Source organism: Facklamia hominis CCUG 36813 (assembly GCF_000301035.1).
Lineage (GTDB): Bacteria > Bacillota > Bacilli > Lactobacillales > Aerococcaceae > Facklamia > Facklamia hominis.
The window spans coordinates 173,014-288,356 of sequence record NZ_JH932292.1 but is presented as its reverse complement, the minus strand read 5'-3'; the positions used below and the strand labels follow the sequence as shown (position 1 = coordinate 288,356).

At 37.8% G+C, this 115,343-nt stretch carries 92 protein-coding genes, 1 riboswitch and 1 other annotated feature (2 of these 94 only partly in view); of the genes, 6 read left to right on the top strand and 86 right to left on the bottom strand.

Features of this window, described 5'->3' with window-relative positions; all coding sequences use genetic code 11:
• Positions 1-58 carry the final stretch of an ATP synthase F1 subunit epsilon gene (atpC, locus tag HMPREF9706_RS01350; RefSeq protein WP_006907552.1) on the top strand. The gene continues 380 nt to the left of window position 1, outside the view, so only the last 58 of its 438 coding nucleotides appear in the window; its start codon lies off the left edge, out of view; the stop codon is at positions 56-58.
• 354 nt (positions 59-412) lie between these two features.
• On the opposite strand, the gene HMPREF9706_RS01345 is transcribed toward atpC, so the two are convergent.
• From HMPREF9706_RS01345 to tig, 23 genes are all read right to left on the bottom strand, one after another.
• A complete protein-coding gene (locus tag HMPREF9706_RS01345) occupies positions 413-1,273 on the bottom strand; it encodes a MetQ/NlpA family ABC transporter substrate-binding protein (RefSeq protein WP_006907551.1) in 861 nt (286 codons plus the stop codon).
• A gap of 18 nt (positions 1,274-1,291) precedes the next feature.
• The gene (locus HMPREF9706_RS01340; RefSeq protein ID WP_006907550.1) at positions 1,292-2,479 is read right to left on the bottom strand and encodes a uroporphyrinogen decarboxylase/cobalamine-independent methonine synthase family protein; all 1,188 of its coding nucleotides are present in this window, start codon (positions 2,477-2,479) and stop codon (positions 1,292-1,294) included.
• Between the two features lie 231 nt (positions 2,480-2,710).
• Positions 2,711-4,162 (bottom strand): FAD/NAD(P)-binding protein, encoded by a 1,452-nt coding sequence (locus HMPREF9706_RS01335; protein ID WP_006907549.1) that lies wholly within the window; start codon positions 4,160-4,162, stop codon positions 2,711-2,713.
• Positions 4,163-4,216: 54 nt separating this feature from the next.
• A complete protein-coding gene (locus tag HMPREF9706_RS01330) occupies positions 4,217-5,020 on the bottom strand; it encodes a MetQ/NlpA family ABC transporter substrate-binding protein (RefSeq protein WP_006907548.1) in 804 nt (267 codons plus the stop codon).
• 107 nt (positions 5,021-5,127) lie between these two features.
• Positions 5,128-5,357: a binding site (T-box leader), on the bottom strand.
• A gap of 49 nt (positions 5,358-5,406) precedes the next feature.
• Complete coding sequence (locus tag HMPREF9706_RS01325) at positions 5,407-6,336, bottom strand: ribokinase (protein WP_006907547.1); 930 nt, start codon at positions 6,334-6,336, stop codon at positions 5,407-5,409.
• 107 nt (positions 6,337-6,443) lie between these two features.
• Positions 6,444-7,619, bottom strand: a complete 1,176-nt coding sequence (locus HMPREF9706_RS01320) for a nucleotide sugar dehydrogenase (RefSeq protein ID WP_006907546.1) — start codon at positions 7,617-7,619, stop codon at positions 6,444-6,446.
• 125 nt (positions 7,620-7,744) lie between these two features.
• On the bottom strand, positions 7,745-8,590 hold the full coding sequence (gene thyA, locus HMPREF9706_RS01315; RefSeq protein WP_006907545.1) for a thymidylate synthase: 846 nt from the start codon (positions 8,588-8,590) through the stop codon (positions 7,745-7,747).
• Positions 8,591-8,727: 137 nt separating this feature from the next.
• Positions 8,728-11,721 carry a pneumococcal-type histidine triad protein gene (locus HMPREF9706_RS01310; RefSeq protein ID WP_006907544.1) on the bottom strand — a complete coding sequence of 998 codons (2,994 nt, stop codon included), beginning with the start codon at positions 11,719-11,721 and terminating at the stop codon, positions 8,728-8,730.
• A gap of 357 nt (positions 11,722-12,078) precedes the next feature.
• Positions 12,079-13,383, bottom strand: a complete 1,305-nt coding sequence (locus HMPREF9706_RS01305; protein WP_006907543.1) for an amidohydrolase — start codon at positions 13,381-13,383, stop codon at positions 12,079-12,081.
• Positions 13,384-13,482: 99 nt separating this feature from the next.
• A complete protein-coding gene (locus HMPREF9706_RS01300) occupies positions 13,483-14,520 on the bottom strand; it encodes an ABC transporter substrate-binding protein (RefSeq protein ID WP_006907542.1) in 1,038 nt (345 codons plus the stop codon).
• An 11-nt stretch (positions 14,521-14,531) separates the two neighbouring features.
• Entirely contained in the window at positions 14,532-15,551 is a 1,020-nt protein-coding gene (locus HMPREF9706_RS01295; RefSeq protein ID WP_006907541.1) for an ABC transporter ATP-binding protein, read from the bottom strand.
• Positions 15,552-15,564: 13 nt separating this feature from the next.
• Positions 15,565-16,344 carry an ABC transporter permease gene (locus HMPREF9706_RS01290; protein ID WP_006907540.1) on the bottom strand — a complete coding sequence of 260 codons (780 nt, stop codon included), beginning with the start codon at positions 16,342-16,344 and terminating at the stop codon, positions 15,565-15,567.
• Positions 16,344-17,171 (bottom strand): ABC transporter permease, encoded by an 828-nt coding sequence (locus HMPREF9706_RS01285; protein ID WP_006907539.1) that lies wholly within the window; start codon positions 17,169-17,171, stop codon positions 16,344-16,346. Before HMPREF9706_RS01285 ends, HMPREF9706_RS01290 begins: the two co-directional genes overlap by 1 nt.
• Before the next feature lie 190 nt (positions 17,172-17,361).
• Positions 17,362-21,237: a helicase-exonuclease AddAB subunit AddA gene (gene addA / locus HMPREF9706_RS01280; RefSeq protein ID WP_006907538.1), complete on the bottom strand. Its 3,876-nt coding sequence runs from the start codon at positions 21,235-21,237 to the stop codon at positions 17,362-17,364.
• Positions 21,221-24,850, bottom strand: a complete 3,630-nt coding sequence (locus HMPREF9706_RS01275; protein ID WP_006907537.1) for a PD-(D/E)XK nuclease family protein — start codon at positions 24,848-24,850, stop codon at positions 21,221-21,223. The genes addA and HMPREF9706_RS01275 overlap by 17 nt, the downstream gene beginning before the upstream one ends.
• A 65-nt stretch (positions 24,851-24,915) precedes the next feature.
• Positions 24,916-26,145: a peptidase T gene (gene pepT / locus HMPREF9706_RS01270; RefSeq protein WP_006907536.1), complete on the bottom strand. Its 1,230-nt coding sequence runs from the start codon at positions 26,143-26,145 to the stop codon at positions 24,916-24,918.
• Between the two features lie 15 nt (positions 26,146-26,160).
• On the bottom strand, positions 26,161-26,961 hold the full coding sequence (locus HMPREF9706_RS01265; RefSeq protein WP_006907535.1) for a Nif3-like dinuclear metal center hexameric protein: 801 nt from the start codon (positions 26,959-26,961) through the stop codon (positions 26,161-26,163).
• Complete coding sequence (locus HMPREF9706_RS01260) at positions 26,946-27,677, bottom strand: tRNA (adenine(22)-N(1))-methyltransferase (RefSeq protein WP_006907534.1); 732 nt, start codon at positions 27,675-27,677, stop codon at positions 26,946-26,948. Before HMPREF9706_RS01260 ends, HMPREF9706_RS01265 begins: the two co-directional genes overlap by 16 nt.
• Before the next feature lie 93 nt (positions 27,678-27,770).
• A complete protein-coding gene (gene rpoD, locus HMPREF9706_RS01255; RefSeq protein ID WP_006907533.1) occupies positions 27,771-28,928 on the bottom strand; it encodes an RNA polymerase sigma factor RpoD in 1,158 nt (385 codons plus the stop codon).
• A 10-nt stretch (positions 28,929-28,938) separates the two neighbouring features.
• Complete coding sequence (dnaG, locus tag HMPREF9706_RS01250) at positions 28,939-30,792, bottom strand: DNA primase (RefSeq protein ID WP_006907532.1); 1,854 nt, start codon at positions 30,790-30,792, stop codon at positions 28,939-28,941.
• A gap of 23 nt (positions 30,793-30,815) precedes the next feature.
• Entirely contained in the window at positions 30,816-31,409 is a 594-nt protein-coding gene (gene yihA / locus HMPREF9706_RS01245) for a ribosome biogenesis GTP-binding protein YihA/YsxC (RefSeq protein WP_006907531.1), read from the bottom strand.
• Positions 31,410-31,416: 7 nt separating this feature from the next.
• Positions 31,417-32,655 carry an ATP-dependent Clp protease ATP-binding subunit ClpX gene (gene clpX, locus HMPREF9706_RS01240; protein WP_006907530.1) on the bottom strand — a complete coding sequence of 413 codons (1,239 nt, stop codon included), beginning with the start codon at positions 32,653-32,655 and terminating at the stop codon, positions 31,417-31,419.
• Positions 32,656-32,768: 113 nt separating this feature from the next.
• A complete protein-coding gene (gene tig / locus HMPREF9706_RS01235) occupies positions 32,769-34,046 on the bottom strand; it encodes a trigger factor (protein ID WP_006907529.1) in 1,278 nt (425 codons plus the stop codon).
• Between the two features lie 211 nt (positions 34,047-34,257).
• On the opposite strand from tig, the gene recU reads away from it, so the two are divergent.
• Together recU and HMPREF9706_RS01225 are read left to right on the top strand one after the other, a co-directional pair.
• Complete coding sequence (gene recU / locus HMPREF9706_RS01230) at positions 34,258-34,863, top strand: Holliday junction resolvase RecU (protein ID WP_006907528.1); 606 nt, start codon at positions 34,258-34,260, stop codon at positions 34,861-34,863.
• Positions 34,864-34,879: 16 nt separating this feature from the next.
• Positions 34,880-37,345, top strand: a complete 2,466-nt coding sequence (locus HMPREF9706_RS01225; protein WP_006907527.1) for a transglycosylase domain-containing protein — start codon at positions 34,880-34,882, stop codon at positions 37,343-37,345.
• A 158-nt stretch (positions 37,346-37,503) separates the two neighbouring features.
• Here HMPREF9706_RS01225 and HMPREF9706_RS01220 read toward each other — a convergent pair whose 3' ends face one another.
• The 50 genes from HMPREF9706_RS01220 to HMPREF9706_RS00975 all read right to left on the bottom strand — a co-directional run bounded on the left by HMPREF9706_RS01220 (position 37,504) and on the right by HMPREF9706_RS00975 (position 97,442).
• Entirely contained in the window at positions 37,504-39,186 is a 1,683-nt protein-coding gene (locus HMPREF9706_RS01220) for an IS1182 family transposase (RefSeq protein ID WP_006907524.1), read from the bottom strand.
• Between the two features lie 166 nt (positions 39,187-39,352).
• Positions 39,353-40,090, bottom strand: a complete 738-nt coding sequence (locus tag HMPREF9706_RS01215; protein ID WP_006907523.1) for a DnaD domain-containing protein — start codon at positions 40,088-40,090, stop codon at positions 39,353-39,355.
• A gap of 21 nt (positions 40,091-40,111) precedes the next feature.
• Positions 40,112-41,410 (bottom strand): asparagine--tRNA ligase, encoded by a 1,299-nt coding sequence (gene asnS, locus HMPREF9706_RS01210; RefSeq protein ID WP_006907522.1) that lies wholly within the window; start codon positions 41,408-41,410, stop codon positions 40,112-40,114.
• A gap of 12 nt (positions 41,411-41,422) precedes the next feature.
• Complete coding sequence (locus tag HMPREF9706_RS01205; protein WP_006907521.1) at positions 41,423-41,899, bottom strand: hypothetical protein; 477 nt, start codon at positions 41,897-41,899, stop codon at positions 41,423-41,425.
• 31 nt (positions 41,900-41,930) lie between these two features.
• Positions 41,931-44,456: an exonuclease domain-containing protein gene (locus HMPREF9706_RS01200; protein WP_006907520.1), complete on the bottom strand. Its 2,526-nt coding sequence runs from the start codon at positions 44,454-44,456 to the stop codon at positions 41,931-41,933.
• Between the two features lie 12 nt (positions 44,457-44,468).
• Positions 44,469-45,704: a CCA tRNA nucleotidyltransferase gene (locus HMPREF9706_RS01195; protein WP_006907519.1), complete on the bottom strand. Its 1,236-nt coding sequence runs from the start codon at positions 45,702-45,704 to the stop codon at positions 44,469-44,471.
• Between the two features lie 10 nt (positions 45,705-45,714).
• Positions 45,715-46,242 (bottom strand): YpiB family protein, encoded by a 528-nt coding sequence (locus HMPREF9706_RS01190; protein ID WP_006907518.1) that lies wholly within the window; start codon positions 46,240-46,242, stop codon positions 45,715-45,717.
• Between the two features lie 10 nt (positions 46,243-46,252).
• The gene (locus HMPREF9706_RS01185; RefSeq protein WP_006907517.1) at positions 46,253-47,464 is read right to left on the bottom strand and encodes a tetratricopeptide repeat protein; all 1,212 of its coding nucleotides are present in this window, start codon (positions 47,462-47,464) and stop codon (positions 46,253-46,255) included.
• 197 nt (positions 47,465-47,661) lie between these two features.
• Positions 47,662-47,937: an HU family DNA-binding protein gene (locus HMPREF9706_RS01180; RefSeq protein ID WP_006907516.1), complete on the bottom strand. Its 276-nt coding sequence runs from the start codon at positions 47,935-47,937 to the stop codon at positions 47,662-47,664.
• Between the two features lie 132 nt (positions 47,938-48,069).
• On the bottom strand, positions 48,070-49,383 hold the full coding sequence (gene der / locus HMPREF9706_RS01175; protein ID WP_040444530.1) for a ribosome biogenesis GTPase Der: 1,314 nt from the start codon (positions 49,381-49,383) through the stop codon (positions 48,070-48,072).
• A gap of 90 nt (positions 49,384-49,473) precedes the next feature.
• Positions 49,474-50,823, bottom strand: coding sequence for a 30S ribosomal protein S1 (gene rpsA, locus HMPREF9706_RS01170; RefSeq protein ID WP_006907514.1), 1,350 nt, complete (start codon positions 50,821-50,823; stop codon positions 49,474-49,476).
• A gap of 125 nt (positions 50,824-50,948) precedes the next feature.
• Positions 50,949-51,611, bottom strand: a complete 663-nt coding sequence (gene cmk, locus HMPREF9706_RS01165; RefSeq protein ID WP_006907513.1) for a (d)CMP kinase — start codon at positions 51,609-51,611, stop codon at positions 50,949-50,951.
• A gap of 141 nt (positions 51,612-51,752) precedes the next feature.
• A complete protein-coding gene (locus tag HMPREF9706_RS01160) occupies positions 51,753-52,364 on the bottom strand; it encodes a LysM peptidoglycan-binding domain-containing protein (RefSeq protein ID WP_006907512.1) in 612 nt (203 codons plus the stop codon).
• A 173-nt stretch (positions 52,365-52,537) separates the two neighbouring features.
• Entirely contained in the window at positions 52,538-53,131 is a 594-nt protein-coding gene (locus HMPREF9706_RS01155) for an ECF transporter S component (RefSeq protein WP_006907511.1), read from the bottom strand.
• Positions 53,132-53,229: 98 nt separating this feature from the next.
• Positions 53,230-53,344: riboswitch (FMN riboswitch) on the bottom strand.
• Between the two features lie 52 nt (positions 53,345-53,396).
• Complete coding sequence (locus HMPREF9706_RS01150; protein ID WP_006907510.1) at positions 53,397-54,128, bottom strand: pseudouridine synthase; 732 nt, start codon at positions 54,126-54,128, stop codon at positions 53,397-53,399.
• Positions 54,085-54,735, bottom strand: a complete 651-nt coding sequence (scpB, locus tag HMPREF9706_RS01145) for an SMC-Scp complex subunit ScpB (RefSeq protein WP_006907509.1) — start codon at positions 54,733-54,735, stop codon at positions 54,085-54,087. The genes HMPREF9706_RS01150 and scpB overlap by 44 nt, the downstream gene beginning before the upstream one ends.
• 12 nt (positions 54,736-54,747) lie before the next feature.
• The gene (locus HMPREF9706_RS01140) at positions 54,748-55,503 is read right to left on the bottom strand and encodes a segregation and condensation protein A (RefSeq protein ID WP_006907508.1); all 756 of its coding nucleotides are present in this window, start codon (positions 55,501-55,503) and stop codon (positions 54,748-54,750) included.
• On the bottom strand, positions 55,504-55,929 hold the full coding sequence (locus HMPREF9706_RS01135) for a hypothetical protein (RefSeq protein ID WP_006907507.1): 426 nt from the start codon (positions 55,927-55,929) through the stop codon (positions 55,504-55,506). It abuts the gene before it with no gap.
• A 92-nt stretch (positions 55,930-56,021) separates the two neighbouring features.
• Positions 56,022-56,813: a purine-nucleoside phosphorylase gene (locus HMPREF9706_RS01130; RefSeq protein ID WP_006907506.1), complete on the bottom strand. Its 792-nt coding sequence runs from the start codon at positions 56,811-56,813 to the stop codon at positions 56,022-56,024.
• 8 nt (positions 56,814-56,821) lie between these two features.
• A complete protein-coding gene (deoB, locus tag HMPREF9706_RS01125) occupies positions 56,822-57,991 on the bottom strand; it encodes a phosphopentomutase (protein ID WP_006907505.1) in 1,170 nt (389 codons plus the stop codon).
• Positions 57,992-58,010: 19 nt separating this feature from the next.
• Positions 58,011-58,919: a site-specific tyrosine recombinase XerD gene (gene xerD, locus HMPREF9706_RS01120; RefSeq protein ID WP_006907504.1), complete on the bottom strand. Its 909-nt coding sequence runs from the start codon at positions 58,917-58,919 to the stop codon at positions 58,011-58,013.
• Positions 58,912-59,802, bottom strand: coding sequence for a CvfB family protein (locus tag HMPREF9706_RS01115; protein ID WP_006907503.1), 891 nt, complete (start codon positions 59,800-59,802; stop codon positions 58,912-58,914). The genes xerD and HMPREF9706_RS01115 overlap by 8 nt, the downstream gene beginning before the upstream one ends.
• A 123-nt stretch (positions 59,803-59,925) precedes the next feature.
• The gene (pyk, locus tag HMPREF9706_RS01110) at positions 59,926-61,683 is read right to left on the bottom strand and encodes a pyruvate kinase (RefSeq protein ID WP_006907502.1); all 1,758 of its coding nucleotides are present in this window, start codon (positions 61,681-61,683) and stop codon (positions 59,926-59,928) included.
• A 21-nt stretch (positions 61,684-61,704) separates the two neighbouring features.
• The gene (locus HMPREF9706_RS01105) at positions 61,705-62,676 is read right to left on the bottom strand and encodes an ATP-dependent 6-phosphofructokinase (RefSeq protein ID WP_006907501.1); all 972 of its coding nucleotides are present in this window, start codon (positions 62,674-62,676) and stop codon (positions 61,705-61,707) included.
• 87 nt (positions 62,677-62,763) lie between these two features.
• A complete protein-coding gene (locus HMPREF9706_RS01100; RefSeq protein WP_006907500.1) occupies positions 62,764-66,105 on the bottom strand; it encodes a DNA polymerase III subunit alpha in 3,342 nt (1,113 codons plus the stop codon).
• A gap of 18 nt (positions 66,106-66,123) precedes the next feature.
• Complete coding sequence (queA, locus tag HMPREF9706_RS01095; protein WP_006907499.1) at positions 66,124-67,161, bottom strand: tRNA preQ1(34) S-adenosylmethionine ribosyltransferase-isomerase QueA; 1,038 nt, start codon at positions 67,159-67,161, stop codon at positions 66,124-66,126.
• 13 nt (positions 67,162-67,174) lie between these two features.
• Positions 67,175-68,179, bottom strand: coding sequence for a Holliday junction branch migration DNA helicase RuvB (gene ruvB / locus HMPREF9706_RS01090; protein ID WP_006907498.1), 1,005 nt, complete (start codon positions 68,177-68,179; stop codon positions 67,175-67,177).
• A 29-nt stretch (positions 68,180-68,208) separates the two neighbouring features.
• The gene (gene ruvA, locus HMPREF9706_RS01085; RefSeq protein ID WP_006907497.1) at positions 68,209-68,793 is read right to left on the bottom strand and encodes a Holliday junction branch migration protein RuvA; all 585 of its coding nucleotides are present in this window, start codon (positions 68,791-68,793) and stop codon (positions 68,209-68,211) included.
• Positions 68,793-69,230: a peptide-methionine (R)-S-oxide reductase MsrB gene (gene msrB, locus HMPREF9706_RS01080; RefSeq protein ID WP_006907496.1), complete on the bottom strand. Its 438-nt coding sequence runs from the start codon at positions 69,228-69,230 to the stop codon at positions 68,793-68,795. The genes ruvA and msrB overlap by 1 nt, the downstream gene beginning before the upstream one ends.
• Complete coding sequence (gene mutL, locus HMPREF9706_RS01075) at positions 69,223-71,139, bottom strand: DNA mismatch repair endonuclease MutL (RefSeq protein ID WP_006907495.1); 1,917 nt, start codon at positions 71,137-71,139, stop codon at positions 69,223-69,225. Before mutL ends, msrB begins: the two co-directional genes overlap by 8 nt.
• 3 nt (positions 71,140-71,142) lie before the next feature.
• Complete coding sequence (gene mutS, locus HMPREF9706_RS01070; protein ID WP_006907494.1) at positions 71,143-73,752, bottom strand: DNA mismatch repair protein MutS; 2,610 nt, start codon at positions 73,750-73,752, stop codon at positions 71,143-71,145.
• 150 nt (positions 73,753-73,902) lie between these two features.
• Complete coding sequence (gene rny / locus HMPREF9706_RS01065; RefSeq protein WP_006907493.1) at positions 73,903-75,462, bottom strand: ribonuclease Y; 1,560 nt, start codon at positions 75,460-75,462, stop codon at positions 73,903-73,905.
• Between the two features lie 176 nt (positions 75,463-75,638).
• Complete coding sequence (gene recA, locus HMPREF9706_RS01060) at positions 75,639-76,700, bottom strand: recombinase RecA (RefSeq protein WP_006907492.1); 1,062 nt, start codon at positions 76,698-76,700, stop codon at positions 75,639-75,641.
• 62 nt (positions 76,701-76,762) lie between these two features.
• Positions 76,763-77,905 carry a CinA family protein gene (locus tag HMPREF9706_RS01055; protein WP_006907491.1) on the bottom strand — a complete coding sequence of 381 codons (1,143 nt, stop codon included), beginning with the start codon at positions 77,903-77,905 and terminating at the stop codon, positions 76,763-76,765.
• Between the two features lie 190 nt (positions 77,906-78,095).
• Entirely contained in the window at positions 78,096-78,677 is a 582-nt protein-coding gene (pgsA, locus tag HMPREF9706_RS01050; protein ID WP_006907490.1) for a CDP-diacylglycerol--glycerol-3-phosphate 3-phosphatidyltransferase, read from the bottom strand.
• A 2-nt stretch (positions 78,678-78,679) separates the two neighbouring features.
• Positions 78,680-79,711, bottom strand: coding sequence for a helix-turn-helix domain-containing protein (locus HMPREF9706_RS01045; RefSeq protein ID WP_006907489.1), 1,032 nt, complete (start codon positions 79,709-79,711; stop codon positions 78,680-78,682).
• Between the two features lie 79 nt (positions 79,712-79,790).
• Entirely contained in the window at positions 79,791-80,822 is a 1,032-nt protein-coding gene (gene ftsY / locus HMPREF9706_RS01040) for a signal recognition particle-docking protein FtsY (RefSeq protein WP_006907488.1), read from the bottom strand.
• A gap of 15 nt (positions 80,823-80,837) precedes the next feature.
• Positions 80,838-81,644, bottom strand: coding sequence for a Cof-type HAD-IIB family hydrolase (locus HMPREF9706_RS01035; RefSeq protein WP_006907487.1), 807 nt, complete (start codon positions 81,642-81,644; stop codon positions 80,838-80,840).
• A 120-nt stretch (positions 81,645-81,764) separates the two neighbouring features.
• Positions 81,765-85,316 (bottom strand): chromosome segregation protein SMC, encoded by a 3,552-nt coding sequence (smc, locus tag HMPREF9706_RS01030; protein ID WP_006907486.1) that lies wholly within the window; start codon positions 85,314-85,316, stop codon positions 81,765-81,767.
• On the bottom strand, positions 85,317-86,021 hold the full coding sequence (gene rnc / locus HMPREF9706_RS01025; RefSeq protein ID WP_006907485.1) for a ribonuclease III: 705 nt from the start codon (positions 86,019-86,021) through the stop codon (positions 85,317-85,319).
• A 114-nt stretch (positions 86,022-86,135) separates the two neighbouring features.
• Positions 86,136-87,917, bottom strand: a complete 1,782-nt coding sequence (locus HMPREF9706_RS01020; protein WP_006907484.1) for an oligopeptide ABC transporter substrate-binding protein — start codon at positions 87,915-87,917, stop codon at positions 86,136-86,138.
• Between the two features lie 88 nt (positions 87,918-88,005).
• A complete protein-coding gene (locus HMPREF9706_RS01015; RefSeq protein ID WP_006907483.1) occupies positions 88,006-88,935 on the bottom strand; it encodes an ABC transporter permease in 930 nt (309 codons plus the stop codon).
• An 11-nt stretch (positions 88,936-88,946) separates the two neighbouring features.
• Positions 88,947-89,909 carry an oligopeptide ABC transporter permease gene (gene opp4B, locus HMPREF9706_RS01010; RefSeq protein ID WP_006907482.1) on the bottom strand — a complete coding sequence of 321 codons (963 nt, stop codon included), beginning with the start codon at positions 89,907-89,909 and terminating at the stop codon, positions 88,947-88,949.
• Position 89,910: 1 nt separating this feature from the next.
• Positions 89,911-90,873, bottom strand: coding sequence for an ATP-binding cassette domain-containing protein (locus tag HMPREF9706_RS01005; protein ID WP_006907481.1), 963 nt, complete (start codon positions 90,871-90,873; stop codon positions 89,911-89,913).
• Positions 90,873-91,883: an ABC transporter ATP-binding protein gene (locus HMPREF9706_RS01000; RefSeq protein ID WP_006907480.1), complete on the bottom strand. Its 1,011-nt coding sequence runs from the start codon at positions 91,881-91,883 to the stop codon at positions 90,873-90,875. The genes HMPREF9706_RS01005 and HMPREF9706_RS01000 overlap by 1 nt, the downstream gene beginning before the upstream one ends.
• A gap of 40 nt (positions 91,884-91,923) precedes the next feature.
• Positions 91,924-92,172 (bottom strand): acyl carrier protein, encoded by a 249-nt coding sequence (gene acpP / locus HMPREF9706_RS00995; protein ID WP_006907479.1) that lies wholly within the window; start codon positions 92,170-92,172, stop codon positions 91,924-91,926.
• A 67-nt stretch (positions 92,173-92,239) separates the two neighbouring features.
• A complete protein-coding gene (gene plsX, locus HMPREF9706_RS00990) occupies positions 92,240-93,238 on the bottom strand; it encodes a phosphate acyltransferase PlsX (protein ID WP_006907478.1) in 999 nt (332 codons plus the stop codon).
• Positions 93,239-93,256: 18 nt separating this feature from the next.
• A complete protein-coding gene (recG, locus tag HMPREF9706_RS00985; protein ID WP_006907476.1) occupies positions 93,257-95,299 on the bottom strand; it encodes an ATP-dependent DNA helicase RecG in 2,043 nt (680 codons plus the stop codon).
• Between the two features lie 84 nt (positions 95,300-95,383).
• Positions 95,384-97,066, bottom strand: a complete 1,683-nt coding sequence (locus HMPREF9706_RS00980; protein WP_006907475.1) for a DAK2 domain-containing protein — start codon at positions 97,064-97,066, stop codon at positions 95,384-95,386.
• A gap of 19 nt (positions 97,067-97,085) precedes the next feature.
• Positions 97,086-97,442: an Asp23/Gls24 family envelope stress response protein gene (locus HMPREF9706_RS00975; RefSeq protein ID WP_006907474.1), complete on the bottom strand. Its 357-nt coding sequence runs from the start codon at positions 97,440-97,442 to the stop codon at positions 97,086-97,088.
• Between the two features lie 200 nt (positions 97,443-97,642).
• Here HMPREF9706_RS00975 and rpmB point away from each other — a divergent pair, with 200 nt between their 5' ends.
• Positions 97,643-97,831, top strand: coding sequence for a 50S ribosomal protein L28 (gene rpmB / locus HMPREF9706_RS00970; RefSeq protein ID WP_006907473.1), 189 nt, complete (start codon positions 97,643-97,645; stop codon positions 97,829-97,831).
• A 54-nt stretch (positions 97,832-97,885) separates the two neighbouring features.
• On the opposite strand, the gene HMPREF9706_RS00965 is transcribed toward rpmB, so the two are convergent.
• The 10 genes from HMPREF9706_RS00965 to gmk all read right to left on the bottom strand — a co-directional run bounded on the left by HMPREF9706_RS00965 (position 97,886) and on the right by gmk (position 108,612).
• Entirely contained in the window at positions 97,886-98,548 is a 663-nt protein-coding gene (locus HMPREF9706_RS00965) for a thiamine diphosphokinase (protein WP_006907472.1), read from the bottom strand.
• Entirely contained in the window at positions 98,541-99,194 is a 654-nt protein-coding gene (rpe, locus tag HMPREF9706_RS00960) for a ribulose-phosphate 3-epimerase (protein WP_006907471.1), read from the bottom strand. Before rpe ends, HMPREF9706_RS00965 begins: the two co-directional genes overlap by 8 nt.
• 9 nt (positions 99,195-99,203) lie before the next feature.
• Complete coding sequence (gene rsgA / locus HMPREF9706_RS00955; RefSeq protein ID WP_006907470.1) at positions 99,204-100,139, bottom strand: ribosome small subunit-dependent GTPase A; 936 nt, start codon at positions 100,137-100,139, stop codon at positions 99,204-99,206.
• Between the two features lie 20 nt (positions 100,140-100,159).
• Positions 100,160-102,145 carry a Stk1 family PASTA domain-containing Ser/Thr kinase gene (pknB, locus tag HMPREF9706_RS00950; RefSeq protein WP_006907469.1) on the bottom strand — a complete coding sequence of 662 codons (1,986 nt, stop codon included), beginning with the start codon at positions 102,143-102,145 and terminating at the stop codon, positions 100,160-100,162.
• Entirely contained in the window at positions 102,138-102,911 is a 774-nt protein-coding gene (locus HMPREF9706_RS00945; protein ID WP_006907468.1) for a Stp1/IreP family PP2C-type Ser/Thr phosphatase, read from the bottom strand. The genes pknB and HMPREF9706_RS00945 overlap by 8 nt, the downstream gene beginning before the upstream one ends.
• A gap of 8 nt (positions 102,912-102,919) precedes the next feature.
• Positions 102,920-104,284, bottom strand: coding sequence for a 16S rRNA (cytosine(967)-C(5))-methyltransferase RsmB (gene rsmB / locus HMPREF9706_RS00940; RefSeq protein WP_006907467.1), 1,365 nt, complete (start codon positions 104,282-104,284; stop codon positions 102,920-102,922).
• Between the two features lies 1 nt (position 104,285).
• Positions 104,286-105,269 (bottom strand): methionyl-tRNA formyltransferase, encoded by a 984-nt coding sequence (gene fmt / locus HMPREF9706_RS00935; protein WP_006907466.1) that lies wholly within the window; start codon positions 105,267-105,269, stop codon positions 104,286-104,288.
• Positions 105,270-105,283: 14 nt separating this feature from the next.
• The gene (gene priA, locus HMPREF9706_RS00930; protein ID WP_006907465.1) at positions 105,284-107,698 is read right to left on the bottom strand and encodes a primosomal protein N'; all 2,415 of its coding nucleotides are present in this window, start codon (positions 107,696-107,698) and stop codon (positions 105,284-105,286) included.
• Positions 107,699-107,773: 75 nt separating this feature from the next.
• The gene (rpoZ, locus tag HMPREF9706_RS00925) at positions 107,774-107,971 is read right to left on the bottom strand and encodes a DNA-directed RNA polymerase subunit omega (protein WP_006907464.1); all 198 of its coding nucleotides are present in this window, start codon (positions 107,969-107,971) and stop codon (positions 107,774-107,776) included.
• Between the two features lie 5 nt (positions 107,972-107,976).
• Positions 107,977-108,612: a guanylate kinase gene (gmk, locus tag HMPREF9706_RS00920; RefSeq protein WP_006907463.1), complete on the bottom strand. Its 636-nt coding sequence runs from the start codon at positions 108,610-108,612 to the stop codon at positions 107,977-107,979.
• 209 nt (positions 108,613-108,821) lie between these two features.
• Between gmk and HMPREF9706_RS00915 the strand changes: the two genes are divergently transcribed.
• Positions 108,822-109,172 (top strand): hypothetical protein, encoded by a 351-nt coding sequence (locus tag HMPREF9706_RS00915; RefSeq protein WP_006907462.1) that lies wholly within the window; start codon positions 108,822-108,824, stop codon positions 109,170-109,172.
• Positions 109,173-109,363: 191 nt separating this feature from the next.
• On the top strand, positions 109,364-110,995 hold the full coding sequence (locus HMPREF9706_RS00910) for an IS1182 family transposase (protein WP_006907461.1): 1,632 nt from the start codon (positions 109,364-109,366) through the stop codon (positions 110,993-110,995).
• On the opposite strand, the gene HMPREF9706_RS00905 is transcribed toward HMPREF9706_RS00910, so the two are convergent.
• The 3 genes from HMPREF9706_RS00905 to pnp form a co-directional block, all read right to left on the bottom strand.
• Positions 110,992-111,591 carry a hypothetical protein gene (locus HMPREF9706_RS00905; RefSeq protein WP_006907460.1) on the bottom strand — a complete coding sequence of 200 codons (600 nt, stop codon included), beginning with the start codon at positions 111,589-111,591 and terminating at the stop codon, positions 110,992-110,994. The genes HMPREF9706_RS00910 and HMPREF9706_RS00905 overlap by 4 nt on opposite strands.
• Before the next feature lie 5 nt (positions 111,592-111,596).
• On the bottom strand, positions 111,597-113,279 hold the full coding sequence (locus HMPREF9706_RS00900) for a ribonuclease J (protein ID WP_006907459.1): 1,683 nt from the start codon (positions 113,277-113,279) through the stop codon (positions 111,597-111,599).
• 222 nt (positions 113,280-113,501) lie between these two features.
• Positions 113,502-115,343, bottom strand: the 3' portion of a protein-coding gene (pnp, locus tag HMPREF9706_RS00895; RefSeq protein WP_006907458.1) for a polyribonucleotide nucleotidyltransferase. Its footprint extends 273 nt past the window's final position; only the last 1,842 of its 2,115 coding nucleotides appear in the window; its start codon lies beyond the right edge, outside the window; its stop codon occupies positions 113,502-113,504.

Here is a 115,343-nt window from a genome sequence, read left to right as displayed (position 1 = left end):
GCTTGATCTCAAGAAAGCCTTGAATCAACTTGATGTGATGAAACACCGTCATCGTTAAAGATCACATATTGGCTACTAGTCCATGCTTGTTAGCTTATTCAATGATTTATAAATCGACATTTTTTCTTAATGTTTTTATTTAAGCGATTGATGACGACAGGCTGGGCCAAATTATGAATAGATATTTATTGTTTTGAGAGTCTTTGATGCTGCATCAAGGACTCTTTTTTGCAGTTAATTGCTCTTGAATTGGCTGATTAAAGGCGGTTTTCTTTTTATAAATGCATTATTTAATCTCGATCGCATTATGATTTTTTACAGCAAAAGGCCCAAAAGATATTCCAATCCTTTGGGCCTATTTTGTTATTCAGTTTTCTAAATAAGCAGTCAGTTTAAAGATGCTCATGACTAGTTATTGGGCACTTTTAGCCTCTTTTACTAAATCCCAAGCAGCAATAGCTCCTCCATGTTTTACCTCTTCGATTTTTTTGCTGGTTTCATCCGTTTGATAGAGTTCCACAATTTTTTGATAAAGTGGATTATCTTGATCTTCGCCGCGAGCAGCAATATTATTAACTCGATCTAGGTTAATCGTTTCAGGGGTATCTCCATAAATATAGATTGCATCCGCAGGTTCAAAAGGCGTCGATTCTAAGAAGGAATCATCAATAAAAGCAGCATCCACATCCTCGATAACAGCTGGTATTTGAGCAGCTTCTAACTCTACGAATTCAATATTTTTAGGGTTCTCTTCAACATCTCTAGGGGTTGGTAAGAGTTCGCCGTTGTCTTTTAAAGTAATTAAGCCCGCTCTTTGAAGGCTGAATAGATCATAGCTGAGACTGGTAGGCGCTGAATTAACCGCAATTTTAGCTCCCTCAGGTAAGTCCTCTAAGGAAGTGTATTTAGTTGAATAAATACGAATTGGCACTGCTACCGTATAGGCTAGGGTCACGATATCCCCTTTATTCTCTTTGTTCCAATTTTCTAAGAAGACATCATGTTGGAAGGCATTCAAATCAATGGATCCATCCGTCAAAGCTTGATTGGGCATATTATAATCTGTAAATAGCACGACTTCTAGTTCGATACCTTCTTGTTCTTTGGCACGCTTGGCCACATCTTTCCAAATTTCTTCATCTTCACTTCCGACAACACCAATGCGAACTTTTTGGCCATCAAAGGGCTTATCTTCTGCATTAACAAAGGATAGTGGGAAAACATTCGTAAGGATCAGTAAGGCTAAAGCTAAGATTTTTATCAATTTTTTCATATTAACACCGTCTTTCTTTTATTCAGCAAAAAATTTGTAGGCAATTTCATGACCTTGGTCAATTTTAGCCCATTGTTGTTCTTCTGTTAATTCATTACCACAGTCACAAGAAGCGAAGCCGCACTGGTGAGAGAGGTAAAGATTTTCTTTAGGAATATATTTGCTTGCTTCTTCTAATAAGGCTAAGGCACGATTTTCATCATCTAAACCAGCACTTTTAGAGGATAGTACCCCTAACACTACCTCTACTTCTGGACGGTCCTTGAAAACCGCAAGAGCATCGATGCTTCCTGCACGTTCGTCATCCCATTCTAAAAAGAAACGATCATAGTGCTGGCGAGCTAAGAAATACTCTGCCACTTCAGTATAGGCTCCTTCTGTGAAAGCACGAGAAGCGTAATTTCCACGACAATTATGCGCATAGACTTTCAAACCTAATTCATGAGCATAATCTGCTACAGCATTATTAAGATCAATTAATTGTTGGGCTAGATCCTGCTTAGAGAAGTTTGAATAGTCAAAATTTAATGAATCTAAGTGTAGTTGATCCCCTTCACCGGCAAAACTAGCCCAAACACAATCATCTAATTGAATAATTTGGCAGCCTGCCTCTGCTAATTCTTTAACGAATTCTTGATAGGCATTGATAAGATCCTGTCTAAAAGTGGCTAAATCCTCATAATATTGATCTTTTTGCCCGATTGCACCTAATGCTAGTAATTCAAAATAAAAATGTCCTGGAGCAAAGATGGTCTGCTTAACCTTAACATGATCAGGAGCCAATGATTTAACCAATTTAAAGTGATCAATAAAGGGATGGTTCTTACCGGATAATTTTCCAGTAACACGCAGTCCGATATCTTTACGGGTTTCAAAGTCATGTTTATGCCCTTTTTCATCCTTTTCATAAAAATGATAACCTGAATCACAGATGAATCGTTCGATCCCCTGTAAGCCCCATACAAAATCTAAATGCCAAAAGGAACGTTGGTACTCGCCATCTGAAATTTCGCTCAATCCATGCTCAAGTTGTTTAGCTACAACTCCTTTAACGGCAGCTTGCTCAGCTTCCTGATATCCCGGAAGATCCTGATAAAAGGGATAGGTGATATCTTCCCGTTGTTCAATCTCGCGCTTATACTTAAGTAAGGATTGCGGTCGTAGTAGAGAACCTACTGTTAAAAATCGTTTTGAATAATTTGTCATATGATCATCTCCTTGTCATAGATTCACTATAAGGCAATTCTTGAAGTTTGGGAAATATCGATCCTTAAGAATCAGTTATAGGCAATAACTATAACAAAATCAATATCACATTAGAGGCTCCCTTATGAAAGGATTGGGATCAAAGGATTTTGACTTTGATACCGTGATTGTTGGTTTAGTCTATCGAATTAAAGAATGAGGTAAATAGTTTCTCTATTTACCTCATTAATACTAATTATAAGCAGAGCTTCGACTGATGAAGTTTTGAACTGCTCTTTCGCCTTGTTCATAGGTTAAATGCGTATTATTATTACCTAATTGGGTGCTGGAAATCCATGAGCCCATTAGATAAAGGTTATCGTGAATTTTTCCTTTTTGATCAATCACTTGCCCCTGAGGCCAAGTAACCTTTATCCCCCCTAAAGGATGCGCTTGAATCATTCCTGATTCAAAGGCTTGTTTCAAGAAGGGATCTTGCTTAATAGCCTTGGACAAATTCATCTCAAATCCCCCTGCATTAATAACAATATCAACTTTATCGGCTAGTCCTTGTTTGGAATAAAGTTCAAAGCCATTTTCAACCACTTTGATGGATTGGGCATGATGAATTAATCTAATTTGACCATCTTGGTGCCATTTATTTAATAATTCTAGGCTTTCTTCAGGCATCTGAGACCGAAAATGCTCGAAAATTGACCGATATTCATTAAAGAATCGCGTTTGATCGGATTGAGAGAGTGCGTTAAAGAGATCAGGGAATAGCGGGGTTAATTCTCTAAAATAAAGCTGTAAGAGACTTAACTGATGGTCTTCTCTCTCAATTGCTAGCATAACTTGTTCAAAAGTTCCCGCCCCATAATCTTTTTTTAATCGTTGAAAGTCAATGCCATTTAGCAACATATCTTGATGGAATTGACTAATAATTTGATCTAAAGTAAGCTCTTTCCCCTGTTCTTTCAACCAATGATTATTGAGACCGATCTGAAGTGTATCATCTAATTTTTCATATTTTGCGGTTGAAAAAGGATCCTTAGGAATAAAAAAGCTAATGGGTTGACTTTTTTTAGCACCGAGACTGAGTTGTAGATATCGCATAATATCGATTCCAGTCAAGCCAGAGCCTATAATCGCCACTTTATCTCTAGGTGTAATAGATTTTAATTTTTGATCTAAAGGATAGGGATGATGAATATAATTTTTACTCCCTATAAGATGATAATGGTCTGCATAGGGAGGATGTCCGATCGCTAAAAAAACAGCCTGATAGGGACCTTGATGTCCCGATTGCTCAGCTTTTAGATGATAGCAATTTGCCTCTTGAGAGATCGCTTGAACTTCTTCATGAAAAATTTGAACCTTAACATCATGATAATAATCTGAAAAATAATCGGCCAAATATTCACCAAAAATGGGTCTAGGACTAAAACAGTGACTACTTGCGTATTTTGGATAATGTCGGCTTAACCATTTTAGATAATGATCTGGGTCCTGATCGAATCCTAAATCACCAACATAAGAATTCATAAGTAATTGGTCGCTATCAACTTGGTAAGGCAAACCTTTGCCTACTTGATCGAGTTTTTCAAAGACATGAATCGTCTCCAAATCATCCAGCTTTGCATCAGTTAGATGCTTAACCACACTGGAACCAGCAATTCCAGTTCCTACAACCGCTACCTTCATTTAACCATCGCCCCTTTTTGATCCTTTGACTCTATTATAGCAAAGACCTAGCCGTTAAAATACCGGAATCATGGCATGATTATAATTCGTATTGAGGTGGTCTCGCACATTCGCTTGATGGTAAGCTTCAATAATCTTCTTGAAGCGTGGATCCTTTTGGTTCTCTGGTAATGTTGTAATCAGATTAATATAGGGTTTAAGGTCCTGATTCGTTGGATCGATATTTATTTGGAAGATCGCATCTTCTATCGGATCATAACCAGCATCAATGACATTATTTGCCACGGTTAATCCAGCTGCGACATCTTGTAAGGAATTCATAATAATTGCCTGATCGATTTCTTCAATGACTAAGTTTAGGGGATTCTCACTAATATCACTTTGCTCAGGGGAATAACCTGCTTTAGGATCAAGTTGAATTAATCCTGCATCTTGTAAGACTTTTAGAGCCCTTCCCCGATTAGTTGGAGATTCTGGAATTAAGATTTTATCGCCTTCCTTCAATTCTTCGATGTTTTTAATCTTTTGAGAAAGGATATTCATCGGTGAGATGAATGTTTCCGCTAAGGGCTTAATGTCAGAACCATTATCTTGGTTAAATTGATCTAAAGCCGCATAATGTTGAAAGGCTGCCAAATCAACCTCTCCATCTAACAGAGCCCGATTTGCTTGGATCGGATCTGTCATTATTACTAAGTCCAGTCTAAGATCGTCTCCTAAATTTTTCTGAACTAATTGCCAGATAGCTTGAGTAGAGTCACCAACTAAGGCAATCTTTACAACTTCTTCGGCTTGAACCACCGGTGTTAAAATAAATAGTAAGAATAATAGACAAATTTTGGTAAATTGTTTGATCATTTTTATCGCTCCTTTAATGTTTAATTGACGCTAACAATGCTGACAGATAGAATCCACTCTCTCCTCCTTCCAATAAAAAAAGCCCCTTTATTAATTCTAAGAATTAATAAAGGGACGAAAAAATTCGTGGTACCACCCTAATTCACTGTATCTTCACAGATACAATCTCAAAGTTCTATCAAACTTGAGCCAGTTAACAAGGGCTAATCGTTTTGTGAGCGTTAACCCACAAAAGACTCAGAGCTCATCTTCATGCAAGACCCATCATCCCTTCTCATCCAACCAGGGCTTTCTGTATTGATGGCCAATGCACTACTCTTCTCGTCATCGTCTTATTATTAGATTGTTACCAGTTTAAATGAGAATTTTCTTTCTGTCAACTCATTTTAATCCAATTTAGCCTGTTTAGCCATCCAGTTATATACTTGGTCAGCTTGATAACGAATACTTCCTGCCCCATAGGAAAGACAGGTAAGCGCACCCAAAGCATTGGCAAAAGTTAAACTGGCTTGATCAGATAGATTCTGAGTCAAGGCAAAAGCAAGTCCACCTAAAAATGCATCCCCTGCTCCGGTTGAATCGACTACTTGAATCGAATAGGCTGGTTCATGGATTTTCTCAGTCTTTGTGATTAAGAAGGATCCTCTGGAACCTAAGGTTAAAACAAGTTTATTCAGGCCAAGTTCCATGGCTTTTTCTTGGAAAATACCTAAATCATCCAGTGTATCCAATGCTCCTTGACATAAGGCTTGAGCCTCAAGCTGATTCAACACGAGATAATCGATTAAGGGATAGGTCATGGCATCAAATGACTTATAGGGTGAAGGATTGACTAAAGTTACCATGCCCTTTTCTTTAGCTAATTTCAAACATGGCAATAACAAGTTCATAGGAGTTTCGAATTGAGTCACAAATAGATCCCCGGCCTGGGCCTGTTTTAAGGCCTCCTCAACCTGTCGGAAGGAGATTGATGCATTAGCTCCCGAATTGACAATGATGCGATTATCTCCATCACAAGTCAAAATAAAAGCTGTTCCGGTTGTTTGATCATTCAAAATATTAACCTTAGAAATATCCACTCCATGGATGAGCAAATAGCTGAGCGCCTGTTTTCCAAAAAAATCATTTCCAACAGCACCCACTAAGAAAGTATTCACACCAAGACTTCCACAGGTCGCTGCTTGATTAGTGCCTTTTCCCCCAACTGAAAAATGAGCCCCTTGCCCCATTCGAGTCTCCCCTTGATCAGGAAGGCAATCCACCTGGGTCATCAAGTCATAATTAATGGAACCTAATATGTACACTGCTGCTGGCATGGAGCATCGTCCTTTCTATTCTTACTCTGCAATATAGCATAGGCTGTGTCGAGGGTCAAACTTCAATCAAAAAACCAGTAAGTGCATGGACTCACTGGTTAAAAGGCTTAATTCTCTTTAAAAATATCGCGACTATAGACCTTATCTTGACAATCAGTCAAGTCATTGCTCAAGCGATTCGCTAAAATAACATCCGATTGAGCTTTAAAGCTTGCCAGATCGTTGACTACTGGGCAATTAAAGAAGGTCGAATCTTGTTCTAGGGTGGGCTCATAAATAATGACCTTTTTAGCTTCAGCTAATAATAATTTAATAATATCTTGAATGGCTGATTGGCGGAAATTATCTGAACCAGACTTCATGGTTAATCGGTAAATTCCAACGGTTTGAGGATCTAATTTCAAGACTTGGCTGGCAATATGCTGTTTGCGTGTCTTATTGGAGTCGACAACCGCCGTCATCATATTTTGTGGAATATCCCCATAATTTGCCAGTAATTGCTTAGTATCCTTAGGTAAGCAATATCCACCGTAACCAAAAGAAGGATTATTATAATGGGTTCCAATTCTTGGATCAAGACCGACTCCTTGAATGATTTGAGCAGAATCTAAGCCACGAACCTCCGCATAAGTATCTAATTCATTAAAGAAGGAAACACGTAAAGCCAAATAAGTATTCGCAAATAATTTAATCGCTTCTGCTTCTGTGGGATCTGTTAACAGAACAGGAATAGAATCCTTATCACTAGCCGCACCTTCTAACAATAAGTCCGCAAAAGCTTGTCCTTGCTCACTTTGGTCGCCGACAACGATCCGTGATGGATATAGATTATCATAAAGCGCCTTACCTTCACGTAAGAATTCTGGTGAAAAGATAATATGGTCAACTCCGTATTTTTCTTTAATCGATTGAGTATATCCCACTGGAATCGTTGATTTAATCACCATTAAACATTCAGGATTAATGGCTAAAACATCCTCAATAACTGCTTCTACAGCGGTCGTATCAAAGGTATGTGTCTCATCGTCATAATTCGTTGGTGTCGCAATTACTACCAAATCAGCATTTTGATGGGCCAACTTAGCATCGGTGGTAGCCGATAAGGTCAATTTGTGATTGGCTAGAAAGTCCGAAATCTCAGTATCCTCAATCGGTGAAATTCCTTGATTAATCAAATCCACTTTTTCTTGAATAATATCCAAAGCGGTTACTTCATGGTGCTGAGCCAATAAAACTGCTAGAGATAGCCCCACATAACCTGTTCCGGCAACGGTAATTTTCATATTATCATTCTTCTTTCATTCTATATTTGAGTATTCATCTCATTCTCAGTAATTCCTATATATTATATAATAAAGAACATTAGTTTGTGAAGGATTGAACGCACAAAAAGTCATTCAACATTGTTTTAAATGCTAATTTCATAATTGAAATTTCCTAAATGATCATAATTAATCACTTGACAGTCCGTCAAAGGTGTTTCAAAAAAATCTAAAGATGATGGTAAAACCAATTCGGGCTGAGAAAGATTTTGCCAATGGCCCTGTACTTGTTCTTGCAGTTGATCCATATGTCTTAAGTAAATATGGGCATTAAAAATCGTCCAATGCAGATCACCCAAGGCTCTACCTGTGACTTGAGCCACCCGTCGATGCAATACTCCATATTCAAACCAATTTGATGGGAGCCCTAAGGCGCAGTCTGCTGATCGCTGAACGACATTAAGATGAAGCTTGCCATCCGGACTAACTTGCCAATGGGTCAAGAATACACAGGGTTCTAAAGCCATCTCAGCTAAGTCATCCACATCATATAGGGAGGTCATAATCCTTCTGGAATTTGGATTGTCCTGAATTTGATTTAGAATAAATGCCACTTGGTTCATTGATTCTTTGTCTTTACCTTGATGACATTTCTTGGCTAATTGGTAGCCATAAGCCTTACCAATGGTCCCATCTGCTAATTGCCATTCATTCCAGACTTGGCAACCCATTTTTTGTAATTGATGGACATCATTGGATTGGAGTCGCCAAATCCAGTCTAATTCTCGTAGGAAGGTTTTAATAGCAATTCGCTTGCTTTGCAGGATAGGTAGGCCATCTTCAGGTTTGAAAACACAATGAAAGTGTGGAATTGACCGCGTATAGGCAGGTTCACCGTCTGAATAGTGTGGACGAATGGAACCAGATTGGTCAAGCCCTTCTTCAATAATCTTCTGGATTAAATCTTGATAGATCACATCCGCTTGAGTCATAATTATCCCTCTTTCAATGGTATTCTTGCCTATTTTACCATTTATCTTCTGTAATTAATAGATGATGAGTGCTGATCCAGTTGTTACAGGTCAAAAAAAGCTATGACATTTAAGTCATAGCTTTTAAAAAAGAAGTTTTACTCATTTTCTAAAGCAACTTCCGAAGTTGAAGATACGGAATCTTCAGCTTCCGGTGATTCTTCCAGGTTCTTGCTAGGATCAACTGGTTTAGAATCGTCGTTTTGACTGCTTGCTGAGCTTGATTCATTTTCCTCTTCCTCTGCTTGTTCACTTGCTTGATTAATGGCGTGCTCTTCTACGGATAAATCTGGCTTTTCAATATTAGGTAGAAGCGATTTATTGTTTGCTCGATAAGCTTTGACTGCGACCGCATAGTCCACCTTGATATTGCCTGATTTTGTTTGAATATAGAAGGCTTCTGGAGATCTGAAATAACTGATTAATTCGATATCAACTTGGTAGGCTTGCGCTAGGAAAGCTTTTAAGTCTTTGACTGGCACACGCTCTTCTTTATTTTCTGGTTTTTCTTTGTCAACCGGTTTGTTTTCAGATTCTTTTTCTGGAGCAGGACTTGGTGCTACTTCTTGCTTATCTTCTACCTTAAAATCCACTTCATCATATTCAATCGGTAATTTAATGGAATTTAATGCTTGTTCATGGTAATTACCAGCTGGATCATAGTAACCGATCATTCCTCCACGACTTATCATAACTGGTTGTTGTGGATCCAATAATCCAGCAGCCGCTGCTGTCTGCTTGAAGTATTCGCGTTTCAACTGCATCACATAATTTTCATAATTGTCAAATTCCTTATGTTCATCATCAGCTTGATAAGCATTCTTAGATAATTTAGTAGGTGTTTTAGATAAGTAATAAGTATGGAAGTGCCCTTCGTGCGGTACATTAACAATATCGCCCTTTACTTCAATATCTTCTACCTTAACGCCATTTTTTAGTGCAAGATAGGCGAGTTTTTTCTTCAGATCTTCTGGTGATTCCTTATGAGTATTATCTGATTGAGCCACCTTGTTGGCATTAATATAATCTTGAGCAGCTTTCAATTCGTTATCATCTAGATCGGTAAATGGTACATAATGAAGATGGTTACCATGACCACATACAAGCCCATCTGACGTATATTCTTGAATCGATTCAGGGGTAAATTTAAAGCCATCGTCGGTTGTATAAGCTTTTCCATCTTGTCCTAAAGCGGATTTCTTTATCTTCATCGCTAAGAAATCAACTAGACCTTTATTGCTTTGTGGACTCTCTTCTTTCGGTTTTTCAGAAGGTTTTACCGAATTTGATTCAGAACTTTCTTGACCTGATTCATCCTTAGATGGCATGGATGGAATATTGCTACTTGAAGATCCATTGAGATAATACTCGACTAGTTCTAATTCTAAAGGCGATAAGTCACTCGGTTTAATAACATGATAGTGATCACCATGAGGATGTACATATCCCATACTATTCTTCCCTGTAACTGCCTTAGGATCAAACACCAATCCATCTCCTTCATGATAGCGTTGACTGATTGGTAAACTATAGAGTTTTCTAAGCTTAGCCTCCATACTTGTATCCATTTCTTGACTTGGTGATGATGGCATATCTTTCTTATCAGTGGCTGAAGAGCTGTTAGCATCTTCGTTGGTTTTTAAATGACTCAAATGTTTTTGAATATAGGCTTTGGCTGCTGCTAATTCGGCTCTCGATAGATCTGCGAAAGGTACATAATGAAAATGATTTCCATGCGAACAAACCATCCCATTTGCATCAAAGGAAACGATCGATTCAGGCGTAAATACGTACCCATCATCCGTAGTATAGACTGATCCTTTAGCGGAACTGGCTTTTTTATTGAGTTCGTCGATTTTATTTAAAGCAGCTGCTAAATCATTGCCCTTTGAGTTGGTTTGACTATGGGAATTTGCTCCAGATTCAGACATACCCAGTTTGGCAAAGGCTTGAGCTTTTTCAGCGGCAGATAAGTCTGATAAAGGAATAAAATGGAAGTGGTCACCATGCGGAACAATAAATCCATTTCCAGTAAATCGAATAACATCATTTGGACTGAAAACATATCCGTCATCTGTCACATACTGACCATTGGCGTTGCGGCTTCCGGAACCTCCACGAATTCCGCCCTTTTCTTCTTTTTTCACTTCCGCAGCATGGTCAATTCCTTTTGCTTTATAATCGTCTTTAGCTTTTTGAATCGCTTCTTTAACTTTCATTAGATCTAGTGGTTTATTCGATTCGTTTGGCATAAAGTAAACCCGATCCTCTAGCTTAACTACTTGTCCTGACTGAGTATTATAGAGGACTTCAGCCTGACTAAGATCTACGGTCGAGTCTGCTAAAGTTGTTTTTGCAAAAATGCTGTTTTCTGGTGCTTGACCTGGGAAGATGTATAGGTCTAAACCATGGATAGTTACATACTCATTTTCGGTCAAATAAAGAACAATAAAGTCTGATTCTATTTCTTTAGATTCGGCGACTTCTTCAGGGCTTCTTTCAAATTCATAATTAATACTCGTATCATCTTCTAATCCTAATTGATCCATAATTCCTTTGATGCGTTTTGCATCGTCAGGGTGAATGCCAAAGGATTGTAAGGTTAACTCTTCAACTGAACGGACATTCTTAGCATCTGAAGAATCTTCTAAATAAAGATAATATTGATTCTCTACTTTAACAATATATCCTTCATCCGTTTTACTGATAATATCTTCTTTATTCAATTGATAATCACTTGGAGTTAATAGATCTTCTGAAAAAATTGAGTCGGCTGGCACTTCTCCATTATAATAATGATAGTGATCGCCATGCGAAGTAATATAACCTTCGTCATCAATTTGAACGACAATTTGTTCTGAAGCGATACCTTCGGCTTCGTTAATTGCTTGTTGTGAAGGATCATTACTATGGACCTGTCCGTGTTCTTCATGATTACTGTTAGAGTCATGATCCTTGTCTTCTTCCTTATCATCCACGTATTGAATGCGATTGGATGATTGAGCTAATACAGCTTGAGTTAAAGGTAAGCTGGTAGCTAGTCCAAGTCCTAAGACGGCCGTCGATGTTAAAATTAATTTATTATATTTCATATATCCTCCTTGATATTTTTAAGTGAATGATTAAATAGTAATAGTTACTCTTTAGCTTGTCAAGGCCAAATACAAAAAAATTACTGATTATTTTTGCCAACCATTAGTTATTATTTAATCCATGACTCAAGGAACTTTGTGGAAATAAGCTAGATCGAATCAGCCAATGATTATGGTAGAAAATGGGGTCCATGCATTAACTCAGTCAATCACAAAAAGATCTTTAAGCTCATGTTTAAAGCTTAAAGATCTTTCCTAAAATATTGATAATCCTTTACTTAATGATTGAAGGGCCCTTTTCTATCAAGACATTGGATTAGAGCTCTATTATTTTGCGATATTCTCTGTTAATTGCAGCTACAAATTGGCTAAAGCTTGATTAAAAGGTTCCATCGCTTGAATAAGCTCCTGTTTTAATTGATCGAGAGACACATCTGATAAGTGTTTATCTTCAACACATAAATGTCCATTTACCCATACATGGCTAACATTGCTGGCATTGGCTGAATACACAAGTACAGCATAAGGATCAAAGACTGGAAACATATTCGCAGATTGAGTTTCAACGAGGCATAAATCCGCCAAATTTCCAGCCTTAATACTTCCTAACTCTCGATGTCGCTTAATAACCTGAGCTCCACCATAGGTAGCCAGTCTAACAATTTCACGTGCAGGAAAAGCTGCTCGATCATGATTATAAGTCTTATGAAAGTTGGCTAATAACCGCATTTGACTAAATAAATCTAAGCTATTATTAGAGCTAGGACCATCTGTTCCTAAGCCCACTGCGATACCTGCTTGTAACATTTCTTTAATGGGAGCAACACCTTTGGCAGACTTGGTATTGGCTCCAATACAATGGGCAACCGCCACTCCCTTTTCTTTTAAGAGGTCAATATCCTTAGCATCAACATGAATGCAGTGTGCAGCAATCAAACGGTCATCTAATAGACCCAAATCATTGAGATATTGAACCGGAGAAGATTGACATTCTTTTTGGTACTTGCTCATTTCAAAATCCATTTCTGATAAGTGAATCGTCCAGGGAGCTTGAAAATCAGCAGCTATGGTTTGAGCGGCTTTGAGACTCTCGCTTGTATTACTATAGGGGGCATGCGGGGCGATGGCTGGAGTAACTAAGTCCTTATTTTGCCATTTTTGTATAAAAGACCGGCCGTACTTCAAGCCAGCGAATTTTTCTTCCCCATCAGGCGCTTGATCAATCACCGTTTCGGCAACAATTCCTCTGATCTTCATCTCTTGACAGGCCTTAGCCACTTCCTCTTCAAAATAATACATGTCTACGAAACTCGTAATACCTGCCAAGAGCATCTCTGCCATAGCATATTTGGAAGATGCATAGACTAAGGGGGCATCCATGGCTTGGTTTTCTAAGGGAAATAGGAAACGGTGTAGACGATTAGGGACATCGTCTGCTAAAGATCGAAATGGAATCATTCCCAAGTGAGTATGACAATTAATCATACCAGGAATTAAAATGCCATCCTTAGCATCGAATACCCAATCACATTGGGATTCATTAGCATATTCCCCTGATCCTACTTCTTTAATTCGGTCACCATCAATGACTAGGTATCCAGGATGAAAAATCCTATCATCCTGATCCATGGTTAAAATATGAGCATTTTTAATGAGTTGCATTCTATCCTTTTCCCTTCTAAAAAAGCTGCGATCAATCCATCGCAGCTTTTTATTTTATAGCTATTATTCAATCCAGAGCAATCAGCCTTTAAAGGTTGATTATTGATTGATTACTTGATTCCATTCTTGGATCCAAGCTTTTAAGTGTTGATCAACAAAGGAATAATCGATGGATTTAGCGCGTTCTACGATTGCTCCATAAGTTTTATTGGCTTGAAGGTCATCTGATAACTGAACTTCTTTATTAGTCGGTGTTTCATTGAGGCTTTCAGCGACTTTAACTTGAAGCTCTTGATCTAACTTCCAATTGACATAGTCATAAGCCAATTCTTTATTTTCTGATTTTGCTAAGACATTGACCGTGTTGTAGTTAGCATAGGTACCTGATTCAGGGACCACATATTTAAGCTGAGGATTAGCTTGTAAGATTAGTGGAATCGCAAAATCAGCCACTACTGCTGCTTGAATTTCGCCAGTTTGAAACAAGTTTGATAAATCAGAGGATTTAGAATAGGTCTTAAGGATATTAGGGCGTAATTCACTTAAGGCTTCAAAGGCCGCTTTACCTTGATCGGACGTAATATCGACGCCCTTATAGTCACTGGCAAGATATAAAAAAGCAGGACCAAAGGTTGTTGAAATATCTGGAATAGAGACTTTCCCAGCTAAGGAACTGTCCCATAGATCAGCCCATTCGCTTATATCTTTTCCTAAGGCTTCAGGATCATAGATAATACCGATTGAATTGACCGTATAAGGCACCCCTGCCGTTTCAACCACTTCTTTAGCAGAATCCGTTAATAAATCAATATTTGGCACCTTGCTGGCATCTAATTTCTCAAATAAGCCATCAGTTTGTCCTTGAGTCGCATGTGCTTGAGATAATTCAATGATATCGATCTTGGCATTAGGATTGTTGGTTAATTTGGTAAAGCGCTCACCCGAATTACCCACTTCTGTTACAAATTCGGTGTCAAATTTTTCAGAAAATGGAACTAGAATATCTTGTTTAATGATATCCTCATTAATCGCAAATGTTGATAAAGTTAATTTATGACTGGCAGCATAGGCAGTTGGTACTAGCGTATTGGCTAATAGAGCACCTGATAAACAAGCTAAAGTAAATGTTTTTTTCATAATGATTCTCCTTATAATAAAATTAAATGATCTTGTGGGAAATGTAGATAGACTTTCTCATGTGGCTGTAACTTAATCTTACTTTGAACCGGTATTCTTCCCTCCTTTGTAAGCATATCATACTGGTAAGACTTACCTAAAAAGTTAATTGTTTCAACAGTAGCCTCTATATCATCTTCTCCATGCTCACTAGTCAAAACAATAATCTCTTCAGGTCGGATTGTTAATACTCCTCGGTCTTTTTGAGAATTTACCGAAAAATCTTGACCGGAAGCACTCTGATACTTTCCATTGACTAATTGGACTGGAATAAAGGTCTCAAAACCGACAAAATTAGCCACAAAAGCAGTTTTTGGCTGACGATAAATCTGCTCTGGATGGTCATATTGTTCGATAACACCTTGATTCATGACCGCCACTTTATCTGAAATAGCAAAACATTCTTCCTGATCATGTGTTACAAATAAGGTCGTAATACCAATTTCTTGTTGAATACGGCGAATTTCATTACGTAATTGGACACGCAATTTAGCATCCAGATTTGATAATGGCTCATCCAATAATAATAATTGTGGCTCAATGACTAAGGCACGTGCCAAAGCCACACGCTGACGCTGTCCTCCAGAAAGATCTTGTGGATAGCGATCCGCTAGATCGGACAAACCTACTAATTTTAAGATATGGTCTACTTTTTCTTTTTGCTGAGTCGCATTTTCTTTTCTTAATTTTAGTCCATAAGCAATATTTTCTCTGACTGACATATGTGGAAATAAGGCATAAGATTGAAAGACCATTCCAAAATTCCGCTGATGAACCGGTGTTTTTATCAAATTTTTACCAGCGACACAGATTTCACCCGATTGAGCAGGAACTAACCCTGCTAGGGTTCTCAATGTCGTCGTCTTACCACAACCAGATGGCCCCAATAAGGATACCAATTCTCCTTTTTCAATGTTTAAATTAAAATCTTGTAAAATCATCTGTTGCTTGTTATAAGCCACTGATAAATTATTTAATTCTATAAATGACATAGATACATCCCTTCTACATAACCTTGGAGAGTCCCAATGTTTTTTCGATTAAGATCATGATCACAACTGTTAAGGCCATTAATAAAACCGATATTGCGGATACTGTAGGATCATAATTATACTCAATATATCCCATCAATTGGGTCGGCAATAAAGTCACCCCTGGTCCGGATAAAAATTGTGATACTGGAATATTATTGAAAGAATTAATAAAGGCTAACATAAAACTCGCGAAAATTCCTGAACGAATATTCGGTAATATAATTTCAATAAAAGTTCTTATTTTACTGGCACCTAGTGTCCAAGCTGCTTCTTCCATTGAAAAATCTAACTGATCTAAATTTGATCCCACCACTCGAATAACATAAGGTAAACTAATCAAAAAATGCCCTAAAAATAAGCCAAGCAAAAGATCCAGCTGACATTGGATCACAATAAATTTAAAGAGTGAAAAACCGACGACGATGCCGGGAATTAAGGTAGGCGATAAAAAGAAATCTCGAATCGCTGACTTAAAGGGATATTGATGTCTAGCTAGTGAATAAGCTGCAGGGACGCCTACCAAAATAGCTGCTAGGGTTGCGGATAAGGCAATCCAAAGACTCAATAAAAAACTATCCATAAAAGATTGGTTTGAAAAAGCATTGACATACCATTTTAAGGAAAACCCTTCAATGGGAAATTGAATCGCTGCATTCTCTCCAAAAGAACTTACAATCACAATAAAAAGAGGAGCAAATAGAAAGAATAGAACACTGTATGCCACTACTGTCAAGGCTGATAGTCGCTTCATTAAATCGTCCCCCTTTTATCAAGCTGACGCGCCATGGCATTTAAAGCCTTCATAACGATAATCGTTACAACAATCATTAATAAGGCAATGACCCCAGCTAACTGCCAATCTCCTAAGGTCATCGCATTTTGGTAAAGAAAAGTAGACATTAACATGTTTTCATTCCCTCCCAATAATTGGGGAGTAGTATAGGCTGTCAAAGTCCCTGTAAATACAAGGATTGACCCAACAATAATTCCAGGCAGCGTTAAGGGAAAAATAACGTCCCAAAAAGAACGGATAGGACTCGCCCCTAAACTACGACTCGCTTCAATAATTTCAGGGTTAATGGTTTCAATAACACCGACTAGTGTAATAATCATCAGCGGTAAGAAGAGATACAAGGAACCGATCACAATGGCAGATTCTGTATATAAAAGCTTAATGGGTTCATTTACCCAATGTAATGATGCTAAGAGTTGATTAATCAAACCATTACGTCCCAGGATCGTTATCCAAGCAAAGGATCGGACCACCGAATTAATAAGCAATGGAAACAGAACAAGACCCATTAATAGAGACCGAACTTTTGCCGAGCAATTAGCCATATAGTAAGCCGTAGGCAGACCTAACAAGGCTGCTAAGAAAGTGACTAAACTGGCTATTTTTAGAGTTCGCCAAAAAACACTTCGATTAAAACTGTTGGCAAAAAATTCACCATAAGCTGATAAACTAAAGCCATCCGGCATTATTGTTGGATAGAGAATAGACAATAAGGGAAAAATTAAAAAAAAGAGCAGAATCACTACGCCAGGTAAGATCCATAAATACTGATGCTTTTGCTTCATAAGTGCCTCCTAACTAATACAAAGCCAATTATAGCATCCCCCTACCCTCGAACAAGCAAAAATCAATAAATCTTCCAATTAGAAAAGTGAATGTTCGGAAAATTTGTCTATATTCGAAGTTATTAAAGATAAAAAGACTATTACATTTAAGTAACAGTCTTTAATACAGTCATTTTATAATGCCATTATCTCACTCAGTCATTGAAATGACTTGATTAAAATCTAAGGCAACTAAATAAATTCCAGCTGCCTCCATGTTCAAGGCGTTTTTAAGGGCCTGTGCATATAGACTTAACTGAGTTTGATATTTTGATTTTAGGCGGGCTAATTGTTCCTCCTTACTTAAATGAGCTGAAGGATGAAATCGATCTGTTTTATAGTCGATCAAGACAAATCCTTCATTAGAACGAAGCCAATAAGCATCAATGACCCCATGAATTAGGACATGATCTTCAGCAAATTTAAGGGATGCTTGAGGCAGGTTTTGAAACAACTCACTTGCTTTAACCCAGTAAGAATAGGGTCGTTCTTTTTGGATATTAGCAGCATTATCGATCATTTCTTGACCTAAGGATGAGGCTAAGAAATGACTGATCGAATCAACAGCCAAGTGACTAATCTCTTGTTTAGTTAAGTATCCTTGAATTAATAAGTTATTAGCCTGCTGGTTTAAAACACTTGGATATTGCTGAATTGATCTAGCTTGAAATTCACTAAAATCAATTTTCTGCATAAAGAAGTGGTTAAGGCTACCGATTCGACTTGCTGTCATCCTATCTTCCTGCATAAATTCAGGGGCTAAAAATGCATCCCGCATAAACGGCAGAGATTGGACACCTTGATCGACAAGTCCGGGTCGTCGATCCTCAAAATGAGAAATGTGTGGATGGTCCGGCTCTTCAAATAACCGCTTCAGTTCAGAAACAGATTGATAAGAAGAGGTTTGACTGGAGTGAATATATGGGTAATCATAGAATAGTTGTTGATTCAATCGGGCTAAATTAATGCTAGAATCAGGTTGACGATTGACTAAAGGCTCCCAGCTTTCTTGTAGCCAAAGATTGGGGTCCTTTAAGGTCGACCAAGCGTTAATCGTAGGGAGTTGTTCTTGTATTTGACTCTGATTTTTAATGCTTACTTTAAAATCCCCTTCTTGTAGCTTAGCATTCCCCTGTGTATTAGCACGATACAAAGCTAGGGCACTTGCAATCCACTGTAAAAAATGCTTGGCTTGTGATCGACTGGCTAGATCAACCAATACGGATTCAGGGGCCTTGGCTTTAACTACTTGATCCTGCCAATTTTCCCACTCTTCTTCTTTATTAATTGTTCCTACTAGGATCAATTTTTGTTCTGCACGAGTCAAAGCAACATAAAGTTTCCGTAATTCTTCGGATTTAGCGTTCTGTTCAAGCACTTGTTGTTGGGCCACTTTAGAGAGCGATTGGTAAATTAATCGTTGATCGGACTCATAGTAATCAATGCCCATACCAAAATTCTTAGTTAAGCAAACAGGTCTTCTTAAGTCCTGTTGGTTAAATTTACGACTTAAATTCATTAAATAAACTATAGGATATTCCTTTCCCTTTGAGGCGTGAATCGTCATTGCTTGAATTTGATTTTGATTCTCTTCAACTAATAAGGGCTCGGCCAAATCTTTCTCATGGTCTAACATTTTATCAATATATTGAATAAAGGCAGTAAGAGTCTGCTTGCCTTGTTGAGCAAGCGTTTGACCCAACTGATAAAATGCATGCAAATTAGCTTGTCTCTTAGGCCCATGATCCAATCCCATTACAAAATCTAAAAAGCCAGTATCTTGATAAATAAGCCAAATGAGTTCATCTAATCGATGATTATTTTGATAATCCATCCAGCTTAGTAATTGTTGGTAAAAAGCCTTTATGCGTTTTTGAAGTTCCGATGAATAATATTGATGTGTGGGTTCTATTTGATAAAGATAATGGACGAGTGCTTCATAATAGCTCCCATTAGGATGGGCTAAACGAATCCGACTTAAATCATTATCATCTAATCCTACAAAATAAGAGCGTAATATGGCTACCCAAGGAATATCCTGAATCGGGTTATCTAATAATTTTAATAAAGCTAACATCAATTGAATTTCCTGACGTTGAAAATAAGCTTCAATATCTTGACTCATAAAAGGTAAGCCATAATAGTTCATCGCTTCATGTAAAGGTAAAAAGCTTGCTTTCGTTGGACATAAAACAACAATATCTCTAAAAGTGATCTGTCGATCCTGTCCCCTATCCTTATCATAGATCTGGTAACCGGAACGAATTTTATTGTGAATATCTTGAGCAATCATCAAGGCCTCTGCTTGAATACTTGCATCAAAAAGTCCACTTGCATCAGAATCCAAATCTTCTGCCTCTTCAGCTTCCTCTAAACCCTCTTTGTTATAGAGCAAAATCTCAATTTGATAGGGGCTATCAGGCCCAGAGTAGTCAAAGTCATTCCTTCCTAATTTTAGGCTTTCAGCTAACCCATAATCCATCTGACCAAACTTGTGATCCATTAATCGTTCAAATAAATAATTTGTAAAATTCAGCACCTCAAAGCGGGATCGATAATTTCGATCTAATTGAATCAACTGTCCCCCTTGATTATCTTGATAAGCCTGGTATTTTGCCAAGAATAAGGAGGGTTCCGCCATCCGGAAACCATAAATCGACTGTTTAACATCTCCTACCATAAAAAGATTTCCCTTTTGGTTTGGAACATATTGATGGGATAACCAAGCAAGTATTTCAGATTGAATCTCGTTAATATCTTGATACTCATCGACCATGACCTCTTTAAACTGTGCTTGATAATAGTGAGCAGCTGGAGAAGCCTGACGGCTTTGAGTGTTGGGATCATAAGGAGCTAATAAATCCAGGGTAACATGTTCAAGATCATTATAGTCCATCAGGGCTTCTTGCTTTTTAATCCACTGAATTTGTTCATAAAAGGCTTGACAAAGCTGACCTAAACGTTGTAAATCAACTTGAATCTTTATTTCAATACTTTTACTTTGTGCCAAATCATAAGGAAATAGCTTCTGCAAATTATTCAACTGATTCTTGGCTTGGTCACGAAGTTCCTTCATTTCCTGAATCCATTCCAGATCTTCCTCTAATTGTTTACCACGACTGGATGGCCAACGGTCAAAACTAAGTTGATCCAGAGATTGGAATATTTTTTGAGGCGATTTCTCCAAGAGTGCTTGATAAATTGTCCGAACGGCTTGAGCCTCATTTTGTAAAAGAGACTGATATTTATCAATACATGTTTGACTACAAGACATTAAGATTGATTCAATATGTTCATAGGAGTGTAGAGCGAGCTGGCACCCCGCTTTAAGCGTAACTTCTAGGCCATTAGCATAGAGTTCGGAATCGAAAAATTCTTCGAGTGAGTTAAATCCATGACAAGCTTCCTTTAACCAGACCATAGGCTGTGGATGAGCTAGAGCAAATTGATAAATCGCCTTAACTAGGTCCAATAATCCCTGACTATCACGACTTGAACTATAACAATCCAAGAGTCGTTGAAAGTCCACTGGCTTTAAAAGTTGATCTGAGTCTTCTTGGTGGATCTGTTCAACCACTCTTTGCCAGGCTCTAAGATAAATCAATTCCAACTCCGCTGAACTTGTTATTAAACGAAAATCAGGATTAATATCCGATAAGTAGAAGAAACGTTGAATAACTTGAAGACAAAAGGCATGTAGGGTCCTTATGTGTGCTTGGCTGAGTTTATCACGTTGCCCTAGTAAATAGGTTAAATGTGAACCACTACTAGTTTGAATCGCTTGTTGTAATTTTTTGTCCATTCGTTCTTTCATTTCTAAAGCCGCTGCTTCAGTAAAGGTTACCACTAATAGTTGGTCGATTTCTGCATAGGTTGAATTTAAATGTTGGAGAATCCGTTCAATTAGAACGGATGTTTTCCCAGATCCAGCAGAAGCGGCCACAAGCAAATTGTCCCCTTTTTGATAAATAGCTTGCCATTGTTGATCATTAAAGTGACTGTTAGCTGGCTTAATCGGTAATCCCATCGGACTTCTCCTTTCTTTGTAATTTTAAATGAGTAAGTTGGTCTTCCATAGCTTTTAAAACAGCTTTCTTATCAATTCCTTTTTGACGATAAGCTGAATAAGATTGACTCGCATCAAAACCAGTAATCAACCGATAAGGCCGTCTTAAAGATGGTGTATATGGAGCATCAATAAAGGGGGCAAATTCGATATGACCCGCTTGAATTTGGTCGGCTGCTTTTTTAAACATCCAATGTGTATAAGCTAAGAGCGTTTTTACTTGCGATGAATCAAAGTATGGGCTCCCGCTGTAATAGGTTCCATCCTTTTTATAGCGAACGGGATAGATTAGGGACTGCTTGCTAAGACTTGCACCCTTTTCCAAATCGAGTAAGACATCGGAGGGCAGCGTCACAAAACCATTAAGTCGTCGTTCTTTTAAGAAAGCTGTTTTCAGACCCTCTGAATCCAATTGAGCAATCGATTTATCAGCACGACGATAACCCTGTAAGATTGGTTGATAAAAGGCTCCCAAAGACCTTGCCCGAGGGTATTTTTTTAAGGCAACGGCTAAATAAGTTAATATCTGCAGGTCTAATCCATAGAAGCTATCTACAAGATTAAACTGCTTGTTGGATGATTTATAGTCAATCACTTGTAAATAAGCTTGATTAATTTGGTCAATTAAATCAATTCGGTCGATCTTTCCACGAATAAACAATTCCCCACCGGATTCCAAAGAATAGCTAAAGCTTGGTAGTAAATCTTTTTTGGAACGCCCGAATTGTCCTTCACTAATTAAGATACGAGCCGGTAATCGTTCATTTTGTTGATGAATGAGGTGGACAAAAGCAAATAATTGCTCTTGCAATTGTTTAAAGACAGCTTGACTGACTGTATCTTGATTAAAGGATCGAAAGTCTTGCTGACTAAGACTAGTGGCTATAATATCATGAAGACGTTGATCTAAGTCCTTGGGATTTAAATCCGCTAAGCTGATTGCCTGGTCTTGGAGTGATTTAGCCAATTGATCCAGGCTAAAATGTAGAAAATCCCCCGCCGACATAGGATCAATTTGAGCAATTCGTCGCTCCTTAAGTCGCAATCCATAAAGCAAAAAATGGGAAAAAGGATCTTGATAATATTGTTCGACTTGAGAGACCGACAAACTCATGTCCTTGCCATAAAGAGCGAGTGCTAAATCTGAATCAATCCGATCTGGTAAATGATAAAATCTGAACAGCCCCTGTATGAAGGACTCTAACCGCTCTTTTTCAAAAGGATGCGACTGTAATAAGTAGACAATCGACTGGCTGAGCGATTCAATTGGGCTATCTGTTTCATAACTCACCCTAAGTGAACGAAGAATGGGGGCTAGTGTCATCGGATACTGGCCGACTGTATCCAAATTGAGGCTTTTTTCCTGTGTTTGCCAATTCATTCCTGAAATGATCTTCACGTCAAAGCCACCGCGTTGAATGATTGTTTTCAAGTAAGGGGACCAATCGAGCACCTTATTCTGAACAGTCTGAGCCATGGAAAAATAGAGGCGCTGATCGGCTTTTAAAAATAGCCGGTAGGCTTGCAATAGTTCAAATCCTTGGTAAAAATTAATAGGCTGTATCAATTGCTGATACGGCAGTAATCGATCTGCAATCTTGGCTCGCTCTTCCCTTGTCAAAAGCGAGCTATCTTGTGGAATTAAAGGTAAGGCATCTTGGTCCATTCCCACCAGAAAAGCAATTTTTGGCGTTTGAACTTGAGGGGAAATGAAATTGCTGAATCGAACTTGATCCAGCGTCGGTGGAATAATATGAAAGCTAGCTCCTTCTAATGCTGCTTGTAAGTTCAAAAAGAATTCCTCAAGTGTCATCGCATTTTGTCCATAAATCATATGAAATTCTTGGATCGCATCCATTAGTAATTGCCACACTTGTTCATTTTGCCGAAATACACCTTGGTCTCCTCGCTTAACCGCCTCTACACTACTTTCTCTTAATTGATCAGTGACTGATAATTGCTGCAATAAGTGATAAAATCCAGTTGCCAAAGCTTCACCAGAAGTTTGCTGACTCAAGTCTTTCATACTATTAAATACCCGAGTAACTAAACTTTCACGAAAAGCTTCAATTAAACTTGCTTGAGCGAAAGGTCGTGACTTACCTTGATGATCAATGTAGGCTTGTTCGATATTTGCGAAATGCCAAGGATAATCAAGTTGATAGACCTGATAACCACTTAGTTGATGGATATATAGGTAATTATCTACTTGTGCTAATAGATGTCGGTATTCCCTTTCCAATTCCTCCTCTGTAAAGTCGGAAAAATAAGGCTTTAAGTCCATTAAACGAATCAGGGGAGATTTAATAAATTGTTGAATATCTTCTATTTGCCACTGATACCGATCAAGGGCAGCCAGCGTTATAATCAATTCATAGAGTCGATGATTTTTCATCGATAATGCATGGTCAAAGAAATAGGGAATTTTATTGGCTTGAAAAATTGGATCAACGATCGCTTGATAACGGTCCATATGGCGGGCAAAAACTTGAATATCTCGATAGCGCAAGCCTTGATGGACTACCAAATCATGGATTTGATTTGCCACATACCGTAATTCTTCTTCTAGGGAAGCTGCTTGAGAAAAATGACAAAAGGATGATGCTTTGACCTTCCTTAGATCTGGTAATTTATTCATCGATGACGAATAAGAATGATGGTCTAATATCAGCTGCTTAAAGCTATTCAATAGGGCACATTGGTCCGAATTCGCTAAATAAGAAATTTCTTCTGGTGATTCCGTAGTAAAATCAATCCCCAAGGAATATGACAAGGTCTTTAATCGATTATATGTATGGCAAGCTAAAGAATAAAGTCGGGACGGTTGCTTGCTTTTTAAGATCTCCTCATCAACTGCTAGCGCTAGCCAGACCGTTTTACAACATTTGGCTAAATTTAAAACCACTTGCATTTCCTGACTGGAAAAAAAGTCATACTGATCAATCACAATCACCGTATTCGACAGATCCGATTTTTCTAAATAGTCATTTAAATCGTTTAATAACTGAAAATTCTGAAAATCTAATCGCATTAATTCATCAAGAAATGCTTGATAAATATAACGGAGTTCAGCTAACTTGAGATTTTCGAGGTCTGCTGTCCTAGGATCGGTATCTTCTGTTAAGCTCTCTAATTGATCTTCGGATAGATCACTGGCTGTCACATTGCCTTCCAGAAGTTCTTTAAATAAGACTAGCAATTGTTCCGCAAATGCTGGGTGCTTGATTTGACGTCTAAAAAGCCGAATTTGATCCTTTGATTGGCGCAGAATCGTTTGAATAATCATGGCTAATCCTAAATCACTCACGGATTGCTTCGATTTTTGATCACGCATTAAAAACCAAGCTAAACGAGAAAAAGAAGCCACTTGAAGTGCCATTAAGCTGGCGCTATTTTTATTAAATTTCTGACATTGATAGTCTAGAATAGCAGCTTCCATCTCAAATTTTGAGTGCTCAGGAACAATATAATATATTTGACAATCAGGGTCTTGTTTTAATTGATCGAATAACTGATCTAAAATATGAGGTCGCTTATCATAACGATCATCGCCACTTATTACATGTAATCCCATTACGACCCTCCTTTGCAATTTTTAGAAAAAAGGCCATGACAATCGTCATAGCCTCAAAATGTTTGTTAAGCTTGCGCATTTAATTCAACGATCTTAATAATGACTTGCGCAGCTTTGATCATTGATTCGACTGCCACATATTCATAACGTCCGTGCATATTTTCGCCACCTGCAAAAATATTCGGTGTAGGAATTCCCATAAAGGAAATCTTGGAACCATCGGTACCGCCTCGAATTGCTTTAATATCTACCGGGATATCGAGTGATTCCATCGCTTTTTGAGCTAAGTCCACTGGTGTCATATCTTTCTTAATAACTTCAGCCATGTTATAGTATTCATCCTTCATGCTTAAGTCAACGACTAGATGATCATAGGCTTGATTAATTTGATCAACGATGGCAGTAACTTGGTCTTTGCGTGCTTGGAATTGCTCACGATCAAAATCACGAATAATTAATTGAACCATTGCTTCATCAACGGTTCCTTGAACTTGTAAGACATGATAGAAGCCTTCACGTCCCTCTGTATATTCAGGAGCCTCTTTACTTGGTAAGGCTTGAATAAATTCACTGGCAATCATCACAGCATTAATCATTTTTCCTTTGGCAGTGCCAGGGTGAATATTTTTTCCTTGAATCTTTAAGACAGCTTGAGCAGCATTGAAGGATTCATATTGTAATTCACCTACCGGACCTCCATCCATTGTATAAGCAAAATCTACTCCAAATCCTTCTGCATCAAAATGATCAGCACCCCGACCAATCTCTTCATCCGGACCAAAAGCAACGCGAACTTTTCCGTGCTTAATTTCAGGATGTTTAATTAAGTAATCCATGGCTGTCATTATCTCAGCAATCCCAGACTTATCATCTGCACCGAGTAAGGTTGTCCCATCTGTGGTAATTAAAGTCTGACCTTTATAATTTAATAAACTAGGAAATTCTTCGGGCGATAAATCAACGTGATCATTTAAGGGAATAACTTGTCCTTGGTAATCGGAATGAATTTGTGGATTAACTTTCTCTGAATTAAAATCAGCGGTATCAACATGGGAAATGAATCCAATGCTTGGAACGGTTGCTTGACAGTTTGCGGGTAGAGTCGCAGTTACAAAGGCATTGGATGGATTGAGCTCAACCTCTTCCATTCCCATCGCTTGTAATTCTTCCACTAAAAGATTTAGTAAATCAAACTGACGTTCTGTCGAAGGAATTGTCTCACTTGTTTCATCTGAGCGAGTATTAATCTTAGCATAACGAATAAAACGTTCCTTTACCTCTTCAAAAAAGTCCATGGTATCTCTCCTTTATTAACAATAGTCAAATGGATCTGTCTTAACTTTACTAGAAATCACTTCAATTGACCACTGATTTTTTAAAAATTCTTCTTCTAATCTCTCTTTTACAGGTTCCATAAAATAATGTTCCACGTAATGACCTACATCCACTGTTAGATAGTCTGTTTCATAAAGATCCTGACCCTTATGATAAGTGACATCTCCAGTAATAAAGACATCAGCACCGCAAGCAGCCACTTCATTAAAGAAATCAGCACCAGAACCTCCTAAAATGGCTACTTTTTGGTATATATCTTGAGGTGTTTTTTCAATAAGCTTTAATTGCTCCAAATCAAAAGTTCTCCGAATATGATCAAGCAAGTCTGTACGGTTTAAGGCTTGTTTCAAATAGCCCACTCGGCCTAAACTTGTCAAGGGGGTTTCAACCGGGTATAAATCGCTTACGTTTTCTAGTTCCAGCCGTCTAGCCAAGATGTCATTCATACCTTCTTTAGCCCGATCAAAATTGGTATGCATGGCAAAAACATTTAAATCCGCCTTTACAGCTGCTTGATAGACTTTTGTTTGATTATCTTGATAATCAAACCGTTGAATCGGTGAGAAAATAGGTGGATGATGAACAATCAGTGTATCCACCCCTGCTTCGATCGCTTCTTCGATAACTTCTAAGCGTAGATCCAGGGCCAACATTATTTTTCGGACTGGGGCTAATCGGTGACCAAAATGAAGCCCTACTTTATCCCATGATTCAGCCAAACAAGCTGGGTACCACGCTTCCAAAATATGAATGACATCCTTTAACAAAATGGGCATCTTTCAACTTCCTCCTTAAACCAATTTAATTTGTTCTGCATGCTATCAATAGTTTGATCAAAGTTAGCATCTTTAGATTGTGCTTGTGACATTTCTTCAATAATTCGATTTAAACTTGAGATTTGATGCTGACAATACTCTAAATAGCTAGCATCAAAAATTATCCGGTCTTTTTTACCCATTTTTAAATCACGTGTTGAATAATTAATAACTTTGCCAACTTGACTAGCAAACATTAAATTATAAGTTTTTCCCTTATCTTGAAGCCATTGTTCAAGTTCAATTCGATAACCATGCTCCCAAAGAAAAGACCGTAAGAGTTCTTCGTGATTGTTGGCTTGAAGCACGAGACGGGGAGTTAATTTATGCTCTAATAAGCCCTCTTCTAAAATTTTACGAATCAATTGACCTCCCATTCCACAAATCGATGTGACATTCACATGATCATCTTCCTTTAAAACTTGATAGCCATCGCCTAAACGGACGTGTAACCGATCCGTTACTTGGCATTCGATAGACTGGCTCAAAGCTGACTGGTAAGGACCTTCCACCACCTCACCCGCTATAGCTGATTGAATAATGCCTGCTTGGATCAAAGCGATCGGTAAATAAGCATGGTCACTTCCAATATCTAGTAGATGAATGGGTGACGGGACTTGAGTCTCAATCCAATGAGCCACGCTCTTCAAGCGTTTAGATAGATTTATTTTTTTCATATTAACCCCTTTAACGAATCACTTGTAGCTAGACAATAGAGTCTTTGTTTAAAAAAAGAGGCCACGACACTTTGTCACGGCCTTTACGTTCATTTATTCTAGAAAATCCTTTAACTGTTTCGAACGAGAAGGATGACGCAACTTGCGTAAAGCTTTAGCTTCAATTTGACGTATACGTTCACGAGTAACCCCAAATACTTTACCAACCTGTTCTAGGGTACGAATATTCCCATCATCTAATCCAAATCGAAGTCTTAAGACATTTTCTTCACGATCAGTAAGAGTATCTAAAACATCTTCTAGTTGTTCACGCAATAAAGATGACGCTGTAAATTCTTCAGGACTTAAGGCACCGTCATCTTCAATAAAATCACCTAAATGAGAGTCATCTTCTTCTCCAATAGGTGTTTCTAAGGAAACAGGTTCCTGAGCAATTTTTAAAATATCCCGTACTTTTTCCGTTGGCAGATCCATTTCTGCACCGATTTCTTCGGGTGTTGGTTCGCGACCCAAGTCTTGTAGAAGTTGTCGTTGAATTCGGACAAGCTTATTAATGGTTTCAACCATATGTACTGGGATTCGGATCGTCCGAGCTTGATCAGCAATCGCCCGTGTAATCGCTTGGCGAATCCACCAAGTTGCATAAGTAGAAAACTTAAACCCTTTGGTATAATCAAATTTTTCAACAGCCTTCATCAGACCCATATTTCCTTCTTGAATTAAATCCAGAAAGGACATTCCACGTCCCACATAGCGCTTAGCAATGGATACCACTAGACGTAAGTTGGCTTCCGCTAGTTCTTGTTTAGCAATTTCATCACCTGCTTCAATGCGCTTAGCAATTTCTACCTCTTCATCAGCTGTTAGTAAATCCACTCGACCAATTTCTTTTAGATACATACGAACTGGATCAGCGACTTTTATTTTAGAAGCCTGAATTTTTTGTGACGCGGACAGTTTTTCATTACTTTCATTTGCTTCTGCCTTAACCATTTGTTGTTTGGTCGGTCCACCATCTTCACCAACCACTGCAATGCCTTGATCTTCAATGGTCTGAATGAGCTGATCAATTTGGTCCGCATCAAGACTATATGGTATTGCAAGCTCCTTCGTCAACTCATCATACAGAATTTGTCCACTAAGCTTTTTTAAACGAATCAGTTCTTCTGTTGCCTGCTTAAGAGGGAGTCTGATTTCATTTTGTTCAAGATCTGGATTCTTTTTTTCTTTGTTTTCATTTTCTTGGGACATAATTAACCTCCTAGTTTTTCTTTTTTAATTGTCGCTCGATGGTCATAATCTTTAAAATCGTTTCTTTAGCAAGTTCTTGATCTTGTTCTTTAGTATATTTTGATAATTTTACTTTTAATTCTTCAATCTCTTGTTGTTTAAAAGCTTGATAAATTATAGCAAGACAATCGGGCATAGTCTGAACTTGATAATCCAAAGGGGTATGATCCCATAGAATACTCGTTAAAAGTTGATTAACTTGCGGATCTTCCATCTGATCAACAATTCCTGTTAAAGGAAATGGATGTCCTTCATAATAATAATCGCATAAATAATTAAAGGCCTTTTGTGCAAAGGAATGATACATTAAAGGCATCTGCTTTTGTTGATTCACAAAATTCCAGGAGTCTTCATAAAATATCAATTGTCCTAGCCACACTTTTTCAGCTTGAAAGGCAGCTTGTGATTTGATAGGTAAGCTAGAAGCAACCTCACTTGAACTAGAAGCAATTGTAGCTTGAGTATCTCTTCTAGTTTTGCTAGATTGTTTGAAAGAAGAAGCGGATGATTGAGCGGGGTGAATGCGAGCCAATTGCTCTTCCAACAAGTCACTATCTAGATCATATTCTTGGGCTAACTGACCGACATATAATTGACGCTCAATCGGTGACTGAACGGTCGATAATATTTTCAAGAGACTTTCAATATATTGTGAGAGTCCTTGAGCATCCTTAAGATTAAAGTCGCCTTTTCGATACTCCTTATAGAATTCATAATAGGAAAAAGCCTGGTGAATTAACTGCCCAAAAGCAGGAGCTCCCTTCAACTTAATAAATTCATCGGGATCTTTTTCTTGGGGAATCTTTATTGCCTTAAAACGAGTCTCCTTAAAATCAGTGGTCAATTGAAAGGCCTTAATCGTGGCATTTTGACCTGCTTGATCCCCATCAAAAACAAAGATTAATTCATTCGCTAACTTCGTCAGATAAGCAAGGTGGTCTCTGGTTAAAGAAGTTCCCATACTTGCAACCACCTGTTGGAATCCAGCTTGATACAAACTAATAACATCAAGATAACCCTCGCAGATCAAGATTTGATTTTGTTTTCGAATTTCAGATTGAGCCAAATCCAAATTGTAGATTAACTTGGATTTTTGAAATAAGTCCGTCTCCGGTGAATTAATATACTTTCCGCCTCGATCATCAGCTGGTCGATAACGACGTCCAGAAAAGGCAATGGGTTTTCCTGAACGATTTCTTAATGGAAAAATAATCCTCCCACTAAATCGATCCTGCAAACGATTTTGTTGATCAAGATAGAATATTCCCGAATCCAAAAGACTTTTTTTAGAAAAAGCCTCTTGCTCTAAATATGCCAAGACTAGTTCAGAATTTTCGGGAGCTAAGCCAAGTCCAAAAGTTCGGATTGTGTCATCTTTTAATTTTCGATCATGAAGATAATCTAAGGCTGCTTGGCCATTTTGAGTATGAACTAAATAATAAGCATAGAATTCTTGAACTTTTTCGTGAATACGATATAAACTCTGTTTTTGTGGATCGATTTGAAGTCCAGGATCTTCCTGAAAATACTGCTTATCCAGTTCGAGATGGGCAAGTTCAGCCGCACGCTTTACCGCTTGAACAAATGAAATAGACTCGATTTCTTGTAAGAAACCAAAAACATTCCCTCCACGTCCACATGAAAAGCACTTATATATTTGTTTCTGTGTATGAATCGAAAAAGACGGATTACGGTCTTCATGAAAAGGACAAGAAGCCACATAATTTTGGCCTCTTTTTTTAAGTTCAACATAATGACCAACGACTTCTTCTATTCGAACTGTTTGCCTTACTCGATCAATGACCTCATTTGGAATTTTAACCAAAAAGCGCCTCCTTTCGAAGAGGATTATACTTCTTCTTGAATAAAACGATTGATCACTTGCCAGATCGCTTCTGCCCCTGCCCCATCTTTAGCAGAAAAAGGAAAAAGTGCATCCGTTGTAGGTAGATCTAAAGCTTTTTTATACATGGACAAGTGTTTATTGACTTGACTGCGTTTAATTTTATCTAACTTTGTCAAAATAACCGCAAAAGGAATATCCAAAGATTCAGCAAAAGCAAACATTTCTTTATCTAAACGAGTTGGTTCGTGCCGAATATCCATCAACAAAAATAGTAAAGCGATATTGGGACGTTGTGAAAGATAGCTTGCATTAAGTTTGCTAAAAGCATGTCTGCTTTGTTTAGAAACACGCGCATAACCATAACCAGGAACATCAACAAATCGGAAGCTTTTATTAATCTCATAAAAGTTTAGAGTCTGGGTTTTCCCCGGTTGACTAGACGTTCGAGCCAATGCTTTTCTTTGAACCATCCGATTAATAAAACTTGACTTTCCAACATTAGACCTACCTGCTAAAGCGACTTCTAGGAGATCATCTTGAGGATATTGATCTGGCTTAACCGCTGAAATAACAAAATTTGCTTCTTTAATTTGCATAGGTCACCTAGTTTATTTCTTCTTGATTTGCATCATAGAATTTAGCCTGCCCTTGTCCTTGTACCAAGGACTCGGTAATAACAACTCGCTTAATATCACTTCGATTAGGTACTTCGAACATGATATCCAACATGGTTGATTCAAGGATAGAACGCAAGCCTCGTGCCCCAGTTTCACGTTCAATGGCTAATTTAGCAATGGCTGCTAATGCATTTTCTTCAAATTCTAGTTCAACATCCTCCATAGCCATTAGCCGTTGATATTGTTTAACCAAGGCATTCTTGGGTTGTGTCAAAATCTGAATTAAATCGGATTCTGTCAAAGCATTTAATACCGTTAGAATTGGAAGTCGTCCAATAAATTCAGGGATTAATCCAAATTTAAGGAGATCTTCAGGTTCGGCTAGTTGCATCAAATTCTTATCAGTCCGTAGACTGTGACTGTCGGTACCAAAACCAATAACTTTTGCACCCAAACGCTCTTTAATAATTGTTTCTAAACCGGCGAAAGCTCCTCCAACAATGAAGAGGATCTGACTCGTATCCATTTTTATAAATTCTTGATTTGGATGTTTACGGCCACCTTTAGGTGGAATATTAGCTTCCGTTCCCTCTAGGATCTTTAATAAGGCTTGTTGTACCCCTTCTCCTGAAACATCCCGCGTAATCGATACATTTTCAGATTTTCTAGCAATTTTATCGATCTCATCAATATAAATAATTCCTTTTTCAGCTCGTTCAATATTATAATCAGCTGCTTGGACTAATTTTAGTAAGATATTTTCAACATCTTCCCCCACATAACCAGCTTCGGTCAAAGTAGTCGCATCGGCAATGGCAAATGGAACATTGATAATTCGAGCTAAACTTTGGGCTAAGTAGGTTTTTCCGGAACCAGTTGGCCCAACAATACAGATATTGGATTTTTGAAGTTCGATATCACACTCTTCATCTTGATGTAAAACCCGCTTGTAATGATTATACACGGCCACAGCTAAGGATTTCTTGGCTTCATCTTGACCTATCACGTATTCATTCAATTTATCTAAGATTTCCTGGGGTTTGAGCATTTGAACATCTACTAGAGCCCCCTCCAGTTGTCTTTCTTCATTAATAATGTTTTTACAAAGATCGACACATTCATTACAAATATACACATCCGGTCCTGCAATTATCTTATCGACCTCTTCTTGGGATTTTCCACAAAAAGAACAATAGTAATCCTGAAACCCAGTTGATTTTGCCATAGTTACCCCTTTCTTTGAGTAAACTTATTCTTGATAGTAAAAAGGGACGCAAAGTGTCATGATTCCTTGACTTTGCAATCCCTCAATGTAATTCATTTCATACTATTAGAATATTATTTTTCTTTAGCAGAGTCAACAATTAAGCTTAAGGCTTTCTTTAATTTGATGTCTCCGGTTAACATGTCCTCTGTCACATATTGACGTACTTGCTTAGCATCCATATTATACTGTTCAGCAAGTTTATTTACTTCCTCTTCAATTTCAGTTTCTGAAACTTCAATTGCTTCTTCTTCAACGATCTTTTCAAGCACTAAGTTTGTTTTTGTTCTTAAATCTGCTTCTTCTTCAAAATTCTTACGTAATCCATCACGGTCTGTACCTGAAATTTGATAATATAGGTCTTCGTTAATTCCCTGACGTTTCAAATTATTTAAGAAGTGGTCCATTTGACGTTGAACTTCCTCATCCACCATTACTTGTGGTAATTCAACGATTTCCGCATTTTCTACTGCTTTACGAACCGCTTGATCTTCTACAAATTCAGCGGCTTGAGCTTCTTTTTCTTCTTTAATTTGAACGCGTAGTTTGTTCTTATACTCATCTAAAGTTTCTACTTCGTCATCAGCATCTTTCGCAAACTCATCATCTAGTTCAGGAATTTCTTTTGATTTCACTTCATGAACTTTTACTTTAAAGGTAGCTTCTTTTCCTTTTAAGTTTTCAGCATGGTAATCTTCTGGGAAAGTAACTTTTACTTCAACATCATCACCTGCTTTAGCATCAACTAACTGGTCTTCAAAACCAGGAATGAAACTATTTGAACCTAATTCTAAGGAGTGGTTTTCACCCTTACCACCTTCAAAGGCTTCATCTCCTAAGAATCCTTCGAAGTCGATAATAACGGTGTCGCCTAATTTAGCTGCTCCTTCTTTAACCACTAATTCTGCTAATTGTTTTTGTTTTAATTCAAGACGAGCTTGCACTTCTTCATCAGTTACATCACGATCCTGTTTTTCAACTTCAAGTCCTTTATAGTCCCCTAATTTAACTTCTGGTTTTAATGTTACTTTTGCGGTCATAACCCAGTCTTTATGTTTTTCAAGGGATTCAATATCCATTTCAGGTTGAGCAACCACTTGTAAACCTTCCGCTTCAACAGCTTCTTGGTATGCACCAGGAATCAATTGGTTAAGAACTTCTTGATATAAGCTTTCTTCACCATATACATTATTAAAGATTTGGCGAGGAACTTTCCCTTTACGAAAACCTGGTACAGAAATATTCTTTCGCGCCTTCTTAAAGGCACGATCTAATTCTGCTTGTACTTTTTCTGCTGGAATTGTAAAAGTTAAAACACCTTCATTAGTATTCGTTTTTTCAAATTTTGTCATAAATTATTATCCTCCACGACTAGTATAAAATTAACATACTCTATTATTCTAACGAAGATCAAGTGATTTGTAAACTCATTTCCCCATTTTAGCGGATATATTCAGAATTTTTATACAAAAAATTCATGATTATTTGTTAGACTATGATCAAACAATAAGAACTAGGTTTATCAATTAGAATTCGTTATAATAATTCTAAGGGGGAAAAAATATGGTGCGCTATCCCAAGGGGCAAGTTCCTCGTTCGAGTATTCAAACCAATCCAGTTAATCGTACAATTAACTATGGCAGCCGTGGGATGTCATTGGAAGAACGAATTAACGAATCCAATCGTTTCTACTTGCAAAGAAATATCGCTGTTATTCATAAAAAACCAACACCTATACAAGTCGTCAAAGTGGATTACCCCAAACGATCTGCTGCTCGAATCAGTGAAGCATATTATCGTCAAGCTTCGACAACTGATTATAACGGAATTTATCAAGGCTTTTATATTGATTTTGAAGCGAAAGAAACGAAGAATAAGCGTTCATTTCCATTATCAAACTTAAAAGATCATCAAATCAACCATATGAAAGCTTGTTTTGAACAAGGTGGCTTAGTTTTCCTAATGATTTGCTTTACCAATCAACAAGAAGTCTTTTTACTTCCTTACCAAGATTTGGCAAATTGGCTTGACCATAGCCCTAAAGCATCCATCTCTTATGATTATATTAAGGAAAACGCCTACCTTTGCAAGCAAGGCGTATTCCCGCAAATCGATTATCTCCTAGCTGTCGATCAATATTTAGCAGATCAACCAAGCAGTCCTAAATAGAAAGTGAGTGAATAATATGGCCACAGGAAGTCGTATTGAACGAAAAAAATATAAACAAAAAAGAAAAAAACCACATCAAGGGAAGATCTGGTTTAAACGGATTCTTATTAGCTGTCTTTTATTATTCTTCTTGCTTGTTCTAACTGGGGCTGGCCTTTTTGCCCATTATATTAGCTCGGCTCCTGAATTAACAATGCAAGACCTTCAAGGTCAAGTATCCTCTGAACTCTATGATCGTGAAGGCCAACTGATTCGTAAGTTAGGCGGTCAAAATCGTGAACTACTCAATGATAGTGACATTCCTGCAAATCTTAAAGAAGCAGTCTTAGCGATTGAAGATACCCGCTTTTATCGTCATAAAGGGATCGACCCTATTCGAATCCTGGGAGCAGCCTTAGCCAACCTAAGGGCAGGTGATATTGCTCAAGGAGGATCTACGATTACCCAACAATTGGTCAAACTTTCCGTCTTTTCAACGGATTTTGAAGATCAGACCCTTAAAAGGAAGGCCCAAGAGGCTTGGTTATCAATCGGTCTAGAGCAAAAATTATCTAAAGATGAGATTTTGTCACTTTATTTAAATAAGCTTTTTTATTCCAACAATGTTTATGGTGCAAAAACAGCCGCAAAAGCTTTTTTTGGAAAAGATATTGACCAAATCTCCTTATCTGAAGCCGCCCTATTAGCCGGTATCCCTCAAGCACCCAGTCAATATGATCCTTACAAGCATCCAGATCAAGCTAAAAAAAGACGTGATTTAGTACTTAGAGTAATGTTGGACCAGAAAATAATTGATCAAAGTCAGTATAGTCAAGCGGTTGATCAATCGATTGAATCTATGCTTAAACCTTTAAGCCAAGCAGGCTTAAGTCAAGAAGATTTAATGTTGGATGCCTATATCGATGTTGTGGCTCAAGAAGTCGAAGATAAACTTCATCTCAACATTTTTACAGATGGGTTGAAAGTATATACCAATTTAGATTCTCAGGTTCAAAAGCATCTTTACGAAACCGTCCATAATCAACATGGAGAACTCTTCCCAAATCAGGATATGCAGACGGCAGTTTCTATTATTAATGTTGATAACGGTCAATTATATGCCATTCTAGGAGGCCGTAATCAAAAAGTAGCCATGGGATTAAATCGTGCTGCTTCCTTAAATCGCTCTGTCGGATCAACCATCAAGCCTCTTTCAAGTTACGGTCCTGCCATTGAGTACCTTAATTATTCAACCGGCCAATTAATTGTTGATGAAGCCTATCACTATTCTTCCGGTGATGAAATTTTTAATTATGATCGAGCCTATAAGGGCAATCAAACAATGCGTGAAGCCTTAGTAGGATCTCGAAATATTCCTGCTTTAAAAACACTCCAAGCTGTTGGATTGGATCAAGCATACTCCTTCCTTCAAAAAATGGATATTAATATTACCAATAATAATCAAAAGGAATTAGTCGAATCTAACGCCATTGGTGGTGAAATTACCCCGATTCAATTATCTGCAGCCTATGCCACAATTGCTAATTATGGGCAATATCACACGCCTTATACCGTTTCTAAAGTGATTACCCAGGCAGGTAATGAACATTCATTTGAAGCACAAGGACGTCAGGCCATGAAAGATTCTACGGCTTATATGTTAGTGGATATGTTGAAAGGAGTTCCCAAATCCTTCGCAACAAGTGCTCAAATTGAACAACTATACCACGCTGGAAAAACAGGAACCACGAACTATACAGCTGACCAAAGAGCTCAATTAGGTCTTAGTCAAGACGCCTATGCCACACCCGATGCTTGGTATGTTGGGATGAGTCCTCAATTCGCCATTGCTAGTTGGGTAGGCTACGATAATCCAATGGAAACCGGACATCAACTGTCTTACCAAGATTCTGAAATTCCTCAAAAAATATATCGTGAGATGATGACCTTCTTAAGTCAACGTGTTCCAAATACCGATTGGCAGCAACCCGAATCTGTAGAGCGTTCGGATATTGAGAAGTACAGTGATCCATTAATGCTCCCTTCGGCCTATACCCCAGCGGAACTAATTGCCTCTGAATTATTTATTAAAGGAACAACTCCTAAACAAGTATCAGAAAAGTATAACCGTCTGGATCCACCGACTGGATTCGATGCGGAATACAATGAAGAAACAAAGCAAATTGAGGCTAAATGGGATCCATTGACGATCGAAGGAGACTTTGAACTGACCTTAAACGGTCAAGTCGTCTATACGGGTAAAGATACAGAATTCAAAGTGGATGCCCCTGCACCCGGAAATTACCAACTGGGATTAAGAATTATTAATGGCTATATGTCATCTGACACCTTAACCTTACATTTTGAATTAACGATTAGTTCAGAAGAAACGAGCCAGACAACCGATGAGTCTCCCGGCCACAGTCAAGAAACAAGTCTAACTGGACCGCCTAACCCCAATGAGAGTGAACCAAACCAAAGTTATGACAGCCAAAGTTATTAAAATTAAAGCACTAAAAGAGGTTTCAAGAGATTGTAGTGCCCCCAAAAAGTTGGATTTTGGTCCAACTTTTTGGGGGCACTTCAGATGAAGAATGGCTTGAAGCCTCTTTTTTGATCAGTCTTTCTTTTGTGATAGTTAACATTAAATATATACAATGATTAACAATAAAAATATAACCCTTTATCTTTCCTTTTTAAAGTTTTCAATAAATAAAAAGAGGCTGTGACACAAGTCTCAAAAATACCCAGAAATTTTATCCAATAGGAGTAAAATTTCTGGGTTCTTTCTTTTTCTGTCTTTCTTAATCGCAATTTTCTTAGGTTAGCTGCCATTAGAGCTAATCCCATCTCATTATTCACGGCCTGTTTCCCTCGAACATGAAATCGAGTGAATCCCAAACAAGCCTTCAGATGACCAAATGTTGGTTCAACATCGATCTTCCGCTGGCTATAAATTGGACGATATTTCGGATCTTTTAAGAGCCCCCTTTGCTTGGCTTTGAAGTAGTCATACGAAGGATTAACCGTAATTTTTCGGACATATCCTTTCTGAGTAAGGGCTGCTTCAATTTCTTGTTGATTCTCATCGATCCGTTCTGCTTGATACTCTTTAAAATTTCTTTCAAAACCATACTTATCCGTTCGGGTGCGATAAGCGACGAAATTAAATCGTACCCCTTGAGGATCGACGTAACAGTCTTCTTTTTCATCATAGTCCCAATTCATGACTTTTGAGTCGTCACTTCGCCATTTTCGACTCTGTTCTTTAAGATACGTGCCATAAGGAATTAATGCGGTGATTTCGGGAAAGCTTTCTTCAAGATAAGTATAGTTACTTTCAGAGCCATATCCTGCATCCATACTCACCACTGAAAAGGAGCGAAACAGTGATTGATGACTCTCAAAGAAAGGTCTTAATGTCCGCGTATCTGTCGGGTTTGAAAAAAGTTCATAAGCTAAAACAAACTGATGAGAGGTGGCAATCTGTAAATTATAGCCCGGTTTCAACTGACCATTCTTCATGGGATCTTCTTTCATTCGCATAAAGGTCGCATCGGGGTCCGTTTTTGAATACGAATGACGTTCACCTAAGATGGCTCGTTGCGTTTGATAGTGTTGATGCTTGGAATGACAATGTTTCATGCGCCTCAATTGACTCTTGACTTTTCGCCGCTCCTTTTTGTGAGGATTCGGTGACAACCGAGGAGACTCTTCGATGGTTTCCTCTAAGTCTTCTAAGCGAACTTCAAGCTGGGTAATGGTTTCTTCAAGCCCTTCAAGCGTTAGTGGGGTCTCTTCTGGAATCAACCCCATTTGATAATACTGACGCATTTCATTGACGAGTTCGGTCATCTTTTGTCGATTCATTGCTTCAAAGCGGATCGTGTTCTTTTTCCAGACAAAGCTGTACTTATTGGCATCCGCTAAGATTTTTGTCCCATCAATAAAGAGATGATCATCGATAAGTCGTTGTTGTCTTAAATACCGCACAAATTCATCATAACTTTGTTTAAGAATGTCAGCTAATTCATCGGACTGTCTAAATCGACAAATTGTACGGTAAGAAGGTACTTCATTTTGACACAACCAGATAGCGGGCAGATTTTCGCGAGCCAATTGTTCCATCGAGCGACTGGTGAAGACACCGCGAGAATAAGCATATAATAATAACTTGAGTAACATCGAGAAGTCATATTTACGAGGACGACCAAAGAGATAGGGATAATGAATCTCTAGAGAGTCCACAAATTGATGAATATAGTAGCTGATGTGATCTTCTTGAGGGCGGTATTGATAAGAGACTTCCAAATAAAGTTGATTTAGGTTATAATGAGTATGCATTTTTTGGTCCTTTCTAGGATTGAAATGGAAACAGAGGGGTGAGGTCCTCTGTTTTTTTATTGATTAACTTAATTATAACATAAAAACCGGCTGAATCGTTGTAATATCAACGATTCAGCCGGTTTTTTGGTGGACTTATGTCACAGCCTCTTTATGAGTTTGGATTTTAGGATGATCCCCAATCAATAATGGGGATCTGATAGTTATTTTGATCTTTTAGTGATGGTTCTTGATAATCTGAAGCAGATCGAATGGATTTTTGATCGAATGCCTGAATATAAGCTCTAGCTTCTTCATAAGTTTTAATATTATTCTGCTGCCAATTTAATAGAATACGATCAATATATTTAAAAGAATAAGCTTCTCGAATCATGGCCTCTCTTAAAGCTAATTGAATGAGATCCAGCGAATACTTATCTTGGTTAATCCATTGATTAACCATATCTAATTCAGAAGACGATAAACCACGCCCAAAGCCTTCCTCAAATTGTTGGAGCAATTGACTCATCTTAGTTTCATTTTGAAGAACACTCGTTTTCTGTTGTCCAACAGCTTGGCTTGATGTCTGTTCCTTATGCATCTGATCATTTAAATAATCAAACAACGGCCTAAGGGTATAATGATCTGTTTTTTTTCCTTGATCATTAGATACTAATTCAATATTTAAATAGTTTTTATCTAAAAGTGAATTAAGATTAGCATACAGCTTTTCGCTTGACCAACCAAGTTGATTCGCGATGGAAGCCACTGTATCGACAGATTGATGGTTATGAATATGCTCTAACAGATAGACTACCACCACAAATTCGTCAGATGTTAATTTTAACTGAGCAAATCGTTGTATTAAAATATTGGGAATGATTGTATATCCCGACTTCATCCAATCATAGATTGATTCACTCATGCGATCATTCCCTCCTTCTTTTTATGGATACAAGCGGTGTAATAAACGTGGGAATGGAGCAGTTTCTCGAATATGTTCAATACCACAAATCCAAGCAACTGTTCTTTCAAGCCCCAAACCAAATCCTGAATGTGGAACCGATCCATATTTTCTTAAATCGAGGTACCAGGCATAGGTTTCTGGATCAAGCTGATAGGCTTTAATATTTTCAACCATCTTATCATAGTCATCAATCCGTTGAGAACCGCCAATGATTTCCCCATAACCTTCAGGCGCAATCATATCCGCACAGAGCACGGTTTCTGGATTATCGGGATTCTCTTTCATATAAAATGGTTTAATCGATTTTGGCCAATTAACGATAAAGACCGGCTGATCATTTTGGTTAGCGACAAAGGTTTCATGAGGTGATCCAAAATCTTGTCCCCATTCAATATCATCAAAACCATTTTCTTTTAAAAGTTCAATCGCATCGGTATATTCAATGCGTGCATAGGGTAATTTCGTATATTTACGTAATTGGTCTTGGTCACGTCCCAAAGTCTCCAATGCCATTTGGCAGTGATCTAAGACATTCTGTACTAAATAAGCAACATATTCTTCTTGAATTTTTAGACTTTCTTCATGGTCACAATTAGCCATTTCAGGTTCCATCATCCAAAATTCAATTAAATGACGACGAGTTTTAGATTTTTCCGCTCTAAATGTCGGTCCAAAAGAAAAAACTTTACCAAATGCCATGGCCGCTGCTTCCATATAAAGCTGACCAGACTGGGATAGATAAGCATCTTGGTCAAAATATTCAGTATGGAATAATTCTGTCGTTCCTTCAGGAGCCGATCCTGTTAAAATAGGGGGATCAATCTTAATAAATCCACGATCATTGAAGAATTTATAGGTAGCACGAATTAACTCATTTCGAATAAGCATAATGGCATGTTGACGGTTAGACCGTAACCATAAGTGACGGTGATCCATTAAAAAGTCAGTCCCATGCTCTTTAGGGGTAATTGGATAATCTTCACTCGCTCCAATTAATTCAATCGACTTAATAAGTAACTCATAGCCTAAAGAAGACCGATCATCACGTTGAACAATTCCAGTTAAACGTATAGAACTTTCTTGTCCTAAGGATTTTGCTTGATGAAAAACTTCTTCTCCAACCTCTTGCTTTAATACGATTCCTTGAAAATTAACACGGCCATCTCTTAATTGTAAGAAGGCGATTTTTCCAGATGATCGCTTATTAGTCAACCAAGCATTCACTTGGACAGTCTCATCCACATGAGCACTCGCTTGATCCATGGTAATTAATTCCATTTATTCTCCTCCTTAAATATTAGAGAGGGTTTGAACCCACTCTCCTGTTTTTGCATCTAAGATAAAATATGAGATTGTCTGATTTGAATTACGTAAAGTCATTTCCCATACAGGTTTCTCTTTATATAATCCTAATCGAGCTTGCATGATTTGAGGATCTTTGATTTCACTAGCAGTAATTGACTTCGCATCACTTTCCTTGATCAATTCTTGGTAAGGGAAATAATGAATATCTCCCCCTTCCCTTTCAACAATCGCATAAAAACGTTCAGCTTGATCATCGATAAAGTCGATCGTAAAGCATGACTGATCGGTGGTTGTCCAATAAAATTGGTTAACCTTCTTGACCGTATGATCAACTTCAACCAAGGCGATTGTTTCTTCTTCTGCTCGACTTAAATGAGCCTGACTAGCCATAAAAACTGATAATAGTGAAATCATTACCACTAATAAAATAAAAGTTAAGATTGAGACTGTTCGTCGTTTCACCTCACCACCCCTATCTACTGTCTCATGCTTTCTATTCTAGAATAAAATGTAGGCTTCGATCAAGTCTTTGCTGAATTTCTTTTGAATAATATTTACTAAAAACTCGTCCATCAAATAGAAGTATTAGATCTAAAGAAAAAATTCCTTTCGCTGTTTGGCAAGTCGCTAACAAATTATGACACATATCTGCGATTAATAATTGGTCAAAAATCTCTTCCTTGGAAATTGAGGCTAAATCTGCTTGCAGTTTTATCAAAGGATCTTCCAATGATCTAAAGGGAAGCTTGATCCAATGAAGTTGGACCGTCTTGTGTAAAATCGGCCAATCCAAATCTTTGAGCGTTTGCCACTGAATCACTAACACAAAGGTATTTGACTCTCTAATATAGCGTTTTATTTTATTCATGCTTCCCGAAATATGTTGAGCAAAAATAGGAATTTCGATCGAATTATCTAAGTGCTGAGTCAAATACTGATAGGCTTCAACTGCTTGCTGACGACTCCCAACAAGAAGCACTTGACTTACTGATCGATCGAAATTGGAAGAATCATTCATCCAATCTACCACTGATTTTAAATCATCGGTTAAGTCTGTCGTCTTAGTTGATCGAGTTGGTAAATAATCCATTTCAAGATAAACATCTAAGGCAGGCTCACTTTGTTTAAGCAGATAGTAAGCATAATTCCAGAGATTCAAGCGATGATAACTACCAATAAATTGTTTAAAATAAGCATTCCCAGGTGAAAAAAGTAAGACTTGATGAAATGGCTCCAAAAAATCCTCATGAAAGTTGATATATTGATAATCACGACTACAAACATTGAATTGATAAAAACGCTCTTGTACCTGATGACTCTTTAAAATAATATAGGAATTCTCATCTAATAAACTAGCAATCAACTTGCGACCTTGATGACACATTGTTAAGATTTCTTTAAATTTGTCCTGAAAATTTATTTGATCACTTTTTGGCCAAAGCATGACGGCCTCAATAAATCGATCAAGTCTCGATTGCAAACTTTGTAAAAAGTGATATAAATCCTTTTTAATTTGAGGATAGTGATTTAAGTAAAGAATTCGATTCTGCTGTTTTTCAATCGGGAGATAAATCGTTTGCAGCTGACTTTCTAAATGCTCCAAATAATTCTGAAAATGATCGTTCATCCACAATAATTGATTAATTAACCGTATCGAATCTGAATCTTCATCCAAGTCCATAAAAAGTAACTCTTTTAACTTAAGTCCCAAAACTAAGAAATGACTTAAATTAAACGTTCGCTGAAAATGAATCATCGCACTTTGAGCAAGATGATCAAGATCTTGAATCATTAACAAATGATTTGCTAACAAGCTTCGTATTTTTTTTGACTGTTTAAGTCCAAATAAGGATTGATCCGTCATAATAACTAACTGAGCTTTTTGGGCTTGTTCCGCTGCCCTTTGATAAAAAGGATTAACAGCAAACAGTTGATTTGACGTTTCATACTCTACCATTAACCGTCTAATATCAATTTCATGATTTAACTCTAAGAGTAAGCCAGTCTGCGTTTCCTCCAACCAAATACAAGACGCGGCTAAAATAACCGCTTGATAAGTCTGCATTTTTCTTTTTTTTAAGCTTGCAAAGACTTTTTTAAATCGTTGTGGATGTATGTAATCATTTGGATTTAAAAGAATCGTAGTCGAAGGCTGATCAGACAATTCGGATAAACGATACCGCTCTCTCCAAAAATTTATTTTTGAACTTACTAAAACAACTTTTTCACCTTGATTCAAAAACCACTCTACGATTAAAGCTTGGTCTTTTTTATCAATCGCATGAAGATTACCTTCTACAATCAAATGAGCCTGGTTAGACAATTTTTCTTGCAAAAGTTGCCCCCACAGAAGAATTGTTTCACTTAGAGTCTCCCGTGAATCTTTTTGATAAACACGTTTTCCAACTAACGGCTTATCAAGGCAAAAATTACAAGCTGATTCAAAAAAATAAGACTCCTGATGGTCCAAAGATTTACTAATAGTTATGACTTGCTCAAGACATTTTTCAGATAGTTGTTGGCATTTTCGAGCCATTACATCTAGCAACTGACAGGTAATTTGAGCATCAGCTAAAGCCTGATGTGCTTCATTATAAATCAAATGAAAGTCCGCAGCCAAATCGATTAAGTTATAGGCTCTAGCTTGGGGAAAGCAGATCTTAGCCAAAAGGATACTATCGATTGCCGGCGGGTCAAAATTTAAACCAGACTCTGCAAAATGATCTTTCAAGAAAAGAAGATCATGATGCAAATTATGGGCCACAAAGACACAATCTGCCAATCGTGCAAACCACTCCTGAGCAATTTGACTGAAATCGGGTGCCGTTTTTAATTCCTCAGACCGAATACCTGTCAATTGTTGAATACGAATTGAAAGCTCTTGATGAGGGTTAACTAAGCTTTGCTTTTGTTCAATAACTTGTCCGTCTGAAACAATAACCGCCCCAATTTGTATGATACGATCTCCTTGATCTAGACGGGGACCCGTTGATTCTAAATCTACGACTGCGTATTTCACCAAACTCCCCCTCTAACTATCATTATAAGACTTGCTATAATCTTGAACTGCTTTTTCTAAAATTAAACGATCATTTCTTAAATTATTTTTTATGACTTGAGTTTCTAAATAATCCAAAATTTGGCCGATTAGAGGTCCGCCATGGTGCATGTCCAGAATCTGCATAATATCACTTCCATTAAGTGCAAGCTCCTTACGATCATGGATCGCTAAAGAATCGAAATGGTCTCGAATTAATGCGGCTAATGATTTCTGCTCCTTGGCTATCAAATAATCCTCCAATAATTCAATGGATTGGCTACTAAATGAATAAAGATCAATCGGTTGAATCGCTCCGTTTTCAACATTAACGATTAGTTGATAATACTCTTGGATTTGGTTAATTCTTTGATTAGATAATGTCCACTTCTTTAACAGATTTTGACGATCGGATGATTCAGATAATTCCATACCACGTAATAAGAAAGCCCAAGCTTGAACGATTGAATAATCCTTAAGATCGCTTATTTCATTAGCTAAGGCATCCATACCTAGACAATAGCGTTGACCATTATAAAGGGGAAAATGATCTAATAGATGTGACTCCTTGATTAATGGCAAACAACAATTAAAATGTCTTCCAAGCATTGTTTTTTCAAATTCAATTCGAATACGTTCAATCGAAATATACGCTAAATTTTTCGATAAGGCTTGAATGGCTATATAGGTCTGAGATTCTAGTTCAAAACCTAATTGACTTGCAAAACGAATTGCACGCATCATTCTAAGGGCATCTTCTTGAAAACGATCATGAGCTTGCCCTACCGCTCTTATTTTTTGATCTTCAAGATCCTTCAATCCATCATGATAATCGAATAAGACGCCTCTTGCATCTAGTGCCATCGCATTTATCGTAAAATCACGGCGTTTTGTGTCTTCTACTAAATCTCGAACAAAGGAAACCTGATCAGGTCGCCGGTAGTCCGAATAGGTCGACTCCGTTCTAAATGTGGTAATTTCGTAGGATTCCCCATGAAATAAAACAACCACAGTACCATGTTCTAAGCCAACATCAAAGTGTTTAGGAAAAATGGATTGAACCTCTTCTGGAAAGGCAGAAGTCGCAATATCAATATCCGAGATGCCCTTGTTCAATAGACTATCTCTTACGCAACCTCCTACAAAATAAGCCTCATAACCATGTGATTCAAGCTCCTTTAGTACAGGGATTGCCTTAAGAAATAATGGATCTGTTAAGTCTAATTTCATACCTGCCTCCTTAAGTAGCTTGTCTTAAAATATTAGTTAATACGTCAAACTTAGTCCGATCATGTTCAATTAAAGCTTGGTTGATATGTTCCATCAATACCTGGCGTTGCCCCTCTTTGGCTAATTGATCCGCCGTATAATCAACTTCCTTCAGGAGGTCTCCACATAGCGGAGCAAAAGGATTTTCAACAAAGATATTCATTTTCTGGCAATAATAATAATAGTCTGGACAATCTAATTCAATATAATAGATCTTCTTTTGTGATCTGGCATTTAAACGAAAATCATGAAAAGCTTGATCTATCGACCGATAAGAATAATCTCCTTTAAAGTAGGTAAAATAGCTCTCTTGAGTTTGTTGATAAGAGATTTTAAAAGCCAAAGGAGCAAAGATAACTTGATCTGAAAACTCAAGTAAAGATAAGACGGATGGATGAGCCTGCAAATAATGGTAAAAAGCATTAACTTGACGATCAAAATGTGGACGGTTCACAATTAACCAATCAATCATTTGTAATTTTTCCTGTTGATACGTCATAGTGGCCTCCCTAGGAATGATAATGCTGATACAGATTCTCAATATCTTCCGCTTGACATCCTTCTAACCAAGCTTGTTCAATATTAACGCTAAAGGTTTCTTTATCCCCTTCGATTAAAGCAAGCTTAGCCCTATAATAGGCCAAATCAGCTTCCATGATTTGATCTTTTAATTGATGGATTAGATCGTTTGCCTGCTCAGTTTGATGCATTGCTAATAAGTGATTAAAGACTAAAAGTAACACCTTTTGTTTTAAGTCTTCTTCGTCAATCAAGGGCAAACAATCCATCAATTTATCATAAAGTACTTCACCATAATCTTCTCGAATTGTTAGATATGGAAGACATTCCAATAGGACTAGATCATAGCTAGGAACGACCTTCACAAATTGTTGAATACTATTCTTTAATGCTGTCTCCTCTCCACAGATATGTTGGATATCCATAATGTACAAGTAAGCTTGAAGGTAATCATCCTCCAATTCGATAGCTTGCTGAAAGGCTTCAAGTGCCAATTGATTGTCTTGGTAATAGTAGGCACACACCCCTTGTAAAAAAAACTCTTCAGCTTCAATTAAAGATAAATCGGGATCTCTTAATAGTTTCTGTAAAATCCCCTGATCGATATATTCTTGTTGTAAGTAAAGTCGAAGCAATGCTTTACGCCAGTAGCGTCGAAGTTTGGAATCTTCCTTTAAGAAGTATTGATAAAGCGTTTGATAGTAACGAATAGCTTGATCTTCATAGCCTTCATGTTCAAATAATTGTGCAAGCTGGTCATAAGCCAACCACTCGGTTGGATACGCCTTAATCAATGTTTGATAACAATCCTTGGCTTGACGTAATTGTCCTAAACCTTCCAAAGCTTGTCCCTGTAGCAACTTCATCGAATAGGTCTCTTGAAGTTCTGGCACTTTCTCCAGATAAGTCAAGGCTAGCGTATATAGGCCCAGTTGGTTACACGCTTTTGCTAAAGAAAAAGCAATATTAGCATCCGCCTGCCATTGGTAGGCTAACTGATAGAGTTCAATTTCTTCTTTTCGATAGCCTTGTTGTCCCCATTTTTTTGCCCAATAGACCAATAAAGAAGCTAAATCTTCCTTGCTTAATGATGATCCCGCTCCTTGATCGAGGTAGTTCTGGGATAATTCAATTAAAGCTTGATAGGCCTCCTCAACATTAGAAAATGACTCAATAAAAATGATTGCTTCACCTAAATCCAAAACAACCCCTCCTTATATTGTCCATTATACCAAAAGTAAAACTAACTTTAAGTCAAAATAAAAGACTGCGATAGCAACTATCACAGCCTTATAATTGAATCATTGATGCACCTACCACTTAGATCAAGTAGACCATAAAGGTTAAGATAACTACTTACTAAGCAACTGACTCAATGTTCAATGAGTCTTTTCAATGATTATTTAACAGCGTCTTTTAATGCTTTACCTGCTTTAAATCCAGGAACTTTGGTTGCAGCAATTTGGATTTCTTCACCAGTTTGAGGGTTACGTCCTTTACGAGCTGCACGTTCACGTACTTCAAAGGTACCAAATCCAATAATTTGAACTTTTTCGCCTTCAGCTAAGAATTCTTCAACGGATTCGAATAATGCTTCTACCGTAGCTGTAACATCTTTCTTAGTTAAGTTTGTCTTTCCTGCAATTTTTTCTACTAATTCTGCTTTATTAGCCATTTGAATAATCCTCCTTAAAAATATATGCACTGGGCATTTTGAAATTTAATCACTCAGTGATTATTTCTTACATAGAATAACATAAGATCCTTATTAAAACAATCTTTAGCCCTTATTTTTTAGGAAAAACACTTAAGATCTTTGGCGAATTAAAATTTTAAGCGGCGTTCCTTCAAAGTAAAAAGCTTCTCTTAATTTATTTTCTATAAAACGTTGATAAGAAAAATGCATCAGTTCTTCATCATTGACAAAAACGACAAAAGTAGGCGGATTTACAGCAACCTGAGTCATATAGTAAATCTTTAAACGTCTTCCTTTATCCGTTGGAGTAGGATTTAAAGCAATCGCATCCATCAATACATCATTAAGTACTGACGATTGAATTCTGCGGAAGCGATTTTCATAAATCTCTTCAATCATCGCTGGTAAACGATCTAACCGTTGGCCTGTTTTTGCAGAAACAAATATTATTGGGGCAAATGGTAAATATTGAAATTCTTGACGAATTTTTTCGGTAAATTCTTGGAAGAGATTATCTGATTTATCGACAGCATCCCACTTATTAACTAATATAATAATCCCTTTATTTGCTTCATAGGCATAACCAGCAACCTTCTTATCTTGTTCAATAATTCCAGTTTCTGCATCTAATACCAAACAAACAATGTCAGAACGATCAATAGCAGATAAGGCTCGCATAACCGAATATTTTTCCGTATTCTCATAGACTTTTCCTCTTTTGCGAATGCCAGCAGTGTCAATCATTGTAAAGGATTGACCTGTTTTACTAACAAAATGCGTATCAACCGCCTCACGGGTCGTCCCTTCCATATTAGAAACGATAACTCGCTCTTCCTTCAACATGGCATTTACTAAACTGGATTTCCCAACATTGGGTCTGCCGATAAAAGAAAATTTAATTTCATTATCGCCCTCTTCAGAAGTATCTTTATGCGGAAAATGCTTGATAAGTTCATCGAGTAAATCACCTGTACCCGTACCATGTGACGAAGAAATTGGATAAGGATCTCCATGACCTAATGCATAAAACTCATAAACTTGAGCACGTTGTTCAGGATTATCTGCCTTATTAACTGCAAGTATGACTGGTTTATTACTTCGATGTAAAAAATGAGCAATTGCTTCATCCGTATCGGTCATTCCTTCTTGAGCTGATGTTACAAAAATAATGACATCTGCCTCTTCTGTAGCAATTTCTGCTTGATATCTCACCTGATTCATTAAGGGTTCATCGACCATCTCAATACCACCTGTATCTATCAAACGAAATTCTCTTCCAAGCCAAGAACCGGTCGCATAGATACGATCTCGAGTCACACCTTCATAATCAGCTACTATCGATATCCGTTCCCCAATTAAACGATTAAAAAGTGTAGATTTGCCTACATTTGGCCGACCAACAATGGCTACAACTGGTAAATCCATATAATCACCTCCATATTTCATAAAAAAGCTTCTCCCACCTTGCTTATTAAGCGACGGGAGAAGCTTTTAAACTTGATATTCTAATTAAAATTAATCCTGATCTGATTCTTCAGCATCTTGCTGTAATTCAGCAAAATTCTTACCAAGTAGATCTCCAAGCGTGAAGCTTCCTTCAGTAGCAGCATCATTCAATGAGGTTGAAGTAGCGCCTGATTGTTGATTTGTTTTCTCGCTTTGACGACGTTGATTATTACGATTTGTTGTTTTATTACGACGTGGTTTTGGTGCTTCTTCTTGTTTTTCTTCAAAATCAGCAGGACGGTCTAATAAAGCCTTGATCGATAATGACAAACGTTTTTCTTGAGGATCAGCAGACAATACTTTAACTTCTACTTCTTGACCTTCACTTAAGCGATCAGATGGTGTCTCAATATGTTCGTGACAAATTTGAGAAATATGCACTAAACCTTCAACACCTGGGAATACTTCTACAAAAGCACCGAAGCTAACAAGGCGTTTTACAACTCCTTTAAGAACGGTTCCTTCGCTTGCTTTTTCTTCAATATCGTCCCAAGGTCCAGGCAAAGTATCCTTAATTGATAATGAGATACGTCCTTCTTCTTCATCGATAGAAAGGATTTTTACTTCAACCGTATCACCAACTGTTAATTTATCAGAAGGATGTTTTACATGTTCATGAGCAATACGGCTAATATGAACTAGACCATCTACTCCACCTAAATCAATGAAGGCACCAAAATTGGTTAAACGAGCTACTTTACCTTCAACAATGCTTCCTTCTTCTAATTCACTTAAACGTTGAGAACGTTCTTCTTCGCGTTTTTGACGAGCAATTTCTTTATGTGATAAGATTAAACGATTATCTGCAGGATCTAATTCTACAATTTGGAATTCAAGAGTTTGACCTTTGTAAGAAGAAAAATCATCTACATAGTAATCTTCAACCATTGAAGCTGGCACGAAACCACGAACACCTGCATCAACAACAAGTCCACCCTTAACAACATCTTTAACTGGGGCTTCGATTGTTTCCTTGTTTGCATGTTTTTCTTCGAGTTCTGCCCATACTTTACGAGCATCGATCCGTTTTTTAGATAATAAATAATTACCATTTTCTTTGTCTTTAATTGGTTTAACAACTACTAATTCTAGTTCGTCTCCAATGCTTACAACTTCTGATGGATCTTCTACTCTTGAAGTAGCTAATTCATTCTTTGGAATAACTCCTTCTAAACCGCCTGAATTCTTAATAGCAACACGTACTTGATTGCTTTCATCAAATGCAAGTACATCGGCGGTGACGATATCGCCAACCTTAATTTCTTGAACGCTATCTAAAGCGTCTGCCATATTAGTAATTGGTTCTACCTCATTTGTTGCTTTTTCTTCTTGATCTTTGTTCTCTACAAACTCTGACATTCTACAAGTTCCTCCTAAGCGTTACCAAAAAAATTGTGCCTTGTTTATTTATTTACAAGCACTCTAGTGTCATTGTACCAAACAATTCCGTATTCGTCTAGCACCAATCAGACTTTATTTGACATTTAAGCATTTCTGCTAATAAATGTTAACATTTTTTCAACCACTTCATCAATGGTCATATTTGAAGTATCAATTTCGATCGCATCTTCTGCTTTTTTTAAGGGAGCATACTTTCGATTTCGATCATATTCATCTCTGGCTTGAATATCTTTTTCAATCTGTTCAATTGAAATCGGACTATGCCCATTTTTGCTCAATTCATCGAACCGTCGCTGTGCTCGAACGCGACTCGATGCGATCATAAAAAATTTATAATTGGCTTGTGGGAGCACTGTCGTTCCAATATCGCGTCCATCCATAACAACATCTTGATCCTTAGCTAATCTTCTCTGTTCTTTTAGTAAATACTCTCTCACCTTTAAATTCGCTGCCACTTTAGAGACTTGGCGAGACACTTCTTGACTGCGAATTGCCTCTGTTACATCTTCCTGATTGAGAAAAACCTTCTGACCAGATTCGGTCATTTCTAATTGGATTTCTATGTCTGCAAGATTTTGATCCCATAATTCAACCCTAGTGATCAACCCTTCTTGCTTCAATAGATATAAAGTCACCGCACGAAACATGGCTCCTGTATCAATGTATGTAGCTTTTAATTTACTGGCTAGTATTTTAGCAACTGTTGATTTACCGGAAGCTGCCGGTCCATCAATAGCTATTTGCATCTGCCTTACTCCTTCCCTATTCAAAAAAATAAAGGAGGCTGGGACATAAGGGTCACAGCCTCTTAAAACAGTCAAACTTTCTCAGTACTTGGAATTCTTCCTTAAAAGGACCTGAGATCTCTTGAAAGATGATCGTAAAGATTAAGGAATAATAATCTGAGTTCCTGGATGAATTGGTGTATCAATACTTGCTCCGTTAGCTGAAGCAAGTTGATAAACATCAACACCGTAAGCTCTCGATATCGACCACCAAGATTCTCCCTGTCCTACTGTATGATAAGATGATTGACTAGCCTGGGTCGTTGTTTGATTCTCAAATTGAGCACTAGTTGTCGTATCTTGATTGTTAGTACGGCTTTCATCTTCAGCATCAATTTTACGGGTAGACACAGATTCGTCCTCTTTTGAAGTTTCTTCTGTAGTAGTCGTTTCTTCTTTTTTAGATTCACTAGACATCGTCATTCGTACTTGCTCAGCCGTTTTTTCCACCGGCTTTTGATTACGTTGTGAATTAACCAACATAAACAAGATAAATGGAGATATTAACGCCACGATTAAGACGAACAATAAAACTTGTGATAAAGTTGTTGCTTCTTTATCCGGCGTATTTCTAGCAGAGCGAGAATATTGACGTTTTTTGAAATTCTCATCTTCTCCAAACTTTTTATTCCATGGAGCAGAGAATTTTTTTGATTTGTTTAAATCATTGGACTCTTGTTCATCGAATTCAAAATGTTCATTATCCTGAGTCATTAAGCATCCTCCTATGCACTAATGATTATATTAACTTACTATCAGCTATTTAAAACAATCACTAGTTCATCTAATTTATTTCATTATAGCAGACTCAAATGCTTATTCAAATAAAATAAACGACTTTTTTTAGGTAAAAAGCTGATTTGTGGGGAATTTTTCTAATTTCAGGATTAAAATTGCTCATATAAAGGGTATAAATACTTCTTTTGTTCCAAAATTGGACGAATATACTTATTTAGTATCCCTTGACAAGCAGCAATGAGCACTCCTTTAATCGCATTAAAGGGAAGGATAAATTGAATCACATAATTCAAATAATGATCGATGGGTAATTTCATTACTTTGGCATAAATTGGCAAAGCGATGTAATAATTCATAAGGCTCATCACTAAGCATAACATGACAACCAAGGATAGAGGAGTAAGGAATATTCGTACTAGTTTATTTTTATTTAAGGAACTTTTTAAAAAGAAATGACTGGGTAAAAACATCGTTACAGAAGCAATAAAACTCATAATAACCCCTATCGGAATGCCACCCTCTCCTCCCTTCATAATATAATTGGATAAATCACGAATTCCGGCTACAAGCATCAGACCTTTAGGGCCTCCTATCAACATTCCCACATAAACCATCAAATCAGAAAAATCAAACTTTAAAAATGGAACAAACGGTAAAATCGGAAAATCTAACAGACGTAAAATGACCGCCCATGCTCCTAATAAAGCCAAACTAATCCAAATTCGCAACCGATACTTATTCATACTAATCTCCTTCCAAGTCTTGGAGCAAAATAAAAAGATCATCTCTTGTCGCCTCAGAACAAAAAATGATCTATTAATGCAGCATAAAAAAGCATTAATCCAATCTTCTACCATCCAGACTATACTGTCGGTACTGGAATTACACCAGTTCTGCTAAATTAGCTCGCGGACTTTACCGCCGGTCGAGAATTTCACTCTGCCCCGAAGACCTTTCATATTAAATTTAATCTTATGTTACCACCCAATCAATAAAGAATCAAGCTTCTTACTTTCGATGGCCGGACTCTGCCATTTTCCTTAATTTATCCACTTCGAAGGAGGTTAAATATCTCCAATCACCTGCTTGCATCTTATCCAGATTTAAAAAGGCGAAAGCTTCACGCTTTAATTTAATAACAGGATGACCAATCGCTTCAAACATTTTTTTGACTTGGTGATTCCACCCTTCATGGATCGTTAATTCAACAACCGCTGTTTGATTACTAGCATTTTGCTTAAGTAGTTTAACATTGGCTTTGGAAGTGAGCTTACCATCAACCATGACCCCTTTAGACAGTCTCTTTAGTGCGTCTACTTGAGGAATACCCTTGATTTTAGCAATGTAAACTTTCTCAACTTGAAATCTAGGATGCATCATTCGATTTGCAAAATCACCATCATTCGTTAATAGTAGCAGACCGGTCGTATCAAAATCTAATCGACCAATTGGATAAATCCGCTCATCAACTCCATTGATCAGATCCACTACCACTGGACGCCCTTTATCATCTTCCACTGCTGAAATATAGTTACGCGGTTTGTATAGAAGTATATACCGAGGTTCTTCTCGATAGATAGGAATCCCATCGACCTCAATTCGATCATTGGGACTGACCTTGACACCTAATTGGTCAACTACTTGCCCTTGAACTTTTACTCGTCCTTGAGTAATCAGTTCTTCACATTTTCGACGGCTAGCGACTCCCGCATGAGCCATCACTTTCTGTAGTCTTTCCATCATTTTCCTCCTTAATTAAGGCAACTTGCGACGAATTATCATCTTCATAATCGGACCATGTCTTAAAGCTAAACAACGACTCCGTAGTCGATTGCGTATTAAGTACAAGATCCTTAATTTCTGGAAGATCATCTAGAGATGTTAATCCAAAATAATTATAAAAATAAGGTGTAACCCCATATAGTAGTGGACGACCTGGTGCATCAACACGACCGACTTCTGCAATCAAATCACGTAGTAACAACTTTTGTAACATCGCTTGAGAAGATACTCCACGAATCTCATCGATGGTTACTCGTGTCACTGGTTGACGATAAGCAACAATCGCCAATGTTTCAATAGCAGCACGGCTAAGTTTTTGTTGCAAGGGCGATTGCGCAAAAGCACGGATGGTCTCATCAAGATCCGATTGAGTCATTAAGAAATACCGTTGTCCATAGTTCACCAAATCGATGGGTGACATCGAATCTTCACTGAGATGGTGTTGCAACTGAGCCAATAATTCTAGAAGCTCTTCTTGAGGTACTTTTAAAGTCTCTTGTAAGGCTTCTAAGCTAATTCCCTCTTCTCCTGCAACAAAAAGTAGTCCAGCAATTTTTCGGATCATTGAATCACTCCTTTATCCACGTATATGAATCGGTCCATATTGGCTCTTTTGCTCAAAGATCAATTCTTGCTTTCTTACTAATTCAAGAATAGCTAAAAAGCACGCAATTATTTCAGGCCGAGTTTCTTTATCCATCAAATCTCTTAAACTTAAACTTTGACCTTGCACTAACTGGCGGAACTTTTTACGAATCGCGTTAATTTTATCGGATACTGATACTTGATCATACTTAATCTCTTTAGCAGGAACCTGTTGATCCAATTGCCTTTGTAAAAGTCGTAACATAGCTTCTTGTAAGTCGCCTAATTCTAATTCCCCCTCTTCCAATGGAACAGAGAGCTGATACGCGGTTAAATCACTACTAGCACGTGAAAAAGTGAGTGCCCGATTGCTTTGACGCCGATCCAAATCGTCTGCTACTTCTTGAAATTGTTGATAAAGCAAAAGATGATCGACCAATGTTTTGCGAGGATCTTCCTCCAATTCCATGTCTAAGGATTTATCTTCAATCGGAATCAATAACCGACTCTTTATTTCAATAAGAGTCGCTGCCATCACTAAGTAATCCGAAATTTGATCGAGATCAATAGCAGATGATTGATGAATGAATTCTAAATATTGGTCAGTAATTTCAGCAACCGGTATATCATAAATATCGATTTCCATTTTCTTAATTAAGTGTAAAAGCAAATCAAACGGCCCTTGGAAGGCCGTTAGATTAATCTCCATCTCATGGGATCGATGAGAATCTTGTTTAAAACCCGTCATCTAATCCTCCTCACTACTTGGATCATTTTCCGCTTGATATCGTGCTGCAAAGCTAGCTACTTGATCCAATGTATGGTATTGAATTGCTCCAGATATTTGAGCCTGTGGATACATCATTTTAAGACTTTTATACATCTGATAATCGATCGCTTCATCTTCAAAAGAAGGAATCACAGAAATTCGATTGATCAAAATGGTTTCTTGAACCTTACCATCTTCCTGATTAGCAAAACGATGTTCGGCCCCTAATAAGCCGACAAAATTATCCGTTTCAGGATCTTTATATAAATACAATTCAAAGTCTTCCGATTGACGGTAGTTTTCCAGAATTTCTGAGGCTGTTAAATCTGTCTCCGTATTTTTAATATTTAGTGATAACAAGCCAAGAACGACTTTTTCATTTTTATTTGTTGAGCTTAATAACATTTAAGCTACCTCCGTTTTGAACCTTTAATTTCTTTTGTGATCGTATCATGGTCTTAAAAAAATATCAAGAAAAACTCTTCAGAATCGCTATTTTAAGCTAAAAATGCTCGAATTAAAGCTTTAAATTGCGGTTTAACGACTTGCGAGATTGCCATGACTTCTTGATGATCCAAGCTCTCCTGCATCCCAGCCGCATAATTAGTAATACAAGAGATACCTACAACTTCCATACCACAGTGTTTAGCCACAATAGCTTCAGGAACTGTAGACATTCCAACTGCATCTGCTCCTAAAAGTCTCAGTGCCCTGATTTCTGCGGGAGTCTCATAAGTGGGGCCCGTTAACCAGGCATAGACCCCTTTTTGCAAGTGGAGTCCTATCTGATCCGCCACTTTCATTAGTTTTGATTGAGCCTTGATCGAATAGGTTTGACTCATATCGACAAAACGAGGCCCCTGATTATTATTTTGACCAATCAAAGGATTTTCACCAGTGAAATTCAAATGATCAGAAATGACCATCAAGTCACCGGGCTTAAATGAACCGTTAATTCCTCCAGCAGCATTCGTTAAAAGAATGGTGTCCACACCCAGCTCTTTAAACACTCTGATAGGATAAGTAACAGTTGCTAAATCATAACCCTCATAATAGTGAAAACGTCCCTGCATAGCTAAAACTTTTTGGCCTGAAAGTCGACCATATACTAACTGCCCCTCATGGCCTGGAACAGTTGAGCTTGGAAATCCAGGAATTGATTCATATTTAATCTTAATTGGTGATTGGATTTCTTCAGCAAGATCACCCAGTCCTGATCCTAGGACCAAGGCTATTTTAGGATTTACAATACCGGCTTCTTTTAAAAATGTAATTGTATCTTGATTCATAATATCTCCTATACTATTTGATTCATAAATGATTGCCCATTGTCTGGCAGTGCCACTTCAAAATTATCGGCAATACTAGCAGCAATGTCTGAATAATAAGACGCCTGTAATTCTCCAGCTTCTTTTAAAGATGGACTGTAGACTAACAAAGGTACATACTCTCTCGTATGGTCTGTTCCAGAATAGGTTGGATCATTCCCATGATCCGCTGTAATCATTAATAAGTCATCCGAACGCATAGCCGACGTAATTTCACCCAGGCGACGATCAAAAGCTTCTAAGGCTTTGCCATAACCAATTGGATCCCTACGGTGACCATATTTAGCATCGAAATCAACCAGATTAGTAAAGGAAAGACCGGTAAAGTCCTGTTCCATCACTTGAAGTAGTCGATCAACTCCATCCATATTGTCTTTAGTTCGAATCGCTTGAGTAATTCCCTGACCATTAAATATATCATTAATCTTACCAACCGCAATCACTTGATAACCAGCTTCTTTTAAAGCATCAAGCGTTGTCTTACCAAAAGGATCTAAAGCATAATCATGTCGGTTAGCTGTCCTTTGGTAGTTACCCGCACTACCTACAAAAGGTCTTGCAATAATACGACCAATCATATAGGGCTCTTGACTCGTAATTTCACGTACATAGGCGCATATCTTGTATAATTCTTCTAAAGGAATCACCTCTTCATGCGCCGCAATTTGTAAAACTGGGTCTGCTGAAGTATAAACGATTAAAGCTCCGGTTTCTTCTTGCTCTGGACCTAATTCTTCAATGATTTTTGTGCCTGAAGCAGGTCGATTACAAATCACCTTACGCCCTGAAAAATCCTCAATTTTGTTGATTAATTCCTGAGGGAAGCCATTTGGAAAAACTCGAAAAGGTGTATCAATCCGTAAACCCATAATTTCCCAGTGGCCGGTCATTGTATCCTTACCCGCTGATTGTTCCTGTAGCTTAGTCCAGTAAGCTTTTGATTTTTTTACAGGACTTATTCCCTTTAAGGGCTCAATATTACCTAAACCAAATTCTGCCATCCCTGGCAGGCTTAAATCCATGGATTCAGCAATATGTCCCAATGTATGGACATTCACATCTCCAAAAGCTTCTGCATCTGGCGCTTGACCGATACCTACAGAATCTAAAACAATTAGATGGATTCGTTTAAATGACATTAGTATTCTCCTTATCTTTCTAGGCTCGCGGAAAATGGTCGCGATAGACCTCCTGCAAGCGATGCTTACTGATATGTGTATAAATTTGGGTGGTTGAAATATTAGAATGTCCCAACAATTCCTGAACCATTCTCAAGTCTGCCCCATTTTCTAAAAGATGGGTCGCAAAAGAGTGACGCAACATGTGAGGAGAAACATCCATCGTAATCCCTGCTATTTGAACATATTTATTCAGATTTTTCCAAATACCTTGACGAGTAAAAGGGTTCCCTCTTTGATTCAAAAATACATGTTGAGTATGACGACTAGTTTTTTTAGCCAAAAAAAGCGGACGCACATCTTGTAAATATTGATTCAACCAATAAGCGGCCTCTTCGCCAATCGGCAGTAGCCGCTCCTTATTCCCCTTACCAATGGTTTGAATAAAGCCTAACTCCAGATGTAGATCTCTTAAAGACAAGTGAGTCAACTCAGAAACCCGTAAGCCTGTCGCATACATTAGCTCTAAAATAGCTCGATCTCTAAGGCCAATATATTCCGAAGTATCTGGTGCTTGTAAAATTTTTTCTACCTGATCTAGACTTAAACTAGCTGGTAAGTGTTTCTCCTTTTTTGGACCAAGCACTTTTTGCATAGGATTCAATGTGATGATTTGTTCTTTCAATAAATAATGAAAAAACTGTCTTAAAGAAGACAACATGCGTGATGTGCTTGAAGTTGCATAATTCTTTTGATGCAAATCATTCAAATAAGACTGAACAAAAGCATAATCCACTTGCTCCCACTGATCGATACTCGATTTATCACAATAATCAAAAAAAATTGTCAAATCTCTCAAATAGGCCTGAATTGTATTATCCGACTTATCCTGGTCGATCTTTAAATAATGAGTAAAATCGTCTAGATAATCTTTATAAAACTTATTCACCCGCTTCGTCCCCAATCGAATCGGTTAATAAATAGATACCTTGTCCTTTAACTTGACGAATTTTTTGAGCCTTTAATAATGCCCCTACTGCTCTCTTAAATTGTCCTTTTGAAATAGCCAGATACGCTTTAATCACCTCTGGATCCGACTTGTCATGTAGGGGAAGAAAACCTTCAGGGTCTTTTTCTAGCAATCTTAATAAAAGCTTAGCATCATCATCAATCGCTTCATAGGCCCTTGGTTTTAAAGAAACATTCAAACTACCATCTCGGTGAACATGAGTGACACGACCTTTGGCACACTCACCTAAATGTGGTTCTAAAATCCATTCGGACTCATGAACAAAAGCTCGGTAACCTTCTTTAGTGATACATTGAGCTCCAGCTAATTTTAATTGAACAATTCGTACTTCAACATCTTGATTCATTAAACGTCTGGGTGCCTTGTTAAACAGTGGCTGCATTTGCTCAATCGTCGCCAATTTCCCCCAGAGTCGCTGCTTTTTATCGCATTCGAAAGTCACATAGACCTGCTCATCAACTTTGGGCCATTGTCTTCGATTATCCGGCAAATCATCCAATGAAATCACAACATCTTTATTGACTAGACCAACATCCACAAAGACTCCTAATTCCCGACGAATTTGTTTAACTTTAGCCCATCCAAAAATACCTGGGCGAATATCCGGTAGATCAACCTGAATCATCAAGCGGCGATCCATATCTTCATAAATCATCCCCTCGACCAGACTACCTTTTTCAAGAGTTTCACCTTCAACTTGTGATTTTTCTAAAGCAAAGCTTTGGCCTTCTGCTTGTACAAAATAATAATCCTTATTTTGATCATATATTTTTCCTTCTATGATTTGTCCATATTCTAACATGGCATCACCTAATTTCTTTCATTCTGGCTCTATTTTAGCACAAGCGAGATCAATACGCTCAAAAAATGTGCCTCTCATCAAAAAAAGAAGGCGATAATAGCCTTCTTCTAAAAAATCATATTTTTAAAATGATGAGCTTGCACCTCGGTAAACATATCCTCGACGTGCATCAACAGTAATCAACTCGTGCGGTTGAATTGAGTCAATAGCTCCCTTTGCTGCTACAATCACTGGTATTCCTCTTTCTAAACCAATAAGAGCTGCATGAGAGGTAATCCCTCCTTCTTCACAAACAATGGCACCAACTTGCTGGATGGCCGCATTAAAACGCTTGTCGGTCTGGCTAGTAATTAATACACTGCCTGGATTTGCCTCTAAATTAGCTTGGATTGGGTCCTGAGTGATTAGAGCCTTACCAATAAATTGACCATTGCCTACACCCTGACCTTCTACCAAACGAGTACCTATCAATTGAATTTTCATAATATTTGTGGTGCCCGCTTCACCCACCGGAACTCCCGCTGTAATTAGAATCAATTCACCTTCTTGAGCAAACTCTTCCTTAACCGCTAAGGCCGCTGCATTATCTAACATCTCATCGGTCGATTCAGGCTTTGCAATTACAAAAGGTTGAACGCCCCACACCAAGATCAAACGTCGTTGAGTTTTTTCATCAAAGGTTGCGGCTAAGACATTGGCACTTGGCCGATATTTTGCAATCATACGTGCAGTATGCCCCGATGAGGTTGCAGCAACAATTGTATGAATTGCTAAGTTTTTAGCCGTATGGCCCACCGCCTGCCCGATCGCTTCGGTTAAATCTGACTTATCAAAAGACTTAAGCGTAAAGGCATCCCGTCCGTGCCAATGATTTTCAGTTTGAATCGCGATCGATGCCATGGTCCGAACTGCTTCTAAGGGATAATCTCCAGCTGCTGTTTCACCGGAAAGCATCACCGCATCTGTTCCATCTAAGATGGCATTGGCAACATCACCTGCTTCAGCCCTTGTGGGACGAGGATTTCTCTGCATGGAATCAAGCATTTGTGTTGCTGTAACAACAGGCTTTCCCGCACGATTACATTTTCTAATAATACTCTTTTGGATAAGTGGAACATTCTCGGCCGGCACTTCAACCCCTAAATCTCCCCGTGCTACCATAATTCCATCTGCAACATCAATAATTTCTTCGATATTATTGACACCTTCTTGATTTTCAATTTTTGCAATGACTTGAACATCCGGGTAGCCTATTTCTTCAAGATAAGCCTTAATCTCAAGAACATCTGCCGGTCTTCTGACAAAAGAGGCTGCAATAAAGTCAATCCCTTGTTGACAACCGAATCGAATATCGGATTGATCTTTTTCCGTCATCGCTGGAAGATTAAGCGCAACATTGGGAACATTGACTCCTTTTTTATTCTTCAAAATTCCCGAGTTAAGAATTGTAGCAATAATCTCTTGATTTTCATGATCAATCGATTGAACCGATAAATCAATTAAGCCGTCATCTAAAAGAATATGATCGCCAACTTTCACATCCTCAATTAATCCAGGATAGGAAACGGAAAACTTTTCTACACTCCCCAAAACTTCTTGCATCGCTATTCGAACAGTCTGTCCTTTTTCTAGAAAGATCGCATCATTTGTCATTTGATGTGTGCGAATTTCTGGGCCTTTAGTATCCAACAACATTGCTGCAACAATTCCAGATTCTTGACGAGCTGCCTTGAAATTATTAAAGCGAAACAAGTGCTCTTCATGGTCTCCATGAGAAAAATTAAATCGTCCTACATTCATGCCAGCTTGCATCAAAGATATCATCATCTCTTTATCTTCACTGGCTGGTCCAATTGTACAAATAATCTTAGTTTTCTTCATCGCCTAGTAAGCCCCTTTCGCTTAGTACCGATCTGTTAAGGCCTGGTTCAATTCAAACAAATCATCTCGAACCTTGTGCTTGCTGCTGGCCAAAGTATCAATCATATCAAAAACCGCCAATTCTTCACCAATAATCCCTACATAAATGCCGGATTGGCCATGTAAAATAAGGTCTACTGATTTTGCTCCCATCAAGGTCGCAAAAACTCGGTCTCGTCCTGTAGGACTACCCCCTCTTTGAATATGTGATAAATTAACGCCTCTTACATCCTGTTCTGGAGCTTCTTCAGAATAGGCTGCCACAAAATCTTCGACTCCCATAACTCCTTCAGCCAAAATAATTAAGCCGTGATCTTTACCGTGTTTTCGGGAAGTTCGAACCCGCCGAGCAATATCTCCCATAAAATATTCTTCTTCTGGAATAATAATGGCATCTGCTCCTACAGCAACCCCTGCCCATATCGCAATATCCCCCGCATTATGACCCATTACCTCAACTACAAAGGTCCGATTATGCGAAGCTGCTGTATCAGAAATCATATCAATGGCTGTAGTAGCTGCTGAAAAGGCCGAATCAAAACCTATCGTATACTCTGTACCAGGTATGTCATTGTCTATCGTTGCTGGAATACCTACTGCAGGAAAGCCTAACTTTGTCAATGCTAAGGCTCCTCTAAAAGTTCCGTCTCCTCCTATAGCAATCAAACCTTCAATACCATTTTCTTCCATCACCTGTACGGCTTTTTCTTGGACAGATAATTGACTAAACTCAGGGAAACGAGCTGAATATAAAATGGTTCCTCCACGTCGAATCGCTTGCGAGACACTATTAATTCCTAATGGCCTAAAATTTCCCTCTACTAATCCTTTATATCCTTGTTGAACGCCTATAACTTCAATATTATGATGGAGCCCTTCTTCGACGACTGCTCGAATGGCAGCATTCATACCAGGGGCGTCCCCCCCACTTGTTAAAACTGCTAACCGCCTCATATTTTTCACCTCTTGCTATGTTCCATCTAATGTCTTTGATTTTATCATGGATTGTACATAAAAACTGCTTAATTCTAAATTCGAATATTACCGGTAGGCAATATTTTCCTTACCAAAGGCTTGCTCTAAAGCGCGCTGAATTCGGCTGGCTGCTGATAAATTGTAATGTTCATCTAACTGCCAAGATTTTTTCTGTGAATCAACAATAATTACTTTTAAAGGACCTGGATTTTGTAAACAGAGTTGCTTCAACCAATCCAATTTAAGTGCCATTACCTCTTTTTCCAAACGAATAAAAACTGTCTGGTATTTATTAGTAGGAGCTTTTGGGGCAATCTGATCTGTCAAGCGCTCAATCGATTGAACAATTATCTGCTTCTGACCATTCAGATCTTGATCTATCCTACCATTAAAACATAGAATTTTCCCCTCTTGTAGGAAAGTTTGAATCCTTTGAAAGACATTAGGAAAGACCACTAACTTTGCTTCCGCTTGTGGGTCACTCACGGTCAAAAAAGCCATTTCTTCTTGCCGTTTGGTCGTTTTCTTTCTAATTTCTTCTACAAAAGCAATGAAAGTAACAGTGCTTCTTACTCTTTTAGCACTTATTTGCTCCAACAGGGTATATTGTGAGCTCGATTCAATACTTGTCATCATGGATGACATGGGATGGTCCATCCATTGATTACCTAATACAGCACGTTGTCGTGCTAATCGTTCTTTTTCAGTCCAGTCTTCAACCAATTCAACTTTAGGTTCCATCTCTTTGAATAAAGAGATTTGATTATTACTAAACTTAAAATATTGAATAAAGGCCGGAAGATTATGGGTTAAGGAGGCTCGATTATAACCTAAACAATCCAAAGCTCCCGCATCAATTAAAGGCTGGATTGTTTTTTCATTCAAATAAGCTGCATCAAGTCGACTCAAGAAGTCAAAATAATTTTGGTATTTTCCAACTAATTCTCTCTCTTGAATAATTGAACGACAAACTTCAGCCCGCATTCCTTTAATAGCCATTAACCCCAATCGCAAACTGCCTTGATCAATGGATAGGTCTGCCTTGGAAAGATTGATATCCAATGGTAATAAGCGTCCTAAAACTCTTTTTGCCACCGGTAAATAGGCCAAATCTCCTTGACTAGAATGTGTTCCTTGGTTCAGGAGACATACGTAAAAAGCTGCAGGATAATGAGCCTTTAAATAAGCCAGCTGGAATGCCAGGGTCGAATAAACAACAGCATGAGATCGATTAAAACCATAATTAGCAAACTGATAAATATATTGGAAAATTTGTTCCGCAGTTTGCTGTTGAATCCCACGTTCCAAAGCTCCTTCAATAAATCGAGTCTTTTCTTGATCCATAATAGAAATTTGCTTTTTACCCATTGCACGCCTCAATAAATCGGCCTGTCCTAGTGTAAAGCCAGCTAACTGACGGCAAATCTGCATCACCTGTTCCTGGTAAACAATAATACCATAGGTTTTTTCTAAAATTGGTTTTAATAGTGGATGCAAATAATCAATCGTCTCTTTACCGTGTTTTCTTGCAATAAAATGTTGGATTTGCTGCATGGGTCCTGGACGATACAAGGCATTTACAGCGATAATATCTTCCAATGATTCTGGATATAATCGCTGTAGTACTTGGCGAATCCCAGAGGACTCAAATTGAAAAACCCCTGCTGTATCCGCCCTTTGAAAAAGTGCTAAGGTCGCTTTATCTGATAAGTCAATCCGACGAATATCAATCTCCTTCTGATATTCTCGTCGAATCGTCAGCAAAATATCATCCAACAATTGCAAGTTTCGCAATCCAAGGAAATCCATCTTCAATAGACCAAGCTCTTCTACTTCTTCCATAGCAAATTGAGTTAACTGTAGTTCGCCTTGACGGTCAAGCACCGGAATCAGTTGGGATAAATCTTGATCACAAATCACAATTCCAGAGGCATGAATCGATGTATGACGAGGTAGACCTTCAATGGCTAAAGCAAGGTCAAACAAAGCTTGATTTTCTTTTGACTGATGAACGATACGCCTTAAAGTATCTGACAGTTTAAAGGCCTCTTGTAATTTAATGGAAGGCTTAGATGGGATTGCTTTGGACCAAAGGGATTGTTCATTTTTAGACTTACCTAAGATCCTCAAACAATCTCGAATCGCCTGTTTAGCACCGAAGGTCCCGAAGGTAATTAATTTTGCTACATTCTTATGACCATAGTGTTTTTCGATAAAGTTAAAGACCTGATATCGTTTATCATCTGGAATATCGATATCAATATCTGGCATATTATAACGTTCAGGATTCAAAAAACGTTCAAATAATAATCCATATTCAATGGGATCCACTTGTGTGATATCTAAAAGATAGGCAATAAGAGAACCTGCTGCCGAACCTCGGCCCGGACCTGTACGAATCTTTGCATAACGGCAAAAGCCAATAATTTCCCAGACAATCAGAAAATAATCCACAAATCCCATCTGTTGAATAATCGCTAATTCATGATTCATTCGATCTAGATAAATTTGATTGTCCAGTTTATCAATCCGTTGAAGACCTTGAAGTGCCTGATCCTTCAAATAGTCAAAACTTGTCACTCCCTCTGGAGGACTAAAGCGTGGCAGTAATGTTTGATGCATTTTTAATTGAAGATCGATACTCTTGGCCAAGTTAACCGCATTATCAACAGCCTCTTCCAATCCTTTTTCTTGGTATAAACGGACCAAATCATCACGATGATAAAGATAATGTGCTCCACGGTAAGCAAATACGGACTCATCCAGTGTTTCATTCGCATCAATGGCTTGTAAAAATTTCAAAGCAACCGCATCTTCGGGAACTAATGTTTCTATTAATTGACTGACAATTAATCCTATTCCTTGATTTTTAGCAAAATGTTGCAAAGCTTTTACTTCAAGTTCATTGTAGGGATAAATTGAGATACCCAAAAATAGCCGGTTTTTAGAAAGATTATCCTGCCAAAGATCGACCCATTGACACGCTTCTTGTTCACGATCATGGCTAATTAAATAATCTAACTCCCCTTCTTTTGCAGGCGTAATTAAGACCAAGGAATTCAGAGCTGCCGCAATAATTCGTCGGATCTCTGTGTGATTAACTGGTGATTGATTCACTGCTTTTGAAAGAGCTATTAAACTTAAATAGCCGGAATAATCTCGAGCATAAACTAAGAGAGAGAAGTTTTTACCAGACTCAATAAAGCCAGGTATCTTTAAAGTAATCCCAATCAAGGCTTTTACTTGTTCTTTTTGACAAGCCTTATAAAATTGTAATGCTCCATATAGTACATTCACATCGGCCAAACCAATCGCTTGATAACCCAGCCGTTTTGCCTCTTTAACATAGCTTTCAACATCTAAGGTTGATTGTAACAAGGAATACGCACTCCGACTGTTAAAAAGCACATAATCCCTCCTTTAGTCTTATAAAATAAGCATCGCATCCCCAAATGAGAAGAAACGATAATGTTCTTCAACAGCATGTTGATAAGCTTTTAAAATAGATTCTCTATCATAGAAAGCAGAAACCAACATAACTAAGGTTGACTGTGGTAAGTGGAAATTGGTAATTAAATGATCCACTACTTGAAATTTAAAGCCAGGTGTAATAAAAATATCCGTCCAACCCGAAGCTGCTACAATGTTCCCTTGATGGTTCTTCGCAACGGTCTCAAGTGTCCGAACACTCGTCGTTCCAACCGCTATAATTTTACCCCCATTATCCTTAACCTTTTGAATCCGATCAGCTGCCTCTGGGCTTACTCGGTAAAACTCTGAATGCATATGGTGGTCTGCAATATTATCAACAGATACAGGTCTAAACGTACCTAAACCAACATGTAATAAGATTGGAATTATCTCAATCCCCTTTTGGCTAGCTTGATCGAATAATTCCTGAGTAAAGTGTAGTCCAGCTGTCGGAGCTGCTGCTGATCCATTTTCTTTGGCATAGACTGTTTGATAACGATCCGGATCCTCTAGTTTTTCCTTGATATAAGGTGGCAAAGGCATTTCACCCAACTGCTCTAATATCTCTAAGAAAACCCCTTGATAGCTAAACTCAATGATTCTTCCGCCATGTTCTAAGTCTTCCAGAATTTCAGCAGTTAGTAAATTCTCATCGCCAAATACTAAGCGTGTTCCTTTATGGGCACGCTTGCCCGGCTTAACTAAACACTCCCAACGATTTCCCTCAATATTGTTCAAGAGTAATACTTCAATATGTCCGCCTGTATCTGCCTTAATACCAAACAATCGAGCTGGAATAACCCGCGTTTCATTAATAACTAAAGCATCACCAGGTTCTAGAAAATCGAGTAAATGTTTAAAATCTGTATCCTGTATCTCATTAGTTTGACGATCTAAAACCAATAATCTTGAAGAAGAACGATCTTTCAAAGGGGTTTGAGCAATTAATTCTTCTGGTAAGTCATAGTCAAAATCTTTTGTCGTATATGTCATATTATTCTTCTTTCTATTCGTTCAATAAGGGATACCCTAAGTGTTGGTACGCAAGTCTCGTTGCTTGTCTTCCCCGAGGTGTTCGCTGAATGAAGCCTTGTTGGACCAAATAAGGTTCATACATATCTTCGATGGTGACCAAATCTTCTCCCATATTCACAGCTAAAGTCCCAATCCCAACAGGACCTCCTTGATACATCTCAATCAAAGTCTTCAACAAGCGCCGATCGAGGTCATCAAGACCAAATTGATCGATTCCAAGTACTCCTAGTGCCTGTTTAGTATGCTCAAGTGCGATATCTCCATCATTTAATACCTGGGCAAAATCACGAACCCGTCTTAAAATACGATTAGCAATTCTTGGTGTCCCCCGGCTCCTACAGGCAATCTCTTTTGCCGCTTGATCATCAATCCCTACATCAAATACTTGAGCAGACCGATGAACAATTTGATCAAGTTCTTCCACAGTATAATACTGCATATGAGCCATAATTCCAAAACGATCTCGTAGGGGCCGAGATAGCATACCGGCACGTGTCGTTGCCCCAATCAAGGTAAATGGCGGTAATTCAAAATGGATGGGTTGGCTACTTGTTCCTTGACCTATTACTATATCTACATAATAATCTTCCATCGCTGAATATAGTACCTCTTCCACGATGCTAGGTAATCGGTGAATTTCATCAATGAAAAGAATATCTCCAGCATTTAACTCATTGACAATCGCCAACAGATCTCCAGGACGTTCAATGGCCGGACCCGAAGTTGTTTGAATTGCCACCCCCAATTCATTGGCAATAACCATAGCTAAGGTAGTTTTTCCTAAGCCAGGTGGTCCGTAGAGTAAACAATGATCCAAGGCTTCCTCTCGTTCTAGAGCAGCTTGAATATATATCTTTAATTCCGATTTTATCTTTTTTTGACCTAAATACTCGTCTAAGGAATGAGGTCGCAGGGATGTAACTATGTCAACATCCTCTTCAAGACGTTCATTCGTTATAAAGCGTTCTTCCTGCAAATAAAATACCTCCTTCTCTAAGACCTTTTTTATTTAATTAATAATTTAAAGGCAAAGCTTAGCCCAGCTTGACTATTTTCAAATTTCTCCTTTTTCAATTGCGGTAAAATTCGATCAATCTCTTTAACACGATACCCCAATCCTAGCAAAGCCTGCTTCACTTCCTCTATGATGGCATCCGTATCATGAGTTGGTTTTGTATTTTCAGTTTGATCCAAGGATAGCTTACCTTGCAAGTCAAGTATCATTTGTTGAGCTGTTTTCTTACCTACACCAGGAAACTTCATCAAATACTTAGCATCCGCTTGATCAATCGCATTGACCAAACCTTGGTGGTCATCTAAAGCCAAGATTGATAAGGCGCTCTTAGGTCCAATTCCCGATACCTTATTCAACATCAGAAATAGATCTTTTTCAGCTTGATCCTTAAAGCCATATAACATCATACTATCCTCACGCACCACTAATTCCAAGAAGACTTTGATCGATTGCTTAAGCGACTCTTGCCAGCGAAAGGGGTTTGCACAGAATATTTGATAGCCAATTCCTCCCACTTCGACCACTAAGAAAGTCGCATGTATCTGAGTGAGTTCTCCACAAATATATTGATACATTATTTTACCACCGACTTATATTCGCCATAACCAGCTTGGTCCATTTCTTCATAGGGAATAAATTTTAACGCAGCGGAATTAATGCAATAGCGCAATCCTCCACCTTCTTTAGGTCCATCGGGAAAAACATGGCCTAAATGCGATTCTGCATCTCTTGATCGAACTTCAGTGCGCGGAACAAACAATTTATAATCTGCATGTTCTGTTAAAGCATCAGGACTAATCGGACGACTAAATGATGGCCAACCACAGCCAGCATCAAACTTTTCCGATGATGAAAATAAAGGCTGCCCTGAAACAATATCAACATAAATCCCTTTTTGATAAAACTGATCATACTGTCCCGTAAAGGCTCTTTCAGTTCCCCCTTCTTGAGTCACATGATAAGCCTGTGGGTCTAAATTTGCAATTTTTTTTTGATAATCTGCTTTAGTCATACTCTCTACCTCCTTGATGGCTATCCATAATTCGCTTAAATAATTTTTCAATCGTTTGTTGATTAAATTCAACAAATACCGGTCTACCATGTGGACAATGATAAGGATCTTTCAAATACTGCATTTCCTTAATAAGTGTCTCGGCTTCTTGATTTGATAAATGATGATTAGCCTTAATCGCCCCTCGACAGGATTGCATAATCAATGATGCTTCTTTGAGATCTCTTGGTGATAGATCCGGCTGACTAGCTAAGCGTTCAATAATCTCCGGAATGAGTGTCTCTAGCTCATCAGCCTCAAGCCAAATAGGATAATATTCTAATTGATAACTCCGCAAACCAAAGGGTTCCAGTTCTAATCCCATGGCACGAAGCTTAGATTCGTTCTCAAGAAATAAGGCATCCAAATTCGGATCAAACTGAAACACCATGGGTATCAATAGACTTTGGTGCTGGTTTGGATCAATTTCTTGACTCATAAACATTTCATAGCGAATCCGTTCCTGGGCCGCATGTTGATCGATCAAATAGAAGCCTCGCTCAGATTCCGCAATTAAATAACTACCATGAATCTGGCCAACATACCTTAATTGATTGAAGTCAATTCTAGCACCGTCATGACCACCGACTGATGTTATTTTATTTTGTCGGTTTGATTGATCAAGAGCATTCTCTTCAATTTTTTCGAATTTCCGAAAGTCATTAAGTGAAGCATTTCTTTCCTTATCCATCATATTTGTATCTTCATTTACATAGTCCTTAGCCCTTTCAAAATTCGAAGCAAGCGTTGAAAACGAGTTAGTAGGGTCAACGGATTTTCCCTTAGCTAGACTTTCATCCAGCGTCATGGTCTTGTTGGTTATTTTCTTAGAATTAGCTGCTTTGAATAAGCTATCACCCGCTTCCGGAACAGTTCGAGTATGGTTCAGACGCTCTTGACAAACCTGCGTTAATAAATGACAGAGTTCATCTTCCTTAGAAAGTCGAATTGTCTGTTTTCTTGGATGAACATTGACATCCACTAATTGAGGATCTAACCGAATTTGAATTATTGCTAACGGAAAGCGACCAATCATTAATTGCTTGCCATAGGCTTTCAAAAGAACATTGGTCAAAAGAGAGCTTTTTACAGGGCGTCCATTCACCATCCAGTGGATCGCTGATCGACTGGCTCGAGTCAATTGTGGGGGTGAAATATACCCTTCTAATGAAAAATCTTTATCTTTTGCTGAAATTTCTAGCATCTGACGAGCAATCGAAGGTTGATAAACATTGGCAATGGCTTGTAAAAAATCACCCTTGCCATTCGTACTTATTATATTTTGTCCATCATTGCTTAATTTGAAGGAAATACCTGGATAAGCTAAAGCTAAATCTTGAATAATATTTAAACTATGTCTCAATTCTGTTTTAAGAGAGGCCAAGTGCTTCAATCGAGCGGGAGTGTTATAAAATAAGTCCTTTACCTCAACGATACATCCTTTTATGGGAGGACAAACACCTTGATCAATTATGTTAGAATCTTCCAAATAAACATAATAGCCTTGATGAGTATCTGCTTGATTCAATCCTGAAGCTATTCGTAGGCGTGCTACAGAAGATATCGAAGCCAAAGCCTCTCCCCTAAAACCTAAAGAATGGATATGAAATAAATCATGAACATTAAATATTTTAGAGGTAGCATGAGGCAAACAGGCCATTAATAAATCAGCTTGATCCATACCTGAACCATTATCAGTAACTTTGATCGATTGAATACCTGATTGGATAAGTTGAATATCAATTTGGTCAGCTCCGGCATCAATCGAATTTTCTACCAACTCTTTTACCACGGAGGATGGGCGTTCGACGACTTCACCAGCCGCAATTTGATTGGCTAAGGCGGTAGTCATTTGTTTTATATTGGCCATGAATTACTCCTCCTTTTTGGCTTGATTAAGTTGATTTTTCCATTGGGCTAATCGATTTAATGCTTCTAAAGGTGTTAATTGATTAAGATCTAACTTCTCAAGCGATGACTCTAACCATGTTGATTTGATTTTCTTAGCTGGTTGAGCTCTTCTGATGACACTATCTTCATTATTTTTAGCATTTTTTGACCAAAGATGATGTGCTTTTTCTTCTAATTCATCTAACACTTCTTGACTATGGTCTAATAATTCATCCGGCATACCAGCTAGTCTCGCTACATGAATCCCGTAGGACTTATCTGCTGGCCCTTTTAGAATCTTATAAAGAAACACTAAATTTCCATGTTCCTCAACTGCTCCAACATGAATATTAACTAAAGCAGTGAGCCGATCTTCCAAGTCCACTAACTCATGATAGTGGGTTGAAAAAATTGTCATTGCTTCAACCTTTTGACAGATATAGTAAAGAATCGCTTGAGCTAGAGCAATGCCATCAAAAGTAGCCGTACCACGACCAATCTCATCAAATAAAATCAAAGACCGATTAGTGGCGTTGGCCAACGCATAGTTTGTCTCAATCATTTCAACCATAAAGGTTGATTGACCAGCGGATAGGTCATCTGAAGACCCAATTCTTGTAAATATTTGATCAACAAGCGGTAACCTAGCTTTTTTTGCTGGAACAAAACAACCAATTTGATTCATAATGACTGCATAAGCTACTTGGCGCATATAGGTTGATTTACCAGACATATTAGGCCCGGTCAATAATAGAACAAATTGGTCTGGCGTTAGTGATAAATCATTGGCCACAAATGATTCTGACCCGATTAATTGTTCCAAAACTGGGTGTCTAGATTCCACTAATTGAACATCTTTCGGACAATCACTGATTTCAGCTTGAACATAGTGATTGGATTCACTTAAGCTGGCAAAACCTGCTAATACATCCAAACTCGCCAAATTCCTTGCCAATTCCTGAAGAGCTTCCTTATATTGATTGATTTTTTCACGAAGATCAATAAATAGCGCATATTCTAATTGAACCGACTTTTCTTGGGCTTGTAAGATTCGTTCTTCCATAGACTTCAATTCTTCCGTGATAAATCGTTCAGAATTTGCTAAGGTTTGTTTTCGAATATACCTTTCATCATCAAGTTGACCTGCTTGAAGACGAGATATCTCTATATAGTAACCAAAGACTTTATTGTAGCCAACTTTTAAAGTCTTTAGGCCAGTATGCTGTCTTTCTCTTTCCTGTAGGTCTAATAACCATTCTTGCCCATGCTCAAGTGCCTGGTGATAGTCATCTAACTCTTCATCATAGCCTGTGCGGATAAACCCTCCTTCAGTAATAGAAATAGGCGGATCATCAACCAAAGCTTGATCTAATAAGATTCTTAACGATGTAAAATCATTGAGTAAAACGAAGGGTTCTCTTCCATTTTGTTGGATATCTTGGTTAATTGACTCCAACGCTTTATTAATCGCTGGCAAAGCCACTAAGCTTCTTTTTAATTGGGTCATCTCTCGAGCATTGACTGATTGCATAGAGATTTTTGTAACCAATCGCTCTAAATCATAGACTTTTTTTAAATGTTCTTGGATATCTAGGCGGGCAAAATAGTGGTCCATTAAGGCTGAAACCTTCAGATGACGGTCCATTAAGGGTTGCTTGAATAGTAAGGGTTTATCTAGCCACTGATGAAGTAAACGCCCCCCCATCGCAGTTTGAGTCTGATCCAATAGCCATAATAGTGAGCCCTTTTTCTTTTGAGTTCGTAATGACTCTGTTAATTCTAATTGACTTTTTGTATAGGGGTTCATCTGTAGATACTGACTTAATTCATAAGATTGAACTTTCTGCATATGATCTAAACTTTGTTTAGCAGTAGCATAAAGATAAGCTGATAAATAATCTAGCACTTGACTTTGATCTTCAATTTCCACTCCTTGATCAGATTCCATTTCTAAAATTGAAGGCGAATTTTCATCAGATTTATGGAAAGCAGAAGGATATGCTTTGGTCTTGCTTTTCAATTCATTAAAAGCTTGCTCATCTAGCCCATTATAGTCTTCTGGATCGTAAACCCACTCGGAAGGATCAATTGTTTGAAATTCACTAATACATTGAGTCCAATCCTTCGTCGATGTTATCCGACTTTCCCCAGTTGAAAGATCGCAATAAGCCAAATAATAAGTAGACTGACACTTAAATAAAGTGATTAAATAGTTATTTTCTTTCTGACTGACTGCATTCTCAACTAAGATCGTTCCTGGTGTAATGACTTTAACCACATCACGTTTAACCATTCCCTTGGTCGAACGTGGATCTTCAAGTTGTTCACATATCGCAACCTTATATCCTTCCTTAACCAATCGCCGTATGTAATCCGTTGCAGAATGAAAAGGAACCCCACACATAGGAATGGGATCGTCCGCTTTTTTATTTCTAGAGGTCAGCGTAATCTCTAGAATACGGGAAGCTAGTAAAGCATCGTCGTAGAACATCTCATAAAAATCCCCTAATCGGAAAAAGAGAATGGTATCAGGATATTGATTTTTAATTGAAAAATATTGTTGCATCATAGGCGTTTCTTTTGATTTCGTCATTTAACCACTCTCATTTCTAAATCATCTGTTCGATGATCTTCGTATATATGTATTCCCTAATTTCCATTATATAAGATTTTTTCCTTAAGAGCTAATTTTCACTCAATATCTATTCATAATAAAAAGAGGTTGCATAGCAACCTCTTTTTATTATTTAGCATACTCTACGGCTCTAGTTTCGCGTATAACCGTTACTTTAATCTTACCTGGATATTTCATTTCATTTTCGATTCGTGTTTTAACTTCTCTAGCAAGAACAACTGCTTTAGCATCAGAAATTTGAGTCGGTTCCACCATCACTCGAACTTCACGTCCTGCTTGAATCGCAAAGGCCTTCACAACGCCTTTACTATCTGTTGCAATTTCTTCGAGTTGTTGTAATCGTCGAATATAGTTTTCATAAGACTCGCTACGCGCTCCCGGTCTAGCAGCTGATAAAGCATCAGCCACTGCTACTAACTCTGCGATTACAGATGTCGCTTGAGTATCTCCATGGTGAGAAGCAATCGTATTTACGACGACCTCTGGCTCCTTATATCGAATGGCAATTTCAGCACCTATCTCAACGTGCGAACCTTCAATTTCTTGATCTAAAGCTTTACCGATATCGTGCAACAGTCCGGCTCTCTTAGCTAAAACAACATCTTGATTTAACTCACCAGCCATCACACCAGCTAGCTTAGCTACTTCAATCGAATGTTTAAGCACATTTTGTCCATAAGACGTCCGATAAGCTAAACGTCCAAGAACTTTAATAAGATCAGGATGAAGCGAATGAATGCCCACCTCAAAGACAGCATCTTCTCCTACTTGGCGAATTTTTTCATCCATCTCCTTACGAGCACGTTCCACCATCTCTTCAATTCTAGCTGGATGAATTCGACCATCTTGCATTAGTTTTTCCAATGCGATACCAGCAATTTCACGACGTATCGGATCAAAACCACTCAAAACGACCGTCTCAGGTGTATCATCCACAATCAAATCAATCCCTGTTAGGCTTTCAAGTGTACGAATATTCCGACCTTCTCGTCCTATAATTCGCCCTTTCATATCGTCATTTGGTAGATGAACCACCGTAATAGAATTTTCGGTGACGATATCTGTTGCAGAACGCTGAATCGCTTGTAGAATAATACTTTGAGCATTACGATCAGCTTCATCTTTAGCTTTTTGATCAGCATCACGAACCATAATTGCTATTTCATTTGAAAGCTCAGCTTCTGTCTCATTTAATACAATCTGTTTTGCATCATCTCGAGACATTTGAGCTACTTTTTCTAATTCAGCTTTTTGCTTTAAAAGAGTCTCTTCAATTTCAACTTCTTTTTGAGCAATTGCTTCTTTTCTTTCTAAGTAGTCAGCTTCTTTATTTTCTAATAGGCTTTCTCGATTATCCAGATTATTACTCTTTTTATCCAAATTTTCTTCTTTTTGTATGAGACGATTTTCAAAACGCGTTGCTTCTTGACGGCGTTCTTTTAATTCCGTCTCGATCTCATTACGATATTTAATATTTTCTTCCTTCGCTTCAAATAAAGCTTCACGCTTTAAAATTTGAGCTTGATTAATAGCATCATTCACAATAGCATCTGCATTTTCTCGTGCACCTGCTATTCTTTTTTGATCAATAAATCGTTTTATCCAATATCCAATCGTAATTCCAATGATTAAGGTAAGGCTAGCGAAGGCGAAAGACATAAAATCCATGAGTATCACCTCCGTAATATTTAATTTTTCATGCTAATTGACTAAACATAAACTGGTGGTTTCCCACACTCTTAATAATACGTTTATTACTAAGAAGTGTCAAATACTTATGCTTGTATTAAAAAAAATATAATTAAAAAAATCGCATGCCCTAAAGCATGCGATTAATCATTCAACTAGATATCCAACAGCGTCTGTTCATCTACTTCATCGGATAAAAGTTCATTTTCTTTACTATTAGAAGTCCCACTCATATTAAAATGTTGACGAACTAACCCTTCAATCTCATCTTTCAAATTAGGATTATCTAATAAATATTGTTTGGCATTCTCACGCCCCTGACCAATCCGTTCTTCATGATAGGAGTACCATGAACCTGCCTTGTTAATAATATCCAGGTCAGCCGCCATATCTACCAATTCACCAACTTGTGAGATTCCTTGACCATAGATGATATCCACTAGGGCCTCCTTGAAAGGTGGGGCCATTTTATTTTTAACAATTTTTATCCGTGTGCGGTTACCGTAAGCATCTCCATTTTGTTTTAAAGTTTCTTGTCGCCGTACTTCCATTCGAATGGAAGAATAGAACTTTAGAGCGCGACCGCCAGGTGTCACTTCTGGGTTACCAAACATAACACCGACTTTTTCTCGAATTTGATTGATGAAAAAAGCAATCGTTTTGGTTTTATTAATCGATCCAGATAATTTTCGCATAGCTTGTGACATTAAACGTGCTTGCAAACCAATATGAGAGTCTCCCATTTCTCCTTCAATCTCAGCTCTTGGAACTAATGCTGCAACTGAATCGACGACCACGATATCAATGGCACCAGACGATACTAATGCATCGGCAATCTCTAATCCTTGCTCACCCGTGTCCGGTTGTGATAATAAAAGATTATCTACATCAACACCTAATTGTGCAGCATATGTTGGATCTAAGGCATGCTCTGCATCAATAAAAGCAGCCAGGCCACCATTTTTTTGCACCGAAGCAATCGCATGAAGGGCTACAGTTGTTTTACCTGAAGATTCCGGACCATAACATTCAATGATTCGTCCTCTTGGGTAGCCACCAATACCTAAGGCCACATCTAAGGCCAAGGAGCCAGAAGGTATCGTTTCGACTTTAACATCGGCTTGTTCACCCAAGCGCATAATAGCCCCTTTACCAAAATTTTTTTCAATATTTTTTAAGGCCTGATCTAAGGCTTTTTGACGATTTGCATCTACCATATTCTTCCTCCACTTCTCTGTCTAAGTATATTTTACCATTTATTAAAATTATTTCAATCAGTTTAAGAACATTTGTTCGATAATATTTTTTGAGCTAATAAGAGTAAGGCCTGTCGACAGGCTCTTATCCGAACTTGATTTCTATCATTAAAATTAAATTGGTACTTATAAGATTCAACTTCATGCCCCTTTTGGGCAATCCCAATAAAAACCTGACCGGCAGGGTGTCCCATGTCTCCCCCCGGACCTGCTACACCTGTCAAAGATAGTCCAAAATCTGACTGTGTTTTTGTTTGAATTGCTCGAGCCATTGCTTTAGCACAAGCATGACTATAGACATGATCGCCTATGGTCAATTGATTATCAATACCTAGCAGTACATCTTTCATGATACTTTGATAGACAACCATGCCCCCTTTTAACACTTGACTGGCTCCAGATACCATGACTAACCGACTAGACACTAAGCCTGCTGTGAGACTTTCTGCCGTTGAAATGGTTTGATGCCTTTGACTCAACCGTCTAACAAGCCACTCCTCCAAAGAAAAATTATTTCCAGAAGCAAGATAATTTTGAGGGAACAATTGACTCATTTTATCGATAAAATTTGTTGTATTAATCGGCTCAAAGAGTAAGAGCTGCATGATTCCTTTGTCTTCCATAATCAACCATTTATTTACTTCAAAAATCTTTAACTGAGAAAGAATTTTTTCCTGAAAAGATGACTTATTATCCGTCAAAAAATTTAAACACTTCATCTGAGACGGAGCATTCCAAGTCATAAAATCTTTTAAAATAGCCATGATCGATTCATTAAATAACTGATCCTCTATATTAGAAACATTTGGCAATAAATAAATATTCTTAAGAGATTCTGAATTATTTTCTCCAATAAATGCCCTAACTACCTGATTCTGTTCATTTACAAAAGCGATTGAAAAATGTTTTAGAAAATAATGATTCTGAAGAATATCGAAAATTAAAGAACCATCATTTAAGATTTCCGATCCAATTATTAGCATTAAATCATATTCAGTGGACAATAATGATAGTTGTTCCATTAGGATTTGCGGATTATCTTTAATATATTGGAAGGAAAATTCAATTCCATTTTCAGATATTGCTTTTATGGTTTTAACCTCCTGCTTAGCGGCTATTTTTCGCTTATCAGACTCAGCGGATAACTTAATAACTATTGCCTTCATATAACCTCCTAATATTAGATATTCTTTCCCATTACAATTGCGCTATTTTATTAGATACCATGCTTTTACTCATGATTGAATTGTTATACCTTATCGGATTCTACCAAATTCAATATATGAGTAGCTAATAGGAAACTTTAATATTATATGTTTAAAAAGGCCATGACCTATGGTCATAGCCTGTTCTTTACTAAATAGTATTGGAAAAGACTGAACGACCTTTCCAAAAATAATCGATCCCAGAATAAATTGTAAATATTAAGCACAAGTAGATAAGGAGTTTTGCCATTGAAAATGGTAAAAAGTGAAAGCCCAAGTCATGCCAAAGGTAAAATAAAATAGCAAACATTTGGGTAAATGTCTTTACCTTTCCAGGCCATGCTGCAGCTAAAACACGCCCATTTTGTTGAGCTAAAAGAACACGTAAACCTGTTACCAATAGCTCACGACTGACAATAATGATACAAATCCATGCAGATAAGTCACCTCTAGCCACTAACAATACTAAGGCTGCTATAACGAGCAGCTTATCTGCCATCGGATCAAAAAATATGCCAAATTGAGTAATTAAATGATATTTACGAGCGAGATATCCATCAAGATAATCCGTAAAAGAAGCGATGGCAAAAAGTAAACCAGCTATAAAATCAATACAGGGTAGTGTCTGATTCCACAATGTAATCTCTCCTAAGTCAATATTCAGCGTTAGTAAGAGAACAAAAACTGGAATACATCCCATTCGAAATAATGTTAGACGATTCGCAATGTTCATTCCTAACGACTCCTTCTATTGGCTGGATCGTAAACCGCTGGTCCTTGGAATCCGGTTGTTGAACTAGGTTCACTATTTTCAGTTGAAGTTAGCTCAACCGCATTCTCTTGTGAACTTTCCTGATGATCTGATGAATCAGTTTGATCATTAGCAATAAATTTGATCGAATATGGAACGCTAGGGTCTACTTCCACCGTTTGACCATTTACCGCAAAACTTCCTCCTTGAGGATATCCAATCTCTAGACGAATCTCTTTTACAGGCTTATCAACCACGTAATCAAAACTTTCACCTTGATTAACCGTTCGATCCTCAACCATTTGACCATCTTCATAGATGCCTAACCATACAAAGCCTGTTGCATTTAAAGTAAATGTATAGTCTTTCCAGTCATCTTCCAGTTTATAAGTCTTTTCTTCCCCAGGATTTGAAACAAGACTAATCACCGCTGGACCTACTCGCATTTGATTTTCTGCCAAATCACCTGATGAAGCATCTTCTGTCGTTGATTCATCCTCTTTCGTCGACTCTGGGTGTGAGTCGGGCTCTACCGGTTGAACAACACTGGTTTCAGTTTTAGTCATGGAATCCATATCCGAATCATTTTTCGATAGATCCCGAATTGCTAAAGCTAGGATAATAATAATTAAGATAATAATAAAAGTTAAGATAAATAAAGGGATATAAGACAAAATCATCTCTAATTGACTACGATCATTCAAAGAATGTCTAGCCTTCACACGACTTGGAAGTCGATCTTGATCTTGATCATCTAGAGAGCTTGAGACTGGTTTACTGGTTACATCAAGTTCAGATTCGTAATCTTTTAGTAATTGATCTCCATCTAAGCCTACCATATCTGCATACTGCTTAACAAAAGCTCTGATATAAAAATTACCAGGAATTTCATCATAACGGCCTTCTTCCAAAGCTTGAAGGTATTTTTTTTGAATTTTAGTCATCTGCTGAAGTGTATTCAGCGTATATCCTTTATTCACTCGTGCTTCTCTAAGTCGAGTTCCTAATTCGCTCATCACCATTACTCCCTTTTTTACATGATCAAGAATATTATAGCATAGCTTCTATGGATCATCTAATAGATTATTGCTTCATTTAAGCATTGATATCTTTATTTTCAATGAGATCTTTTATCAACGAATACATATACTTTTCAGCATCAAATGGCTGTAAGTCAGTTGCTTGCTCACCTAAACCAATAAATTTCACTGGAATATCTAATTCATAACGAATTGATAAAATGACTCCACCCTTTGCTGTACCATCTAACTTGGTTAGCACAAGACCCGTAATTTCTGTCGCGTCATTAAATTGCTTTGCTTGAGTTAATGCATTTTGGCCCGTTGTTGCATCTAAAACTAATAAGACCTCTTGAACGCCGTTTGGATTTTCACGTTCAATGATTCGTTTCATTTTGGCTAATTCATTCATTAGATTTGCCTTCGAATGAAGTCGACCAGCAGTATCAACCAACAAATAATCGTAATGTTCTTGATTAGCTAATTTTACTGCATCAAAGACTACAGAAGCAGGATCACTTTTTTCTTGACCAGTAACAACTGGAATTCCTAAACGATCCGCCCACACAGTTAATTGCTCCGTAGCCCCTGCCCTAAAAGTATCCCCCGCAGCTAATAAGACCTTTTTCCCTGCATTCTTTAGCTGATAGGCAATTTTTCCGACAGAAGTGGTCTTTCCAACGCCATTAACACCCACAAATAAAATGACACTTGGCCCATCTGAATTTTCTGTTAATGCAACTGAATCGTTACCTTCTTTTTCATAGATGGCCACCATTTCTTCAAGCATGACCCGCTTAACATCTTCAATCTTATAGACATTTTGATCTTCTACTGCTTGACGAATTGCATCACTTAAAGCCAAAGTCATATCAAAACCTACATCTGCACTAATTAGGCACTCTTCTAATTCATCATAAAAAGAATCATCAATCTCGCGCCAACCAGTAAATAATTGACTAATCTTTTCACCAAATGACTGACGCGTATTCTCTAAACCTTTATCATATTTTTCTAAAACTAATTTTTCTTCTTGGTCAGGTGTTTGATTTTTTATCACCTTGTCTTCACCAGTAAATGCTCGTTTAATTCGATCTAATAATCCCATAATGGCCTCCAATCTTTAAATAAAATGATCCAATGCATAAGCTACACCAGCTTGATTATTGGACTTTGTAACAAAATCAGCAATCTCTTTCAACCGATCGTCTGCATTTTCCATTGCCACGCCGATTCCGGCTACTTGAAGTAGATCCATATCATTTAATTGATCCCCCAAAGCAAGGACCTCTTTCATTGAGATCGATAAATAATCCCCTAATCGTTTCAGTGTCTGTGATTTTGAAACTCCTTTTGCCATCACTTCTAATTGAAAAGGATGCGATAAACAAATGGAATAATCATCCCATAAATGTCTGGGGATTCTAGCCATTTGTTGCTTTAAAAAACTCGCTTCAGCTGTCACTACAAATTTTAAGAAAATCTGATCTTCACTGAAATCATCAAAGTTTTTCTTTTCAAAAGGCGCATTAGGAAAGGCCTTGCGATACAAATTGGGACGGCCAGGAATAATTTTTGGCGATTCATAAATAGTATCTAACGTGAGTGCGTTGAGTGGCATATCAAGCTCATCCATTAGCTGTTTGAAAAATTTTAAATCAGACAGAGAAAGATGATTTTGATAGATCAGTTTCTTTTGATCCAAGCGATATAACACTGCGCCATTATAAATAATTAAATACTCTTCCGAGACAACAGGACCTAATAAGTCAATAATTGGCTTAGCGGTAAATAAAGGACGTCCCGTACAGATAACCACTTTTATTCCCAATGATTTTACTCGTTGGATGGCTTTTATATTTTCAAGATCCACGCCTTTTTCATCATTTAAAAGTGTCCCATCTAAATCTATTGCCACTAATTTTATCATACGATACAATCCATTCCTTTTCAAAAGACACGATCATCCAATCTAATGCTTCTAATTATATCATAGAAACTTTTAAAAAGGCGCGCTATTTCTAGCACGCCCTTAAATTTATTGTTCTTATTAAGCATTGAATTGTGCTAATTTAACTGAGGCCAATTTGGAGATCCCGGTCTCCTGCATGGTTACTCCATATAAACTATCCGCATACTCCATAGTACCTTTACGATGCGTTATCACAATAAACTGTGTTCGATGGGCAAAATTCTGTATATATTGTCCATAACGATACACATTCGCATCATCTAAGGCTGCCTCAACCTCATCCAAAACAACAAAGGGGACAGTTTTTGTCTGTAAAATGGCAAAAAGCAGCGCAATCGCAGTTAAAGCACGTTCTCCCCCTGAAAGTAATGCTAAATTCTGTTTCTTTTTACCAGGAGGTTGCGCCACAATATCAATTCCAGTTACTAGTAGATCCTTGGGATCAGTTAACTCTAAATAAGCTCTGCCGCCTCCAAATAAAGCGACAAAAGTTTGCTTGAATTGATGGTTAATTGCTTCAAAGGCTATCTTAAAACGACTCTCAACTTCTTGATCCATCTCATCCATCGTTGCTTGCAATTGATCCATCGCTTTCAAAAGATCTATTTCTTGAGCTTTCATGGCATCGTATCGATCCTGCAATCCTTGATAATCTTGAAGTGCTTGAAGATTTACAGGTCCCAACTGTTCAATTTCTCGCCTTAAACGCTTCACCAAATCCTTAGTCTGTTTAACGTTCTCAATCGGTTTGGATTGAGCCTTAGCTGCTTCAAAGGAGATTTGATAAGCTTCACTTAAATACGTTAACTGTTGATCCATGGATCGATCATACTGATCAACGCTAGCTTGAAGATGTGCTTCTTCTTGATACAACTTCTGAAGCTTTGCTTCAAGGTCTTTTTCATTTTCACGATCTGCTTGTAATTCTCCATTAAGCGACTTGCGCTGAATTTTCAAGTTTTCAATAGCATCTTTAGATTGAACTAGAGTCTGTTCCTCTCTCTGGATAAGCTGACTAAGGGTTCGTATTTTTTCATGCAGTTGATTAATTTGTTCTTGACTTGATCGATTGCTCTCTTGATTTTCTTCGAGTTGATTAGCTAACTTCTCAATCGAATGTTTCAGCCCTTCCAATTGTTTATTTTCTTGCACCAACTGCATATTCTTAACGGCCAATTCTGTCTTCATACTATTCGATTGATTTAAAAGAGAATCTAGCTTCGCCTGTTTTTGACCTTGATCCGTCTGCCAATTTTTTAAAGCTTGATTTCCTGCATCAATTTTTGCCGTAAGTTGATCTAAGGTCTGTAAATTGGCCTTATATTGTTCTTTTTCTCGTTCAAATTCAGTTTTAGCCATTTCAAAATCATCTTTTTTTATGGCTAATTGTAAGTCTTTTTGTTCTTTTTGATTAATTATCTGTTCCCTTTGGCTGCGTAAACTTTCTAATTCTGATAAAAGATCTTGTATTTTTTTCTCACTTTGTTCTCGTCTATTCAAATTCTCTTGTTGCTTTTGCCGATAGTTCGTGATCAGTTCTTTAACATCTTTCAATTGTAACCGATCCTGTTTCAAAGCTTCTTCAAGTTGAGTTAATTGACTTTGTCGGCTTAATACAGAACTTCTTTTATGATGATTCTTACCACCAGTCACTGCCCCTCCAGGAAGGATTAAATCACCTTTTAAACTGACGATTTTTGCTTGTTGATTAACTGCTTTTGCTAAAAATTGTGCAGATTCTAAATCTTTAACGACGATGCATGTACCTATAAGCTGTTCAACTATCGCTCGATTTTCTTTTGAACTACTTACCAAATCACTTGCTAATCCGATAAATCCCAGATTCTGCTGAGCTTTGTTTAATTGATAGTCAGCTATTTTACGTCCTTTAATATTGCTCCGAGGTAAAAAGGTTGCGCGTCCTGCTTGATTCTTTCGTAACAACTGAATCGCTGAACGTGCTGCATGGTCATCTGTAACAATAATATTCTGTAAGCTCGCTCCCAGTGCAATATCAATGGCCTCTTGATAAATCGGATCAACATGAATAGCATCCGCTACTGTCCCTTCGATACCTTGAAGCTGATCACGATGTTGCATTACAAAACGTACACCTTGATGATAGCCAGCATAATCTTCTTGCAATTGAAGCAAAGATTGATATTTTGCACTTGACATTTGATAGCTTTCTTGCAATTTATAGAAAAATTGCTCCTTTTTATGCAAATCTTCTGATAATTCTTTAAGTACTAAATCACTTTCACTTAAGTCTTTTTTCATTAAAATATGATCCTGTTGAATGATCTTCATTTTCGCTTCTAGCTGATTTAACACTTCATCCCATTCTTCAAAAAGATTGTGAACATTCTCCTGTGCCTCTTCAATATTATGCTTTTTCTGTAAGAAACGTTGTTGAAGTTGATCAAATTGATTCACTTGATTTTTATAATGACTCTCCTGACGATAATAATCAAATAAATCAGATTGAATATCTTCCTCATTCTTTGATTCCGTATTGTTGATCACTTGAATCTGACTTTTTAGATCGGTCATTTTCAACTCAAGTGATTGAATATCAAGCGTCAATTGTTCTATCTGTTCTTCCTGTACTATGCTTGTATGTTGATAATCAGTCAGTTGACTTTTTAATGCTTCTTTTTGCTCGCTCCGATCATCTTGGCTTAACTTGGCATAGCGGAGGTCTTGCTGTAATATTTGTAACTGCGCTTTTCTTTGTTCCAATAATTTCGCCTGGTCCTGAATCGCAAGGCTTTTCTCATCAATTGTTTCAATTAAACGATCTAACTGATTTTGATTTGACATTAAAGTTTGATCTATTTTTTGTTTTTGATCTGCCAAACTTTGTAATTGTTCATGGCAGATTTTTAATTCCATTTGCCCTTGCTCCCAAGCTTCTTTATTTTGAGCAATTTCAAAAGCATATAAGGATAATTCTTGATTTTTTAATAATTGGGATTTTTCTTGATAAATTAAAGCTGTATCATACTGTAATTTGAGGGGTTCCAATTGACTATTTAATTCATGGAGAATATCTCGTAACCTCGACAAATGGTCTCTGGACCTTACTAACTTTCTTTCCGCTTCAGTTTTTCGAACCTGATATCGTTGAACACCGGCTGCTTCCTCAAAAATTCCCCGTCTTTCTTCCGGCTTACTGAGAAAAATAGATTCGACTTTCCCCTGGGAAATCATAGCAAAGGAATTCCGTCCAATTCCGCTATCTAATAGCAAGTCCGTAATGTCTTTTAAACGAACTGGTTGCTTATTAATAAAATATAGACTATCTCCATTTCGATGATATTGACGGCAAATGGCAACTTCATTTTGGTCATAATCGAGATAACGATCTTCGTTATTCAAAATCAAAGTTACACTGGCATAATTAACAGCCTTTTTAGCTTGAGATCCATTGAAGATCACATCTTCCATTTTACTTCCCCGAAGACTCTTAGCCGATTGCTCTCCTAAAACCCAGCGAATCGCTTCCGATAAATTTGATTTTCCAGAACCATTAGGTCCTACGATCGCAGTCATTCCCTGATCAAATTCAATACTTGTCTTGTTAGCAAAAGATTTGAAGCCTGACATTTCAATTCTTGATAAATACACCTAATTATCTTTCCCTTCAAGATAAACTTTAATCCCTTCTTTAGCAGCTAGCATTTCAGCATCTTTTTTTGAATATCCACTCGCCTTAGCAATTGTTTTGCCTTCTAATGAAAGACTTACTGTAAATAGTTGATGATGAGCTGGACCTGATTTTTCAAGGAGTTGGTATTCAATTTTAACACTTCCATTTTCTTGAACCAATTCTTGAAATTTCGTCTTATAATCTTGCTTTGCACTTTTTAAAAAATGTTGATGCTTAGATAAGAAAAGTTGATTCAAAAATGCTTGGCAAATATCAATTCCCTGATCAAGATATAAAGCTCCTAAAAAAGCTTCAAAACAATCTGATAATAATGAATCCCTTTGATTAGAATGACTGGCCAATTCTCCCTTTCCTAAGCGTAAATAGTCCTCAAAATGCATACAACGTGCTAAATGAGCCAGACTATCTTCACGAACAAGCTGAGCTCGCATACGAGATAATGTCCCTTCAGGCTCATTGGGATAAGTATTAAATAAAAAATTGGAAACTAATATTTCCAAGACCGCATCACCTAAAAATTCTAGCCGTTCATTGGAGCCAATGGCAATTAATCGTCTATTTTCATTGACATAGGAAGTATGATAAAAAGCCTGCTGGCATAAATCCTTATTATTAAATTTAATTTTAAATTGATCTTTTAAAAAAGCGTGTAAAGATTGCATAGTAACCTCATCTTCTTTCTTATACTGAAGTTATTTTACCAAATTTCCTGTACTTGCACAAAACTATATGCAAAAAAAGTGACTGGATTGCCCAGTCACTTTTAAAAATAGAACCTATTCAGCTATTGGTTTATCTGCTGTTACATAAATATCTGACCATTCTAGGTGAGAACCAATTTGGATATCCCAGTTAGAAACACGATTATTTACTGCAGTAAGAGTCGTAGACCAGAAAGTAGGAATGATTGGTAACTCTTCATGCATCAATACTTGCCAATCATTGAAGGCTTTCTTTCTAAATTCTTCGTCAAAGGAATCTGACGAATTAATACGATCTAAAATCTCATTGTGTTCATCTGTTTCCCAACGAGGGAAGTTAAACATCGCTTCTGGACCATACAATCCAGTTGGGTTAGGATCTCCTCCCATACCCCATGCTCCACCGAATACATTAACGGCTGGATCATCTTCACCATTAGATCCAACACGTTCATAGAAGGAGTTGAATTCATGAAGCTTACCATCTAATAATTCAATATCAATTCCAACTGCTTGCCAAGATTGAATATAGTACTGTGCAATAGCCTCTTGAACAGAGTTCCCGGACATAGCTGCATAAGATAGTTTGAATTTTTCACCCTTTGGATCTTCAACGAAACCATCGCCATCGGTGTCTTTAAATCCTGCATCGGCTAATGTTTGCTTAGCTGCTTCTGGATTAAATTCATAAGCTTTAGCCTCTGGATTCAAATACTCCGTAAAGTTTGGTGTAATAGGTGCTGTAGCTACCTTTTGAATGCCATGATAGAAATTATCAGAAACAGCTTGTAAGTCAATCGCTTGAGCCATTGCCTGACGTAAAGCTTTTTGACTAGTTACTAGATCAGGATCATAAACTACTTTTCCATTTTCTTTATCCCAGGTACCCATCTTAAAGCCAATGTAACTATATGAGTTAGAAATTGCTCCTAAAACTGTAAAGTTTTTAGCATCTTGGAATTGTTCATAATCAGACGAAGAAACACTAGCAACATCAATGTTTCCTGCTTTTAATTCCGCAACAACAGATGATGGATTGACTACCTTCAAGATCACCTTATCAACACCTGGACGATCTTTATAATAATATTCATTGACCGTATAAGTTACAGATTCACCAGGTTGAATGGACTCAATCTTAAATGGACCGAATCCAATCGGTTTAACCCGTACTTCTTCAGAATCTTCCAAGTCTTTTACTGGAATATCTTCTAGATAGTGTTTTGGTTCGATATATGAAGAAACGCCGCCACCTGCTTGAGTCATTGAGTTAGGAAACTCTTTATAATGAACAACTAAAGTATAATCATCAACTTTTTCAAGACCTGAAATTTCATCGGCTTCACCATTATGGTATTCTTCCATACCTTCAACATTCTCAAAATCTGAGCCATAACGGATTCCAGTATAGTCTGGATGTCCAATCACATAATATGGGAAAATTACATCCTCGATTGTAATTGGTTCCCCATCTTCCCATTTTTCACCTTCCGGAATGGTAATGGTCGCTGTCTTTGCATCTTTATCCAACTCAACCTTTCCAAAACCAGATTCATCGAAATGGAAGTTTTGGTCATAGCCAAATAATCCTGGGTTAAAGTAATTAATAACTTCTGAGTCTGGTTGACCTGAATAGAGCATATTGTTTAAAACACCCGCGAATGGTGTATCAGAAGTTAAAGCAACGTTTAATGTAGCTCCTTCAACCTTTTCACCTTCATTTGTCACACTTGGTGAAAAATCAAGACTTTCAGCTTCTTCCGCCGAAATTAAGCCTGTAGCTGCTGATAAAACTGTAGCTGATAACGTTACTGTTGTTAACAAGCTTGTAAATAATTTTCTAAATGACTTCTTCATTTGCAACCCTCCAAATTAGTGATTGATTGTATTATAACTAAAGTATTAAAAATAGGCAAGTATGTTTTAATATTTTTTTAATTTATTATTAACCACGACGTTGTTTTGAATTGGCAATTCGTTGGAAAGCTTGTCCAATATAGTTAATAGCAAGCATCATCACAAGAACTAATAAAGTTGCTGGAAGCCATACCCAGGTTTTATTTTGAATAATATCTGGTGTCCGCGCATATCCAATTAATGTCCCTAAGGAAGGTGTTCCAACCGGCAAACCAAATCCTAAGAAAGATAGCCCCGTTTCAAGACCAATATTCCCCGCAAAAGAAAGCGTCAAATTAGTAATCATTAAAGATGACAGGTTTGGTAATAGAGAAGTCAGCATAATCTTCCAATCTCGCGTCCCCATGGTCTTAGATGCTTGAATATAGTCCTTAGAAGCCTCAGATAGTGAAGCGGTACGTACTAGCCTTGTCTGCCCCATCCAACCAAAGCACGAGATAATCCAAATCAAAGTCCATGGATCAAATCGTTTTACAATAGTAACCACCACGATAATAATCATTGTTGTTGGTAAAACGATCAAGAAGTCCACAATCCGCATGATTAAATTATCAACATGATTTCCATAATAACCTGCAATTAGTCCAATGAGGGTTCCAAAAGCTGCCGTTAAAATGGTAACCGCCCAAGCAATCGTTAGAGAGTTTCGGGTTCCTAAAATTAATTGATGCAAAACATCACGACCAGCATCGTCCGTTCCTAAAATAAATCCATCCGTCCCTGGTTGTTTATAACGGTCAAAAATATTAACCAATGAGGCTTGAGATTCATCAATAAAGAATGGTCCAATAACTGCCATTAGAATGATGATTAAAAGAATTACTAATGAGATTAAAGCAATCTTATCCTTAGCAAATTCTCTAACCACTACTTCCCACCCCATCGGTGGTTTAGATACGGCTTGATTGTCCTCCAAAACTTCTTCTTGTAATGGTATTTGAGTATTATTTTCTGCCATTAAAATCCCTCCTATTTAATCCGAATACGTGGGTCTACGAAGACCATGATGATATCCGATAGTAATGAACCTAAGAGAGTCATCAAGCCATAAAGCAAAGTAATGGCTAGCATCACTGAGAAATCTCGTAAATTGATTGATTCTACAAACAATAAGCCCATTCCAGGATAAGTAAAGACAGTTTCTGTAAATACCGAACCACCTAAAAGACCGGTAATGGTAAATCCAAAGAAAGCTGCAATTGGTAGGATTGAATTTCTAAAAATATGTTTACGATAAATCACTGACTCAGGAACACCCTTAGCTCTGGCTGTACGCACATAATCTTCTGACTTAGCGTCAATCACACCCGTTCTAAGATATTGAATCGTTGAGGTAGTTGACAATAAGGCCATTGTGATCGCTGGTAAAATAATATGATGCAATCTGGATAAGGCATAATCCAAAGTTCCAGGACTCATTCCCGGTGCAACTGTTCCTGTTGTTGGGAACCAGTGTAATGTGTAACCAAAAGCCCAGATCATAAAGAGTCCTAACACAAATGAAGGGATTGCATAGGTGATAAAGGTATATAAGTTAACTGCTTTATCAAAAAAGCTATTATTATAACGACCAGATAACAAACCTAGTGGCAATGCCAATAGATAGGAAAGGATAACGGTCAATAAAGACAACTGAACGGTCGGCATGATTCGTTGGCCAATGATATTCATAACTGGTTGACGGTGATGCCAAGAACGCCCTAAATCTCCATGTAAAATGTTACCAATCCAATCAAAATAACGGATATGCCAAGGCTTATTAAGACCTAGGCTTTCTCGCATAGCTGCAACTTGTGCTGCATCAATCGTCGGATCCATTAACCCTGTTAGGGCATCCCCAGGCATCATTGCTCCCAAAGCAAAAACAATAATGGATAAAATAAGAATCTGTGGAATCATGATTAAAATCCGTCTTAAAATTGTTTTCCACATATTATCTCACTCCTCCTTTTTCAACCTGTGACAGTTCTTTTAAAGCAACATAATGGTGATCATTAATCTTTTTAAGATCATAAACTTTCCCTTGCTCATCAAAATAGGTTGATGAATTTTGGCGATATTCTTTTTCTACTTTTAGGCGATTAATTTTATTTTCTTCACGATTATTTGGATCCACATGTGGAATGGCAGATAATAATCGTCGTGTATAAATATGTTGTGGATCGGCATAAATTTCATGATTGCGCCCGTATTCTGTAAAACGACCTCTGAACATAATCGCAATTTCATCAGACATATGTTTAACAACACCCAAGTCATGAGAGATAAACAAGTAGGACACATTATACTCTTGTTGAATTCGTTTCATAAAGTTTAAAACTTGTGCTTGAACTGATAAGTCCAGAGCAGACACTGGTTCGTCTGCAATGACTAATTTAGGATTTAAGGCAACAGCTCGAGCTACACCAATCCGTTGTCTTTGGCCTCCCGAAAATTCATGAGGATATTTACCTAAGGCATCTTGGGTTAAGCCAACAATTTCCAGAAGTTCGATTGATTTTCGCCATTCTTCATCCGGCGTCATCGAAGTAAAATTACGCATTGGTTCTGCTAAAATATCCCGAATCCTCTTTTTGGGGTCAAAGGATGATAAGGAATCCTGGAAAATCATCTGAACATTACGACGATATTCTGACCGTCGACTCGCGGCAGAATTAGATACATCCTGGCCTTCATAGATAATCTTACCCTCGGTTAATTTTTCTAAGCCAATAATCGCCTTACCGATAGTTGATTTACCTGAACCTGATTCTCCAACCAATCCATAAGTTTTACCGGCTTCAAAATGTAAATCTACGCCATCTACGGCATATACGTAATCGGTAATACGATTAAAAAATCCTGATCGAATAGGATAGTGAACTTTTAAATTTTCAATACTTAAGAATTCGCTCATTATTCACCCTCCTCTGGAAAATAAAAATCTTGATAACAAGTGCAACGAACGAAGTGTCCTGGTTCTACCTCGTGAAGTTCAGGATGGGCTTCATGTTTATCGGCAGATATCCAAGGAATTCGATCTGCAAAGCGACAACCCGTTCTTGGTAAATATTGTAATGCTGGAACTACTCCTTGAATCACATGTAAATCTCCTTTTTCGTCGACCATATCATTCGACTGAGGTATTGATTTAAGTAAGGAGCGAGTATAAGGGTGCAAAGGATTATTAAACAATTGCTCAACAGGTGCCAATTCTACAATTTGTCCTGCATACATTACTGCAACACGGTCTGCTGTTTCAGCTACAACACCTAAGTCATGAGTAATCAGAATAATTCCTGATTCAGTCTCATCTTGAATATCATTCAGCAAATCAAGAATCTGAGCTTGAATCGTTACATCCAAAGCGGTTGTCGGTTCATCAGCTATAATAATCGGAGGCTTACATGATAGCGCAATCGCAATGATCACCCGTTGGCGCATCCCACCGGATAACTCGTGAGGGTATTGTTTAACCATTCGTTCCGGTTTAGGAATCCCAACTTGATCTAATAATTCAAGAACTCTTTGTCGACGCTGGCTCTTATTTAGATTAGTATGATAATAGAGCGCTTCTTCAATTTGTTCGCCAATATTCATCAAAGGATTTAACGCAGCCAATGGATCCTGGAAAATCATCGCAATATCATTCCCACGAATCTTGTTAAAGTCTGACTCAGAATAATTAACTAAGTTATCTCCCTTATAATCAATTTCGCCTGTAATTCTAGTATTCAAGCGATCATGCAAGCCAACAATGGCTGTAGCAAGGGTTGATTTCCCACAGCCTGATTCTCCCACAATTGCGAGCTTTTCATTTCTAGCCAACGAGAATGAAACTCCGTCGACTGCATCATAATAGTCATCTTTAATTCTGAAGCCAACATGGACATCTTTGACTTCTAATAAAATTTCATTTGATTTCATTTCTAACCTCCTAGATTATATCAATCCTCAAAGTCATGCCTTACTGCTTGGCTACAAGTTGATCAATATAATCAACGGCATCTTTGATGTTATTGAGTTCTTCCATCTTCTCATCTTCAAACTCAATACCATAATGGTCTTCTAATTCCATCACAAATTCAACAACATCCAAAGAATCTGCACCAAGATCGTCAAATGTCATCGTTTCAGTGATTATTTCTTCATTAATGTCAAAACGTTCAGCAATTAGTGATTTAATGTATTCAAAGCTTGTATTCTCTTGAGACATTTTTTTCCTCCTCAATTAACGTTATCTCTCATTTTAACGATATTTTTCTAACCTGTCTATTATTATCTTAATTTTTATTGAAAATATTTTTCATCTTTTCAATTGCTTGCGATTGAACAATCTCTCGAGTTTGACGGATCGCATTAAAGATAGCTTGATCATCAGATGATCCATGAGCCTTCACAACAGCGTTGTTAACACCTAGTAAGACCGCACCACCTTGCTTAGAATCATCAAACTCAAGCGCCAATTGTTTTAAACGATCTTTAACTAAAAATGCCCCTACTTTCGTCTTTAAGCTAGATTGGACTAAGGCTTCTTTTAAAAGTTTAAAAATCGCCTTGGCTGTTCCTTCAAGCGATTTTAAAACAGCATTCCCAGTAAAGCCATCAGTAATCACGATATCAACATTACCAGTTAATAAATCTTTCGACTCAATATTCCCAACAAAATTTAAGGTTTGGTCCGCTTCTAATTGCTCATACACTTCTTTTCTTAATTTATCACCTTTGCCTGATTCTGCCCCATTGTTCAGTAAACTAATCCGAGGAGTCTCAATCTTTAAGACAGATTGAGCATATTGATTCGCTAAGAGTGCATGTTGATATAAGTAAATAGCTTTAGCATCAGCATTAGCTCCAGCATCCATCAAAATAAAATAAGGAGAAGATGGATTGATAGTTGGGATCAATGGCATTAATCCCGGCCTTTCAATCCCTTTTAGTCGTCCAATAATAAGTAAACCAGCGGCCAATAAAGCACCCGTATTCCCCGCTGATATCAAGGCATCTGCATGACCATCTTTAACAGCATATGCAGCCTTTACTAACGAAGAATCTTTCTTTTTACGGATTGTTTTTACCGGATCATCCTCACCTGTAATCTTCTCACTGGCATCCACAATTACTAAACGAGTCAAATCATCAAACTGAGACATCAGTTCTTCTTGTGGACCAAAGAGTGTAATTTCAATATCCGAATAAGTGGCCAGAGCCTGTTTAACTCCTTCAATTACTACTTCAGGAGCGTGATCTCCACCCATTGCATCAATTGCTAAACGTATCATACTTAACTTCCCCTCCAATTAATACTCCATTTTTGTACGAGTTAATAAAGTGTTTAAACGTTGCTGTTCCATACTTGACAGATTTTCTAAATGGCTTTGAAGATAGGCCACCATTTTATAGGTGTTTACTAAAAGTTCTTGATCTTCAATCGGATGAATTAATTGAAATTCAGGCAGGCCACTTTGATTTCTTCCTAGAATATCCCCCATTCCACGAATTTTCAGATCCTCTTTGGACAAAGCAAATCCATCCTGGCTTTCCGTCATCATCTGTAGTCGCTTCTTGGCTTGTTCAGTTTTGATCTGAGCGACCAATAAACAATATGAAGGAAGATTCGACCGCCCGACTCGACCGCGTAATTGATGTAATTGGGCTAAACCGAAACGTTCTGCCGATTGAATAACCATAAGAGTTGCATTTGGAACATCCACTCCCACTTCTACCATAGAAGTAGCAACCAAAATATCTAGCTCTCCCTTTTTAAATTGGTCCATCGAAAACAACTGGGCTTCTTTCGACAGCTGTCCATGCAAAAGTCCCATTCGATAATTCGGGAAGCGTTGCTTCAAAGTCAAAGCCACATTCTCGACATTTTCTACGTCTGTCATTGCATCCGAAGATTGAATCATCGGTAAAACATAATAAACCTGATGCCCCTTTTCAACCTGATCTTGTATCGATTCAAAGACTTGGTCCATCTGTCCTTCTTCTAATAGCTTGGTCTCAATTGGTTGTCGACCAGATGGTAATTCCTCAAGACTAGTAACATTTAGATTAGCATACAAAGTTTGAGCTAAAGACCTTGGAATGGGAGTGGCCGTCATTTGCAGGTTATTTGCTTTAAAATCACCCGCCGCTTTTTCAGATAAAGCCTGTCTTTGGCCGACACCAAAGCGATGTTGTTCATCAATTACCACAAAAGCCAAATCCTTATATGAAACACCCGCTTGGAACAAAGCATGCGTGCCAATCACGAGTCGAATCCGACCTGTTTTTAACCCTGAAATGACCTGACTTTTTTGAGTCGGATCCATTTGAGAGGTTAATAGTTCGGCATGCAGACCGACCGCTTCAAAATAACGATTAAATGCCACTTGATGCTGAATCGCCAAAATCTCGGTGGGTGCCATTAAACAGGCCTGAAAACCAGCAGAAACAGTAGCTATCATAGCAAGAAAGGCAACCAATGTTTTTCCTGACCCCACATCTCCTTGGAGTAATCTTTGCATAGGATACACTTGTAAGAAATCATAACAAATAGCATTAACCGCTTTCTTTTGACTATTAGTTAATTCAAAGGGAATGGCTTGAATTGCTTGGCGAAGTTGATCTAAGTCATAATGAATCTGATAACCTTTTTGAGTTTCTTGATCGTGTTTCATTCCTTGCAATTGCCATTGATATATAAATGCTTCTCGAACTTTCAGTTTATGCTTTGCATATTGATACTCTTGGTCATTTGCAGGAAAATGCATGGCATAAAGTGCTTGATTTAAGGGCAGTAAGTCAAAATACCCGTTCACATAATCCGGCAAATCCTCTTCAATTAATGATCCATAATCTACAAAAGCTTGTCTGATAATTTTTTGGATTTGACCTTGTTTCAAACCTTGAATGGTTCGATAAATTGGAGAAAAGTCTTGACTTGATTGCTTACCCAAAAGCTTCATAGCAAGCAATTCTTGACGATTCGCTTGCCACTTTCCATATACCGCTACGGATTCACCTAAAACAATTGAATTCTTTAGATAATGCTGGTTAAAGAAAACAACTGAAATAATATTATATTCATCGACCGCCATTTTAAACCATAAGCGACTTTTCTTATTTCCATAAAAAGTTACAAGCGGTGGCGATACTACTGTCCCTCTGAGCACCACTTTTTCTTGGTCTAAAAGACTAGTGATTTCTCTTTCTTGCAGATCCTCATAACGAAAAGGAATATGAAAAAATAAGTCTTCCACTGTTTCAATCCCCAGTTGGATAAATTTCTGAACAGTTTTAGGACCAACACCCTTAACTTGATCAATCCTTATGTCCTTTATGTTCGATTGACACATATCTGCCTCCTTTTTATAGAAAAAAGGACGGTAAAAGCTCCGATCAAGCTTTTAAATCCGTCCCTAACTTAAAGTACACTATGCTTAATCCACCGAAACAAAATATTGATAAACAGGTTGATCCCCTTGAATCACTTCAACTTCAATATCAGGATGACTTTCTTGTAACACAGCTTCTATTTCATCTGCTAGTGCCTGTGAGCCTGTCTCTCCCACAATGAGTGTTACTAATTCCGAATCATCTTCGATCATCTCTAAAATCAAAGTCTTTAACACGTAGGAAAGATCTTCATCAGCTAGAATAATATTTCCATCAAGAATAGCCATAAAGTCATTTTCTTTAATTGAAATATCATTAATCTGACTATCTCGAATGGCTGTTGTGATTTGACCTGACGCGGTGCTTTGAGCATAATTTTGCATAATTTCCTGATTTTCTTCAATGGATGCTTCTGGGTTAAACATCAACATCGCTGCAATTCCTTGTGTAATCGACTTAGTTGCTACCACCTTAGCCGGTACTTGAGCAACTTGGGTCGCCTGTTCAGCAGCCATTTGGATATTTTTGTTATTTGGTAAAATCAAAATATTTTTAGCATGGACTTGATCCATTGCTTCAACAAAATCCTGCGTTGATGGGTTCATTGTCTGACCCCCTGCAATCACATAGGATACTCCCATTGATTTAAATAAATCAATTAATCCTTGACCCGATGCGACTGCAATAATAGCAAATTCTTTTTCTTGAACCGGGTGTTCTGACAATAGATCACTTGGCTGCTTCAAAGCTTCCTCTTTTGCTTCAAGGCTCCGCACCTGTTCACGCATATTTTCAACTTTAACCTTAATTAATTCACCATAACTTTGACCTAATTGCATCACTTTACCAGGATCTTCCGTATGAACATGAACTTTAATAATCTCATCATCAGCGACAACTAATAAAGAATCTCCCATTTTATTCAATGTTTGACGAAAGTCTTCATAATTAAAGACTTGATGTTTTGAATAATCTTGGCTAATACGCACCATAATTTCAGTACAATAGCCAAAAGTGATGTCTTCCATTCTTACTGGATGTTCATTCTTTTCTTCAAAAATAGCATGAGCATGTTGATTGACTGAAGCTTCTTCCTTTTCAGTAAGGCTTTGACCAGTTAATGAAGCTAAGAAACCTTCATAAATGCAAAGTAAACCTTTACCACCAGAATCCACAACACCTACTTGCTTTAAGACTGGCAATAATTCCGGTGTATGATCCAGAGACTCTTGAGCTCCCTTAACAATGGATTCCATCACTTCAACGATATCTTCAGTTTGCTGAGCTTTCTTTTCTCCACGTAGAGCGGATTCTCTGGCAACCGTTAAAATAGTTCCTTCAACTGGCTTCATAACTGCTTTATAAGCAGACTCTACTCCACCCATAAAAGCTTTTGCAAAGCTTTGGCTATCGAGGGATTCTAGGTCTGCAATTGCTTGAGAAAAGCCTCTGAAAATCTGAGAAAGGATAACACCTGAGTTACCTCTTGCTCCCATCAAAAGCCCCTTAGCTACTTTGGTTGCTAATTCACCGACTGAATGAGTCGAGGATTCCATCATGCTCGCAACACCAGATTGAAAAGTCATATTCATATTAGTACCTGTATCCCCATCTGGGACAGGAAAGACATTCAATGCATTCACTAAATCAACATTATTTGCTAAGTTGTCAGCACCTGTCATAAACATTTTTTTGAATTCAGATGCTTGCATCGTTGTTAATTTCACACTTTACCTCCTAAAGCAATTAGTCAATCTTAACGCCTTGAACGTGAACATTGACATAAGCGAGTTCAAAGCCTAAAAGTTGTTCAACATTATATTTAACAGCTTGTTGTATATTCTGACAGATGACAGAAATTTTTGTCCCATAAGATACCACAATATAAATATCTACAGAGATGTCACTTCCATCTTGAGTGATAACCACTCCTTTGGAATAATTTTCTTTTTTCAAAATTTCTGTTAAATTGTCACGGAAGAAGTGTTTGCTAACCATTCCCACAACACCATAATTATCAGTAACAGCTGCTCCAACGACAATTGAAATCACATCATTGGTGAGCGTTATTTCTCCGTTAGGAGTTTGGATATTAATAGCCATTCTGATACCTCCTTTTTGATATCTTTATCAGTTTAGCACAAACCAGCCGTAGAATCATCTATTATTCACTGACTAAATAGTAAACTTGAGAAATAATCCATTATTTATATTCAAAACTTGCTACTCATGCGAAATTATGGTAAATTATTCAAGTATGAAATCAAGCAATTCATTTGCTAGCAGAAGAAGGAGGCTAGACTATGGCTAAAGAATGTTATTTCACTGGACGTAAAGCTGTCTCAGGTAACAACCGCTCGCACGCTATGAACAAATCAAAACGTCGTTTTGGCGCCAACTTACAAAAAGTTCGTGTGATGATTGATGGTCAACCTAAAAAGGTTTGGGTATCAGCTCGTGCTTTAAAATCAGGCAAGGTAGAACGTGCCTAAGGCCTTAATTACCAGTCTATAAAAAAGAGATCTTTCAAAATGAAAGATCTCTTTTTATTTATCAATAGTCTGAATCACTCCAACAATACCTTTTTCGAAACTCAATATAAAATCTTGATCCACTAAAAATTCATTAGAAATATAAGCGCAAGGATGATTGGTCCGTATATGATCCAACTCATACTTCACCCCTTTTAAAGTCAACTTATCTAAAGGAGTTAGTCCGACAACTGATACATATGGCCTTTGGAATAAGGGATCAATTAGGTGATCACCTGGTAAATAGAAGCAGATAGACGTCTTTTCTTCCAAAAAATGAATTTTCTCAATCAAATTTCTAAATCGTTCTTGATAGACTAAATAGAAATTGGCTATGAGGTGATCTATTCGCCCCTTACCGTTACCAATTCCCCCAAATATTGTAACCGACCCTATCTCTGTCATCGATAATACCTTTAGTAAGGCTAATTCTAAATCAGTGTCATCTTTTTCGGGAGGAAATTGCTCAAACTCCTTAGCATATTGGCGAATCTGCTTTAGTTCATCCTCTGAAATAGAGTCAAAGTCTCCGACTGCATAATCAAGGGGAAGACCTGCTTTTTTAAGCAACCAGGCTCCCCTATCCACTCCAATATAATAGTTTTCTTTCGCATCAAGATCGAATAACTGATTCAAATCTGGATTAGGCCCACCAGCAACTATGACAATGTTAGTCATCCGAAGCGCTCCTTAATTGATCAATCGCTTGTTGAGGATCTTTATGATTAAAGATGTACGACCCTGCTACTAGCACATCGGCAGCAGCTTTAACACAGTCTCGAGCTGTACGGTCATTAACACCACCATCCACCTCAATTTCAAATTTTAACTCTTCTGAATTGCGTATTTTAGCTAGCTGAGTGACCTTTTTCAATGTGGAAGGGATAAATGCTTGGCCTCCAAATCCTGGATTTACTGTCATTACTAATACTTGATCTACCATATCTAAAATCGGAATAATAGACTCAACCGAAGTAGCCGGGTTAATAGCAACTCCTGCCTTCTTGTTTAACTGGTGGATCTGTTGAAGCGCTGAATGAAGATGCAAGCACGCTTCCTGGTGAATAGTAATAATATCTGCCCCAGCCTCTGCAACACTTTCAATATAACGTTCTGGTCGATCAACCATCATATGACAATCAAAGACCAAATTCGATTTCTTTCTTAAACCTGCGTAAACCATCGGCCCAAAGGAGATGTTAGGAACAAATTGTCCATCCATAAGATCAATATGAAGATACTCTACTCCCATTCGCTCAATTCGTTGGATATCAGCTGCTAATTGATTAAAATCTGCACTTAACATGGACGGTGCTATTTTCATGATAGTCACTTACTTTCTGTTATAATTTTTTGGACGTTCCGCCAGTTTTTGATAAAGAGATACATAATTTTGATAACGGGACACGGCAATTTGACCTTCGCCAACCATGGATTTCACATGACAATGAGGTTCATTAAGATGAACACAGGTTGAAAAACGGCAACCATAACTTGCTTCTTTAATTTCAGGAAAACACAAAGACAAATTTTCGAGGGATAAATGGTCATAGGAAATCGACGAAAAACCTGGTGTATCTGCGATTAAGCCATCTTTATAAGCATACAGGCTCACCTGTCTTGTAGTATGCCGGCCTCGATTTAATGACTGCGAAATCGCCGATGTTTCTAATTCTAAATTAGGAATCAAACGATTTAATAAGGTCGACTTCCCAACTCCTGATTGTCCAATAACCACATAAACCCCATCATGAATTATATCAATTAAAGGACTTAGGTCATCCTGCCCAGTCCTATCCAAAGCTATCACTGAATAACCGATATTTTGATAGAGTGTCCTAATTTCCTGGATCCGTTCCTCAGCTTTTTGAGGCGAAATAGACTCTTTTAATAAGTCAACTTTACTCAAAAGAATAATCGGCTTGATTTTATAGGACTCAAGTAACACTAAAAAATGATCTAATAGATTATAGGAAAAATCGGGTTCTTTTAAAGAGAGCATTAATAGAGCATAATCGACATTTGCTATGGGTGGGCGTAGCAGCCTATTTTTGCGAGGCTCCATTTTAAATATTCGTCCTACAGATGTATCATCTTCTAAATCCATCTCAAATTGGACATAGTCTCCAACCAAAGGTTTTAATTTTTGATGACGAAAATTTCCCCTTGGCTTAGTTGTATAGGATTGATCGTTTGACCACACATAATAAAAACCTGCTACAGCTTGATAAATGATTCCCGTTAGAACTTTTTTATCTGCTTCTCCCATAGCCCCTCCTAGATATAAGATTATGAATTAGGATATACATTTGAACTTTCTTCAATCACTTCACCATCACGAACAATTCGATATTGTCCATATCCGTCATCAGGAATATAGAGCGTTATCTCTAATTCTTGCGATTGAGTAATCTCAAATTCCTTAGCGACATTATTAATATTATTGCGCTGATCTCCGATAAAAACTTGAATTTTATTAGGTAGTGGCTTTTCTTTTTGATAGTCTTGTTTGGCATATTGAGGCACATATTCAATATAGAAAGTTTGACTGACCTTTAATTCTTGCTTTTCTTCTTTTCCTTGAGAAATAACCACATGGATGGTATCACCAGCAGTTAGAGGCGTACCTGATAGAGGATCTTGACGAATAACTCGACCCTTGGGTATATAGTCATGATACTCATAAGACTCTTCGATATATAGGCCATACGCATCAGCAAACTTATAAACCATATCCAATGATAAATTATAAAAGTCTTGCATGCTGGTATCTTTAGAATCTGAGCCGATCACTAAAGTAATGGTTGAATCTTCAGCAACAACTTCCTGCCCAGGTTGAATCGATTGCTCTAAAATTTTGCCTGCTTCATCGGATCCTGAAGCCAAATAACGTAAATCAACGATAAATCCAGAATCGATCAATTCTCGTCTTACAGGTTCATAGTCTCGACCGACATAATTACCAATCTTCACACGAGGCTTACCATCAGAAATCACAATGTCTACTGCTGAATGACGGTTAACACGTTCCCCCGCTTTTGGTTGGGTTTCAATCACTTCACCTTGTGGAACAGTCTCATCATAGACTACTTCTGTTTTACCGAGTATCAAATCAAAATCCGCCAATAATGATTGTGCTTGATCCTGAGTTAAATCCGTCAATTCAGGCACGTTAACTCGTCCCATAACCATTCGATAAGCAAAAAATAACATTAATCCTACCAGAGCTATTAACAAGACAGACAAGAAATATTTAAAACTTTTTACCCATTTTTTCGATTTTTTTAGATTATCAGAATAGTCATAACCTGCATAAATTGTTTCATCTAAAGGTTCAGGAGCTACTAGTTCTTCTGGCTTTGACGTTTCTTCCAAAAGTTTTTGAGAATCTTTATGAGAAGTTTCCTTTAATTTTGTCTTGCCTGGGGTAAATATTGGCTCGTTCATGCGCTTAAGCGATAAAGCGGTTGTCAAGTCATTCAACATTTCCTGAGCTGATTTATAGCGGTCTTCTGCATCTTTAGCAGTCGCTTTTAATACCACATTTTCCAGACTTTGAGGAACATAATCTAATTGATCTTTAATCCTTGGGAAAGGTTCCTGGAAATGTTTTAAAGCGATGGATACGGCCGATTCCCCATCATGAGGAACTTTACCAGTGATTAATTCATATAAAACAACTCCCATAGCATAAATATCCGATTTGGTAGTTGCTGCAGATCCTCTGGCCTGCTCTGGAGATAGATAGTGTACCGAACCCAATAAAGTATTGGTCTGAGTAATTGATGTATCAGAAAGAGCCACAGCAATCCCAAAATCCGTTATTTTTGCCACATTTTGATCTGTAATTAAGACGTTTTGTGGCTTAATATCCCGGTGAATAATCCGATTGCGGTGAGCAGCATCAATACCAGCTACAATTTGACTCATAATAGATACAACAAGTTCTAGCTGAACCGGCGCGTGTTCACGAATAAATGATTTTAAATCTTGTCCTTTCACATATTCCATTACTATATATTGCTGCTTTTCATGTTCATCAACATCATAAACTTCAACGATATTAGGATGAAGTAATTGACTAGCTGAAATAGCTTCGCGCTGAAACCTTTTTATTGCATCTTGGTTATCCTGAAAGTCATATCGAAGGACTTTGACAGCTACATCTCGGTCTAGAATAAGGTCGTGTGCCAAGAATACATTAGCCATTCCTCCAGAACCTATCAAAGCGTTCAAAACATAACGATTCGATAATTTATCATGTATTTCAATCATGGCACTCCTCCTCCCCACTTATTCTAAAATCCTTGGCTAAAATCAGCGTAATATTATCTAACCCACCCGCTTCATTAGCCGCTTCGATTAATCGATCTGCTAAATAATCGAGATCTGACAAATCAATAGTGGACTGAATAATAGCTTGAATCTCTTCATCACTTACCATCGTATTTAAACCATCTGAACATAGTAGCAATAGACGGAGATCTTCAACCGAAAAGTTATTCACTTCCGTTTTTAAATCAACAGGCTGGCCAATCGATTGAGTAACCACATTTCTTCGTGGGTGATTAATTCCTTCTTCAGGGGTGATTTGACCTGATCGAATCAACTCATTCACTAGAGAATGATCATCCGTTAGACGAATTAATTGGCCTTGATTATTATATGCATAAGCTCTTGAGTCTCCCACATGTGCAATAAGAAGTTGATCTTCGACCTGAGTCGCCAATACAAGCGTCGTTCCCATTCCATGTTGGTCCTCATTATTTTGAGCCTCTAAACTAATATATTGGTTAACCTGACTCATAATTACCTGTAACCAGTCTTTCATTTGTACAAGATCCAATGGATCTTTAAGAGTTAAAAAATGTTGACCAATAAACTCCGTTGTCTTTTTACTCGCTACATCTCCAGCTAGGTTGCCACCCACGCCATCACAGAGAATGAGTAAAGCTTGTTTTCCCGGTGATACAAAGTAATCTGCATAATCTTGATTGCTAGTCCGCTTTTTACCAATATGCGTATGAACTACGATCTCCATCTTCCACCTCAATCCTTTGATTTTATGAATCGACTAATAAAAAAGCCATCTGTGTGATAAACCTGAGGCCACACCCGGACATACCCTTCCTCAGTTAAGAGCTTTTTAGGCACACCCTCCTCTTCCTTTACAGGATCTATCATAAAATTTGAATGTTTTTTTAGGAAACTTTGAACCTGATACTCATTTTCTTCATATACCAAAGAACATGTTGAATAAATCAATCGACCTCCTGGCTTTAAAAGACTAGCGGCTTTCTCCAGCAGCTGATCTTGAATTTGGCAAAGTGAGTCAATCGAAGTTTGATCTTTTCGGTATTTAATTTCTGGTTTTCGACGCATCAGTCCAGTACCTGAACAGGGTGCATCTAAGTATATCACATCAAATAAATCTTGAAAATCTGGGGAATACTTCAGTGCATCCGTTGCGTGTACTGTTACCCGATCGCTCAAGTTCATCCGATCTAAATGATCAGCCAAAATTTTCAACTTGCGTTGTGAAATGTCTAGAGCCCATAAATGCCCGTTATCAAGTAAACTAGCAATATGAGTTGCTTTTCCCCCAGGTGCTGCACAAACATCCAGAACTTTTTCATGTCCTTTCAATTGTCCAAGTGGAGCTACCAACATGGAAGATTCATCTTGAATAGTTAAAGCACCTTCTTTAAATAGTTCAGAATGAATCGGTGTCTTCTTTTCAAAACGTAACCCAAAGCTTGAAATTGGACTTCCTTCAACCGGCATTCCTCGCAAATTAAACCAATCTATAGCTTGTTTCTGTGTGATCTTCAAGGGATTGATCCGAGCGCTGATAAGAGGTTCCTCATTTAGGCTCGCTAAAAATCGCTCTAATGACTCCTCCGAAAGATGTTTAGAGAAGTATTCGACAAGCCAATCATCGATTGAATAAGTAATCGCAAGACGTTTAATAGGATCTTTAATGAGCTCTATAGAACGCAATGGATGACGCATAAACTGGCGTAATACACCATTCACAAATTTACCAAGTCCTTGATGCCCATTCGTTTTAGCAATCGTGACTGCCTCATCAACAATGGCATAATTAGGAATACGGTCTAAATAAACCATTTGAAAAACTGACATTCTTAAAAGACTTCGAACCCAAGATTCCACTTTTTTCCCTTGTATGTATGGTTCGATTAAAAAATCAAGCGTTTTACGTCGCTGAACGCTTCCGTATACAACTCTAACCAAAAGATCTATATCACGTTGATCTCGCTTACTATTTTGAATATAGCGATCCAGGACCACATTTGAATATTCACCACCCTGGTCAATCTTATCCAAAATATATAACATATCCCATCTTAAATAAGATTTTAATTTATGTTTGGCCTTGGCTTTTACTTTCATATTATTCCCCTATTTCACTCGTAAATTGTTGACCAATAAATTCTTTTAAATTTTGTCCTTTTAAGAATTCAGAAACAGGCATTTTCTTTTTCCCGGCAGGTTGGTAAATTTCGACAGCATAATAAGTCTGATTACCACATTGAACATAAAAGGCTTGATCATCACTTACAACGATCGTTCCTGGAACATACTCTTTTGTCGTCAATCGATTCATCACATCCGTTTTTTGAACTGGATGTCCATCCCAAATTTTTACGCGTTGGCCTGATAAAAATGTATAGGTCGTTGGATTGGGCCTAAAAGCACGAATGTGATGATCAATTTCAACCGCTGTCTTTTCCCATTGAATGATTTCGTCGCTTTTTTTCAAGACCGGTGCATAAGTAACTTTATCTTCCTCTTGTTCCACTGGTTGGATTGCTCCTTCAAATATTTTAGGCAAGGTAGAGAGCAATAGTTCTTTGCCTATTAAAGCTAATTTTTGAAATAAGCTGCCGGCATCATCGTGTTCTTGAATTGCGAGACTAGTTTGAGCATAAATAGCTCCTGCATCCAACTCTTCAGTCATTGCCATGATGGATACTCCGGTTTCCTCTTCCTGCTGCCAAATAGCATACTGAATAGGGGCTCCACCCCGATATTTAGGAAGTAAAGAGGCATGAACATTAATAGCGCCCTCTTTAGCACTATCCAGTATATCTTTAGGGAGTATCTGACCATAGGCCGCCGTTATAATCAAATCCGCACCTAATTTGAGCAAAGCAGCATGTTCATTAGAACCCTGAAATCGTTCTGGTTGATAAACAGGGATTTGATACGATTGGGCTAGTAATTTTACCGGTGGTGGTGTCAAAATCCTTTTTCGACCTACTGGACGATCTGGTTGCGTAACAACTGCCTGTACATGCACATCAACATCTTCGACTAATCCTTGTAGAATGGTTGCTGCAAACTCAGGCGTTCCCATAAAAATAACTTTTTTCACTCAAATCCCACTTTCTATATAAAATACTGCGGCTCATGATCAATTTGGATATAAATTCCTTTTTTTTCCGCAAGTTGACTATCTAAAGTCTCAAATTGATATTTTGATAAAATATCACGCTCTTTAAACTTTAATAAAAGCATAAAATGATAGTAATCATTGATCCGCTCAATCCCACTATTAGATGGACCTAGAATAATTACTTCTTTACCCTTTAATATTTCTTGTAGTTCCAACTTCACTTCAAAAATAGCCTGCTGTGCTTTGGCTCGGTTTTTGCTTGACAATTTAATGGAACACGTATAGTAATAAGGTGGATATTTCCCAATATGACGGCGCTTCATTTCATAATAAAAAAACTCTTCATAATTATGTTGACTAGCAAATTGAATCACATAATTATCTGGATTATAGGTTTGGATAATAACTTGACCTTGCAGTCGTCCTCGTCCTGTTCGCCCAGCAACTTGAGTTAAAAGTTGAAAGGTCTTTTCTCCTGCACGAAAATCAGGTAAATTAAGGCCCGTATCTGCATTAATTACCCCTACTAAGGTTACGTTCTCAAAATCAAGCCCCTTTGCAATCATTTGTGTCCCTAGAAGAATCGCCGACTTCTGGTTTGAAAACTCATTCAATAATCTTGCATGAGCTCCCTTTCGTCGAGTAGTATCGTTATCCATTCGAATAACTGGCGTATTCGGAAATAACTCTTTTAAATTTTCAAAGACCTTCTGAGTCCCCATTCCCTGTTTTCGTAAATGGTCACTTCCACATCGAGGGCAATGACGAATCAAAGGAGTATGATAATCACAATAATGGCATTTTAAGGATTGGTCAAACTTATGATAGGTTAATGAAATATCACAATGCGGGCATTGCAATACATTCCCACAAGATCGACACATAATATAAGAAGCATAGCCTCGGCGATTAAGCAATAGGACTACCTGCTCTTCACGATCAATCCGCTGTTGAATCGCTTTTTCTAACTTTTGAGACAAAATGAGCTGCCCCTGCTCCTCCAGATTTTGCCGCATATCTATAATTTCTACTGGAGGTAAGGGGCGTTGATTAATTCGTTGATCCATATGAATTAATTGATATCGATTCACTTCGGCCCTAGCCCTAGACTCTAAGGAAGGAGTAGCAGATCCTAATAGTAAACAAGCTCCGTGATATTTTGACCGCCACTGAGCAACATCGCGAGCATGATAACGTGGATTTTCATTTTGCTTATAGGTTGTTTCATGTTCTTCATCAATAATAATTAACCCAATATTCTTCAGTGGTGCAAAAACAGATGAACGTGCTCCAACAACAATCTTGGCTTCTTGATTAATAATTCGCCGCCATTCATCATATCTTTCACTAACAGAAAGGCCAGAATGAAGAACAGCGACTCCCTTTCCAAAACGTCCAACTACCTGTCTTACCATCTGAGGTGTTAAGGAAATTTCCGGTACTAATAACATAGCTGTTCTCGATTCAGATAGAACTTTTGCAATTAACTGTAGATATACTTCCGTTTTGCCAGACCCAGTAACACCTTCTAATAAAAATGTTTGTGCTTTCTTTTGATCAAGACACTCCGCAAGCTGGTCAAAGGCCAACTGTTGAGAGGTTAATAAGGGGCGAGCGTGATTAACTTCAATCTGATCAATTTGATCAGGCCGACGGTATTCATCCGCTTCATAGACTGCTAAAATTTCTTGGTCAATAAGACGATCAATTACCGATTTTGACACCTCAGCCGCTTTCGACAATTCTTGAATGGTCAATGGACTTTTTGGTGGTTGATTCTGTAAATACTGTAATACCTGGATCTGCTTTTTACTTCTTTTAGATAAAGTTTGAATGTTTTTTTTAAGTATATCTGGATCATATGAGTCCGGAGAAATGTAGTGCAATTTTTTTTGAGTCTTTTGATCCAAGACCCGATATTCGATTCGTATTTTATTTAATCGAATTAATTGTTTAATTTGATTAGGGGTTAAGAATGTTTCAAGATCATGTTTAGCTATTTCAGGAACCTGGTCCGTATCAGATAAGTCTACTTTCGATAATAAAGGGTCATTGTCAAGAATCCTAAAAACGGTTCGATATTTAACTCTAAGCATAGAAGGTAGCATCGCCTGAAGAACAGATATCCAATAACATTGTAAACGATAACTCAATTCTTGTGACAATTTGATCAATTCTTCATTAAGATAAGATTGATAATCTAATACGGTTGTTATATCACGGATTGTTCCTTCAAATTCAACTTGATCTTTGATAGCTACGACAATAGCCATTAACTTACGAGCACCAAAGGGAACTTCAACTCGCATCCCTAATTCCAGCGCATCTTGCCATTCCTTAGGAACATGATATTCAAAAGTATGGTTCACTTGAGCACTCGGTATATCGACAACAACTTCAACAAACATCTTATCACCCCCTTAACAAAAAACCCCTATGCCCTTCTAACAAGTTAGACATAGTGGTTTTCATTTAAATTATCATTAAGAACGATCTACAGACAACAAACCTGCATTCACTTCTTCAAGTGCTTTACCGATTGTCTTAACTGATTTATATTGATTCAATTGCATCATTTTGAACTCATGCATCTGTCTTGCCCGCTTACTCGCTAAAATGATTAAAGAATATTTTGAGGGTTCCTTTTCTAAGAGTTCATCAATTGACGGATATAACATCATAATACTCATTCTCCTTTATTATTTAAATACTGATCCATGCCAATCTGGATCTTATCAATCACACGTGAAACGCGCAAATGCTCACATTCTATTATAGCATTTATTTTACGAACTGCATTATCAACTTGATCATTAACTACCACATAGTCATACTCAGCCATCATTTCAATCTCATGCTTGGCTTGTTTCATACGCTGAGCAATCTTTTCTTTTGAGTCTGTTCCACGATCAACCAAACGGGTTTCAAGCTCATTTAAAGATGGTGGTGCTAAGAAGATAAAAATTCCCTCCGGCATCCTTTGACGCACTTTGCTAGCTCCTTGTACTTCAATCTCTAGAAAAACATCGTAGCCTTCCGCTAGATTCTTTTCAATATTGTCTAAGGGAGTCCCATAATAGTTTCCAACATATTCGGCATATTCCAACAGAGCTTGATTTGCAATTAAAGATTCAAATTCTTCTCGTTTTACAAAAAAATAGTCTTTTCCATCAATTTCTCCGGGTCTAGCTGAACGAGTGGTGGCAGATACGGAATAGACATACTCACAATCTTCCTGCTTAAATACCGCTGCTCTGACAGTCCCTTTTCCAACTCCTGACGGTCCAGATAGAATGACAAGTAACCCTCTCTGTTTGGTCATAATATACCTCCCATACATAATATGATTTATTCTAGCACATTTTATAAAGAACTCAAAGTCTCTCGAAGCAAGTTACTCCAGTATTGAACAATTTTTAAATTTAAAAAACGAATTTTTGTTCGTATCTCCCTTGACATATTGAACGTACGTTCGTATAATAAGATTATAAAGAAAGAACAAGCGTTCGCATTGAGAGGGGTTATGATTACATGGAGGCAAGTTATTCTCATCGTAAAAAACTATTAGGTCGATTTACTCAAACACTTTTTCAGCCTTTCCTTCAACCTGCTCATTTAGAATCTGATACAGAGATTATGCAAGAACTTAATCATGTAAAGAAATCTTTGCAGGTCCATTATATTAATCAAAAGGCGATCAGAATTCTTTTTGAATATTATGATTCTAATAATACACTCAAGATGACAGAACAAAATTGTCTCATCTTATCACCAATCCTCAACAATGCTTGGATAAAGGTACAAAGCCAAGGAAAAACTTTTTTTCTTGAACTCAATCAGATTATTCGAGTGACTGCCATCACACAAGCAAACATTGCCTAGATTATTTGAAAGAGATTTTCCACCTATCCCCGCTTATTAAAGAGGCTGTGACATAAGTCCACCAAAAAACCGGCTGAATCGTTGATATTACAACGATTCAGCCGGTTTTTATGTTATAATTAAGTTAATCAATAAAAAAACAGAGGACCTCACCCCTCTGTTTCCATTTCAATCCTAGAAAGGACCAAAAAATGCATACTCATTATAACCTAAATCAACTTTATTTGGAAGTCTCTTATCAATACCGCCCTCAAGAAGATCACATCAGCTACTATATTCATCAATTTGTGGACTCTCTAGAGATTCATTATCCCTATCTCTTTGGTCGTCCTCGTAAATATGACTTCTCGATGTTACTCAAGTTATTATTATATGCTTATTCTCGCGGTGTCTTCACCAGTCGCTCGATGGAACAATTGGCTCGCGAAAATCTGCCCGCTATCTGGTTGTGTCAAAATGAAGTACCTTCTTACCGTACAATTTGTCGATTTAGACAGTCCGATGAATTAGCTGACATTCTTAAACAAAGTTATGATGAATTTGTGCGGTATTTAAGACAACAACGACTTATCGATGATCATCTCTTTATTGATGGGACAAAAATCTTAGCGGATGCCAATAAGTACAGCTTTGTCTGGAAAAAGAACACGATCCGCTTTGAAGCAATGAATCGACAAAAGATGACCGAACTCGTCAATGAAATGCGTCAGTATTATCAAATGGGGTTGATTCCAGAAGAGACCCCACTAACGCTTGAAGGGCTTGAAGAAACCATTACCCAGCTTGAAGTTCGCTTAGAAGACTTAGAGGAAACCATCGAAGAGTCTCCTCGGTTGTCACCGAATCCTCACAAAAAGGAGCGGCGAAAAGTCAAGAGTCAATTGAGGCGCATGAAACATTGTCATTCCAAGCATCAACACTATCAAACGCAACGAGCCATCTTAGGTGAACGTCATTCGTATTCAAAAACGGACCCCGATGCGACCTTTATGCGAATGAAAGAAGATCCCATGAAGAATGGTCAGTTGAAACCGGGCTATAATTTACAGATTGCCACCTCTCATCAGTTTGTTTTAGCTTATGAACTTTTTTCAAACCCGACAGATACGCGGACATTAAGACCTTTCTTTGAGAGTCATCAAGCACTGTTTCGCTCCTTTTCAGTGGTGAGTATGGATGCAGGATATGGCTCTGAAAGTAACTATACTTATCTTGAAGAAAGCTTTCCCGAAATCACCGCATTAATTCCTTATGGCACGTATCTTAAAGAACAGAGTCGAAAATGGCGAAGTGACGACTCAAAAGTCATGAATTGGGACTATGATGAAAAAGAAGACTGTTACGTCGATCCTCAAGGGGTACGATTTAATTTCGTCGCTTATCGCACCCGAACGGATAAGTATGGTTTTGAAAGAAATTTTAAAGAGTATCAAGCAGAACGGATCGATGAGAATCAACAAGAAATTGAAGCAGCCCTTACTCAGAAAGGATATGTCCGAAAAATTACGGTTAATCCTTCGTATGACTACTTCAAAGCCAAGCAAAGGGGGCTCTTAAAAGATCCGAAATATCGTCCAATTTATAGCCAGCGGAAGATCAATGTTGAACCAACATTTGGTCATCTGAAGGCTTGTTTGGGATTCACTCGATTTCATGTTCGAGGGAAACAGGCCGTGAATAATGAGATGGGATTAGCTCTAATGGCAGCTAACCTAAGAAAATTGCGATTAAGAAAGACAGAAAAAGAAAGAACCCAGAAATTTTACTCCTATTGGATAAAATTTCTGGGTATTTTTGAGACTTGTGTCACAGCCTCTTTTTAATCATTTAACAGAGCACTTGTCTCCTTGCGACTTAGATATTTGCTTCTTTTTGGAATTAAGAAAGATGACTTTAGCTTAGCTATAGTAATAAATAACAAACTAACTACGGCTGTCATCACTAAAGAACTAACCCAAAAAGACCCAGTCGTGATGTTTAAGGGCGATTCCTGCCCCATTGCAAGGGGACCTATATAAAATCTTAATAAATAAAATAAAACATTGGTTAATAGTGCTCCCGTAATAATATTTAAACTTGTAGAAGAGTAACGACGATTATTCAATGTTTTTTGGGTATATTTAGCAAAAAAGCCCATTACAAAAACGCTGATAAATGGAATCATAGCGAAAACAATCACTGATAACCAGTCACTAATGGGAAAAGTAAGCATTCCACAAACAAGACCAGCTATTCCCCCATAAATACCTGCAGCAGCCGCTCCTTGTCTAAGAGCAAACCATAGAAGTGGCCACAGAAAAACAGCCCAATAATAAGGCATTAGAGAAGATTCCATACGACCATAGAAATAAAAGAGCAATCCTGTTAAGGCAATAGCTAGTAACCCTTCTCTAATTTGTAGCAAAAGACGTTTATTCATCTTAACTATCCTTTCTTCGGTTGATAACTCGACGCTTCCATAATGATTGGTAAAATAACAGGCCGTCGCTTAGTTTCCTTATAAAGGAATTTTCCGATCTTTTCTTTTAACTCTCCTTTTAAGTTGCCCCAATCAAAATTATCTGAAGCGAGTTGGCTTTCTAAGACATCTAAAGTGATATCTGAGCAAGCTTCTACCAAATCAATTGATGCTTTCATAAAGACAAATCCTCGTGAGGTAATTTGTGGTCCTACCAAGACTTGCTTTAACCGCCGAGATATGGTTGCCACTACAACAAAAATGCCATCCTCACTCAAAACTTGTCGATCATGTAAGACAACATTTCCAATATCTCCAACACCACTTCCATCTACTAGGACGTCACCAGCTTCAACACTGCCAGAAATCGACATCTTATTTTTCTGATACTGAACTACGTCTCCTATTGCTGGGATAATGATTTGATCCGAAGCCATTCCAACTTGTAATGCTAAATCTGCATGAGCTTTGAGCATCCGATACTCTCCATTAATTGGAATCAAATACTGTGGTTGAATAAAATTCATAAGCAATTTAAGATCATTCGGGGTAGCATGTCCCGAAGTTTTGTAATGATCATTGACACTAAGTACCTTAGCGCCTGCTCGATAAATCAGGTCCTTCGTTTTCGCCACATTTGTTTCCATTGACACTGAAGGAGTTGTCGCAATATAGACCGTATCCTTTTCCTTCAATTTTACACTACCATGTTTACCCAAAGCCATACTTTGAATAATATTCATAGGTTCCCCAACAGATCCCGTTGCTAAAATAACAATTTGTTCATCTTTATAATTTTTAATTTTGTTAAATTGACCAATAATATTTTTACTTGGAATCTGTATTTTATCTAATTTTAGGGCAACATCCACAATCTCATAAACATCTTTTGTTGGGAAAAAAATGGTTCTTTCAGATTTATAAGCAGCAGTCATAACTTGTTGAATCCGAGCAATATTAGAACCAATCGTTCCAACAATGACTCTCCCTTTTGCATTTCGAAATACTTCAGTAATCTCATCAGCAATCACTAAGTCTGAAACATTCTCAATTGAAGACTCTGCTGCTGCAGAATCGCTTAACAAAGCTATCACATTTTCCTTCCCCAAATCAGTTAGACGAGAAAAGTCTGTTTTATAAGGTTGACTAGCAGAAGGATCAAAACGGAAATCTCCTGTATAAACAATCGATCCTTCTTTAGTTTCCAATACTATACCGACAGAATCAGGTATAGTATGGGTGGTTGAAAAGAAAGATACGGTTACCTGATCAAACTCAATTTCTGTTTCTGCATCCACTGTAAAAAAGTTCTCCAAACGATCCTCTAGGTGGTGCTTTCTAGCAGCAATGCTCGCTAACTCTATTGTCAACTGTGTCCCAAAGACGGGTGCATCGATTTCGCCTAATAAAAAAGGAAGTGCTCCAACAGCATCGGCATGTCCATGGGATAAAAAGATCCCTACAACACGATCCGCATTTTCTTTCAAATAAGAAAAATCGGGAATTACAAAATCAATCCCTAATAAATCGTCCTCTGGATACAATAAACCACAATCCAATACAAAAATAGATTGATTGACTTCAATAACATACAGACTCTTCCCTTCTTCACGAACACCGCCTAAGGGAATAATTTTTATATTTGTCATTTTTCACCTCTATAATTTTTATCAAAACTGTCTTGTGTTGATTAACACAGTAGTCCTAGTATATCATAGATTAGCCAATAATAAAAAGAAGAGGTTGTGATATCCCTATCACAGCCTCTTCTTTACCAACTATTTCTATTCCAAATTAACCCCTCAATGTCTTTTAGCCCATAGCACATGGAGAATGAATCGAACTCTTAGAACATTCACTTACTCAACGAGCTATTCTGGCTTAGCCATCAAAGCCTTGCGGGATAAGTCGATACGCCCTTTGTCATCAATCCCCATCACTTTAACCGTTACCTTATCACCAATATCAAAGATATCTTCTACCCTATCAATACGGCGGTGATCAATCTGCGAAATGTGTAAAAGACCGGACTTACCAGGCAATACCTCCACAAAGGCTCCATAGTTTTCAATTCTCAAGATGGTTCCTTCATAAGTTTTACCTACCTCGACTTCTTCAACTAATTGTTCAATCATTTCAATAGCCTTTTTAATCATACTTAGATCACTTGAAGCAACACTAACTAGACCTTCTTCTGTAATATCAATCTTAACCCCTGTTTGATCAATAATTGAATTGATGGTTTCGCCGCCCTTACCAATCACTACTTTAATCTTATCCGGGTTAATCTGAATCATTTCAATCTTAGGTGCATATGGACTCAATTCTGGTCTAGGCTTATCAATGGTTGCGAGAATATTTTCAAGGATTTCCAAACGTGCTTTTTTCGCTTGCGACAATGCTTTTTCAAGTATCTCTGCAGTAATCCCTTGGATTTTAATATCCATTTGGAGCGCTGTAATTCCTTGGCTAGTTCCGGCTACTTTGAAATCCATATCCCCCAAATGATCTTCGAGCCCTTGAATATCTGTTAAAACCGTATATTTTTCGTGATCCACTTCATCCATAATCAATCCCATTGCAATACCTGCTACTGGAGCTTTAATTGGCACACCACCATCCATTAAAGCTAAAGTTCCAGCACAAATGGAAGCTTGCGATGAGGATCCATTGGACTCAAGCACCTCCGCTACTAAACGAATAGTATAAGGGAAGTCTGCTTCACTTGGTAATACCTGTGCTAATGCACGTTCTCCTAAGGCGCCGTGTCCTATTTCTCGACGTCCTGGAGAACCGACACGACCTGTTTCCCCAACAGAAAAGTTTGGAAAATTATAATGATGCATGAAGCGTTTCTCTTCTTCCAATCCAAGTCCATCAATAACTTGGTGCTCGCTCAAAGGAGCAAGGGTTAAAACCGAAAGTGCTTGGGTCTGTCCTCTCGTAAACAAACCAGATCCATGGGTTCGATTTAAAAGGCCCACTTCTGATTCTAACGGCCGGATCTCGTCAATTTTACGACCATCTGGTCTAACTTGTTCGTGCGTAATTAATCGACGAACTTCTTTCTTCTCCAAATCATTCATCGCTGAACTAGCATCAGCTAATAGCAGTTCGATCTCCTCGTTATCTGCTAATTTTTCTTCAAAGTATTCCATAGCCTCTTCTTTTAATTGATTAACCGCTTCTTCACGCGCTTGTTTTTCAGGGACTTGAATTGCTTCGACCATTCTCGATTGGTATTGTTCTTGTACCTCTGATAAAATTGCAGCATCTTTTTGCCGAATATCAAATTCGAATTTTTCTTTACCAATGACTGCTTGTACTTCCACTTGAAATTGGCATAACTCTTGGATTGCTTGATGACCAAATAGCAAAGCCTCTAACATTGTTGATTCATCTAATTCCTTTGCTGATGACTCTACCATATTAATGGCTTCGGCGGTTCCAGCTACTGATAAATCCAGGTCGGATTTTTCCATCTGACTCGGTGTAGGATTTAAGATAAACTCACCATCAATCCGTCCCACTTGAACTCCAGCAATCGGACCTAGGAAAGGAATATCTGATAACGTTAAAGCAAAGGATGACCCTAACATGGCAGCCATTTCCGGTGAACAATCTTGATCAACAGATAAAACTGTATTGGTTATTTGAATTTCATTACGCACTCCATCTGGAAATAAAGGACGAATAGGACGATCAATCAAGCG

Bases quoted from the DNA above. Each gene is read 5' to 3' on its own strand.
- HMPREF9706_RS01345 (WP_006907551.1), bottom strand. From the start codon at position 1,273: ATGAAAAAATTGATAAAAATCTTAGCTTTAGCCTTACTGATCCTTACG.
- HMPREF9706_RS01340 (WP_006907550.1), bottom strand. From the start codon at position 2,479: ATGACAAATTATTCAAAACGATTTTTAACAGTAGGTTCTCTACTACGA.
- HMPREF9706_RS01335 (WP_006907549.1), bottom strand. From the start codon at position 4,162: ATGAAGGTAGCGGTTGTAGGAACTGGAATTGCTGGTTCCAGTGTGGTT.
- HMPREF9706_RS01330 (WP_006907548.1), bottom strand. From the start codon at position 5,020: ATGATCAAACAATTTACCAAAATTTGTCTATTATTCTTACTATTTATT.
- HMPREF9706_RS01325 (WP_006907547.1), bottom strand. From the start codon at position 6,336: ATGCCAGCAGCAGTGTACATATTAGGTTCCATTAATTATGACTTGATG.
- HMPREF9706_RS01320 (WP_006907546.1), bottom strand. From the start codon at position 7,619: ATGAAAATTACCGTTGCCGGAACAGGTTATGTGGGGCTATCTCTAGCA.
- thyA (WP_006907545.1), bottom strand. From the start codon at position 8,590: ATGACTCAAGCGGATGTGATCTATCAAGATTTAATCCAGAAGATTATT.
- HMPREF9706_RS01310 (WP_006907544.1), bottom strand. From the start codon at position 11,721: ATGAAATATAATAAATTAATTTTAACATCGACGGCCGTCTTAGGACTT.
- HMPREF9706_RS01305 (WP_006907543.1), bottom strand. From the start codon at position 13,383: ATGCAACTCATTAAAAATGCTCATATTTTAACCATGGATCAGGATGAT.
- HMPREF9706_RS01300 (WP_006907542.1), bottom strand. From the start codon at position 14,520: ATGAAAAAAACATTTACTTTAGCTTGTTTATCAGGTGCTCTATTAGCC.
- HMPREF9706_RS01295 (WP_006907541.1), bottom strand. From the start codon at position 15,551: ATGTCATTTATAGAATTAAATAATTTATCAGTGGCTTATAACAAGCAA.
- HMPREF9706_RS01290 (WP_006907540.1), bottom strand. From the start codon at position 16,344: ATGAAGCGACTATCAGCCTTGACAGTAGTGGCATACAGTGTTCTATTC.
- HMPREF9706_RS01285 (WP_006907539.1), bottom strand. From the start codon at position 17,171: ATGAAGCAAAAGCATCAGTATTTATGGATCTTACCTGGCGTAGTGATT.
- addA (WP_006907538.1), bottom strand. From the start codon at position 21,237: ATGGGATTACCGATTAAGCCAGCTAACAGTCACTTTAATGATCAACAA.
- HMPREF9706_RS01275 (WP_006907537.1), bottom strand. From the start codon at position 24,850: ATGGGATTACATGTAATAAGTGGCGATGATCGTTATGATAAGCGACCT.
- pepT (WP_006907536.1), bottom strand. From the start codon at position 26,145: ATGGACTTTTTTGAAGAGGTAAAGGAACGTTTTATTCGTTATGCTAAG.
- HMPREF9706_RS01265 (WP_006907535.1), bottom strand. From the start codon at position 26,961: ATGCCCATTTTGTTAAAGGATGTCATTCATATTTTGGAAGCGTGGTAC.
- HMPREF9706_RS01260 (WP_006907534.1), bottom strand. From the start codon at position 27,677: ATGAAAAAAATAAATCTATCTAAACGCTTGAAGAGCGTGGCTCATTGG.
- rpoD (WP_006907533.1), bottom strand. From the start codon at position 28,928: ATGTCCCAAGAAAATGAAAACAAAGAAAAAAAGAATCCAGATCTTGAA.
- yihA (WP_006907531.1), bottom strand. From the start codon at position 31,409: ATGCAAATTAAAGAAGCAAATTTTGTTATTTCAGCGGTTAAGCCAGAT.
- clpX (WP_006907530.1), bottom strand. From the start codon at position 32,655: ATGGCAAAATCAACTGGGTTTCAGGATTACTATTGTTCTTTTTGTGGA.
- tig (WP_006907529.1), bottom strand. From the start codon at position 34,046: ATGACAAAATTTGAAAAAACGAATACTAATGAAGGTGTTTTAACTTTT.
- recU (WP_006907528.1), top strand. From the start codon at position 34,258: ATGGTGCGCTATCCCAAGGGGCAAGTTCCTCGTTCGAGTATTCAAACC.
- HMPREF9706_RS01225 (WP_006907527.1), top strand. From the start codon at position 34,880: ATGGCCACAGGAAGTCGTATTGAACGAAAAAAATATAAACAAAAAAGA.
- HMPREF9706_RS01220 (WP_006907524.1), bottom strand. From the start codon at position 39,186: ATGCATACTCATTATAACCTAAATCAACTTTATTTGGAAGTCTCTTAT.
- HMPREF9706_RS01215 (WP_006907523.1), bottom strand. From the start codon at position 40,090: ATGAGTGAATCAATCTATGATTGGATGAAGTCGGGATATACAATCATT.
- asnS (WP_006907522.1), bottom strand. From the start codon at position 41,410: ATGGAATTAATTACCATGGATCAAGCGAGTGCTCATGTGGATGAGACT.
- HMPREF9706_RS01195 (WP_006907519.1), bottom strand. From the start codon at position 45,704: ATGAAATTAGACTTAACAGATCCATTATTTCTTAAGGCAATCCCTGTA.
- HMPREF9706_RS01190 (WP_006907518.1), bottom strand. From the start codon at position 46,242: ATGACGTATCAACAGGAAAAATTACAAATGATTGATTGGTTAATTGTG.
- HMPREF9706_RS01180 (WP_006907516.1), bottom strand. From the start codon at position 47,937: ATGGCTAATAAAGCAGAATTAGTAGAAAAAATTGCAGGAAAGACAAAC.
- der (WP_040444530.1), bottom strand. From the start codon at position 49,383: ATGGATTTACCAGTTGTAGCCATTGTTGGTCGGCCAAATGTAGGCAAA.
- rpsA (WP_006907514.1), bottom strand. From the start codon at position 50,823: ATGTCAGAGTTTGTAGAGAACAAAGATCAAGAAGAAAAAGCAACAAAT.
- cmk (WP_006907513.1), bottom strand. From the start codon at position 51,611: ATGCAAATAGCTATTGATGGACCGGCAGCTTCCGGTAAATCAACAGTT.
- HMPREF9706_RS01160 (WP_006907512.1), bottom strand. From the start codon at position 52,364: ATGACTCAGGATAATGAACATTTTGAATTCGATGAACAAGAGTCCAAT.
- HMPREF9706_RS01155 (WP_006907511.1), bottom strand. From the start codon at position 53,131: ATGAATAAGTATCGGTTGCGAATTTGGATTAGTTTGGCTTTATTAGGA.
- HMPREF9706_RS01150 (WP_006907510.1), bottom strand. From the start codon at position 54,128: ATGGAAAGACTACAGAAAGTGATGGCTCATGCGGGAGTCGCTAGCCGT.
- scpB (WP_006907509.1), bottom strand. From the start codon at position 54,735: ATGATCCGAAAAATTGCTGGACTACTTTTTGTTGCAGGAGAAGAGGGA.
- HMPREF9706_RS01140 (WP_006907508.1), bottom strand. From the start codon at position 55,503: ATGACGGGTTTTAAACAAGATTCTCATCGATCCCATGAGATGGAGATT.
- HMPREF9706_RS01135 (WP_006907507.1), bottom strand. From the start codon at position 55,929: ATGTTATTAAGCTCAACAAATAAAAATGAAAAAGTCGTTCTTGGCTTG.
- HMPREF9706_RS01130 (WP_006907506.1), bottom strand. From the start codon at position 56,813: ATGAATCAAGATACAATTACATTTTTAAAAGAAGCCGGTATTGTAAAT.
- deoB (WP_006907505.1), bottom strand. From the start codon at position 57,991: ATGTCATTTAAACGAATCCATCTAATTGTTTTAGATTCTGTAGGTATC.
- HMPREF9706_RS01115 (WP_006907503.1), bottom strand. From the start codon at position 59,802: ATGTTAGAATATGGACAAATCATAGAAGGAAAAATATATGATCAAAAT.
- pyk (WP_006907502.1), bottom strand. From the start codon at position 61,683: ATGAAGAAAACTAAGATTATTTGTACAATTGGACCAGCCAGTGAAGAT.
- HMPREF9706_RS01105 (WP_006907501.1), bottom strand. From the start codon at position 62,676: ATGAGGCGGTTAGCAGTTTTAACAAGTGGGGGGGACGCCCCTGGTATG.
- queA (WP_006907499.1), bottom strand. From the start codon at position 67,161: ATGACATATACGACAAAAGATTTTGACTATGACTTACCAGAAGAATTA.
- ruvA (WP_006907497.1), bottom strand. From the start codon at position 68,793: ATGTATCAATATATTTGTGGAGAACTCACTCAGATACATGCGACTTTC.
- msrB (WP_006907496.1), bottom strand. From the start codon at position 69,230: ATGACTAAAGCAGATTATCAAAAAAAAATTGCAAATTTAGACCCACAG.
- mutL (WP_006907495.1), bottom strand. From the start codon at position 71,139: ATGGCCAATATAAAACAAATGACTACCGCCTTAGCCAATCAAATTGCG.
- mutS (WP_006907494.1), bottom strand. From the start codon at position 73,752: ATGACGAAATCAAAAGAAACGCCTATGATGCAACAATATTTTTCAATT.
- rny (WP_006907493.1), bottom strand. From the start codon at position 75,462: ATGGATTTTATGTCTTTCGCCTTCGCTAGCCTTACCTTAATCATTGGA.
- recA (WP_006907492.1), bottom strand. From the start codon at position 76,700: ATGGTAGATGCAAATCGTCAAAAAGCCTTAGATCAGGCCTTAAAAAAT.
- HMPREF9706_RS01055 (WP_006907491.1), bottom strand. From the start codon at position 77,905: ATGAAGGCAATAGTTATTAAGTTATCCGCTGAGTCTGATAAGCGAAAA.
- pgsA (WP_006907490.1), bottom strand. From the start codon at position 78,677: ATGAACATTGCGAATCGTCTAACATTATTTCGAATGGGATGTATTCCA.
- HMPREF9706_RS01045 (WP_006907489.1), bottom strand. From the start codon at position 79,711: ATGAGCGAATTAGGAACTCGACTTAGAGAAGCACGAGTGAATAAAGGA.
- ftsY (WP_006907488.1), bottom strand. From the start codon at position 80,822: ATGGGATTATTAGATCGAATTAAACGAGCATTTACTGGTGAAGACAAG.
- HMPREF9706_RS01035 (WP_006907487.1), bottom strand. From the start codon at position 81,644: ATGATAAAATTAGTGGCAATAGATTTAGATGGGACACTTTTAAATGAT.
- rnc (WP_006907485.1), bottom strand. From the start codon at position 86,021: ATGCAATCTTTACACGCTTTTTTAAAAGATCAATTTAAAATTAAATTT.
- HMPREF9706_RS01020 (WP_006907484.1), bottom strand. From the start codon at position 87,917: ATGAAGAAGTCATTTAGAAAATTATTTACAAGCTTGTTAACAACAGTA.
- HMPREF9706_RS01015 (WP_006907483.1), bottom strand. From the start codon at position 88,935: ATGGCAGAAAATAATACTCAAATACCATTACAAGAAGAAGTTTTGGAG.
- opp4B (WP_006907482.1), bottom strand. From the start codon at position 89,909: ATGTGGAAAACAATTTTAAGACGGATTTTAATCATGATTCCACAGATT.
- HMPREF9706_RS01005 (WP_006907481.1), bottom strand. From the start codon at position 90,873: ATGAGCGAATTCTTAAGTATTGAAAATTTAAAAGTTCACTATCCTATT.
- HMPREF9706_RS01000 (WP_006907480.1), bottom strand. From the start codon at position 91,883: ATGAAATCAAATGAAATTTTATTAGAAGTCAAAGATGTCCATGTTGGC.
- acpP (WP_006907479.1), bottom strand. From the start codon at position 92,172: ATGTCTCAAGAGAATACAAGCTTTGAATACATTAAATCACTAATTGCT.
- plsX (WP_006907478.1), bottom strand. From the start codon at position 93,238: ATGATACGTTTAGCAATTGATGCAATGGGTGGAGATCACGCTCCTGAA.
- recG (WP_006907476.1), bottom strand. From the start codon at position 95,299: ATGTGTCAATCGAACATAAAGGACATAAGGATTGATCAAGTTAAGGGT.
- HMPREF9706_RS00975 (WP_006907474.1), bottom strand. From the start codon at position 97,442: ATGGCTATTAATATCCAAACTCCTAACGGAGAAATAACGCTCACCAAT.
- rpmB (WP_006907473.1), top strand. From the start codon at position 97,643: ATGGCTAAAGAATGTTATTTCACTGGACGTAAAGCTGTCTCAGGTAAC.
- HMPREF9706_RS00965 (WP_006907472.1), bottom strand. From the start codon at position 98,548: ATGACTAACATTGTCATAGTTGCTGGTGGGCCTAATCCAGATTTGAAT.
- rpe (WP_006907471.1), bottom strand. From the start codon at position 99,194: ATGAAAATAGCACCGTCCATGTTAAGTGCAGATTTTAATCAATTAGCA.
- rsgA (WP_006907470.1), bottom strand. From the start codon at position 100,139: ATGGGAGAAGCAGATAAAAAAGTTCTAACGGGAATCATTTATCAAGCT.
- pknB (WP_006907469.1), bottom strand. From the start codon at position 102,145: ATGATTGAAATACATGATAAATTATCGAATCGTTATGTTTTGAACGCT.
- HMPREF9706_RS00945 (WP_006907468.1), bottom strand. From the start codon at position 102,911: ATGGAGATCGTAGTTCATACGCATATTGGTAAAAAGCGGACTAGCAAT.
- rsmB (WP_006907467.1), bottom strand. From the start codon at position 104,284: ATGAAAGTAAAAGCCAAGGCCAAACATAAATTAAAATCTTATTTAAGA.
- priA (WP_006907465.1), bottom strand. From the start codon at position 107,698: ATGTTTGTTGAAGTTGTTGTCGATATACCGAGTGCTCAAGTGAACCAT.
- rpoZ (WP_006907464.1), bottom strand. From the start codon at position 107,971: ATGATGTTATATCCGTCAATTGATGAACTCTTAGAAAAGGAACCCTCA.
- gmk (WP_006907463.1), bottom strand. From the start codon at position 108,612: ATGACCAAACAGAGAGGGTTACTTGTCATTCTATCTGGACCGTCAGGA.
- HMPREF9706_RS00915 (WP_006907462.1), top strand. From the start codon at position 108,822: ATGGAGGCAAGTTATTCTCATCGTAAAAAACTATTAGGTCGATTTACT.
- HMPREF9706_RS00910 (WP_006907461.1), top strand. From the start codon at position 109,364: ATGCATACTCATTATAACCTAAATCAACTTTATTTGGAAGTCTCTTAT.
- HMPREF9706_RS00905 (WP_006907460.1), bottom strand. From the start codon at position 111,591: ATGAATAAACGTCTTTTGCTACAAATTAGAGAAGGGTTACTAGCTATT.
- HMPREF9706_RS00900 (WP_006907459.1), bottom strand. From the start codon at position 113,279: ATGACAAATATAAAAATTATTCCCTTAGGCGGTGTTCGTGAAGAAGGG.